Origin of the sequence: Treponema pedis (genome assembly GCF_017161325.1) — a bacterium.
GTDB classification, from domain to species: domain Bacteria; phylum Spirochaetota; class Spirochaetia; order Treponematales; family Treponemataceae; genus Treponema_B; species Treponema_B pedis.
In genome coordinates, this window is the sequence record NZ_CP045670.1 from 1,499,458 (window position 1) to 1,614,800 (window position 115,343).

Annotated in this window: 107 protein-coding genes, 6 tRNA genes and 6 pseudogenes (2 of these 119 only partly in view); 57 read left to right on the forward strand and 62 right to left on the reverse strand. The window is 37.6% G+C overall.

The genetic code is table 11. The features are described 5' to 3' along the window. From DYQ05_RS06735 to DYQ05_RS06765, 6 genes and pseudogenes are all read right to left on the reverse strand, one after another. Positions 1-380: pseudogene (locus DYQ05_RS06735) on the reverse strand (RHS repeat-associated core domain-containing protein); its annotated part reaches 118 nt to the left of the window's first position; the annotation flags it as partial. A 206-nt stretch (positions 381-586) separates the two neighbouring features. Continuing rightward, the gene (locus DYQ05_RS06745) at positions 587-1,060 is read right to left on the reverse strand and encodes an SMI1/KNR4 family protein (RefSeq protein WP_206183137.1); all 474 of its coding nucleotides are present in this window, start codon (positions 1,058-1,060) and stop codon (positions 587-589) included. A gap of 9 nt (positions 1,061-1,069) precedes the next feature. Beyond that, positions 1,070-2,053, reverse strand: a complete 984-nt coding sequence (locus DYQ05_RS14335) for an RHS repeat domain-containing protein (RefSeq protein ID WP_206184113.1) — start codon at positions 2,051-2,053, stop codon at positions 1,070-1,072. 52 nt (positions 2,054-2,105) lie between these two features. Then, positions 2,106-2,552 carry a hypothetical protein gene (locus DYQ05_RS06755; protein WP_024465563.1) on the reverse strand — a complete coding sequence of 149 codons (447 nt, stop codon included), beginning with the start codon at positions 2,550-2,552 and terminating at the stop codon, positions 2,106-2,108. Positions 2,553-2,560: 8 nt separating this feature from the next. Beyond that, positions 2,561-4,207 carry an RHS repeat-associated core domain-containing protein gene (locus DYQ05_RS06760; protein ID WP_206183138.1) on the reverse strand — a complete coding sequence of 549 codons (1,647 nt, stop codon included), beginning with the start codon at positions 4,205-4,207 and terminating at the stop codon, positions 2,561-2,563. Positions 4,208-4,445: 238 nt separating this feature from the next. Then, complete coding sequence (locus DYQ05_RS06765) at positions 4,446-5,750, reverse strand: NCS2 family permease (RefSeq protein WP_206183139.1); 1,305 nt, start codon at positions 5,748-5,750, stop codon at positions 4,446-4,448. 218 nt (positions 5,751-5,968) lie between these two features. On the opposite strand from DYQ05_RS06765, the gene DYQ05_RS06770 reads away from it, so the two are divergent. The 5 genes from DYQ05_RS06770 (at position 5,969) to pflA (ending at position 11,611) form a co-directional block, all read left to right on the forward strand. Beyond that, the gene (locus tag DYQ05_RS06770; protein ID WP_252723264.1) at positions 5,969-6,232 is read left to right on the forward strand and encodes a hypothetical protein; all 264 of its coding nucleotides are present in this window, start codon (positions 5,969-5,971) and stop codon (positions 6,230-6,232) included. Positions 6,233-6,319: 87 nt separating this feature from the next. Then, positions 6,320-7,342, forward strand: a complete 1,023-nt coding sequence (locus tag DYQ05_RS06775; RefSeq protein ID WP_206183140.1) for an SPOR domain-containing protein — start codon at positions 6,320-6,322, stop codon at positions 7,340-7,342. 3 nt (positions 7,343-7,345) lie between these two features. Then, the gene (gene cbiD / locus DYQ05_RS06780) at positions 7,346-8,509 is read left to right on the forward strand and encodes a cobalt-precorrin-5B (C(1))-methyltransferase CbiD (protein ID WP_206183141.1); all 1,164 of its coding nucleotides are present in this window, start codon (positions 7,346-7,348) and stop codon (positions 8,507-8,509) included. A gap of 138 nt (positions 8,510-8,647) precedes the next feature. Then, the gene (gene pflB / locus DYQ05_RS06785) at positions 8,648-10,888 is read left to right on the forward strand and encodes a formate C-acetyltransferase (protein WP_206183142.1); all 2,241 of its coding nucleotides are present in this window, start codon (positions 8,648-8,650) and stop codon (positions 10,886-10,888) included. Further along, complete coding sequence (pflA, locus tag DYQ05_RS06790; RefSeq protein WP_024465559.1) at positions 10,889-11,611, forward strand: pyruvate formate-lyase-activating protein; 723 nt, start codon at positions 10,889-10,891, stop codon at positions 11,609-11,611. It begins immediately after the preceding gene. 44 nt (positions 11,612-11,655) lie between these two features. Here pflA and DYQ05_RS06795 read toward each other — a convergent pair whose 3' ends face one another. Further along, on the reverse strand, positions 11,656-12,108 hold the full coding sequence (locus DYQ05_RS06795) for an Hsp20/alpha crystallin family protein (protein WP_020965254.1): 453 nt from the start codon (positions 12,106-12,108) through the stop codon (positions 11,656-11,658). Positions 12,109-12,619: 511 nt separating this feature from the next. On the opposite strand from DYQ05_RS06795, the gene DYQ05_RS06800 reads away from it, so the two are divergent. Together DYQ05_RS06800 and DYQ05_RS06805 are read left to right on the forward strand one after the other, a co-directional pair. Next, positions 12,620-14,797: a DUF4954 family protein gene (locus DYQ05_RS06800; RefSeq protein WP_206183143.1), complete on the forward strand. Its 2,178-nt coding sequence runs from the start codon at positions 12,620-12,622 to the stop codon at positions 14,795-14,797. A 132-nt stretch (positions 14,798-14,929) separates the two neighbouring features. Beyond that, positions 14,930-15,610, forward strand: a complete 681-nt coding sequence (locus tag DYQ05_RS06805; protein WP_194077331.1) for a YkgJ family cysteine cluster protein — start codon at positions 14,930-14,932, stop codon at positions 15,608-15,610. A 10-nt stretch (positions 15,611-15,620) separates the two neighbouring features. Here DYQ05_RS06805 and DYQ05_RS06810 read toward each other — a convergent pair whose 3' ends face one another. Together DYQ05_RS06810 and DYQ05_RS06815 are read right to left on the reverse strand one after the other, a co-directional pair. Then, positions 15,621-16,655 carry a PTS sugar transporter subunit IIC gene (locus DYQ05_RS06810; RefSeq protein WP_024467491.1) on the reverse strand — a complete coding sequence of 345 codons (1,035 nt, stop codon included), beginning with the start codon at positions 16,653-16,655 and terminating at the stop codon, positions 15,621-15,623. 136 nt (positions 16,656-16,791) lie between these two features. Continuing rightward, a tRNA-Ala gene (locus tag DYQ05_RS06815) sits at positions 16,792-16,864 on the reverse strand. Between the two features lie 86 nt (positions 16,865-16,950). On the opposite strand from DYQ05_RS06815, the gene DYQ05_RS06820 reads away from it, so the two are divergent. Continuing rightward, positions 16,951-17,466 carry a hypothetical protein gene (locus DYQ05_RS06820; RefSeq protein WP_206183144.1) on the forward strand — a complete coding sequence of 172 codons (516 nt, stop codon included), beginning with the start codon at positions 16,951-16,953 and terminating at the stop codon, positions 17,464-17,466. A 140-nt stretch (positions 17,467-17,606) separates the two neighbouring features. Here the strand turns inward: DYQ05_RS06820 and DYQ05_RS06825 are convergent, their stop codons facing one another. The 8 genes from DYQ05_RS06825 to DYQ05_RS06860 form a co-directional block, all read right to left on the reverse strand. Continuing rightward, a complete protein-coding gene (locus DYQ05_RS06825) occupies positions 17,607-19,337 on the reverse strand; it encodes an ABC transporter ATP-binding protein (protein WP_206183145.1) in 1,731 nt (576 codons plus the stop codon). Beyond that, positions 19,324-21,045 carry an ABC transporter ATP-binding protein gene (locus tag DYQ05_RS06830; protein WP_206183146.1) on the reverse strand — a complete coding sequence of 574 codons (1,722 nt, stop codon included), beginning with the start codon at positions 21,043-21,045 and terminating at the stop codon, positions 19,324-19,326. Before DYQ05_RS06830 ends, DYQ05_RS06825 begins: the two co-directional genes overlap by 14 nt. A gap of 14 nt (positions 21,046-21,059) precedes the next feature. Continuing rightward, positions 21,060-21,827: an ABC transporter ATP-binding protein gene (locus DYQ05_RS06835; protein WP_038099334.1), complete on the reverse strand. Its 768-nt coding sequence runs from the start codon at positions 21,825-21,827 to the stop codon at positions 21,060-21,062. Position 21,828: 1 nt separating this feature from the next. Next, positions 21,829-22,869: a FecCD family ABC transporter permease gene (locus DYQ05_RS06840; protein ID WP_020965262.1), complete on the reverse strand. Its 1,041-nt coding sequence runs from the start codon at positions 22,867-22,869 to the stop codon at positions 21,829-21,831. Beyond that, a complete protein-coding gene (locus DYQ05_RS06845; RefSeq protein WP_020965263.1) occupies positions 22,856-23,869 on the reverse strand; it encodes an ABC transporter substrate-binding protein in 1,014 nt (337 codons plus the stop codon). The genes DYQ05_RS06840 and DYQ05_RS06845 overlap by 14 nt, the downstream gene beginning before the upstream one ends. 286 nt (positions 23,870-24,155) lie before the next feature. Further along, on the reverse strand, positions 24,156-26,021 hold the full coding sequence (locus tag DYQ05_RS06850; protein ID WP_206183147.1) for a methyl-accepting chemotaxis protein: 1,866 nt from the start codon (positions 26,019-26,021) through the stop codon (positions 24,156-24,158). Positions 26,022-26,313: 292 nt separating this feature from the next. Continuing rightward, complete coding sequence (locus DYQ05_RS06855; protein WP_024470248.1) at positions 26,314-27,456, reverse strand: protein-glutamate methylesterase/protein-glutamine glutaminase; 1,143 nt, start codon at positions 27,454-27,456, stop codon at positions 26,314-26,316. Positions 27,457-27,482: 26 nt separating this feature from the next. Beyond that, positions 27,483-28,298 carry a CheR family methyltransferase gene (locus tag DYQ05_RS06860; RefSeq protein ID WP_024470249.1) on the reverse strand — a complete coding sequence of 272 codons (816 nt, stop codon included), beginning with the start codon at positions 28,296-28,298 and terminating at the stop codon, positions 27,483-27,485. Between the two features lie 95 nt (positions 28,299-28,393). Between DYQ05_RS06860 and DYQ05_RS06865 the strand changes: the two genes are divergently transcribed. From DYQ05_RS06865 to DYQ05_RS06880, 4 genes are all read left to right on the forward strand, one after another. Next, the gene (locus DYQ05_RS06865) at positions 28,394-29,026 is read left to right on the forward strand and encodes a hypothetical protein (RefSeq protein WP_029410118.1); all 633 of its coding nucleotides are present in this window, start codon (positions 28,394-28,396) and stop codon (positions 29,024-29,026) included. Next, positions 29,007-29,765: an LptA/OstA family protein gene (locus DYQ05_RS06870; protein WP_252723265.1), complete on the forward strand. Its 759-nt coding sequence runs from the start codon at positions 29,007-29,009 to the stop codon at positions 29,763-29,765. Before DYQ05_RS06865 ends, DYQ05_RS06870 begins: the two co-directional genes overlap by 20 nt. 27 nt (positions 29,766-29,792) lie before the next feature. Continuing rightward, positions 29,793-30,530, forward strand: coding sequence for an LPS export ABC transporter ATP-binding protein (gene lptB, locus DYQ05_RS06875; RefSeq protein ID WP_206183149.1), 738 nt, complete (start codon positions 29,793-29,795; stop codon positions 30,528-30,530). A gap of 68 nt (positions 30,531-30,598) precedes the next feature. Next, a complete protein-coding gene (locus tag DYQ05_RS06880; RefSeq protein WP_024467981.1) occupies positions 30,599-30,937 on the forward strand; it encodes an FMN-binding protein in 339 nt (112 codons plus the stop codon). Positions 30,938-30,945: 8 nt separating this feature from the next. Here the strand turns inward: DYQ05_RS06880 and DYQ05_RS06885 are convergent, their stop codons facing one another. The 3 genes from DYQ05_RS06885 to DYQ05_RS06895 form a co-directional block, all read right to left on the reverse strand. Next, positions 30,946-31,611, reverse strand: a complete 666-nt coding sequence (locus DYQ05_RS06885) for an HD domain-containing protein (RefSeq protein WP_252723266.1) — start codon at positions 31,609-31,611, stop codon at positions 30,946-30,948. A 45-nt stretch (positions 31,612-31,656) separates the two neighbouring features. Continuing rightward, positions 31,657-32,097: a hypothetical protein gene (locus tag DYQ05_RS06890; RefSeq protein WP_024469963.1), complete on the reverse strand. Its 441-nt coding sequence runs from the start codon at positions 32,095-32,097 to the stop codon at positions 31,657-31,659. Positions 32,098-32,192: 95 nt separating this feature from the next. Further along, entirely contained in the window at positions 32,193-33,638 is a 1,446-nt protein-coding gene (locus DYQ05_RS06895; RefSeq protein ID WP_206183150.1) for an aminoacyl-histidine dipeptidase, read from the reverse strand. A 118-nt stretch (positions 33,639-33,756) separates the two neighbouring features. On the opposite strand from DYQ05_RS06895, the gene hisS reads away from it, so the two are divergent. Then, positions 33,757-35,091 (forward strand): histidine--tRNA ligase, encoded by a 1,335-nt coding sequence (hisS, locus tag DYQ05_RS06900; RefSeq protein ID WP_020965276.1) that lies wholly within the window; start codon positions 33,757-33,759, stop codon positions 35,089-35,091. An 81-nt stretch (positions 35,092-35,172) separates the two neighbouring features. On the opposite strand, the gene DYQ05_RS06905 is transcribed toward hisS, so the two are convergent. From DYQ05_RS06905 to DYQ05_RS14600, 4 genes and pseudogenes are all read right to left on the reverse strand, one after another. After that, positions 35,173-35,739 carry a histidine phosphatase family protein gene (locus DYQ05_RS06905; protein ID WP_020965277.1) on the reverse strand — a complete coding sequence of 189 codons (567 nt, stop codon included), beginning with the start codon at positions 35,737-35,739 and terminating at the stop codon, positions 35,173-35,175. 12 nt (positions 35,740-35,751) lie between these two features. Next, positions 35,752-36,756, reverse strand: a complete 1,005-nt coding sequence (gene cobS, locus DYQ05_RS06910; RefSeq protein WP_353934594.1) for an adenosylcobinamide-GDP ribazoletransferase — start codon at positions 36,754-36,756, stop codon at positions 35,752-35,754. Then, positions 36,708-37,091 (reverse strand): bifunctional adenosylcobinamide kinase/adenosylcobinamide-phosphate guanylyltransferase, encoded by a 384-nt coding sequence (locus tag DYQ05_RS06915; protein ID WP_252723268.1) that lies wholly within the window; start codon positions 37,089-37,091, stop codon positions 36,708-36,710. The genes cobS and DYQ05_RS06915 overlap by 49 nt, the downstream gene beginning before the upstream one ends. Before the next feature lie 3 nt (positions 37,092-37,094). Further along, positions 37,095-39,558: pseudogene (locus DYQ05_RS14600) on the reverse strand (endonuclease MutS2). 312 nt (positions 39,559-39,870) lie between these two features. Here DYQ05_RS14600 and DYQ05_RS06925 point away from each other — a divergent pair. Genes DYQ05_RS06925 through DYQ05_RS06935 form a run of 3 tightly spaced genes read left to right on the forward strand, consistent with a single transcriptional unit; the run spans position 39,871 to position 42,324 of the window. Next, complete coding sequence (locus tag DYQ05_RS06925; protein WP_425304538.1) at positions 39,871-40,773, forward strand: hypothetical protein; 903 nt, start codon at positions 39,871-39,873, stop codon at positions 40,771-40,773. A gap of 9 nt (positions 40,774-40,782) precedes the next feature. Continuing rightward, the gene (locus tag DYQ05_RS06930) at positions 40,783-41,478 is read left to right on the forward strand and encodes a hypothetical protein (protein ID WP_206183153.1); all 696 of its coding nucleotides are present in this window, start codon (positions 40,783-40,785) and stop codon (positions 41,476-41,478) included. Positions 41,479-41,511: 33 nt separating this feature from the next. After that, positions 41,512-42,324: an SPL family radical SAM protein gene (locus DYQ05_RS06935; protein ID WP_206183154.1), complete on the forward strand. Its 813-nt coding sequence runs from the start codon at positions 41,512-41,514 to the stop codon at positions 42,322-42,324. Between the two features lie 129 nt (positions 42,325-42,453). On the opposite strand, the gene DYQ05_RS13770 is transcribed toward DYQ05_RS06935, so the two are convergent. From DYQ05_RS13770 to DYQ05_RS06945, 3 genes are read right to left on the reverse strand one after another with little or no spacing between them, the layout of a single operon-like run. Further along, positions 42,454-42,870, reverse strand: coding sequence for a tetratricopeptide repeat protein (locus tag DYQ05_RS13770; RefSeq protein WP_252723271.1), 417 nt, complete (start codon positions 42,868-42,870; stop codon positions 42,454-42,456). A 59-nt stretch (positions 42,871-42,929) separates the two neighbouring features. After that, positions 42,930-44,621 carry a tetratricopeptide repeat protein gene (locus tag DYQ05_RS06940; RefSeq protein ID WP_252723272.1) on the reverse strand — a complete coding sequence of 564 codons (1,692 nt, stop codon included), beginning with the start codon at positions 44,619-44,621 and terminating at the stop codon, positions 42,930-42,932. Continuing rightward, on the reverse strand, positions 44,614-45,297 hold the full coding sequence (locus DYQ05_RS06945; RefSeq protein ID WP_252723273.1) for a tetratricopeptide repeat protein: 684 nt from the start codon (positions 45,295-45,297) through the stop codon (positions 44,614-44,616). Before DYQ05_RS06945 ends, DYQ05_RS06940 begins: the two co-directional genes overlap by 8 nt. A 92-nt stretch (positions 45,298-45,389) precedes the next feature. On the opposite strand from DYQ05_RS06945, the gene DYQ05_RS06950 reads away from it, so the two are divergent. The 5 genes from DYQ05_RS06950 to DYQ05_RS06970 all read left to right on the forward strand — a co-directional run bounded on the left by DYQ05_RS06950 (position 45,390) and on the right by DYQ05_RS06970 (position 50,102). After that, positions 45,390-46,760: a tetratricopeptide repeat protein gene (locus DYQ05_RS06950; RefSeq protein WP_206183155.1), complete on the forward strand. Its 1,371-nt coding sequence runs from the start codon at positions 45,390-45,392 to the stop codon at positions 46,758-46,760. A 21-nt stretch (positions 46,761-46,781) separates the two neighbouring features. Then, entirely contained in the window at positions 46,782-47,435 is a 654-nt protein-coding gene (locus DYQ05_RS06955) for a metallophosphoesterase family protein (RefSeq protein ID WP_206183156.1), read from the forward strand. 86 nt (positions 47,436-47,521) lie between these two features. After that, positions 47,522-49,189 (forward strand): GAF domain-containing SpoIIE family protein phosphatase, encoded by a 1,668-nt coding sequence (locus tag DYQ05_RS06960; protein WP_206183157.1) that lies wholly within the window; start codon positions 47,522-47,524, stop codon positions 49,187-49,189. A gap of 22 nt (positions 49,190-49,211) precedes the next feature. Further along, complete coding sequence (locus DYQ05_RS06965) at positions 49,212-49,550, forward strand: STAS domain-containing protein (protein ID WP_020965289.1); 339 nt, start codon at positions 49,212-49,214, stop codon at positions 49,548-49,550. 9 nt (positions 49,551-49,559) lie between these two features. Further along, complete coding sequence (locus tag DYQ05_RS06970; RefSeq protein WP_020965290.1) at positions 49,560-50,102, forward strand: ATP-binding protein; 543 nt, start codon at positions 49,560-49,562, stop codon at positions 50,100-50,102. A 3-nt stretch (positions 50,103-50,105) separates the two neighbouring features. Here the strand turns inward: DYQ05_RS06970 and DYQ05_RS06975 are convergent, their stop codons facing one another. The 4 genes from DYQ05_RS06975 to DYQ05_RS06990 are packed head-to-tail and all read right to left on the reverse strand — an operon-like array spanning position 50,106 to position 51,553. Next, positions 50,106-50,303 (reverse strand): hypothetical protein, encoded by a 198-nt coding sequence (locus tag DYQ05_RS06975; protein ID WP_206183158.1) that lies wholly within the window; start codon positions 50,301-50,303, stop codon positions 50,106-50,108. Continuing rightward, positions 50,273-50,944 carry a hypothetical protein gene (locus DYQ05_RS06980; protein WP_206183159.1) on the reverse strand — a complete coding sequence of 224 codons (672 nt, stop codon included), beginning with the start codon at positions 50,942-50,944 and terminating at the stop codon, positions 50,273-50,275. Before DYQ05_RS06980 ends, DYQ05_RS06975 begins: the two co-directional genes overlap by 31 nt. Further along, a complete protein-coding gene (locus tag DYQ05_RS06985) occupies positions 50,925-51,149 on the reverse strand; it encodes a hypothetical protein (protein WP_206183160.1) in 225 nt (74 codons plus the stop codon). Before DYQ05_RS06985 ends, DYQ05_RS06980 begins: the two co-directional genes overlap by 20 nt. Before the next feature lie 23 nt (positions 51,150-51,172). Continuing rightward, complete coding sequence (locus DYQ05_RS06990; protein ID WP_206183161.1) at positions 51,173-51,553, reverse strand: hypothetical protein; 381 nt, start codon at positions 51,551-51,553, stop codon at positions 51,173-51,175. A 226-nt stretch (positions 51,554-51,779) separates the two neighbouring features. On the opposite strand from DYQ05_RS06990, the gene DYQ05_RS06995 reads away from it, so the two are divergent. From DYQ05_RS06995 to DYQ05_RS07025, 7 genes are all read left to right on the forward strand, one after another. After that, positions 51,780-53,159: a tyrosine phenol-lyase gene (locus DYQ05_RS06995; protein WP_206183162.1), complete on the forward strand. Its 1,380-nt coding sequence runs from the start codon at positions 51,780-51,782 to the stop codon at positions 53,157-53,159. Between the two features lie 208 nt (positions 53,160-53,367). Further along, a complete protein-coding gene (gene phnC / locus DYQ05_RS07000) occupies positions 53,368-54,144 on the forward strand; it encodes a phosphonate ABC transporter ATP-binding protein (protein WP_206183163.1) in 777 nt (258 codons plus the stop codon). A 3-nt stretch (positions 54,145-54,147) separates the two neighbouring features. Then, positions 54,148-55,020 (forward strand): ABC transporter permease subunit, encoded by an 873-nt coding sequence (locus tag DYQ05_RS07005; RefSeq protein ID WP_206183164.1) that lies wholly within the window; start codon positions 54,148-54,150, stop codon positions 55,018-55,020. A 1-nt stretch (position 55,021) separates the two neighbouring features. Further along, complete coding sequence (locus DYQ05_RS07010) at positions 55,022-55,828, forward strand: PhnE/PtxC family ABC transporter permease (RefSeq protein ID WP_206183165.1); 807 nt, start codon at positions 55,022-55,024, stop codon at positions 55,826-55,828. Between the two features lie 139 nt (positions 55,829-55,967). Then, positions 55,968-56,585: a V-type ATP synthase subunit E gene (locus DYQ05_RS07015; protein WP_206183166.1), complete on the forward strand. Its 618-nt coding sequence runs from the start codon at positions 55,968-55,970 to the stop codon at positions 56,583-56,585. 3 nt (positions 56,586-56,588) lie between these two features. Beyond that, complete coding sequence (locus DYQ05_RS07020) at positions 56,589-57,143, forward strand: DUF2764 family protein (protein ID WP_020965298.1); 555 nt, start codon at positions 56,589-56,591, stop codon at positions 57,141-57,143. Between the two features lie 58 nt (positions 57,144-57,201). Further along, positions 57,202-57,840 carry a YoaK family protein gene (locus DYQ05_RS07025; protein WP_225969093.1) on the forward strand — a complete coding sequence of 213 codons (639 nt, stop codon included), beginning with the start codon at positions 57,202-57,204 and terminating at the stop codon, positions 57,838-57,840. A 79-nt stretch (positions 57,841-57,919) separates the two neighbouring features. Here the strand turns inward: DYQ05_RS07025 and DYQ05_RS07030 are convergent, their stop codons facing one another. Together DYQ05_RS07030 and DYQ05_RS07035 are read right to left on the reverse strand one after the other, a co-directional pair. Beyond that, positions 57,920-58,066: a hypothetical protein gene (locus DYQ05_RS07030; RefSeq protein WP_020965300.1), complete on the reverse strand. Its 147-nt coding sequence runs from the start codon at positions 58,064-58,066 to the stop codon at positions 57,920-57,922. 9 nt (positions 58,067-58,075) lie between these two features. Further along, entirely contained in the window at positions 58,076-58,561 is a 486-nt protein-coding gene (locus DYQ05_RS07035) for a hypothetical protein (protein WP_206183167.1), read from the reverse strand. Positions 58,562-58,881: 320 nt separating this feature from the next. On the opposite strand from DYQ05_RS07035, the gene DYQ05_RS07040 reads away from it, so the two are divergent. After that, the gene (locus DYQ05_RS07040) at positions 58,882-60,051 is read left to right on the forward strand and encodes a type III PLP-dependent enzyme (RefSeq protein WP_206183168.1); all 1,170 of its coding nucleotides are present in this window, start codon (positions 58,882-58,884) and stop codon (positions 60,049-60,051) included. A gap of 18 nt (positions 60,052-60,069) precedes the next feature. Here the strand turns inward: DYQ05_RS07040 and DYQ05_RS07045 are convergent. Continuing rightward, positions 60,070-61,678: pseudogene (locus tag DYQ05_RS07045) on the reverse strand (helicase HerA-like domain-containing protein). A gap of 137 nt (positions 61,679-61,815) precedes the next feature. Between DYQ05_RS07045 and DYQ05_RS07050 the strand changes: the two are divergent. After that, positions 61,816-63,195: a tryptophanase gene (locus tag DYQ05_RS07050; RefSeq protein WP_029409987.1), complete on the forward strand. Its 1,380-nt coding sequence runs from the start codon at positions 61,816-61,818 to the stop codon at positions 63,193-63,195. 119 nt (positions 63,196-63,314) lie between these two features. Here the strand turns inward: DYQ05_RS07050 and DYQ05_RS07055 are convergent. The 6 genes and pseudogenes from DYQ05_RS07055 to DYQ05_RS07080 form a co-directional block, all read right to left on the reverse strand. Further along, positions 63,315-64,266, reverse strand: a pseudogene (locus DYQ05_RS07055) (ABC transporter ATP-binding protein). Further along, positions 64,263-65,237 carry an ABC transporter ATP-binding protein gene (locus DYQ05_RS07060; protein WP_020965306.1) on the reverse strand — a complete coding sequence of 325 codons (975 nt, stop codon included), beginning with the start codon at positions 65,235-65,237 and terminating at the stop codon, positions 64,263-64,265. Before DYQ05_RS07060 ends, DYQ05_RS07055 begins: the two are co-directional and overlap by 4 nt. A gap of 17 nt (positions 65,238-65,254) precedes the next feature. Beyond that, entirely contained in the window at positions 65,255-66,121 is an 867-nt protein-coding gene (locus DYQ05_RS07065; RefSeq protein WP_024469072.1) for an ABC transporter permease, read from the reverse strand. Between the two features lie 11 nt (positions 66,122-66,132). Next, on the reverse strand, positions 66,133-67,062 hold the full coding sequence (locus tag DYQ05_RS07070) for an ABC transporter permease (RefSeq protein WP_020965308.1): 930 nt from the start codon (positions 67,060-67,062) through the stop codon (positions 66,133-66,135). Between the two features lie 96 nt (positions 67,063-67,158). After that, positions 67,159-68,688 (reverse strand): ABC transporter substrate-binding protein, encoded by a 1,530-nt coding sequence (locus DYQ05_RS07075; protein WP_020965309.1) that lies wholly within the window; start codon positions 68,686-68,688, stop codon positions 67,159-67,161. Between the two features lie 237 nt (positions 68,689-68,925). Further along, on the reverse strand, positions 68,926-71,076 hold the full coding sequence (locus DYQ05_RS07080; RefSeq protein ID WP_252723275.1) for a methyl-accepting chemotaxis protein: 2,151 nt from the start codon (positions 71,074-71,076) through the stop codon (positions 68,926-68,928). 172 nt (positions 71,077-71,248) lie between these two features. Between DYQ05_RS07080 and DYQ05_RS14340 the strand changes: the two genes are divergently transcribed. The 4 genes from DYQ05_RS14340 (at position 71,249) to DYQ05_RS07095 (ending at position 74,228) form a co-directional block, all read left to right on the forward strand. Beyond that, the gene (locus DYQ05_RS14340) at positions 71,249-71,377 is read left to right on the forward strand and encodes a hypothetical protein (RefSeq protein ID WP_290121739.1); all 129 of its coding nucleotides are present in this window, start codon (positions 71,249-71,251) and stop codon (positions 71,375-71,377) included. A 521-nt stretch (positions 71,378-71,898) separates the two neighbouring features. Next, positions 71,899-72,537: a hypothetical protein gene (locus tag DYQ05_RS07085; protein ID WP_206183169.1), complete on the forward strand. Its 639-nt coding sequence runs from the start codon at positions 71,899-71,901 to the stop codon at positions 72,535-72,537. 124 nt (positions 72,538-72,661) lie between these two features. Then, positions 72,662-73,435: a hypothetical protein gene (locus tag DYQ05_RS07090; protein WP_206183170.1), complete on the forward strand. Its 774-nt coding sequence runs from the start codon at positions 72,662-72,664 to the stop codon at positions 73,433-73,435. Between the two features lie 4 nt (positions 73,436-73,439). Beyond that, positions 73,440-74,228, forward strand: coding sequence for a putative periplasmic lipoprotein (locus tag DYQ05_RS07095; RefSeq protein WP_206183171.1), 789 nt, complete (start codon positions 73,440-73,442; stop codon positions 74,226-74,228). Between the two features lie 321 nt (positions 74,229-74,549). Here DYQ05_RS07095 and DYQ05_RS07100 read toward each other — a convergent pair whose 3' ends face one another. From DYQ05_RS07100 to DYQ05_RS07130, 7 genes are all read right to left on the reverse strand, one after another. Continuing rightward, on the reverse strand, positions 74,550-75,284 hold the full coding sequence (locus tag DYQ05_RS07100; RefSeq protein WP_206183172.1) for a methyltransferase: 735 nt from the start codon (positions 75,282-75,284) through the stop codon (positions 74,550-74,552). Between the two features lie 65 nt (positions 75,285-75,349). After that, on the reverse strand, positions 75,350-77,326 hold the full coding sequence (locus tag DYQ05_RS07105) for a V-type ATP synthase subunit I (protein ID WP_206183173.1): 1,977 nt from the start codon (positions 77,324-77,326) through the stop codon (positions 75,350-75,352). A 4-nt stretch (positions 77,327-77,330) separates the two neighbouring features. Continuing rightward, on the reverse strand, positions 77,331-78,344 hold the full coding sequence (locus DYQ05_RS07110; protein ID WP_206183174.1) for a V0D/AC39 family V-type ATPase subunit: 1,014 nt from the start codon (positions 78,342-78,344) through the stop codon (positions 77,331-77,333). Between the two features lie 3 nt (positions 78,345-78,347). Then, a complete protein-coding gene (locus DYQ05_RS07115) occupies positions 78,348-78,650 on the reverse strand; it encodes a hypothetical protein (protein ID WP_024467048.1) in 303 nt (100 codons plus the stop codon). A gap of 9 nt (positions 78,651-78,659) precedes the next feature. Further along, positions 78,660-79,133 (reverse strand): PTS sugar transporter subunit IIA, encoded by a 474-nt coding sequence (locus DYQ05_RS07120; protein WP_020965320.1) that lies wholly within the window; start codon positions 79,131-79,133, stop codon positions 78,660-78,662. Between the two features lie 14 nt (positions 79,134-79,147). Then, entirely contained in the window at positions 79,148-79,540 is a 393-nt protein-coding gene (gene secG, locus DYQ05_RS07125) for a preprotein translocase subunit SecG (RefSeq protein WP_020965321.1), read from the reverse strand. Positions 79,541-79,646: 106 nt separating this feature from the next. Next, positions 79,647-80,003, reverse strand: coding sequence for a hypothetical protein (locus DYQ05_RS07130; RefSeq protein ID WP_020965322.1), 357 nt, complete (start codon positions 80,001-80,003; stop codon positions 79,647-79,649). A gap of 190 nt (positions 80,004-80,193) precedes the next feature. Here DYQ05_RS07130 and prfA point away from each other — a divergent pair, with 190 nt between their 5' ends. After that, entirely contained in the window at positions 80,194-81,282 is a 1,089-nt protein-coding gene (gene prfA, locus DYQ05_RS07135) for a peptide chain release factor 1 (RefSeq protein WP_024465285.1), read from the forward strand. Beyond that, complete coding sequence (prmC, locus tag DYQ05_RS07140; RefSeq protein ID WP_206183175.1) at positions 81,282-82,265, forward strand: peptide chain release factor N(5)-glutamine methyltransferase; 984 nt, start codon at positions 81,282-81,284, stop codon at positions 82,263-82,265. The genes prfA and prmC overlap by 1 nt, the downstream gene beginning before the upstream one ends. 6 nt (positions 82,266-82,271) lie before the next feature. Here prmC and DYQ05_RS07145 read toward each other — a convergent pair. Together DYQ05_RS07145 and DYQ05_RS07150 are read right to left on the reverse strand one after the other, a co-directional pair. Further along, positions 82,272-82,360: transfer RNA gene (locus DYQ05_RS07145), tRNA-Sec, on the reverse strand. An 81-nt stretch (positions 82,361-82,441) separates the two neighbouring features. After that, positions 82,442-83,482 carry an omptin family outer membrane protease gene (locus DYQ05_RS07150; protein ID WP_206183176.1) on the reverse strand — a complete coding sequence of 347 codons (1,041 nt, stop codon included), beginning with the start codon at positions 83,480-83,482 and terminating at the stop codon, positions 82,442-82,444. 141 nt (positions 83,483-83,623) lie between these two features. Here DYQ05_RS07150 and DYQ05_RS13780 point away from each other — a divergent pair, with 141 nt between their 5' ends. The 8 genes from DYQ05_RS13780 to DYQ05_RS13795 all read left to right on the forward strand — a co-directional run bounded on the left by DYQ05_RS13780 (position 83,624) and on the right by DYQ05_RS13795 (position 88,802). Continuing rightward, complete coding sequence (locus DYQ05_RS13780; protein ID WP_252723276.1) at positions 83,624-84,112, forward strand: 4-(cytidine 5'-diphospho)-2-C-methyl-D-erythritol kinase; 489 nt, start codon at positions 83,624-83,626, stop codon at positions 84,110-84,112. A 138-nt stretch (positions 84,113-84,250) separates the two neighbouring features. Then, positions 84,251-84,475, forward strand: a complete 225-nt coding sequence (locus DYQ05_RS13785) for a hypothetical protein (protein WP_252723277.1) — start codon at positions 84,251-84,253, stop codon at positions 84,473-84,475. A 69-nt stretch (positions 84,476-84,544) separates the two neighbouring features. Continuing rightward, positions 84,545-84,799, forward strand: a complete 255-nt coding sequence (spoVG, locus tag DYQ05_RS07160) for a septation regulator SpoVG (protein ID WP_020965327.1) — start codon at positions 84,545-84,547, stop codon at positions 84,797-84,799. A gap of 92 nt (positions 84,800-84,891) precedes the next feature. Next, positions 84,892-84,964 (forward strand) — tRNA-Gln (locus tag DYQ05_RS07165). Between the two features lie 71 nt (positions 84,965-85,035). Beyond that, entirely contained in the window at positions 85,036-85,644 is a 609-nt protein-coding gene (locus tag DYQ05_RS07170) for a 50S ribosomal protein L25 (protein WP_024465287.1), read from the forward strand. Between the two features lie 377 nt (positions 85,645-86,021). Beyond that, complete coding sequence (gene fusA, locus DYQ05_RS07175; protein ID WP_020965330.1) at positions 86,022-88,109, forward strand: elongation factor G; 2,088 nt, start codon at positions 86,022-86,024, stop codon at positions 88,107-88,109. A gap of 10 nt (positions 88,110-88,119) precedes the next feature. Beyond that, positions 88,120-88,395, forward strand: coding sequence for a P-loop NTPase family protein (locus DYQ05_RS13790; RefSeq protein ID WP_252723278.1), 276 nt, complete (start codon positions 88,120-88,122; stop codon positions 88,393-88,395). A gap of 26 nt (positions 88,396-88,421) precedes the next feature. Beyond that, positions 88,422-88,802 (forward strand): hypothetical protein, encoded by a 381-nt coding sequence (locus DYQ05_RS13795; protein WP_252723279.1) that lies wholly within the window; start codon positions 88,422-88,424, stop codon positions 88,800-88,802. Between the two features lie 90 nt (positions 88,803-88,892). On the opposite strand, the gene rbr is transcribed toward DYQ05_RS13795, so the two are convergent. Next, a complete protein-coding gene (gene rbr / locus DYQ05_RS07185) occupies positions 88,893-89,468 on the reverse strand; it encodes a rubrerythrin (protein WP_020965332.1) in 576 nt (191 codons plus the stop codon). A 145-nt stretch (positions 89,469-89,613) separates the two neighbouring features. On the opposite strand from rbr, the gene DYQ05_RS07190 reads away from it, so the two are divergent. Then, a complete protein-coding gene (locus tag DYQ05_RS07190; protein WP_024465288.1) occupies positions 89,614-91,275 on the forward strand; it encodes a Na/Pi cotransporter family protein in 1,662 nt (553 codons plus the stop codon). A gap of 2 nt (positions 91,276-91,277) precedes the next feature. Continuing rightward, positions 91,278-91,679 (forward strand): VanZ family protein, encoded by a 402-nt coding sequence (locus DYQ05_RS07195; RefSeq protein WP_020965334.1) that lies wholly within the window; start codon positions 91,278-91,280, stop codon positions 91,677-91,679. 137 nt (positions 91,680-91,816) lie between these two features. Here DYQ05_RS07195 and DYQ05_RS07200 read toward each other — a convergent pair. The 3 genes from DYQ05_RS07200 to DYQ05_RS07210 form a co-directional block, all read right to left on the reverse strand. After that, positions 91,817-91,889 (reverse strand) — tRNA-Lys (locus DYQ05_RS07200). Between the two features lie 375 nt (positions 91,890-92,264). After that, entirely contained in the window at positions 92,265-93,539 is a 1,275-nt protein-coding gene (locus tag DYQ05_RS07205; protein WP_206183177.1) for an APC family permease, read from the reverse strand. A 48-nt stretch (positions 93,540-93,587) separates the two neighbouring features. Next, complete coding sequence (locus DYQ05_RS07210; protein WP_206183178.1) at positions 93,588-94,337, reverse strand: gamma-glutamyl-gamma-aminobutyrate hydrolase family protein; 750 nt, start codon at positions 94,335-94,337, stop codon at positions 93,588-93,590. Positions 94,338-94,998: 661 nt separating this feature from the next. Here DYQ05_RS07210 and rho point away from each other — a divergent pair. Further along, a pseudogene (gene rho, locus DYQ05_RS07215) lies at positions 94,999-96,264 on the forward strand (transcription termination factor Rho); the annotation flags it as partial. A 42-nt stretch (positions 96,265-96,306) separates the two neighbouring features. Here the strand turns inward: rho and mltG are convergent. From mltG to DYQ05_RS07245, 7 genes are all read right to left on the reverse strand, one after another. Then, positions 96,307-97,008 (reverse strand): endolytic transglycosylase MltG, encoded by a 702-nt coding sequence (mltG, locus tag DYQ05_RS07220; RefSeq protein WP_252723552.1) that lies wholly within the window; start codon positions 97,006-97,008, stop codon positions 96,307-96,309. Next, on the reverse strand, positions 96,995-97,336 hold the full coding sequence (locus DYQ05_RS13800; protein ID WP_252723280.1) for an endolytic transglycosylase MltG: 342 nt from the start codon (positions 97,334-97,336) through the stop codon (positions 96,995-96,997). The genes mltG and DYQ05_RS13800 overlap by 14 nt, the downstream gene beginning before the upstream one ends. Positions 97,337-97,411: 75 nt before the next feature. Further along, entirely contained in the window at positions 97,412-97,597 is a 186-nt protein-coding gene (locus DYQ05_RS07225) for a hypothetical protein (RefSeq protein WP_020965340.1), read from the reverse strand. Then, on the reverse strand, positions 97,594-98,568 hold the full coding sequence (locus DYQ05_RS07230) for an MBL fold metallo-hydrolase (protein WP_020965341.1): 975 nt from the start codon (positions 98,566-98,568) through the stop codon (positions 97,594-97,596). The genes DYQ05_RS07225 and DYQ05_RS07230 overlap by 4 nt, the downstream gene beginning before the upstream one ends. Positions 98,569-98,585: 17 nt before the next feature. Further along, complete coding sequence (locus tag DYQ05_RS07235; protein WP_194077383.1) at positions 98,586-99,038, reverse strand: YkgJ family cysteine cluster protein; 453 nt, start codon at positions 99,036-99,038, stop codon at positions 98,586-98,588. 73 nt (positions 99,039-99,111) lie between these two features. After that, positions 99,112-99,193: transfer RNA gene (locus DYQ05_RS07240), tRNA-Tyr, on the reverse strand. Between the two features lie 6 nt (positions 99,194-99,199). Beyond that, a tRNA-Thr gene (locus DYQ05_RS07245) sits at positions 99,200-99,274 on the reverse strand. A 226-nt stretch (positions 99,275-99,500) separates the two neighbouring features. Here DYQ05_RS07245 and DYQ05_RS07250 point away from each other — a divergent pair. From DYQ05_RS07250 to sufD, 7 genes are all read left to right on the forward strand, one after another. Then, positions 99,501-100,433, forward strand: coding sequence for a hypothetical protein (locus tag DYQ05_RS07250; protein ID WP_206183180.1), 933 nt, complete (start codon positions 99,501-99,503; stop codon positions 100,431-100,433). 112 nt (positions 100,434-100,545) lie between these two features. Next, positions 100,546-101,166, forward strand: a complete 621-nt coding sequence (locus DYQ05_RS07255; RefSeq protein ID WP_206183181.1) for a TP0733 family outer membrane beta-barrel protein — start codon at positions 100,546-100,548, stop codon at positions 101,164-101,166. Between the two features lie 15 nt (positions 101,167-101,181). Beyond that, positions 101,182-102,198 (forward strand): hypothetical protein, encoded by a 1,017-nt coding sequence (locus tag DYQ05_RS07260; RefSeq protein ID WP_206183182.1) that lies wholly within the window; start codon positions 101,182-101,184, stop codon positions 102,196-102,198. Continuing rightward, positions 102,191-103,525 carry an AAA family ATPase gene (locus tag DYQ05_RS07265; RefSeq protein ID WP_252723281.1) on the forward strand — a complete coding sequence of 445 codons (1,335 nt, stop codon included), beginning with the start codon at positions 102,191-102,193 and terminating at the stop codon, positions 103,523-103,525. Before DYQ05_RS07260 ends, DYQ05_RS07265 begins: the two co-directional genes overlap by 8 nt. A 124-nt stretch (positions 103,526-103,649) precedes the next feature. Beyond that, on the forward strand, positions 103,650-104,390 hold the full coding sequence (gene sufC, locus DYQ05_RS07270; RefSeq protein WP_020965347.1) for a Fe-S cluster assembly ATPase SufC: 741 nt from the start codon (positions 103,650-103,652) through the stop codon (positions 104,388-104,390). Next, the gene (gene sufB, locus DYQ05_RS07275) at positions 104,390-105,871 is read left to right on the forward strand and encodes a Fe-S cluster assembly protein SufB (protein WP_206184116.1); all 1,482 of its coding nucleotides are present in this window, start codon (positions 104,390-104,392) and stop codon (positions 105,869-105,871) included. Before sufC ends, sufB begins: the two co-directional genes overlap by 1 nt. A gap of 9 nt (positions 105,872-105,880) precedes the next feature. Next, positions 105,881-106,993, forward strand: a complete 1,113-nt coding sequence (gene sufD / locus DYQ05_RS07280) for a Fe-S cluster assembly protein SufD (protein ID WP_020965349.1) — start codon at positions 105,881-105,883, stop codon at positions 106,991-106,993. Between the two features lie 105 nt (positions 106,994-107,098). Here the strand turns inward: sufD and DYQ05_RS07285 are convergent, their stop codons facing one another. Continuing rightward, positions 107,099-107,986: a selenium metabolism-associated LysR family transcriptional regulator gene (locus DYQ05_RS07285; RefSeq protein ID WP_024467613.1), complete on the reverse strand. Its 888-nt coding sequence runs from the start codon at positions 107,984-107,986 to the stop codon at positions 107,099-107,101. Between the two features lie 142 nt (positions 107,987-108,128). On the opposite strand from DYQ05_RS07285, the gene DYQ05_RS07290 reads away from it, so the two are divergent. Further along, on the forward strand, positions 108,129-108,908 hold the full coding sequence (locus tag DYQ05_RS07290; protein WP_020965351.1) for an ABC transporter ATP-binding protein: 780 nt from the start codon (positions 108,129-108,131) through the stop codon (positions 108,906-108,908). A gap of 9 nt (positions 108,909-108,917) precedes the next feature. Beyond that, entirely contained in the window at positions 108,918-110,618 is a 1,701-nt protein-coding gene (locus DYQ05_RS07295) for a hypothetical protein (protein WP_206183183.1), read from the forward strand. A 583-nt stretch (positions 110,619-111,201) separates the two neighbouring features. Here the strand turns inward: DYQ05_RS07295 and leuS are convergent. Then, on the reverse strand, positions 111,202-113,784 hold the full coding sequence (leuS, locus tag DYQ05_RS07300) for a leucine--tRNA ligase (RefSeq protein WP_029410600.1): 2,583 nt from the start codon (positions 113,782-113,784) through the stop codon (positions 111,202-111,204). Positions 113,785-113,994: 210 nt separating this feature from the next. On the opposite strand from leuS, the pseudogene DYQ05_RS07305 reads away from it, so the two are divergent. Next, a pseudogene (locus tag DYQ05_RS07305) lies at positions 113,995-115,343 on the forward strand (methyl-accepting chemotaxis protein) (it continues 777 nt past the right edge of the window).

The following is a 115,343-nucleotide window of genomic DNA, read 5'->3' on the forward strand; positions in this document are numbered from 1 at the left end:
GTTTTGTCTGCTGTTTTACTTGTTACTTCAAACGATTTTATAGCATTACCGTTATCATCTAACACAATAAAATCAACACGTCTTCCTTTTCCTTTATGTGTTACCTTGTTACCATTAGCATCTACCAAAGTCCTTTCAGTTAAAACTCTATCTTTACCATAAATATCTTCCAAAATTCTTCTTAGCGTATCTTCTCTACGTAAACCTTCTCGTTTGTTTTCAAAACAATCCAACCCGAATGGGTCTATTTCTATATTACTATCAAACACATACCCATAAATAGTAGGATTACCACCCGCCAATCCTATCGGGTCTTGTGATATATAAGCTCCTGTTTCCTGACTGTAATAACGCTTATAATTATATACTAATTCGGTTTCAGTATCAAGATATTACCCTTGATAAAGCATATTGCAGAAGCCTTTTTCTCCTTCTTCTTTACGGACTCTTCCGTAAATATCTAACGTCCGCTCCCAAACTTTATTGCCTTGCTCGTCGGCAGCTAAAATCGGTGTACCTAAGTGGTCGCTAATTATGTTAAAATGTTACGAACAATTATTATGTTATTATCATATTAATGTGTATATTATTTAAGTGTCCAATTTTCTAATGAAGAACAAAAATCATCAAAATTAGGAGCTACTGTTATCAATCCTTCTTCAATTGAATACTCATGATAAAAAACTTTAATTACTCCTGTTGATATTTCTATCCAAATATCATTACCGAATCCATCATCAGCAAAAGGAATATGAGTTTGGGTAAAATAATCTAACCCGGTATTATTTTCTATTTGGAGCTTTCTCGTCTTAATTATATCATCAAATTTTAAGAAAAAACCTATTTCTATTTTATCCCAATCTCCTTTTGTGATAGTATAAAACGTATGTCTAAACATCATTGCTTGCTTAGGAAAAAAAATGCCATCATATATTAGGTATAATTGAATAAAACTATCAATTTTATCACAATTAATTCCTAATAATTGTCTTATTTCTTCTTCGGAAAGTTGAGATTCTCTACCTTCATAGAGTAATTTTCTGTCTTTAAATAAATTCATTTTTTATCTTTATTGTTTACATCCATTTTTATTTCTTCGTTTTGTAGCTTCATCTATTGCTTCTTGTGTATTATACTTAAAACCTGTATCATCTTTAAAGTCTTTTGCTCCTCCTGTATGCCCTATTTTATGATAATCTTTTTTTACAATTTGCATTGTCATTTCATTTGTTTTAGGGTCATACGAAACATGATGAACCCTATAATCATCAGACCATACATCTTTATTTTTAGTTTTCTCATACACTGCAACTTTATCTCCTGCATGACTGCCCGTTGCTTGTATTTTAATTAGTCCACCCGGATTGTCGGATGTAATAGTTGCAGGATGCAAGGCTTCTCCAATAAAAGAAAGGTGTCCCGTTAACCCCAATGGGTCTATCCAACTATTGGAATTGTGAACATAGCTGTATAAGTTCAACCCACCTGCAATAGAAATCGGGTCTTGGCTGATGTAACAACCTGTCTCCGAATTATACCACCTGTACCGGTTATAGTAAAGTCCTTCTAATTCAGCGTCTTCTATTTGTCCGACTTGCCTGAACGGTATAAAAGTTCGCTCTCCTTTTAGCTTTTTCAGTCTGCCGTATATGTCGTAATCGCAACTCCATACAAGTTCGCCGTTATCGTCTATCGCCTGTATCGGTCTGCCTATATGGTCGGTTATAATACTGTACGATTTACCGTTTACAAGCTTTGCCGTCGGGGTAAAGCCCTCGAACACCCACGTTGTTATTTCATCTTTCTGTTTGCCCTCCTTTTTTATCTCATGCAAAAGTACATTTTTATCCCAAATGTACAAAAATTCGCGGTTGCCGTAGCTTTTGCTTATTCGCCTGCCGAAAGCATCGTACTTGAAGAATATCTTTTTACCTGTCGATGGGGTGGTTACGCTTTTCAGACTGCCGTTGGCGTTCCATTCGTAACTGTAACAGCATATTCCCCAAGAAGTATCGGGCTTTTTGCCTTGCCTATGAAATGGGCTTTTAAGTATTTTTCAAAAATGATTTTTTAGTAATAAATTTGGAAAATTGTCCATTACCACATTACTTATTATTCTCTCCATAGAATACCCAACCCTTTAATTTTTTCCTTTTAAACTCTTTTGTAAACCCCTCACTTACCCAAATGCCTTTATCAAAAAATATAGTGTCTCTTTTGGAATGGTTCATAATATGCAATAGCTTGTGATTGGTATCTATTAAATTATTATCTGAATATATGTTAGCTTTTATCCATTCAAACTCCCCTTTATAATGTTCTTCAAGAAGAGACATCGCCTTTGAGTTTAACAAATAGATATGAACTTTGTTTATAGGGATGCAGTCCCATTTCTCTGCAATAACTTCAAAATTATTAAAATCCAAACGAATAGTTAAATCAATAGGTTCTATGTCCCTAAATAAAAGATAATCAAGCTCATCCTTTTGGCAAGAAAACTTTCCATACTCTCCATTAGGAAAATTACTGTTAGTACTTATCAAATATTTCATAATTTAATTTATATTGAAAATTTACAAGAAGAGTTTTTTCTTCTATTTTTGTTTAATGCTATCTCTCCTTTATTTAATTTATCTCTAACTTTATTTGTTATATCATCCAATGCTTGTTTGTATTGGTCTTGTGTCCAATTTTCTTTTTTACCTAATAAAACTTTCTCATCCATAGCATCTGCTATCAACTCTGAATAAATGTTATAATGTTTTCCTGAATGTATTGAACTAACATTATCCTCTGTATTATATTTTGTAGGTAAATCAATCTTATTGGTTGAAGATTGCAAAAAATCATTAGGGTCTTTATATCCAGCTAAACTAATCAAAGCATGATTTTTAGTTAAATTATTTTTATCACTAATAATATGATGAGATTGAGTAGTATTATTAAGACCAAATACATCAATCCAACTGTTCGGGTCTTTCACATACCCATAAATTGTAGGATTTCCGCCCGCCAACCCTATCGGGTCTTGGCTAATATAAGTACCTGTGTCAGGCGAATAATACCTATACCTATTATAACATAAATCTGTCTCACTGTCAAAGTATTGACCTTGATACAAAAAACAACAGAACCCCTTTTCGCCTTTTTCTTTGCGTATTCTGCCGTAAATATCAAGTTCTCGCTCCCAAACTTTATTGCCTTGTGTATCTATGGCTTGTAAAGGTGTGCCTAAATGGTCTGATATTATGCTGTAAGATTTATCGCCCTGTATCTTAGCGACAGGTGTAAATCCTTGAAATACCCACGTCGTTATTTCGTCTTCCTGTTTGCCCTCCTTTTTTATCTCATGCAAAAGTACATTTTTATCCCAAATGTACAAAAATTCGCGGTTGCCGTAGCTTTTGCTTATTCGCCTGCCGAAAGCATCGTACTTGAAGAATATCTTTTTACCTGTCGATGGGGTGGTTACGCTTTTCAGACTGCCGTTGGCGTTCCATTCGTAACTGTAACAGCATATTCCCCAAGAAGTATCGGGCTTTTTGCCTTGCCTATGAAATGGGCTTTTAAGTATCAGATTGCCTTCGCAGTCGTAGTAATAATACCAACTCCGTTTACTGTCGTGTTCAAGGCGGCTGTTGTAATATATACGGTCGGTGAAGTCGGGGCTTTCGTACAGGTTGCCGAGCTTGTCGGCTGTACGCCATACCTCTTCTTTGCCGCCATAGACCGCCCGCGTCAAAAAGCCTCTATCGTTGTACTCGAAGGCGGTTGTTTCGTTCGTTTTAAGGTCTATTATCTTCGCAAGGCGGTCGTCTGTGCCCCATCGGTATTCGCGGTCAAGGTGTGTGTGTCCGTTCGATACCGCATTCTGATAGCGGACACGTCCCAGTTTGTCGCGGCGGGTGCGGGAGGTCAGTCCGCCCGAGAGGGTTCGCTGTATCTCTAAGCCCTGACGGTCGTAGTCTATCGTTGCCTGCCACCCTTGAGCCTCTATACCCGTTATGTTGCCGAGGCTGTCGAGCTCCGTTGCTATGTCGGCTCCCGAACTGCTCGCCGTATGCGTGCGTCTGCCGAGTATGTCGTATCGGCTTGTGATTTCGTGTCCGTTGCACGTTTCACGGGTGATGTTGCCCATTGCATCGCGGTCGAACTCAACTATCGAATCGGCATTGCGGGCTGCTTTCAGTAAGCCTTTTTCGTACAAAAATCTCTCTTCGCTGCCGTCGTGATAGCTTACCCGCGTAATGTGTCCTGCGGGGTCGTATTCGTACTGCGTATGGCGTTTGCGTATCGCTCGTGCGAAAAAAATAACCCGTCCGCGATTGGGGACGGGCAGGTGATTTATTCTATCGGTTTAATTTGATTGTTATCGTATCTTCGCATAATCGTTAGACTGCAAAATCTTAACCGTTTTGAACTTATTGTAAATTAGGTTATAATGCTTAAAATTTAATTATAAATTTTCCTGCAAAAATAATAAACAATATCCAAGTTACTATCGGTATATCTTTAAATTTCCCTTTGATGCATTTTAAGATTACATAAGAGAGAATACCGAAGACAATTCCGTCGGCAATGCTGTAGCAAAACGGCATCATAATCATAGTAATAAATGCGGGGATTCCTTCCGAAGGGTCTTTATAGTTAATTTCTCCCGCCTGACTCATCATTAAAAATCCTACAATAATTAAAGCAGGTGCAGTTGCAGCCGAAGGTATAAGAAGGAAGAGGGGAGAAAATAATAGAGCCGCTATAAACATTGCCGCCGTAGTTAACGAGGTAAGTCCCGTTTTTCCGCCTGCGGCGACACCCGCCGTGCTTTCAACATAACTTGTAACGGTAGAGGTTCCGAGGCATGCCCCTACTATTGTTCCTATTGCGTCCGCTAAAAGTGCTTGTTTTACTTTGGGAACGTTTCCGTCTTTATCGGTAAGATTTGCCTGTGCCGATACTCCCACTAAGGTTCCTACCGTATCGAAAATATCTACAAAAAGAAAAGAGATAAATACGACAAAGAATTTAAACGACAATACATTTGAAAAGTCGAAATTAAAGACGGCGGGAGAAGCGGGCAGGCTTACCGGTGTCCACCCTTCCCAGCCGTCCGCAGGTTTTGTTATTCCCATAGGAATCCCTATGGCTGTAGTAATCAATATTCCTATTAAAATCGCTCCCGGTACTTTTAAGATAAATAAGGCGCAAGTAATAATTAAGCCTATAATTGCAAGCAGGGCGGGGGAGCCGTAAGAAAAGGTGCCTAAGCCTACAAGTGTTGCAGGATTATCCGTAATAATTCCTGAATTTTGAAGGGCTATAAACGTAATAAAAATACCTATACCTGCTGCAACGGCTTTTTTAAGGTTTGCGGGGATTGACTTTATGATTGCTTCTCTAACATTAACCGCCGAAAGAAGAACGAATAAAACGCCTTCCAAAAAAACCGCCGTTAAGGCTGCCGCAGGCGAATAGCCTAAGCCCATAACTACGCTGTAAGTAAAAAAAGCGTTTAACCCCATTCCCGAAGCAAGGGCTACGGGCAGATTTGCCAAAAATGCCATTGCAGCCGTTGCAACGGCTGCGGATAAGGCTGTAGCGGTAAAAACCGCTCCGCTGTCCAACCCCGTTTGACTTAAAATCCCCGGATTAACCGCCAGGATATAAGCCATTGCCAAAAAGGTTGTAATACCTGCAAGAATTTCAGTGCGCACACAGGTGTTGTGCTCTTTAAGTTTGAAAAGCTTTTCCATAAGAATGAACTCCTTGCGGTAATATAGCATATTATTTTTTTTCTAACAATAGATGATATAAACTCTGTCTTTGCTATCTTGTTTTTTTTTATTTTTTCTAATATAGTTAAAGCTGCGCGGTTAAATACAGGATTTTAATTTACCGTGTTTTTGCAACGGGCGCTTTTAAAAGAAGTTCCCGGCAGGAAGCGTAAAAATTTTATCTTAAGGAGCTTACTATGCCTTGGAAGGTAATTTATTTTTTGTTTATTATTTTAGCCTTCGCTTTGTTTGCAGGTTTTAATATGAACAACACTTGCGATGTTTCTTTGGTTTTTTATACATTAAAAACCGTTCCCGTGTATGTAATCAATTTATTTTCTTTTTTGATTGGAATTGTACTTACCGTTCCTTTTTTTTGGGGAAATAAAAACGGAATGCCAAAGCTCCGAAACATCAAGGGTTTTCTTCCGCCGCTACCGATAACGAGGTTTCGGGAATAAAGAATGTCGATTTAAAACCGCAAAAAAGAACTTGGTTTTGGAATAAGAAAAAAGTTTCAGGCGGTGAAAGTGCGGGTTTTTCTTCCGATGCCTGATAAAAAATGCGGAATGACGCATCTTAATTTAAAAGCGGCTCTTATAATTTTACTTTCTTTTTTTATTCCTCAAGTTCTGTTTTGCGGAAATGAAATATCTTCCAATGTGCAAAAGCTGATTGAAAAGGCTTTTATAAAAAAAACGCCTGAAGCGGTTATCGCTTTTATAAGTGCGGAAGCTGAAAAGTCGGTTCGACCTGCCGAAAAACGGCAAATCCTTATTATTCTTGCCGATTACGAAGAACGCTTTGATTTTTTTAAGGAAGCCGTAAACCATTATTTAATTGCCGCGGAAAATGCACCACTTGCCGAAAAAAAAACTCTTTTATTAAAGGCTGCCGGAGCCGCCGTTTTGGCCGACGATATGAATAAGGCCTCCGAGCTTTGCAATGATTTGCTCTTACTTGTACAAACTCCTATGTCGGAAGAAGACGCGAAAATAATTCTTTATTCAGAGTGGCTTAAACTTAAATTCTACGAAGAAGGCTCTAAGGAATTTTCTTCCGCGATTTTATCTATGAAAAAGCACGTTACCGATTCCGCTTTTAAAGAATTTCATCCGGCTCTGCTTTTAACCTTATGGTGGATTGAAAACGATAAAAGGGCTGAAAATACTCTTTTAAAAAAATTCCCTAACAGTATTGAAGCGGGTATCGTGCGCGGCGAAGCCGTACTCTCTCCCAAAACTTTTTGGTATTTAATGCCCCGCTCCTTTGCATTTACCGAAACGGAGGAAGAATCGGAGCCTTTAATAGGCAGTATCGAATTACAATCTGCAGGAAGTACTCAGCTTAATCCGCAATCTGCGGCTTTTCAAGTAGGTTTTTTTAAAACGGAAGATTACGCAAGGGCCCTTTTGGCGGAATTATTAAAAAAAGGTTTTAAAGCTTCAATTAAAGAAGATAGGAGGGTATCCGGGCTTTTTTATTCCGTTTTTGTTTTTGCGGACGGAAACGGCGATGTGCTTTTAAGATTAAAACAGGCGGGTTACGAGCCCGTTCCCGTATTCCGGTAGTTTATGAAACTTGATTTATACATCGACAAAGACGGACAAAAACTTAGGTGCGGCTACACTACGGGAAGCTGCGCGGCTGCTGCGGCAAAGGCTGCCGCAATTATTTTAAAAGAAGGCTCTTTTAATTCTTTAAAAAAAGAAACAAAAGAAGGTATAATTTATTCGGTAAAAATAGATACTCCGGCAGGCTATGTTTTAGACCTGCCGGTAGAAAAATTACAGCTTTCAACTTTATCCGAAAATTCCGCCGCTGCGGAAAAATTTCAATTCACATTATCCTGTAAGGAACCTTTTGCAATTGCGGCTGTTCAAAAAGATGCGGGAGACGACCCTGACAGTACGGACGGAATTTTTATCTATGCTATGGTTTCCGCAAGAAATGACGGTATTGTAAACATAGCGGGCGGCGAGGGGATAGGAATAATTACTAAAAAAGGTCTTTTCGGCGAAGTGGGAGAAGCCGCCATAAATCCGGTTCCGCGTAAGATGATTAAAGACGAAGTTTTAAAGGTTTTAAAAACGGGCTGCGATGTACTTATTTTTTCTCCTGAAGGAAAAGAAATAGCAAAAAAAACTTTTAATAAAAACATAGGAGTTGAAGGCGGAATTTCAATAATAGGCACAAAGGGAATTGTTTACCCTATGAGCGAAGAAGCGATTAAAAAAACAATTTACATGGAAATAAACGGCATTGCGGAAAACCGGGGTACTTCCGATATTTTACTTGTTCCGGGAAATTACGGAGAAAAACTTGCGGAAGAATTAAACTTAAAAATTCCGGTCGTAAAAATTTCAAATTATGCGGGAGACGGTTTAACTTACGCTTACTCAAAGGGTTTTAAAAATATAACCCTTTTGGGGCATATAGGTAAATTTGCAAAACTCGCAATAGGTATTTTTAACACGCATAACCGCACCGCCGATACACGTATGGAAGCCTTTGTTTATTATCTTGCTTTAAGAGGCGTTCCTCTTGAAGTCCTGAAAACCGTCAATTCTTTTTTAACGGCGGAAGAGTGTTTTAATTATCTTGTAGAACAAAATCTTCAATCGGTTATAACCGAAATGGAGCGCGGCGCTGAAGAAAGAATAAAAAAGTATTTAAAAGATGAAGAAGTAAAAATAAAGGTTATGATTTATTCTATGAAGCACAGTGTATGCAGCTGACGGATTTATTCATTAAGGAGAAACTTGTTTATTTCTATATTTTTTTATTTTTATGTATTGACATAAATTAAAAAATATGTTAGTAAGTAGGTATCTTTTTTTTGTTTGTTAAGGCAAACAAAAAATCAAGGAGTTTCTATGTTAAAAGAACCTGATTATTTTAATTCTTTTAAAGGTGAAACGTGGAGAAGCGAAGTTGATGTCCGCGATTTCATTCAAAATAATTATACGCCTTATTCAGGCGATGACGGATTTTTACAAGGTCCTACGGAGCGTACTTCCAGGATTTGGAATAAATTAACCGAAATGTTTAAGGAGGAAACAAAGCGCGGGGTTTACGATGCCGAATCGAAAAAACCTCAGGCAATTGACGCTTACGGCCCAGGCTATATTTCCAAAGAAGATGAGGTTATAGTAGGTTTACAAACCGATGCCCCCCTTAAACGCGGTATTTATCCGAAAGGCGGGTGGAGAATGGTCGAAAAAGCCTTGGAGGCTTACGGCTTTACCCTTGATTCCGTTACAAAAGAAATTTTTACAAAATACCGCAAAACTCACAATGACGGAGTATTTTCGGTTTATACCGATGAAATGCGCGCCGTAAGAAAATCCGGTATTATCACGGGACTTCCCGACGCATACGGACGGGGAAGAATTATAGGAGATTACCGCCGCGTTCCTCTTTACGGTGCGGATTTTTTAATTGAAGAGCGTAAAAAAGCTTTAACTCAATTGGACGTTGCGGAGCTTACCGAATCCGATGTACGTTATCGTGAAGAAATAAGCGAGCAGATAAGCGCCCTTGAAGCCTTTGTAAGAATGTGCTCGGCATACGGTTTTGATGTCCGCCGCCCTGCGGAAAATGCTCGGGAAGCGGTTCAATGGCTTTATTTTGCCTTCCTTGCCGCAACGAAGGACCAGGACGGAGCTGCCATGTCTTTAGGAAGAACTTCCACTTTCTTGGATATTTTTATCGAAAAAGATATTGCGGAAGGAACTTTGACCGAAAGCGAAGCTCAGGAACTGATTGACCAATTTATTATAAAATTAAGAATTATCCGTTTTTTGCGCACCCCGGAATATAACGAGCTTTTTTCAGGCGACCCCACGTGGGTTACCGAATCTATAGGAGGAATGGGCGTTGACGGAAGAACCCTTGTAACAAAAACCTCTTTTAGATATTTGCACACTTTGTATAATTTAGGGCCTGCCCCCGAACCTAATATGACCGTTCTTTGGTCGAATCATGCTCCCGAATCTTGGAATAAATTTTGCGCAAAAGTTTCGATTCAAACATCTTCAATTCAATACGAAAACGATGATTTAATGCGCCCCGAATTCGGAGACGATTACGGAATTGCCTGCTGTGTTTCTCCTATGAAAATAGGAAAGCAAATGCAGCTTTTCGGAGCAAGAGCCAACTTGCCCAAATGTCTTTTGTATGCCATTAACGGCGGCCGGGACGAAAAATCCGGGGCTCAGGTAGCACCCGCCTTTAAGCCGATTACTTCGGAATATCTTGATTATAATGAAGTTATGGAGCGCTTTGACCAAATGATGAAGTGGCTGGCGGGCGTTTATATGAATACCTTAAAAATCATTCACTATATGCACGATAAATACTCTTACGAAGCCTTTGAACTAGCCCTTCACGATGCGGATGTGGAACGTATTCAGGCTACAGGTATTGCAGGCTTGGCCATTGTAGCGGACTCTCTTGCGGCGATACGCGATACAAGGGTTCAAGTTATACGGAATGAAGAAGGGCTTGCAATAGATTTTAAACACGAAGGAGAATACGTTCCCTTCGGAAACGATAACGATAAAACCGACCGGCTTGCGGTTATGGTAGCCCGTATGTTTATGAATCATTTACGAAAACACGAAACGTACAGACATGCAAAGGCGACTCAGTCGATTTTAACCATTACTTCAAATGTCGTATACGGAAAAAAGACCGGGGCAACTCCGTGCGGCCGCTGCGCTTGCGAACCTTTTTCTCCGGGGGCAAACCCTATGAACGGACGCGATACGAACGGGGCTATTGCGGCACTTTCTTCCGTAGCCAAATTACCGTTTGAAGATATAGGAGACGGTATTTCATACACCTTTGCCATTGCACCTAATGCACTTGGAAAACACACGGATATACGCATAAATAATCTTACAACTCTTTTAAAAGGATATTTTGAACCGGACGGAGGCCAGCATTTAAATGTAAACGTTTTCGACAGAGCCTTACTTGAAGATGCTATGGAAAATCCTGAAAAGTATCCGCAACTTACGATAAGGGTTTCAGGATATGCGGTAAATTTTGTAAAACTTACACGGGAGCAGCAGCTTGACGTACTTTCGCGGACTATAAACCAATCGATGTAAATGGCATACATTCATTCTTATGAAAGTTTCGGCACGGTGGACGGCCCCGGCTTGCGCTATGTAGTGTTTTTGCAGGGCTGCCCGCTCCGCTGTAAATATTGCCATAATTGCGATACGTGGAATCGGGAAGACGCTCACATAATAGAAACGGCGGAACAAACTTTTCAAAGAATCAGGCGGTATAAACATTATTATATTTTTGCAGGCGGTGTAACCGTTACGGGCGGAGAGCCGCTTGCCCAGCCTGAATATGTAAAAGAGCTCTTTCAAATGTGTAAAAGGGATTGTCTTCACACAGCTGCCGATACATCGGGATTTTACCTTAACGATAAGGTTAAAGAAGCGTTGGAATATACCGATTTGGTTTTACTGGATATAAAATCGATAGATGAAAAACAGCATAAAGATTTAACCGGAGTCCCGTTAGACCCCGTTTTGCATTTTTTGGATTATACTTCATCAATAAACAAACCTCTTTGGATAAGACACGTGGTTGTTCCGGGTATTACGTATAACGAAAAACTTTTAACCGAACTTGCAGGCTTTATAAAAACCGTTCCTAATGTGGAAAAAATCGATTTATTGGCTTATCATACCCTGGGTGTTTTTAAATGGAAAGAAAGCGGAAAAATTTATCCTCTGGAAGGAGTGCCTGCCTTATCAAATGAAGAATTTAAAACGGCGAAAAAGATTTTTACGGATATGGGATTAACTTTAACATAAAGAGCCTAAAGGGGCTTTTAAAAGCCCCTTAAGACTTGCGTAAGTTATTTACGCTTGATTTCGATTTGGCGCGGTTGTGTGTCCGGTTTTTTGGGGATATTTACGGTTAAAACTCCGTTTTCAAAATGAGCCGAAACCTCATCCTGGTTAATATCCTCAGGCAGACTGAACCGGCGTGTAAACTGTCTTGAACTGCGTTCTCGTAGGATATAGTCTACACCGTCTTCTTTTTTCGATTCGTTTGTTTCTTCTTTGTGAGAAGACGAAACCGTCATAACTCTGTCTTTAAGACTGATTTCGACATCTTTTTCGGTATAACCGGGGAGATCCGCCTCCATAATGTAAGCCGTATCCGTTTCGCGGATATCTACGCTCGGTATTCCGCAAGAAGTGTGCTTAATAGGTGCAAAGACTCCGAGGTTTCCCCCGAAATTTTTATCCAGCACATCAATAACGCTGTCCGCAAAGGACGGACTAAAAAGACTTAAACTATTCATATTGTACCTCCGGTTTAAGTTGTAGGTTTTTCAACCTCACTTATATACAAGCAAATTTTATGCTAACTATATTTTTTTTATCCGAGCAGGTTAAAAATTTGATAAGTGTATATCGGATATGGATTTATTTAATTTTTTACTTTTACCGTGTAAATATAAAATTAAAGCCGGTCAATTTTATAAGTAAAAACGGCATAGTGTGCCAAAAAAGCAGTTATAAGTGTGTCATTTTAACACAGTTTATAAAAATAAAATGTCAATACCGGTTTTCTCATAAAAATACAAAAATAAGGAGGAGTAAGAATTTTTATTTTCGGCGGTTTTTATATATCGATAACTTATAAAAAATATTACAGATTGAATTTTAAAAAAAATCTTTAAAAATTTTCGGTTTAGAGTTCACATTTTGTAACTTTATTACCTTAATATGGGTTTTATTCTTTAAATTATCGGCTTGACATAAGATTATTATTTTTGGTATAAAGTTCTCGTGTTTAAGGCGGCATAACTTATGGCAAAAATACAAACTGTAAAATCTTCGGATTTCGGATACAAATTTATAGACGGCAAGTACTTGCCCGAAGGGAAAGATGAGTATTACCTCAGGTTTTCCCAAACTTCTCATATCTCTCATACTTTTAGAAATTTACTTTCGGAAGAAATCGAGCGGCTTGTTAAAAACGGAAATACTTGCAATAACTGGACCGATGTTTTAGTAGAAGACCCCTTTAACATTGATTTAATAAAAAATAATTTATTTGCAGGACTTGTCCGTATAGCCTCAATGGAAGAGTGCTATTTAAAATATCATGATTTTATTGTTCCGGTAGGAATAAGCAACAGCAGAATTATTTCATGCGATATAGGCTCAAATTGTGCAATTCATTATTGTTCTTATCTTTCTCATTATATAATCGGAAGGCGTTCAATTTTAAACAGAATAGATGAGATGAGTACGACAAACCATTCGAAGTTCGGAGAAGGGCTTGTAAAAGACGGTGAAGAAGAATCCGTACGTGTAACAATCGCTCCCATAAATGAAGCCGGCGGACGCGAGATTTTTCCGTTTTATGATATGATTACTGCCGATGCCTTTCTTTGGGCAAGATTCAGGGGAGACCCGGCACTTATAGAAAAATTAAAAACCATTACACAAAATTCAAAAGATTCAAAACGCGGATATTACGGTATGGTAGGTATGGAATCCGTTATTAAAAGCTGTAGGATAATAAAAGACGTCAATTTCGGAGAATGCGTTTACATAAAGGGTGCGAATAAGCTTAAAAACCTTACCGTAAAATCGAGTTCTGAAGAGCCTAGCCAGATAGGGGAGGGGGTGGAACTTATAAACGGAATTATAGGTTTCGGTTCGCGTGTTTTTTACGGAACAAAGGCCGTAAGGTTTTTAATGGGAAACAATTGCGAGCTTAAATACGGTGCCCGTCTTATCCATTCGGTACTCGGGGATAACTCTACAATTTCATGTTGCGAAGTTTTAAATTCCCTTATTTTCCCATATCATGAACAACATCATAATAACTCTTTTTTAATCGCTTCTCTTGTGCAGGGGCAGTCGAATATGGCTGCCGGAGCTACCGTAGGTTCAAACCATAATACACGCGGAAATGACGGAGAAATTATGGCCGGGAGGGGGTTTTGGACGGGCCTTTCAAGTACTTTAAAACATAATTGCCGTTTTGCTTCATTCGTACTTTTATCAAAAGGAAATTATATGTCGGAATTGGATATACCTTTTCCTTTCAGTTTGGTAATGGATAACGCTCATGACGACAGGCTTGAAATAATGCCCGCTTATTATTGGATGTACAATATGTATGCCTTGCAGCGCAATAATAAAAAATTTGTCCGCCGGGATAAGCGCAAAACAAAAATGCAGCATATTGAAACGAATTTTCTTGCTCCCGATACGGCTTTTGAAATTCTTTCCGCATGTTCTATTTTGGAAAAAAGACTGGAAGCCGCTTGGCTTGAAGAAAAAAAAGAAAAATTAAGTTTTAAGAAAATTTTTGAAGAGCATTATGAAGAGGCTAAAAGGCTTTTTGTTACGGCGGAAAATATTGAACGTTCAAAACGTACGGTAAAAATAATTAAGGCTGCGGAAGCATATGCCGCATATACTCAAATGCTTATTTGGTACGGCGTTACGGTCTTAACCGAATATTTTGATAAAACGAACTCTTCGTTTTCCGATTTTGAACCGGCACGAAATACTATTGATATCGATAATTTCGATTTTGCTTGGATAAATATGGGCGGACAGTTAATTCTTGAAAAAAAACTTGATGTTATCCAGGAAAAAATTAAAAAAGATATTTTAAAAAACTGGCGTGAAATTCATACGGAATATGATGCCGTTCAGTCGGAATATGAAAAAGACCGCTCGGAAAATGCTTACGCCGTTTTATGCAAGGTTACGGGAGTGAATAAAATAGATTGCGATAGATGGAATATACTTTTAAATAAGGCCTTGGAAATTTCGGATTATATAGAAAATCAAATTTTTTATACTAAAAACAAGGATTATAATAATTATTTTAGAGGTATTACCTATGCTTCGGAAGCGGAGCGTGCGGCGGTTTTGGGCAAGGTTGAAGAAAATCCCTTAATTGAAGAATCCAAAACGGACAGTTTAGCTTATAAGAACTTGTTTAAAAAATTTATTGTTTAAACCCGATTAAAGATATAAATGAAAAACCGTAATTATTTACAATACCTTACCGTTTTTTCGAGAGATGAAAACACTGTAAAAATCGTTTTCGAAAAATATCTTAGGTAAAATAAAAAACTTTAAGGAAAAATTATGATAAAAGAAGTTCATTCTTTTAAAGATACAAAAACCGCTTCGATGATTTTGCTTCTCGACCAAGTGTATAAAGAAATTGAAGAAGCGGAAGCCGAATGGCAAAAAGCCTGTCCCGTACGCTGTATTGACGGCTGCGGAATGTGCTGCGTTCATTTTGAGCCTGAAATCTATGAAGTTGAAGCTCTTTATTTGGCGGCATGGCTTTTGTATCACCAGAGAGAAAGAGCCTTACAAATTCTTGAAGGAAATTTCAAAGAAAATGTTTTGGATAAGGAAAAGGGCTGTCTTCTTTTCGATATCGATAATCCTCATCATTGTACAGTGTACGGAGGCAGGGCTTTGATTTGCCGCTTATTCGGATATTCAGGCGATAGGGGAAAGGATTTTACGGTACGCTGGCGTCCATGTAAATACTTGGTTTCGCTTGATAAAGAAGGTTCAAATTTAAAACAATATTCACAAAGCGATTTACTTGAGACTTTCGGTATGTTGCCTCCGGTAATGAGCGATTTTACTTCACGTATTTTGTGTTTTATGACGGAAGGTTCTTCGGAAGCCAGACCTATCAGGGACGCTCTTAGAGCGGCGATTGCGAAAATTCTTATGCTTGAAAGATATGCAACGAACTCCGATTTTGAACCGGATACTGACCCTGAAACGCCTCCTTTGGCCTCATAAAAAGGCGGTTTTATAAGTTTAATTTTAAATCGCCGTCTTTAATCCAATTCAATTTGCGTAAAATTGCGGTAAAAATTGCGGTTAAAACGGCGGGGGCTATAAAATGCAAAAGTAAAATCGAAAGATAAATTGTAAACCCCGTTTTTCCTTTATCCGCCATTGCGGTAATAGTTCCTATTTGTCCTACGAATCCGCAAGTTCCCATACCCGAACCCAACGGAATATTTTCGAGTTTAAAAAGCATTGTCGCGGCGGGGCCTAAGACTGCGGCGGTCAGCGTCGGAGGAATCCAAATTCGCGGGTTTTTTATAATATTAGGCATTTGGAGCATACTTGTTCCTATTCCTATTGCAAAAGAGCCTCCTATCCCGTTATCGCGGAGACTCATTACGGCAAAACCTATCATTTGGGAGGCGCAGCCCGCCGTTGCAGCTCCGCCTGCAATCCCGGAAAGAGATAACATCATACAGATTGCCGCGCTGCTTATAGGAAGCGTTAAAATAATTCCGACTAAAACCGAAACCGAAATCCCCATAAAAAAGGGCTGTAATTCCGTTGCATTTACAATTAAGATTCCTATCCGGTTCATAAATGCCGACACTCCGGGGCCTGCAAGTACCGAAACGGCAACTCCGGAAAGAATTGTAATTGCGGGAGTTACTATTAAATCTATTTTCGTTTCGCGGGATACGGCCTTTCCCAATTCCGTGCTTATAATTACTGCAAGGAAGGCTCCCACGGGACCGCCGAATTTGTTTCCGGCGAAGCCCACAATTGAGGCGGAAAAAAGAACAAAGGTATGAGCCTTTAAAGCATGGGCTATCGCAATACCTATTGCAGCTCCCGTCATATCTCTGCAAACAGGCCATACCGTTTCGGTTAAAAATTTAATATTAAAGTATAAACCTATACTGTTTAAAATTGTTCCGACAAGGAGCGAAGAAAAGAGGCCCATAGCCATAGCACCCATAGCATCTATAAAATAGATACGTGCGGAAATATCTATATTTTTTTTTGATAAAAAGGCTTGAAGTTTTCGATTCATTTTGTAAATTTTTACCGCTTGTTATTCCGGATTTTTTAAAAACGTGATAATCCCCTATATAAACTCTTTACGTGACTTTTTAAAATCAGGTAAAAGACTGAAATTCGATAAGTCTATATAGCCAAGGATTTTTTAATGGAGAATAGGGGAATCGAACCCCTGACCTATTGATTGCGAACCAATCGCTCTACCATCTGAGCTAATTCCCCGCTCGACTTGCGAATGTTACAATAAAATTAAAAAAAAATCAAGCGGTATCTTGAAATTTTCTCGGTTTTGCCATAAACTTATTGTTATGAAAAGATATTATGTCTTATTTTTTGCAGGACTTTCATTTTTTTTGTTCAGCTCGTGTAAAAGCTTACCTGAAGCCGCTTCTTATAAACCGGTTAAATCAAAGGCGGATAACGGCATAAAACCTTTGCCCGACTCTGCCGCTAAAGAGCATTTAACGGAAAGGATTTGGATTCTTGCAGGTTTAAAAATGGAAGATAATTTTTTCGGGCTTGATGCGAATATGCGCACGGCAAAAATTAACTTTTTACCTAACGGAGAATTTGAAGCTACGAGCGGAATCAGCGCTTATTACGGGATATGGAAAAAAAGAGGAAAAACGGAAGGTAACAAGTATAATTTTACGATAGAAATAAATTCCGTTAAGACTATAGATACTTTAAATACTATAGGAAAACCTTTTGATGAGGCTTTTCGAAAAAATTTAAAAGACATTGTTTTAATGGAAATCGATGAAGCTTCGATTAAATTATACTCAAAAGAAGGTTCTCTTCTTTTACATTTTGTAAAGATTTAATTTATGCGTCAAAACAAGGGTTTTGACCCGAAAATCCCGAAAAAGTAAAAAAACGGCTGACCCCGACAAATAAAATACCGGAGTGTAGCCGTTTTATTTTTTGATTTTTCTCAAAAACTTACCCTTGCGTTAAGGCCCTTTTATTTCTTTCCTCCAAGAACTTTTTCTCGGAAAAGTGAATTATTCTTTTTCAATTCATCAAAAGTATCGAAAGAAATTACTTTTCCGTCATCTATGAACAGAACTCGGTCGGAGGAACGGACGGATGATACTCTATGCGCTATAAAAAGTAACAATTTATTATGAAAGGAATTTTTAATTGCCAAGTTCAGCTTTTCTTCATTTTCGGAGTCCAATGCGGACTGTGCTTCGTCAAAAATAATAAAAGAAGCTCCTTTTAAAATGGCTCTTGCAATGGAAATTCGCTGCTTTTGACCGCCTGAAAGTTTTAATGCTCTCTCTCCGACCTCAGAATCATATCCGCTCGGCATTTCCATAATAAAATCATGTGCTTGGGCTATTTTAGCCGCGGAAATAACTTCCCCCATAGTCGCCTCCGGGTTACCCATACGAATATTTTCAGCAACAGTCCCTTTAAACAGATAGGTTTCCTGTGTTACAACGGCAACGGCGCTTCTCCATGAATCCAAAGTAAACTCCCGAATGTCTCTTCCGTTCACCAAAATTCTTCCTTCAATAGGGTCCGCATATCGCTGAAGCAAATGAACTATAGTCGATTTTCCGGCTCCGGATTCTCCCGATAAAGCTATTTTTTTATTTTTCTCCAAAGTAAAATTCATCTTTTTAATTTGATTGTCGGAAGAGCCGGGATAAGAGTACACAACATTTTCAAATTGAACGGTTTCAATTTTTCCGTCAAATTTTTCTTTGCCGCAGTCTTCGACTTGAATAGGTAAATTTAACAGATGAAAAACTCTACTTGCGGCGGCAAATACACTCGAAAACTGAGTTGACATGGAAATAAATTTGGAAAAAACAACAAAAAGACTTCCCGACATCGCCAATATCACGGGAATCCATTTAACATCTAAAGATTCACTGCGGTAAAGTTTATTTGCAATCAGTAACATGGTGATATTCATCAATGCCATAATCGACATTACATAAACCCATTCATGAGACCTTCTTTGAGCATCTTTCCGTTTTGTTTCATCATAGGTACGAACGGTTCGGAAAAGATTTGTTTTGTACTGTTTTAATAAATTAAAGCTCATAATTTCCCGCAGTCCCTGTATTCCGTCAATTACCGCATTGGACAACTTACCGTAAGATTCACGAATATTTTTTCCGTCTTCCTGTGATTTTCGGTTAAATAAAAACGGACAGAGTAAATACAAAACAATCCATAAGAATGAATTGACGGCAATCCAATAATGAATATAAAAAAAGAATATTTCCAATGAAAGAAACATAAGAATACACGCCACATAAATATTGACGGTATGGGCATAAAACCATTCTATCAAATTCATATCATTTGAAGCGATACTTGTGATTTCCGAGCTCATCATCGGGTTGGAAAACGACGGAAGCGCTTTTTCCAAACGGCAATACATTTCATACCTCATTTCGTAAAGCAGGCGATAAGCAATATCATGTTCCGTCCACATATTCAAATATCCGAAAATACTGTGCAGCACCGTAAAAAAAATCAGCAGCATAAATATCAAAGGATAATTCGTTTCCGCTCCGCGAAAAATATTTCCGACAACAAAAGAAACCAAAAAAACGTTGATAATAGGCAAAACTTCATAAATGCAGCATATCACACAATTTAGGACCATATATTTTCGAATTCTTTTAAGATATCTTATCAGATTTAAAAATGTGTGCAATCTATTTTGTTTCATAAAGTCCTCCTTGCTGACTCTCCGCCATATTTTTAAACTCAGGACATGAGTTGAGCAATTCCTCATACGTTCCCTCGGCGATAATCTCTCCGTTTTTTAATATATGACAACAATCCGCATTTTTTATTGTACTTAATCTGTGGGCAATAATAAGTGTCGTCTTCCCTCGAACCAAGCGTTCCATGCTTTCCTGAATTGCTTGCTGATTTTTTTCATCTAAGTTGGAAGTGGCTTCATCTAAAATCAACAACTCCGCATTTTTTAAAAAACAGCGGGCAATTGCAACGCGCTGTTTCTCTCCGCCGGAAAGTACATTTCCATTCTCGCCTAAAGAACTGTCCAATCCTTGTGGGAGCTTGGCAACAACTTCCGAAAGATTGGATAATTGAACGGCTTCCATTAAATCCCGTTCCGTCGCATCGGCTTTTGCGAACAATAAATTTTCTCGAAGAGTTCCGTGAAAAATATACGGATGTTGCCAAACGGCACCGATTTTATCACGCCACATATCCACTGTGCTTTCGGACAAACCTACACCTAAAAATTCGACACTCCCTTCCGTGTAAGGATACAATCCTGCAATGACGGAGGCGAGCGTGGATTTTCCGTCTCCTGATTTTCCTATTAAGGCATGAATTTTTCCTGCTTCCACTTCCAATTCAATATTTTTCAATATCGATTGTCCTTCATAATATGAAAAGGACAGATTTTTAACCTTTAAACATTCTTTTTGATGAGCCGTAAAAGCGGTTCTCCAATGTGATTTTTTTTCTTCAAAAAAAGATTGAAGAGCCGCTGAAGCGGTTAAACCGTGATATCCCAAGTGCCATGCATTCATCAAAGCGTAAACGGGAGAAAAACAGCTGCGAATTAAAAATAAAATAACGACAACATCCTGTATGTTTAAAACGCCTTTTAATGATAAGTAAGCGGAGTATGCAATGGAAATGATGGAACCCAAATTTGCCGACATTTCAAACAAAAAATTTTCAACGGTGGTAATTTTCATGTTATTCATTGTTTTTTTATGAATTTTTTTTGAAATATCTTTCATGCGTTGTTTTCTGATTTCACAAGCTTTTAAGTTTTTTAAAGTTTCCATTCCTTGAATATTATCCAAAAACTCGGCGCTGAATTGTTCATATTCTTTCCATACATCTACACCCGTACTCCATAAGTATTTATATGTAAGTGAGGGGACGAAAAGTACTCCCAAAATTCCCAACAGAGCAATTACGGCAACCGAAAAATTAAAATAGGCGATGTAAACCGTACAGCCTATCGAAACAAAAAATACATTAAGTAAATTCGGAATATAAATGGAATAATAATAAGCTAAAGCCTCGATGCGGTCCAAAAAAATCAAATTTAATTTCCCGGTTCTTTCTTCATTCAAATGTTGTAAACCCAAAGAATACAAATGGTCATAGGCGCGGCCTCTTAAATTTTCTTTAATATTCGATTCCGTTTTGACCGTAAAATAATTAATGGAATACTTTAATAAAATTTGCGAAACAAGGGTAAAGAAAAAAAATACGGCATAATACCGAACATCCGTTGTTTTTAAAATAATACCGTTAATCATTTTTGAAATCATAAATGCCTGACAAATAGAAGCTATTCCGAATAAAAAAGTCAAAATCGACAAAAGAAACATTTCTTTTTTTATCCGCCAAACCAGCCGCAACAAAATTATGTTAATTAACATTCTTTTCTCCTAATTTAAATGGAGCCGTGAATCAGCACCCGATACTTTCCGTTATTTGTTTTTATAATGTCTCCGTCAACATGAAAAATTTCGTGTAAGAGCTCGGAATCCATTACCTGATTAAAAAAGCCTTTTTTCACCACCTGTCCTTCATTTAAAACATAAAGATAGTCGCAGTATTCCAAAGCAATGCTCAAGTCATGAAAAACAGCCAAAACCGTCTTTCCAAGGTTTTTAATCAACTTCATCAAATGCCATTGATAATATACATCTAAATGATTGGTAGGTTCGTCCAAAATAAAGACTTCCGTATCCTGAACCAGCGACCTTGCCATCAAAATCCTCTGCTTTTCCCCGCCTGAGAGTGTCGAAAACAATCGATTTTTCACCTTCTCCATTCCGACATATTTTAATGCGTCAACCGCCAAATCCATATCCTCTCGGTTATTTCCTTCATATATTTTCTTATGCGGAGCTCGTCCCATCAGCACCATTTCCAAATTGGTGTAATCAAATGCCAATTCATTTTCCTGTTTCATGACAGTCATAAATCGCGCAGTTTCTTGAATGCTCATTCTGTTAATATCTTTTCCGTTAATGAAAACGGTCTTATTTACTACAGGCAGTACTCGATATATATGCTTTAACAAAGAAGTTTTTCCGCTCCCGTTAGGTCCTATGATACCTACAAACTGTCCCTCGGATATGCTTATATTGACGGAATTTAAAATCCGGCGATTGTTCAATTCATAATTCAAATTTGAGACGCGTATTCTCTCCATATCAAATACTCCCGGTTCTTTTTTTTCTAATAATCAAGTAAATAAAGAACGGCCCTCCAAAAAATGCCGAAAAAATACCGACTGCAATTTCTTTCGGAGCAAGTAATGTTCGGGATAAAATATCCATACATGCTAAAAAAATACCGCCTACAATAAAAGACATAATAAACAAGCGTCGATTGTTCGAGCCGAATATCATTCTCGTTGTATGCGGAATAATAAAACCGATAAAACCGATTAAACCGCTGGCGGAAATAATCGTTCCTATCAATATGGATATAAAAACAATAATGATTTTCTTTAACCGATTGGTGTCTATTCCAAGCGTTACGGCAGTTTCTTCACCCAAGGAAAATAAATCGAACTGACCGCCTGCAATGCTGAACACAATCATACTCAAAAAAGAAACAATGACCGGAAGCAGGATATTATGCCACCTCGCTGCGGATAAGGTTCCCCACATCCACATGGCCGCACTTTCCATAATAAATGCGTTCGGAAGCATGGTAATAATCAAATGGCTCATAGCATTTAAAACAACAGATACCGCCATGCCTGTCAACACTAAGTTATTTGTTGAAACTTTTTTTCCTCTCATACCGATAATATACACAATAACCATTGCCAACAAAGCACCGAAAAAAGCAAAGAGCGGTGCAATATAGGAAAGAGCTGCTTTTCCGCCGAATAACAGAAAAGCCGTACTGACCATTACTGAAGCACCGCTGGATACGCCGAGTATATAGGGGTCAGCTAAAATATTTTGAGTCAGCGCCTGCATTGCACAGCCTCCAATCGCCAATCCCCCGCCTACCGCCAATGCCAATATCATACGGGGCAACCGCATATTCCAAAGAATTGTTATTTTGCTTTGCTTAAATTGACTTAAATCCCAGGAAAAAAGTTTACCGAAAATAATTTGTACCGAATCTTTAACGGCAATGTTTTCAGAGCCGAAACTGACCCCTGAAATAATAACCGCAAATCCTATCAATAAAGTGAAAAGGACTGCCGGAATAAACCGCTTTTTATTTAAACACATCAGGATGAATCACTTCTGCAATCTTTCTAATTCCGTCGGCATTATGCAAACTCGGGAAATATTCAATTCCAGTTAAAGAAATATAATTTTTATTTTTTACGGCTTTTACATCCGCCAACTCCGGCAAACTTTCCAAATAAGCGATTTTTTCTTCCGTTTCATTTTTGTCCCAGTACTCAATCAATATAATATACTCAGGGTCTCTTGTAATGATTTGCTCTATCGTAGCTACATCAAAGTCGGAATCAAAATCGGAAAAGACATTATCGGCTCCGGCAAGTTTTAAAAGGTTATTTTGAAATCCTTTACCTCCCGGTGTCATAATCCCGGTTCTATCTTGATAGTCAAATACAAAAACATTCACAGGCTTTGAATTCTTTATTTTATCCGTTACCTCGGAGATTTTACCTTTGTATTCCAGAATCAATTCATTCGCTTTTTCTTCAACATGAAATATTTTGCCTATGTTTTGAATGTCTTCATACACCGCTTCCATAGTCAAATACTCTCCGTAAGTACCTTTCGAAGCATAGTATTTTATTTGATTTTTCTCAAAATCATCCATCGGTGCTACAAAATCCGGAGTAAAATGATAAGACATACAATATATCATGTCCGCTTCATTCGTCAACACCGATTCAAAAGAAGGAACTCCTTTAGCTTTACCGTCCGGCAAAACGGAAATCCCTTCCAATTTTTTACCCAAATCAGGATAACAATGGTCTGAGCGATACATGCACCCTGTCAATCCCGCAATCCGATTTTCCAATCCCAATGCCGCCATCACTTCCGCATTATCATAACCTACAACAACGACCTTTTCAGGAGCTTTATCAAACTTAACTTCTTTATCCATAACTTGAATGGAAACTGCCGACTTCTCTTTGGAAGTATCCCGTATCGACTCTTCGGCAACGTTATCCGCCTCTTTTTGACACCCTGTCATTATCAACAATACAACCGATATCATTGCCATCAATACATAATTTTTTTTATTCATAAAAAGACCTCCTCATATTTTATAAATAATATGAATATTTTTATATATTTACTTAACTAACCTCATTAAGTATATCTTATATTTTTATTATAAGCTAAGGCTAACTTTTTGTCAAGCAAAAAACGAAGATTCCGGCAAATAAAGGGGCTTTGCACAAAAAGTCGCCGAAAAAAAGCGGTGCTTTAAAACGAATGTGTAATTTATAGGGTTTATTTTGCACGGGAGAGAAAAAAAATTAATTATTTTTCCTAAACGGTTTGAAAATAAGAATCTTTTTAACGCGTTTTTAAACTTTAAATTTATTTACTTCCTGCGTTAAAATATCTATACTTTCTTTGTTTTTTCGGCTCATTTCATTTACTTCCTGAACGGCATTATTGATTTGTACCGCACCCGATGCCATTTCATTCATACTGTCTGTAATAGTGCGGGCTAAATCGTCCAATTTCCGCATTTCCGATGCAACGCCTTCTCCGCCTTTAAGCATTTCCGAAGAGCCGTTTTTTACTTCTTCCGTTACGGTGTTTATATTTTTAATAGCTTTTAAAATTTCTCTGTTTGCATTTTCCTGTTCACGCATTGAAGACAAAATAAGAGCTTCCTGTTCGGTAAGAGTGTTTACAAGCTCATATACCTTATCGAATGTTTTTTCGGCTCCGGTTCCCGCAATTGTTATTTTTTCAATGATTTGAAGGGATTCTTTTATTACTTCTCCTATTTGTTTACCCTGTACATTGGATTCTTCGGCAAGTTTGCGTATTTCATCTGCAACGACGGCAAATCCTTTTCCCGCTTCTCCGGCATGTGCGGCTTCTATTGCCGCGTTCATTGCCAGTAAATTCGTTTGACTTGCAATATTTTGTATAATTTGGCTTGCTTCAAGAAGAGAGCTGGATTTTTCCGCAATTTGTGCGACTATTTCATTTGCCGTATGAGCACCGTTTTTTCCGTTTATGGTTTGAGCATAAGCATTTTCCATTACTTTTCCGTTTTTTTCGAGCATATTTGTAACGGAACTTATGTTCGACGTCATTTGCTCTATAGATGAAGAAGATTGAGTTACGCTTGCAGCCTGTGCTTCGATACTGTTATTAAGTTGTTTGATGGTTCGTATTATTTCTTCCACGGTTGCGGCAGTTTCCGTAATGCTTGCGGCTTGCGAAATAACTTGTTGTTTTACACTGTCTATATTCGCATTTATCTGATTAACGGAGCTTGCCGTTTCCGTCATATTTGAAGTTAATTCCATACCTAAGTTTTGCAAAGAATTATTTTCTTTCATAATTGAAAGAATTATATACCTGATTTTTTGCATAGTTTTATTAAATGCGGAGGAAAGTTGCGCAACTTCATCTCTTCCTTTTACTGGAAGTTTTGATGTTAAATTTCCGTCTCCTTCGGAAATATTTACAAGCATCTTTGAGGTAAGAATAATCGGGCTTATAAAAAGTTTTACTATTATAAAATAAAAGACTGCGATTGTAATTGTCAATGTGATAAGGCCCGTTATAATGTTTTTTACCGTAGTTTCTATTAGAGATGCATATAGCTGTTCCTGTATTGCGCTTATTTCTTTTTCAATATCGTCAAGATAATTTCCGGTTCCTATAATCCAATCATATCCGGGATAATGTATTGTATAGCTGCGTTTATGAACCGCCTTTGTTTGCCCTGCTCTCGGAAAATAATAATTTACAAATTCGTCACCTTTTCCGGTTGCGGCATTTATAAATTCTTTTACTATATAGGTATTGTTTGTGTCTTTTAAATCAAGCCGTGATTTACCTTCCATATCGGGTTCGACCGGAAGTAAAACGCTTATACCGTCGGGCGTGTCTATCCAAAAGTAACCGTCTTTTTCGTAACGCATATTTCTTATTATTTCTTTAATACGGTTTTTTCTTTCATTAAGCGGCATATTTTCTTTTTCGTAAATTGCATTATAAGAATCAATAAGCGAGACGATATTTTCGACTTGAAGTTTGATTTTTTTGTCGTATGATTCGTATAATAAATCGGACAGTCTTTTTAAGGTATCTTTATTTCGTTTTACCGTGTTTATTTGTCCTGCACTGAGGAAAATAATAAAAACAAAAGTTAAAATTATTACCGAAAAAATAAATGTTTTTAGTTTTAAACTGAATCTTTTCATAATGTTTCCTTTCTTGTGCGATTGTATGGGGGGGGGGGGGGGTGGGGGGGGTATCATATTCATTTTTTCCATTTTTGTCAAGCTCCTTTATGTTTAAAGTGTTTTTATATTAATTGCGGATTTATTTGTATAAATATTATAACATATTGATTAAGTTTGTCTAGTGTATTAAAAAAGTTTTTAATACTTTTAAATATTATCGATAGACGAAATCGCCTATTTTTTTAGGTCATTGCGCCTTGCCCGACAATATGGATATTGTTCAAAAACAAGGCGTTTAACCGGAAAGTTTTTATGCGTATTCTTTACCGTAGTTGTTAATTACGGAAGCCATATTGCTAAGACTTATTTGCTCCATTACACCGCCCATTTCCCAAGCTACACGGGGCATTCCGTATACTACGGAAGATGCTTCATCCTGTCCCAAGGTACGGGAGCCTTCGGTATAAAGTTTTGTTATATTTTGCGCTCCGTCTTTTCCCATGCCCGTCATAATAATACCTAAAGCATGATTTTGATATTCTTTTGCAACCGATTCAAAAAGAACATCGGCACTGGGACGGTGTCCGCTTTGAGGAGGAGTATCGGTAATCCTTGCAATGGCGGCAAGGGAGCGTTTTTCGACGGTTAAGTGTCTTCCTCCGGGAGCAATTAAAATACGTCCCTGTTTTATTACATCTCCGTCGGCGGCTTCTTTTACTTCCAGCGGGCAAATTTTATTTAAGCTGTTTGCAAATTCTTCCGTAAATCCCGGCGGCATATGTTGTACTACTACAATAGGCTGCGGTAAATCGGGTGCCAAATCCGCAAATACCTGTCTTAATGCATTCGGCCCTCCTGTGGAAATTCCTATTGCTATTATTTGAATGTTTCCGGGACTTCGTACGGGAGAAGGTTTTTCTGCCGGTTTATTTAATTGCATATTAAAAATTGGCGAAGAGCCGCCTGCCGTTTCCGACGGGGCGGAGCGGTACTGCTCGGCAAGTCCTTTAGGGATTTCTCCCGATGAGTTTTTAGACCTTTCAAGTATGTACCTTCTTCCGTATGCCAAAAGCATTTTGGAAAGGGTATCCGAAACCGTATGCAGATTCGCCGATTCGGAGCCGGACGGTTTTGTAATAAAGTCTACCGCTCCGAGTTCCAAACATTCTATAGTAATTTTTGCCCCTTCTTTTGCAATACTTGATAAAATTACCACAGGGATTTTTATATTTAGTTTTTTTAATTCCCGTAAAAATTCAACGCCGTTCATTTCAGGCATTTCCAAATCCAATACGATAATGTCGGGCTGCGCTCTTTCAAGTTTTTGAAGAGCAAATTTACCGTTCATTGCCTTATCCGCAATTTTTAAACCGGGCGTTGCTTCTACAATCTTTCCGATTAAATTTCTCATTAATGCGGAATCGTCTACAATTAAAACTCTTATATCTTCCATAAACAAAATACCTCTTTTTTTATAGTTTAGACATCTTTTTTATAAAAACATGCCCAGTCGGTTTTTAAAAATTCGAATTTCGTATTCATTCCGAAAAGAGATTCGGAATGACCTATAAACAAAAATGATTTTGGCGACATCGCTTTCCAAAATTTATCGATAACGTCCTTTTGTGCGGGTTCATCGAAATAAATTAAAACGTTTCTGCAAAATACTATATCGAAGTCATTTTGCTTTGATTCATGTTTTAAATTGTGATAGTCGAAACTTATCATTTTCATAATTTCAGGTTTAATTTGATACCCGTCATTTAATTTATCGAAATAAGTGTGAAGATAATCATCCGGAACTCCCGCAATGCGGGCTTCCTGATAAAAACCCGTCTTTCCTACCAAAAGGCATTTTAAAGATAGGTCGGACGCTATTATTTCCGCCGTAAAACCCGCAGGAAGATATTTTTTCATCATCATTGCAATAGTATACGGTTCTTCCCCTGTCGAACAGCCTGCACTCCATATTTTTATTTTACTTTTTCCTGCCGCACGTTTTATTTTTACGAGTTCGGGAATTACGTAATTTTGTAAGGCATCAAAATGCGGTTGATTTCTGAAAAAACGTGTTAAATTTGTCGTTACCGAATCCAATAAATTTTTTTGTTCTTCGGAATCTTTTAAAATGAGATTATAATAATCCGAAACTTTTTCCAGCTGTTTTGCCCTTAATTTTTCCTTTAAGCGGCTTTCCAGGATTGCACGGTTACTCGCCGAAAAAGTAATACCGCTGGCATTATAAATTAAATCGCTGAACATACGAAATTCATCATCAGTTAAAAAATCGGGCATACGAAATTCTCCTAAACTTATAATATATAAATTTACCTAATTATTCAATACCTTAAGGTTTTGACTAAGATTGAAAAAGATAGTATAATCAGGTAATGGATATACGAAAAATTATAAAAATCTTTATAATCTCTTTTATCGGTATTATATCATTTTCTTGTACTTTAAACTATAGTAAAGAGGCCGAATTTTTTGAAAAAAAGCCTAATTTTGTGTTTAAAAATTCGAATTTGGATAGATATGAAGAAAATTCTTTAAATTTAAAAATTAATTTCGATAAGCTTGAGATATATGATACGGATAAAATTTGGGCGGGGGAAAAAATAACCTTTGTTAAAATAAATTCAAAAACCGATGAAGAAAATAAATCGGACGGAAAACGCGAAAAACTTTCCGGGTATAAGGGTTCTGCAGGTATTATAAAAATCGATGAAAAAAACGAAAAATATTTTTTAGGCGGCAAGGTTTTTTTTGAGGACATAAAAGAAGGGGTGGCTATTTCGGGAGAGGCTTTTTTTTGGGATAAAACTTCAGGTGTTTTGTACGGAAGTAAAGAAGGGCGGGTTAGTGTAAAAAAGGGCGAAGAACTTGATATAACCGGAGAGGGGTTTATTGCGAATACCGTCTCACGTGAATTTGAGTTTTCTTCCGTAGTTTCGGGAAATATACTTACGGCTTCGGAAAAAACGGAAGATAAGGAGAATGCCGATGAAACGATTTTTAAATAAATTTTTACCGTTTTTTCTTTTTACACTTTCCTTTTGCCGTTTAAATTCCGAAAATTCCAAAATAAATTTTTCGGCCGACAGCGTAAAGGCTTCCGTTTCCGAAAATAAAAAAACTACAAATCTTATAGGAAATGCCGTTGTAGCTGTAGATAACTTAAAAATAACTGCGGACAGCATAGAGATTTTCGGTACCGATTATCGTTATGTAAACGCCACAGGTACGGTTTCGGGTGAAGATTCAAAAAACGGGTATTCATTTAAGGCAGATTTTATCAAATTCGACAGAAAGACCGATATTGTTTTAATGTTCGGAAAGATAGAACTTAACGATACCAAAAATGATGTTACAATTTCCGCCGAAAATGTTGAATATAAGAAAAAAAATGAAATAATGATTATGCGGTTTAACATAAAAATTTTGCGTAAAGATATAGAATGTAATTCTATGTTTGCATTATATAACAGAACCGAATCCAAGTTGGAGCTGACCGGAAGGCCTGCCGTAAAAAAAGGCGGCGATGAGTTTAAGGCGGCAAAAATTTCCGTTAATTTGGAAACTGAAGATATTTCGCTTGACGGAAGAGTGAGCGGTTCGGTTGAAGAAAAAACCGGGGAAAAAAAAGATGATGCGGGCGGCGGAGAAGCCGCTTCTTCGGAAACTTCCGAAGTTCGGACAGACGGTGCGGAATCCGGCAAAGAAGAAAAAGAAGACCCGGTAAAAGACGGACAGGAAAAATAAGCCGTACCGATTTTTGCGGAGAAACAAATGATTGAAAATAAGAGTATACTGAAAGTTGAGGGCTTAAATAAATTTTTTAGAAAAAAGCACGCCGTACACGATGTAAGTTTTTCTATGGAACAGGGGGAAATAGTAGGGCTTTTGGGGCCTAACGGAGCCGGTAAAACGACCTCGTTTTATATGATTGTCGGCTTTTATAAACCCAATTCAGGAGATATTTATTTAAACGGAAAAAAGATAACCGATTTACCCATGTATAAAAGGGCCAGAGAAGGTATTTCGTATTTACCTCAAGAGGCTTCGGTTTTCCGTAAGCTGACTGTAGAACAAAATATTTATGCCATTTTGGAAACTCGTAAAGATTTGGATAAGGTTCAAAAAAAAGAAAGACTTGAATTTCTTTTAAATGAATTCGGAATAACGGCAAACAGAAAACAACAGGCATATACGCTTTCGGGAGGCGAAAGACGCAGAACGGAGATTGCCCGGGCTCTTGCAATTGAACCTAAATTTTTACTTCTTGATGAGCCTTTTGCGGGGATTGACCCGATTGCGGTTCACGATATAAAAACTATTATACGTCTTTTGGCAAAGCAGGGTATAGGTATTTTAATAACCGACCATAATGTCCGCGATACTTTGGAGATAACTGACAGAGCTTATATAATAGGTAAAGGCGAAATTGTCGAGCAAGGTTCCAGGGACGATATTCTGAATTCCGAAATTGCACGTCAAATTTATTTGGGCGAAGAATTTAAAATGTAGTTGTATTATCCGCTTTACAATTTATTTATATTTTAATAAAATATGTTTCGCGTATAGGTAATGCTGTTATGAAAAAATTATTTTTTTTATTTATTGCAATGTTTTTTGTTTCGTGTTTAGGTAAAAACGGTGAAGCCTCGGTTTCCGGTATTTTTGAAGGAATCGGAAAAGGCTTGTTAGGCGATATTCGCGTAAGAGTTGAAATCGAAAATAATAAAATTAAAACTATAGACGTAGTTGAGTATTCCGATACGCCAGGTTACAGCGATACCGTTTTTGATTATTTACCGGATAAGATTATCGATGCAGGTTCCGTTGATGTGGATATAATAAGCGGGGCTACTATTACGAGCCGGGCTTTTTTAGAAGCTGTAAAAGACGCTTTAAAAAAGGCGGGCTTGCCTTGAATTAATTTTTAATATCTTCCATATTCCATTCGGTTAAAAATTCGGAAATAAAATTTTTCATATATTTTTCTCTTTGCAGTGCAATATGTTTTGCCGTATCGGTATTCATCTATATCTTTAAGATAAAATAATTTTTCGTAAAAATGATTGACGGTAGTGGATATATGATGTTGATATTCGTTTTTGCCCATATTCATACGAGGTTTTATTTCCGGGTTGTAGATTTGTCTGTTACGGCTTCCTCCGTATGCAAAGGCTCTTGCTATTCCGATTGCCCCCAAAGCGTCAAGCCTGTCAGCATCTTGTACACATTTTCCTTCGATAGTGTCCGGAATTACCGAATCTTTTCCCGTATATGAAACTTGACCGATAATCGATAAAACGGATTTACATACTTTTACGCTTACCTTATTGGATTGCATAAACAAAAGAGCTCTGTTTTTATCGGCGTGCGTATCGGGCGAAAGTTTTATATCATCGACATCGTGCAATAAGGCTGCCAACTTTACAATATAAATATCGGCGTTTTCTCTTTTTGCAATGTAAGCCGCCGTTCTGTATACCCGCATTGTGTGAAAAAAATCGTGTCCGCTGTAATCGTCCTGAAATATTTTTTTTATATACAGTTTTGCATTTTCAATTATTTCAGGTTTTAATTTTTCATCGTTATTCATAAGCCGTTATTATCTTATTTTCCGTTCGGACGGTTTAAATAATTTTTAAAAAATATCTAAAATTAAAATAGTTTTTGCACCTGCAAACGGTGAAAAGTTAAGTTCAAATTCCTGTAGTTTTGAATTAAGTTTTGTTTTTACTTTTTTTGCAAGTTTAAAATCTTCCTTTGCCAAAAGTTTTCCTCCGGTTCTTTTATAGCCTGTAAAATCGTATACTATTTTAACGATTATTAAATCGGAGTTTGCTTTTACGGTTATTTTTCCTTCATCATCCGTTTTATATTCGCGGATTGTTCCGTCCGAAAAGGTTACCGTACAGGATAAGCCCCTGTATGACATTTGCGATTTATCCGTAACTTGAATAAATGCGGTTTCTTCTATGACGGGGATATTTTTAGGAGGCAGCTGTTTTGTTTTGCATGAAACAAAACACAAAATACTTAAGCCCGTAAGCAATATAAAAGCCTTAATTTTTTTGTTTTTCATATAATGTCCTAAAATAAATATTTAAAGTAAATAAAGCGTAGGTATAAAACCGGTAATCTGAAACTGAATTACCGGCTTTAATTTTTATCGACGGCTTATTGTTTTAATTCTTCTAAATAAGCTAACAGGAATTTCCAAGTGCGTTCTACAGAGGGAATATCCATGTGTTCGTTCGGCGTGTGAACATCGTAAAGGTTAGGCCCGAAACTGATTGCGTCAACGCCTTTAATTGCCTTACCCAAAAGCCCGCATTCCAATCCTGCGTGAATGGCGTTTATTTTAGGTTCGCTTCCGGTAATTTTTTTATAAGCTGCAATTGCCTTATCCCGTATGGGAGAATCGGGATTGTATTCCCATGCGGGATATTCCGAAACCTTTTCGAATTCGGCATTTGTACGCTCGGCTTGAATACGGATAATTTCGCAAGTTTCATCAAGCGCGCTTTTTACGCTGCTTCTTACCGAAACGGTAAATTCGAGTTTGCCGTTTTTTTCTTTTAAAATACCGTTATTTAAACTTGTTTGAACCAAGCCTGGAATATCCAAACTTCTGTAGCGCACTCCGTCAGGAACTATCATCATAAAATCGATAAGGTTATCGGAAAGTTGTTTTGTAAACATAACGTTTTTTTCGGTTTGAGTTTTACAAGCTGTAACCGTTAAAAGTTTATCGGCTGTCCTGTATTCCGCTTTTAAGTCTGCGGTAACGGTTTCTATTATTTTTAAAACGCTTTCCGCATTTTCCGAGGCAACTACCGCATAAGATTCTTTTGCAATTGCATTATGTTTGGAGCCGCCTTCAATTTCGATTATATTTATTTTTTCCGTTTTTTTAATTTGAGATAAAATTCTTCCCAAAATTTTTATTGCATTGGCGCGCTGATTTTTAATTTCTATACCTGAGTGTCCGCCCAATAAATTCGTAACGGAAATTTTAACGGCGGTTCCTTTTACTTTTTCGGTTTCAATTTTAAAGGAAATATGAAGATTTGCTCCTCCGGCGCAGCTTACCAAAAAAACACCTTCTTCTTCGGAATCTATATTTAAAAGTCTTTTTGCCGAGAAGTGCTCGCCCGTTACGGCCATAGCCCCTCCCATTCCCGTTTCTTCTTCCGTTGTAATTAAAACCTCCAAAGGCGGGTGAGGAATATCTTTTGAGTCGAGAATTGCAAGCGCATAAGCTACGGCAATTCCGTCATCGCCGCCTAATGTGGTTTTGTCCGCATAAAGCATATCGCCTTTAATGACGAATTTAATAGGGTCTTTTAAAAAATCGTGATTTGAACTTGTTTCTTTTTCGCAAACCATATCCATGTGGCCTTGAAGGATTACGGCCGGCGAATTTTCAAAGCCCTTTGTTCCGTTTTTTTTAATAATTACATTCATAGCGGTATCTTGATAAACTTCAAGATTTCTTTCTTTTGCAAATTTTACAAGAAAATCGCTTATCGCTTTTTCGTTGCCCGAGCCCCTCGGAATTTGCGAAATTTCATAAAACCAATTAAAAACGTTTTTAGGTTCTGTGTTTTGTAACGGATTCATTTATCCCTCCTGTAATTCAAATGTAAGTATAGTATAAAAAGATAAAATCGGCAATAGCATAAGTTTCCAATAATTTTACTCTCTTGTCTAAGGCTTATAAATATAGTAAACTTAAGCTATGAGTAATTTGATACAGCCTAAAATTTTAAAAGGATTCCGCGATTTTCTTCCCGATGCCGAAATACGGAGGGCCTTGCTTTCGGAAAAACTTGTAAGAGCTTTCCGCAGTTCGGGCTTTGTTCCCATTGATACCCCCGCTTTGGAGTACTCCGAAATTCTGTTACGGAAAAGCGGAGGCGAAACGGAAAAGCAGGTTTTCCGTTTTAACGATAACGGGGGACGAGATGTTTCAATGCGGTTTGATTTAACGGTTCCTCTTGCAAGGTTTATTGCTGAACACCGTTCGGAAATTTATTTTCCTTTTAAGCGCTACCACATAGGAAAGGTTTGGCGCGGGGAAAAGCCTCAAGCCGGACGCTATCGGGAATTTATGCAATGTGATTTCGATGTCATAGGCTCGGATACCGCCGCTTCCGATTTTGAAATTATACATTTAATAAAAAAGGCATTAAATGAACTTAACGTATCGGATTTTAAAATTCACGTTTCTCACCGCGGTATTTTTAATCGTTTTTTAAAAGCTCTTAATGTTCAAGATAGAAGCGAAGAAATTTTACGCATTGTAGATAAACTTGCAAAAATCGGAAAAGATGAAGTGCTTAAACTTTTAACCGAATTAACTTCAGCAGAAAATGCGGAAAAAATATTTGATTACGTTTCAGGCGGAACAACCGATATAAAAACGGCCGATTTTAAAACCGTGCTTTCTCATGTAGAAACTCTTGCCGGCGGAAAGGCGGAAGATTCCGAGAGAATGAGAGATATATATTCTTTTATTTGTGCCGTAGGTATTCAGGATTATGTCGTTTTCGACCCCTCAATTACGCGCGGTCTTGATTATTATACGGGCGTGGTTTACGAAACTTTTTTAACGAAGTTGCCTTCGATAGGGTCCGTTTGTTCGGGAGGGCGATACGATAATTTAACCGGGCTTTATATGAAAGAATCCGTAAGCGGTGCCGGAGCTTCTATAGGTTTGGACAGGCTTATAGCCGCTCTTGAACAGCTGGGAGAAAATAACTTTCGAGGAAGTTTTACGGATGTGCTGATATTTTCCGATACTGGAACCGACTTTGCTTTAAGCTATAAAACGGCAGCTTTTTTTGAAGCTTGCGGAATAAATGCGGAAGTATATCCCGAGCCGAAAAAAATAAACCATCAATACACTTATGCGGAAAAAAAAGATATTAAGTGGGGTATATTTATTCCGGAGGGGCTTACATTGCCCGTAAATCTTGATGAAGATTCTTTTAAAATAAGATTGAAAAACCTGGCGGAAAGAAAAGAAGAAGAGTTGACTCTTAAAGAAGCCGTTAAAAGGGTAAGAGGCTAGGGGAGTCTTTTAAGAGATTGCGTTTATTTTAATTGGAACACCTTATACAAGACCCGCTTTTAAAAAATTTAAAGGCGGGTTTTATTCATTAAAAGCCTCTACAGTTTTATTTCCCGCTTTAATTTGTAAAACCGTAAGCGAGGAATTTTTAGGAGCGAATTTATTTCTAAGCCGGAAATTATCCAAAGCCCATGCCAAGGCCATAGTAATTGTACCGTAATGAGTTACCGCTATGCAGTCTTCATCTTTTGCGGCCGCTTCTTCCAAAAAACTGGAAACACGGGTAAAGTGTTCAAGCGAAGTTTCTCCTTGAGGAGGAGGAAATTCGTCGTTGTGTTCTATCCAGTTTTTTACTTCGGAAGGATATTTTTTTTCGGCTTCCGCAAAGGTTAAGCCCTTAAAAATACCGAAGTTATATTCTTGAAGTCTTTTATCGGTTCGGATATTTTTTAAGCCTAAATACTCAGCCGTTTGCAAGGCTCTTTTAAACGGGCTTGAATAAACTTTTTTAAATTCGTAATAAGCCAATTTACTTTTTAAAACGTCAAGGGCGGGGTAGGCCTCTTCCGCCAACGGAGAATCGTCTAAACTGTAAACTTTAGTCTTGTTTGTAATTGTTATTCCGTGTCTTATTAAAATTATTTTCAAAGTTTAAAGTCCTTAATTTACTGGTTGAATAAAAATTATCGAGAATAAAATTGCAAGTTCCGTTAATTCAACTGCGCAGCCGTTTACATCTCCCGTAGTGCCGTCTATTTTTTTATATGCAATTTTTGCAATGATAAAGGTAAGAAAAAATGCAATTAGCGGAAAAAGTAAATATTTCATTCTGTATGAAAATTCCGCAAGCGTAAAATTAAGGTATTTTAATGAAAACGAAGAAATTTCAGGAGTAAATAAACAGAGAATACAGACGGCAATAAGCCAAAAGAAAAAACTTATTTTTGAAGCCGATTTATGAAATAAGATGCCTAAGCCGGTTTCTTTTGCAGGTTTTACAAAAACCGCCATACCCACTCCCGCAAGCCTCGAAATAATTCCCGCTAAAATTAAAATACCTCCATGAGGCATAACACCTGCATAAGCAATATAGCGAGATAAAACGGCAAAGGAAATTCCGGTTGTACCGAAACTTCCTATTCTAGGGTCGCTCATAATTTCTAAAATTTTTTCTTTTCGTTTGTGTGCTGAAAGAAAGCCGTCCAAGGTGTCGGCTAAACCGTCAATATGTAAGCCTCCCGTTAAAAATAAATACAGGATAAGCGAAAGTCCTGCCGCCTCTTCAAGATATGTATTCGATATAAAATAAATCGGAATCAAAGCGACCGCCTCGATAACTGCTCCTATAAGGGGTAAAAAGAAAAAAGCTTTTTTTAAATTGCTTTCGGTAAATTCGATATTTACCGGAATCGGAATCCGGGTAAAAAATTGTAAAGCTAAAATAAAACCTTTCATTTTGTTTCTCCTTTTATTTGTACTGGAATTCCGCATACCGTCAAAAAAAACCTTATCGGCAATTTCCGCAAGGGCCGCATTTACCGTTCCTTGAGCATCGGAAAAGCTTCTTGAAAGAGGATTCATAGGTACAAGGCTTGAGCCTACTTCATTCGTTACGATTATGAGAGTTCCGTTATTTTTTTTATTGCTTCGATAAGCGAATTTAATTCATTTAAAGATGTATCTATTGTATTTTGCGTATCGCTTGCGGTAATTTTCTCTTTTCCGTTTGTGCCGTCGAAAAGAATCCGCGAGATTAAATTCGTAACACAATCCAAAAGATAGAATTTTTCATTGCCTATTGCATTTTGTAAATTACGGTAATCCTCGTAAGTGCGCCACTTACAATTTCTGCGAAGACGGTGCTTTTGTATTCGCTCTTTCATTTCTTCATCGGTAATTGAAGCCGTTGCAATGTAAACCGCATTGTTTTCATTTTTTAAAAGTTTTTCGGCATAAGTGGATTTACCGCTTCGCGAGCCGCCGGTAATTAAAATAACCATTTATTACTCCAAATTTACAATCGTTTTTCCGCTTCCGCCTTCTTCAGGTTTTGCAAAACGGAAATTTTTTACATAATTATTGCTTTTTAAAAAATTGTGCGTTATGTGCTGTAAGATGCCGTCTCCTTTTCCGTGTATAATTGCAAATTCCGTAACTCCGTGTACCAGGGCCGTATCCATTTGCAGTTGCAAGGCTTTTTGCGCTTCTTCTCCGCGCATTCCCAAAAGGCGCAGTTCAAGAGAGGGCATAGTCGGTTTACTATCCGAGTCGGAAATAAGGGTTATAACGGGTTTTGAAAGTTTTAAGTCCGTCTGTTTTTCCGATATTTCGATATCGTTTTCAGGAACGGTAATTTTTAAGTTATCCATTGCAACAAGCCATTTACCTTTTTTTTCTTCACGGATAATTTCGCCTGAGCGTTTATAACTTTTTATATAAACCTTTATTCCACGTTGCAATTGCAAAGATTGACTTTGATTGTTTTTATTTTCCTGTTTTTCGGCGGAGGAAAAACGGCTCTCTTCCTCTATTTTTTCCTGTTCCGTTTTTATAGCTTCGTGTTCGCTTTGAAGACTTTCTTTAAAATCTTCTATCCAATTTTTTACGTTTAAAGTTTTTTCCCGTGTAAGTTCACCTTCCCGTATTTCGCGTACCAAGTTTTCCAACGCCTTCCGCTTTTCTTCAAAAAAAATGTCCAGTTTTTTTATTCCGTCTTTTCTAAGTTCAAGTTCTTTTTGCTTTAACCGTAATTCTTTTAAATCGGATTTTCTTCTGTCTTCGCGCAAACGGCGCTCTTCTTCTTTTTTTTGAGTTTCGAACTCGTTTAAATCTTCGTGTTTTCTTATAAGTCCCTTAATTAAATCGGAAACATCGGCACGGTTATTTCCCAAATAAAAGCGGGCTTTTTCGACTATTGTTTCCGGCAATCCGTTCCGTTTTGCAATATCGACCGCATGGCTTTCCCCCGGAACCCCCATCAATATTTTATACGTCGGACTTAGGGTTTTTTCGTTAAATTCCACCGAGGCGTTTACGCAGGAGGGGTTTGAATAACCGTAATTTTTTAATGCGCCGTGATGAGTGGTTACGAACACAAAGGATTTTTTTTTCGATTAAGGCGTCAAGCACGGCCATGGCTATTGCGCAGCCCTCTTGAGGGTCGGTACCGCTTCCGAGTTCATCTAAAACGACTAAACTTTTTTCCGATGCCCTTTGTATAATTTCCGCTACGTTTTTCATATGTGCCGAAAACGTGGAAAGGGATTGGTCAAGGGATTGTTCATCGCCTATATCGCAGGCAATAAAATCAAAGTAAGGAAGTCTTGTTTGCGGCCCTGCCGGGACAGGCCAGCCGGTTTGATTGATTAAAGCAAACAGGGCGGCTGTTTTTAAACTGACGGTTTTACCGCCCGTATTGGGGCCCGTTATAATAAGCACCTTATCTTCTTTTAAAAGTTTTAAATCGATGGGTACCGCATTTTTTCCCAAAAGCGGGTGCCTTGCCTGATGTAAATAAAAAGAAGGAGTCCCGTGATTATTTAAATTATACATTGAACTTCCGCATAAAAGTTCGGCCGGAGGTAATGCAAAAACGCAGGATTGAGAGCGTGCCCATCTTGCAGCTGCGGAAAAACAATCAAGTTCGATAATAGCTTCGCAGCTTTTTTTTATTATTTTAAGATGATTTGCAATTTTTGCAGTAAGCTCAGTTAAAAGCCGTAAAAGCTCGCGCTCGTATTCGGCATGGGCTGCAAGTAAATTATTATTTTTTAAAACCACCGTTTCAGGTTCAAGATAAAAAGTTTGTCCCGATTGGGAATACTCGTGAATTATACCCGGTATTCTTCCCTTAAAATTGGAGCGCACCGCTATAACCTGTCTTCCGTCTTTTACGGTAGGTAAGTTTGATTGAAGCATTGAACGTGTATATTCATCGGTAAAAAAATTCCGCATTGTTTTTTCAATATCGGTTTCTATTGAAGCGATTTTATTTTTAATTGAGCGCAGGGAAGGTAAATCCTGTATTTCTCCGTTTTCATCTATAAACGCAAAAATCAGGTTTTTTAATTCAAACATTTTAGGTATAGCCTTTATAAAACTTACAATCGAGTTTAAAGCATATTCTTCATTTTGCAAAAAAGGATTAAGCCATTCGTGAAGTTCGCAAACGGCCTTTGCTAAAAGTCCTACCGAGTAAACTCCTTCAATATCGAGAGCCGCTCCTTCAACTTCAATTCCGTTTAAAAACGGAAGAACGGGCGGACGGTATTTTACGGGAGGAGCATTATAAGAATTAAGGAGAGCAAGAAAATCGTTTCCGTATTTTTTTTCTTTTTCAATTTGCTTAATATCCGTGTACGGTTTTTTATTTAAACATGTGTTTTTTCCTTCATCGGTTACGCAATAAGAGGCAATTATACCGCATATACGCGAAAACTGTAAAACTTCAAGAGTATGTTCGGTCATTTCTTTTTCTCCGATAGGTATTTTAAACAATTATTGTAAACAGAATATAATTAAATCTTTTTCTTGTCAAGAAGAAACGAAAAGAGGTGCTGAAATTTTTACTTCCTTTACACTGACAGGTCTCTTTGGCCGTAAAAATATTGGAAGAAAACAATGAAATTTTTATACATAGTTTAAGATTTTTCCAGTTATGCCGATAATGGAAATGTAGGCTTTTTTCTACGGAGGTAATTTAAAGTGAAAAAAATTATTACGGCACTTTTTTTTATTACGCAAGCACTGATTATTTTTGCGCAAACGGAATTGCCGGCAATGCAATCGAGAACGGAGGTTTCAATACGCTTTTATGATAGAAGAGTTTATTATCCCGGTGAAAATGCCGCAGAACCGATTTTTCTTCAAGTTTCCATTACAAATAACAATGCAGAGACTTTTCGCTTTAAACTTGCAGACGACAGATCCTTTAGTATGGATTTTTCCGTAACGAATACTAAAAACCGCCAATTAAAACATACAGAAACTTGGCTTAAAAAAAGAAACACAAACCGCCAAATATATTTTAGAGAAATAAGTATAGAACCGGGAGAAACTTATTCGTTTATTGAAAACTTAAAAGATTACATCGAAATTACCGAACCCGGGATTTTTCTTTTAAGCGGAAGTTTTTTTCCGGAACTAAAACGTTATTCGGATAATTCCGAGGAACATATCAATTCAAACAGGCTCAGCTTGGAAATAAAACCCGCTCCCTCTGCGGCAGCTTTAGGAAGCCTCCCCGTATCGCAGACAACGGGAGATATTCTTCAAGCAAAACAAATTCCGCCCGATCAGGTTGTAACTTATATTTTAACTGCCCGGCAAAAATCCCTTTGGGAACAATTTTTTCTTTACCTCGATTTGGAAAAAATGATAACGCGAGATCCTTCAAGAAATAAACGATTTAAAATGGAATCGGAATCGGGAAGAATGAATATGATTGAAATATATAAACGGGAGCTTAGCCAAGAAAGAGTGGATAAAGAAATTGCCGTTATCCCTGTAGATTTTAAAATAGAACATACGGGCTATACGGAAACCTTGGCGGAAGTTAAGGTTATAGAATGGTTTGAATATCGCAACTTTAAAGAAAAAAAACGCTTTACCTACTTTTTAGCTTCGCGTGACGGTGTTTGGACGGTTTACGATTATGTAGTGGAAAATTTAGGAACCGAATAAGGATACAAAATGAAAGCAATGTTAGTTTCCGAAGCTGTCGATTTAGGCGAAAAGCTGAAGCCTATTTTTAGAAAAAACAGTTTTGAGTTAATCCATTACCGTTCTCCGGTAAAAGCTCTCGATAACATGGAAGAAATTTTACCAGATGCCGTAATTATAAACGCCATTGATTTTCCGCGTCACTGGAAGGTAATTACTCAATATATCCGGTGGGATACCGCTAAAGAAAAAATAATAATAATTCTTTTAACGAGTAACAACTTTGTAGAATCCGATGCAGATAAGGCTATAAAAATAGGCGTTCAGGGAATTATCGAAATACGGGACGGTAATTTTTCGTGTATATTTACGGAATTAAAAAAGATTTTTGCACGTTACGGCTATGCCTCAAAAAGCGGCACGGATAATGACGGCCTTGCGGAACAAGTACAATTCTTATTTACTAATCCCGTGACCGAAGTGATTATAACTGGGACCGTAAAAAACCTTACAAAAACGGGACTCTCCTTTTTACCCGATATGCCTGCAAATACCGCAGAATTAAAAGAAGGGGAAATTTTAAATCAGTGTTCTTTAAAAATAGAAAATAACGTTATTGTCCCTTCATGCAAGGTTAAATCCAATAATCAGCTTATTGAACTGAGCTTTACCGATTTAAGATTGCACGACCAAAATATCATAACATACTTTTTAAATGCACAATAAAGTTTATAAATTAATCTTATCGGAAAAAACGGAATGAATATATTCCGCGGCTGTACGCACGGCTGTATTTATTGCGATTCGCGCAGCCTATGTTACAACATGAGGCACGATTTTGAAGATATTGAAATAAAAGTAAATGCAACGGAACTGTTAAAAGAAGCCATTAAAAAAAAGAAAAAAAGCTGTATGATAGGCACGGGAAGTATGAGCGACCCGTACCTTAACTCGGAAAAAGATTTAAATATTATGCGCTCGTGTTTACAGCTGATTTACGATTACGGTTTCGGTATTTCCGTTTTAACGAAATCCGACTTAATCTTAAGGGACTTGGACCTTTTAAAAAAAATAAATAAAAAAACAAAATGTGTAGTACAAATGACCCTTACAACCTATGACGAAGCTTTGTGTAAAATAATTGAACCTAATGTATGCACTACAAAACGCAGATTTGAAGTGCTTAATATTTTAAAAGAAGAGGGGATTCCTACGGTTGTTTGGTTTACACCGATTTTACCCTTTATAAACGACACGGAAGAAAATATTACGGGTATATTGGATTATTGTATCAAAGCCGGAGTCTTCGGAATTATTTTTTTCGGTATAGGGCTTACATTAAGGGAAGGAAACCGTGAATACTTTTATAAAAATCTTGATAAGAGTTTTCCCGGCATAAAAGAAAAATATATAAAACTTTACGGCTCCTCTTATATAGTAAACTCTCCCGACAATACAAGACTTTCCAATCTGTTTTTTAAAATTTGCAGCCGAAACGGTATCGTTTGCAATAACGATGAAATTTTTAAATTTATCAATACATTTGAAGAAAAAGAAGGTTGTTTATTTTAAGCGGCTCGAGCAGTCTTATTCGAGCGGCTCGAGCAGTCTCAATGAAGTTTTTACCTGCCTGAATCCCGTTACGGGGTGCCCGTTTTTTAATAATTCAGGCATTTTATGTAATCTTATGAGTATTTAGGTTTATAGAGAGGAAAGAATTCCTTGTATCTCTTCGGCTTTTTTATAGTTGGGATTTTTGGTTAAAAGGGTTTCCAGTATTAATTTTGCGTCCGCTTTTTTATCAAGACTTACATACAGTTTACCCAATTCGTAGTAGCTGTCCCAATTTGCCGAGTCTATTTTTATAATTTGTGTGTATACGTCCGCGGCGTTTTCTTTTAAGTTTGCGGAAATATAGGCTGCCGCCAAGTTTTGTTTTGCCGTGATATTTCTGGGCTGGGCTTTTACAGCTTCTGAATAGTGCGTTATCGATTTATTAAAATCGTTTTTAAGTCCGTACAGTTTTCCCAAGTTGGTGTTTACTTCAAAGTTGCGCGGTTCCAGTTTATAGGCTTCGGCAAGATACGGTTCGGCTTCGCTTAAGTTATCACCGTCCAAATACATTCTGCCTAAGTTGATATAGGGTTTTGCATAGGCTTTGTTCGCTTCAACGGCGTTTAGGTATGATTGTTTCGCTTCTTCTTTTTTCCGTTTTTTTCAAGGGCAAGGCCGTATGTGTATAAAATGCGTGCGTCCCGACTTTTCATATTATAAGCTTTTTCCGCATTAGCAAGGGCATCCGTATTTTTTCCCAATTCTACCTGTACTGTGGCAAGGTTGTAGTAGGTTATAGCTTCGTTTTCTCCAAGGGTTAGAGCTTCTTTAAAGTGTCTTTCGGCGTTTTGGTACTGTCCGAGTTCCGCATATACTTGAGCCATTTCTCGTAAGGCTGAAAGGTTTGCAGGCTCGTAAGAAACGGTTTTTTTATAGTATTCCACAGCTTGTGAGAATTTTCTTTGCTGTTTGCTTATACGGGCAAGTTCTATAAGGGCCTTTACGTGGTCTTCTTTTAGTTTTACGGTTGCGGAAAATGCGGAATAAGCTTCGTTTTCGCTTCCGAGTTTTTTGCATGTAAGGCCGAGGTTGTAAAAGGCGGATTCAAAGTTCGGATTTGATTTTGTACTTTGTAAAAATGCGTTTTTCGCTTTTTGGTATTGTCCGCGCGCATAGTATTTTTTACCCAGTTCGTAGTTGTATAAATAGTTGTTCGGGTCCAGCGCTTGGGCTTTTTCCAGTTCCACAAGGGCGGCTTGTTCCTGTTTTTGAGTGTCTGCAATTTGGGAGTATTTGTAATGGCTTTTTGCAATTTGCCCGTCTTCGTTTACCGATTTTTTTATGTAGGAGTCGGCTTCCTGCAAGGCTGAGGCTGAATTTGCGGGTTCCGGCTCGTAGGTTGCATATTCATGCATCGCTTCGGCCATTTGGTAGTATCCGTTTGCTGCAAATTTGGAATCGTCTTTAGGCATTTGGGCGTCCGCTTGGGAAAAGGCTGTTTTCGCACCATTAAGGTCTTTGTTTTTAAGGGCGTTTTTTCCTACTTCAACTAAACGGGAAATTTCCTGTAATGAGGCTTTTTTTCGAGCGGTTTGTTCCGCAGCATCTTTTTGTTTTTGTTCTTCAAGCCGTTTTTTATCCGCCTCTTCTCTAGCCTTTGCTATGGCTGCCTCTTCTTTTCTTTTAGCTTCGGCAAGAGCTGCTTCCTCTTTGCGTTTTTTTTCGGCGTTTTCACGCTCTTTTTTTTCTTTGGCTAAACGCTCTTCTTCCGTTTTTTTGCGTTCTTTTTCTTCGGCATCGCGTTTTGCTTTTTCTTCAGCTTCTTTTTGCCGTTTTGTAATGTCGGCCTTTTTCTTTGATTCGGCTTCCGCAAGAGCTTTTTGTTCTTGTATAAGAGCCTCGTGTTTTTTACGCGCTTCTTCCGTCCGTTTTAATGCTTCTTCGACCTTTCTCTTTTTTTCGGCAGCGGCTTCTTCTTCTTTTTCTTTGGCTGAAATATTGCCTTTCCCCGCGTCCAAGCTTTTATTTACTTCTTCGGCTTGTTTTAAGCGTTCGGCTTCCAAAAGGGCTAATTCGCTTTCTCTTTCTTTTTTTGCCGCTTCCAGTTCCGCATCTATTTTCGCTCTTTTTTCTTCAAGGCGGGCAAGTTCTTCTTTTTCGGCTTCAATTTTTGCTTTGGTTTCGGAATCGAGTTCATAAGCGTAGTTTGCATTGTTTTGTTTTTTTGAACTGAATAAAAAAATTCCACCTATTATAAGCAGGGCCAGTAACACACCGCTCAAAATTCCTATTAAAAATTTCTGAAAATCAGTCAAGTTCGTTTTCCTCCGAATAATTTATAGTGTTTTCCGCTCCTGCGGAAACCGCATTTGCATCGTCTACCGATGAAAGGTTTGAATTTACTTCATTCATCAATTGTCTGTACCGTTCTTCAGCAGCACGGCGTTCCGCCTCTTCCGCAGCTTTTTTAGCTTCGGCAAGGGCTTGGGCTTTTAAAGCTTCTTCTTTTGCACTTTCCAAAAGTGCTATCATTTTTTGAATTGACGGACGCTGAACGGTATTGTGTTCCAAGTTTAAATAAATTTTATAATCTTGTAAAGCACCCTCGTGTTTATCCAGTTTGATTCTTGCGTTTGCCCTGTTTAAAAAGGAGGGGGAGTAAATACCGTTTGCCGCAATGGAATCGTTATAAGCCTGTTCCGCAGCATCGTAGCGGCTTTGCAGGAAATAAATATTTCCTATATTGTATGAGTAAAGATAGGAGTTTACCGAATCGCTTTTTCTCCCCATAGAAAGGTATGAAAGAGCTTCCGTGTATTTTCCGCAACGGAAATAGGCAACTCCCAGATATAGATAAACTGAAGGCGGAGTTCCCGGTTCTTTGCTGGCAGCAAAGAGGGCGGCAGCCGCCTGTTCGGGCTTATCGTCCGCTAATAATTTTTTACCTTCCGTAAAGTAATCAATACAGTAAACGAACGAAAAAAAGCACAAAAAAACGAAAAAACGCCGTTTTTTTCATATTTAAGCAATAAAAATGAGCTTTCATATTTGACATTCCCTCCTAAAAATTATACCATATAGATATGTCAACAGTAATTATACTTACAATTATTCTCGGCAGTATAGTGTTTTTTCTTATGCTGTTTGTTTTAAAATCTATTTTGTCTCCGAAAAAGATTTTCAAAATTCAAAAGGATCTTAAAAGCGGAAAATATTCATCTGCAATAAAAGGAGCTAAGTCTATTATCGCAAAGAACCCCAGAGATTCGGAAGCCCGCTATCTTTTGGGAAAGGCGTATCTTGCAGATAAAAAGCCTGAACTTGCTTTTATGGAATTCAAAACACTTAATAAAACGGCCGTGTTTAATAATCCCGCTACCGAAATTGAATTCAGGGACAGTATAGCAGATTTATATTTAAAATTCCAGCAGCCTGATGAGGCTTTAAATGAGTATATTCTGTTAAATAAAAAAGACCCTAAAAACCCCAAGTATTATTTTAAAGCGGGGCAGCTTTATGAAAATAAAAATATGTCGGATCAGGCCCTTATGTATTTTCAAAAAACGATAGAAATAGATTCCCGTTTTGCAGAAGCCTATGCTTCAATGGGGCTTTTGCTTTTTAAAGCAAAACAATTTCCCGAAGCGGAAAAGGCTATTGCCACAGCACTTAAGCTAGATCCTGAAAACAGCGACACTCTTTATTATCAGGGAAAGATTTTACGCGGGAAAAAGGATTATGCTCACGCTTTGGCGGCTTTTGAAAAAGCTGCCCGCAAGCAGGAAATAAGGACAAAGTGCTTTTTGGAGCGGGGGTGCTGCTATATGGAAACGGCCAGTACGGAAAAGGCCATTTTTGAATTTACCCGGGCTATAAAATCTTCAAAACAGACCTCTTCTCCCGAGGTTTTGTACTCGCGCTATCTTTTAGCCGAGTGTTATGAAAAACAGCGTGATTTCGATAAGGCGATAGAAGAATGGGAAGCCATTTCGGCCGTAAAACCGAAATTTAAAGATGTGGCTCAAAAGCTGACGGAATATTCGGACTTACGTACGAACGACAGAATGAAAGAATATTTAACTTTGGTAAAAGATGAATTTTTTCAAATGTGCCGATGTATAACCGAGCAATATTTCGATTATCCCGTACAGGCGGTAAAAGAAATTAAAATAGGTTGCAGTATTTTAGCTGTGGAAAAAGGCTCGGAACAATGGCTTAATACGCGGAAAAAACCGCAGCTTATGATTTTTTCGCGGGAAAGCGAAACCATAACGGAGCAGTTTTTGCGTTCGGTACATGAGGAAATGAAAAAGCAGGGCGTGGTAACTGCGCATATTATAACTTCTTCAGGGTTTTCGCGCGATGCGATGGCTTTCGCCGAAAACAGACCCTTCGATTTGATAGACAGACAAAAACTTGAAAAAATTGTTGAAAAAGTTAAATTTAACTTTTAAAAATATTTTAGGATAATAATGATGAAAAAGATTCTTTGCGTTGCGGATCAAATCGACCCTGTTATATACAGTAAAAATATAAAAGATAAATACGGCGATATGGATTTTATCATTGCGGCAGGAGACTTGCCTATGGAATACTTGGATTTTATTCAAGCATCTTTAGGCAAACCTCTTCTTTTTGTTTTGGGAGGGCATTATTTAAAATCTCTTACCCATTATCACCCCGAAATGGCGGAAAAAACAAAAAACGGTGAAATTAACAAGTTTAAAAAAAACAACCTTTTTAAAAGCGAAAACGGGACTTATATAGGCTTTAAAACTTTTAAACAGGATAATCTTTTAATTGCAGGGATTTCGGGAGCAAAAAAAGAAAATGACGGTAAAAATCAGTTTACTGAACGGCAAATGCGGCGGAAAATTATTGCTATGATACCACACTTACTGGTTAATAAAATAAAGTATGGGCGTTATGCGGATATTATTGTAAGTCATGCTCCTATAGCTTCGGCAAACGGATTTAAATGTTTTGAAAAATTCATTAAATTATTTAAACCTAAATATTGGCTGCACGGTAATGTCCATATTCATAATTCCAAAACACCCAGAAGTACAAATATAGAAAAAACGGAGGTTATTAACGTATATAGCAGGCATGTTTTGGAAATTTCTTAAACAAAATCGAAAAACTCAAAATTTATTATCATAATTTCAAAAACAATCTTGACCATATCGGCTATAGATGATAAAATCAAACAAAGATGAAGACTATCGATTCATTAAATAATTACACATTTATTGCCGTCTTATGTTTTGCAGCCTTTATTGTTATATGGCTTATTATTACAGCTAAAAAAAATAAAACGGCTTCTTATATGGCCTTTATAAGAGCGGCTCTTTTTCCGTTGCTTTTTATTGTTTTATTCAGGCTGCTGTCGGCAATTTTAAAAATCTCTTTAGTTTCGGATTTGGGGTTTTTGCTTGCAGGTATAAGTTTTATACTCTATTTCCGCTATGCCTGTAAATTGTATTTTAAGGAACAGGCTGAAGTCTATGAAAAAGAAAGGCAAAATGAGGCTTATATAACTAAATTAAAAAACAGCCCTGTAGAAGAATCGAAACAGGCTGAAAAACTTTTGCATACAAGCAGGATTTTGTTAAACCGTACTTCAGGAATGATTACCGGGAAAAAAGATATTTCTTCCGAAATGTATGAAAACATAGTAAAAGTTTTTTTAGAACAGTTGGGTGCCGACGGAGCGGTTATTTTAATTGCGGACAGCCTGGAACAAACCCTTGCAGTTAAAGCTATAAAGGGAAAGTTCCCGCCGCCTTATAAACTGCCTGGAGATGTGGTTCATAAAGAGGACCATGTTGTTACGAATTTTAAATATGCCCAATTTAAACTTGATGAATCCGTTTTCGGCGAAGTCCTTATGCAGGGCAATATGAGGCTTATAAAAACCGGCGAAGGAAAAAACATTTTGCCCGATAACGGCGAAGAGCCGTTTCTGCAATACGGAAGTTTAATGTTTTTTCCGCTTATAGCAAACAACAGGGCTGTAGGAGTTGTTGCAGTATCGCGTTCGCCGGGAAGTCAGTCTTTTGAAGAGTCGGATTCAAAAATCGGTGAAAACCTTGCCGCTTATACCGCCGAAATCGTTAATTTGACGATTACGCTTAATGAAGCGAACGAATCGGCCGAAATTGAAAATATAACCGAAACGGCGGCGGAAATTCAGTCAATACTTTTGCCTAAGAATTTAAGAAAGATACAGCAGCTGGATATCGGAGAGCATTTTGTACAGGTTAAGGGTATTTGCAGCGACTATTACGATGTAATAACGAAGGGTAATAAAACATTTATTATTACTGCTGATGTTGCGGGAAAAAGCGTACATTCGGCGATTATTATGGTTATGCTCAGGTCTATTTTATATCTTGTTACAAGTGCGAAAAATTCTACGGAATTTATTTTGGATACTCTTAATAAGGGTATTACCGGTAAAATTGAAATAGACCATTTTGCAAGCGTATCCATTTTGTGCTATGAAGAAGGTAACGATACTCTTGAGTTTATAGGTGCGGGAAATCAAGCTTTAATGTTGTGGAAAAATCAGGCAAATAAAATAGAGCTGTTTAAGCAGAATACCGACCCTATAGGTGTAGATATGAATTCGAGCTACAAAAGCAAAACTATTTCTTTTGAACGAGGCGATATCGCGGCTCTGTATACAGACGGAATGGTTGAAACGGTTAATTCTTTGGGCGAACAATACGGAATACGCAGGTTGGCGTCCGTTATTGCGGCAAATACATCGGAAAAGTCCAAAGATATTGCCGCAAATGTAAAAAAAGATATGGAATCGTTTATGGGAAAAACAAAAGCTCATGATGACCAAACCTTGTTGATTATTAAGACTAGATAATGATGCTATTAAGGAGACTGATATGGAGTTAAAAATCCGAAAAAACAAAGAAGTTTACATTGTTGACGTAAGCGGTGAGATGGATTTATACAATTCGTATAGGCTAAAAGAACTCGTCATGAAAATGATAGAGCGTCAAATTAAATGTATGGTAATTAACCTTGAAGAAGTGGATTATATCGATTCTTCGGGAATAGGAGCGTTGATTTACATCTGTTCAACGGTAAAAAAGATGAATCTAAAACTTTATATTACCAATATTCACGGTTCGGTAAAAAAAGTTATAGAACTTACAAAACTTATGGGCTATTTTCCTATTACCAACAGTTTGGAAGAAGCCTTACAAAAACTTGAAGACTAGGAGGCAGGTATGGATTTAATAAAAGAACTTAAAGTTGATGAGGCTAGTCCCTTATTCGATAAAACGGGGATGCTTTATAAAGAATTTCCATCGGATTTTAGACAAATCAGATATTTTACCCTTTTAATAGTGCAGTCCGCCCCCCTGGAAATTAAAGGTATAAACCTTTTGGAGCAGCAAATAAGCGAAGTTATTAAAAATGCCGTAAAACACGGTAATAAATGTAACCTTGCGAAAAAAGTTAAAGTGTGGTACGATTTCAGCTCCACGCATGCTCATCTAATTGTTGAAGATGAAGGAGCCGGTTTTAAAGAAATAGATAAATGGAACGAGTTTAACAGAAAGCGCTTGGAATGTCTTCATAAACAGGATTTTACCAATTTAGCTGATTATGTATCATTTAGAACAAAAAATAGCGATGAACATGACGGCGGAAACGCTCTTTTTGCCGCTTTAGAATATTGGGACGGCGGCTTTGTCTTTAATAATAAAAAAAATGCCGTTGCAATGCTTAAAAAATATCCGCAAAAAAAACACGGTATCTTGGTATAAATTCTATTTTCCGTATTTGGAAAAATATGTATTTTCGTATAAAAACCGTTTATCTTCTTCTTGGATACCGTCTATTGCAAGACAGGTTATGGAGTATTCCTTTTTATAAAAAATACCTTTTAAAGGGTATTCAAATAAAAAATAAGACAGGAATTTTATTTGTCTTCTGCCTAAGCGGATTTCAGTACGTGCCGACTGCATAGAAGAAATCCTCTTGGTGTTTTGTGTCGTACTAAAAATAAGCATGTAGCTGCCGTCCGAAAAACAAGGGAGGGTTCGTGTTTAGGCCGCTTTCCCTTTTTGTCTATTTCATATACTCTTTCCGTTAAAGCGGGGGGAAGGTCGTCCTTAGGTAATTCCGCAGCTGAAAAAAAACTCTCCGTAAAAAGTAAAAAATCTTCATATTCTTCTTTACGGGATAAATCGTTTTTTAAAGAATCGGATAAATTTTCAGCGTTCAATTTTAAAGGAAAATCAGGTGAAATATCGGCACTGAATTTTCCGCCCCCTGAATTGGTAAGTGTAATAACTCCGGTTTCGTTTTTTTCGATAAAGTCATATTTGTATAATACGGAAGAAAATTTAAAAAAAGAAAATTCTTTTTGTATATTTATTTTACCCGTAAAATAAAGAGGCCGTTTTTTATGAGTAAAAAGAACTTTTACTTCTCCTGCGGCTTCTCCTGTTTTATTTACAAAAAAAATACAGGAGTTTTTTATTTTATATTGCATCTTATTTAACCGCAAAAGTCCGTTTGAGTGTAAAATTGTAATAACGGGTTTTTCTTCTAAAAAAGATTTAAAAATATATTCGCTTTCAATTCTATTCAATTGAGCCGGCATCAGTATCTCCGATAATATCGAACGAATCAAGCTGCCATTTTTCGTTTAAAAAAACGGCTCCTATTTCCAACATAGTGTAAAACTTTTTTTCACCTTTTATATTACATCTGAATTTTGCAATCATTATTCCTTCATCATTATATTCAGGACGTGAGTAAAAAATTGAAGAAATCTCTTTTAATAATTTTAACTTATAATTTATCATAAACGGTAAAAAAACTTTTCCTTTTACGCAAATGTCTTCTTTAATTTGTTTTTCTTAATTTGAATCGTAAGCGAATTGAAAAAAGAAATAAGGGAAGGATCAATTCCTGAATAATCGAGAACTCCTAACCCTTCAAGAGAAGGAAAGATGCTTTCAGTTAAGTCCGTATCGCCGTATTTGTAAAGGGTATCGGTTTTTAAGTCTTTTACTTGAAAAGGCTCCGGTAAAGGCTCCTTTAAAATAGTTTCGGATTCCGTCCAGCTGAGCGCGGAAAAATATTGTTCGGACCTTTTTAAAACGGTTTCACCTCCGTTTCCTTTTCCGGAAATTGCAGGTTTACATGAAAAAAATAAAAAAAGAGAAAGGAGAAAAATCGATATTGAAAAATGAAATTTTACTTTCATAATAAGAATTATAACATATATTCCGTAAGTAAGACAAGGGATTGTTTTTAGTAGGTGCGATTTTTTCAGGTTTAAATTTGCCGTTCTTCGGCTTTGTTTGTAAGACTTGCCGAAAAATCGTCAATCGGGTGTTGATTTTGCAGTTCTAGACAAACCCTCGTATTTTGTGTTATAGTATCTTACAATGTAGAACTTTCCTGTGATTACACAGATTAGGAGGAATTTTATGGATATTAAAAATTATCCTGCGGAACCTTTTAGAATTAAGGTTGTAGAAACAGTTAACATGATTGACCGCTCTCAGCGCGAAAAAGTCGCTAAGGAAGCCGGTTATAACACCTTTCTTATTAACTCGGAAGATGTGTATATCGACCTTCTTACCGATTCAGGTACGAATGCCATGAGCGACAAGCAGTGGGCGGGCATTATGATAGGTGATGAAGCCTATGCCGGAAGCCGAAATTTTCATCATCTTGAACAAACCGTCAGAGAAATTTTCGGTTTTAAACATCTTGTTCCGACTCATCAGGGGCGAGGAGCGGAAAACCTTCTTTCAAGGATTGCAATAAAACCGGGCCAATATGTTCCTGGCAATATGTACTTTACCACAACACGTTATCACCAGGAAGCAAACGGCGGTATCTTCGTAGATATTATTAAAGATGTTGCCCACGATGCGGGAAAAAACGTTCCTTTTAAAGGTGATATAGATCTTGAAAAACTTGAAAAACTTATCAATGAAAAAGGTGCTGAAAATATAGCTTATGTATGTTTGGCGGTTACCGTAAACCTTGCAGGCGGACAGCCCGTTTCTATGAAAAATATGAGGGAAGTAAGAGAACTCACTGAAAAACACGGCATTAAGGTTTTCTTCGACGCAACCCGCTGCGTTGAAAACGCTTATTTTATTAAAGAGCAAGAAGCAGGCTATGCCGACAAAACCATAAAAGAAATCGTCCGTGAAATGTTCAGCTATGCCGACGGTTGTACTATGAGCGGAAAAAAAGACTGTATAGTAAACATCGGAGGTTTTCTCTGTATGAATGACGATGAGCTTTTTCAGGCAGCAAAGGAATTGGTTGTAGTTTTTGAAGGTATGCCATCATACGGCGGTATGGCGGGCCGTGATATGGAAGCTATGGCTATAGGTTTAAAAGAATCTTTACAGTTGGAATACATAGAGCACCGTGTTAAGCAGGTGCGCTATTTAGGTGAAAAACTTTTGGAAGCAGGTGTTCCTATTATTGAACCGGTGGGAGGACATGCCGTATTCCTTGATGCGCGTCGCTTTTGCCCGCATTTGGACCAAATGCAGTTTCCCGCCCAAGCCTTGGCAGCGGAACTTTACATTGAATCGGGAGTGCGTAGTATGGAACGCGGTATAGTTTCAGCGGGGCGCGACCCGAAAACACGGGAAAACCATATTCCGAAACTTGAAACCGTCCGCTTAACTATTCCGCGCCGTGTTTATACGTATAAACATATGGATATTGTAGCCGATTCGGTTATCAAATTGTTTAAACATAAAGAAGATATAAAAGGCTTAAAGTTCATTTACGAACCCAGGCAGTTACGTTTTTTTACCGCAAGATTTGAACATATTTAGCGGAAAATTGAATATGCCGTAAAAAGCCTTTTAAGAGAATTCTTAAAAGGCTTTTTAAATTTTTAAAATTCGGTAATTGTTTATTTATGCTGATGGTTTAATCCGTTCCGGGCTGAAAACGATACACCGACTCTCTTAGGGCGAGGTTATTGATTAAAATAAGCGATTTTTATAAATTTTTAATATCGATTTTCATGGAGGCTTTTTTTTGATTTTAGAGTTTAAAAATGTTTGCAAAACATACCGTTCAGGTTCCGAAGCATTAAAAAATATTTCTTTTACCGTAAATGAGGGTGAAACCCTTGCGGTAATAGGAGCGTCCGGAGCGGGAAAATCAACTATGCTCAGGTGTATTAACCGTTTAATCGATTTTGAGCAGGGGAAAATTATATTCGACGGTAAAAGCGTAAAAGAGGCTTCAAAAAAAAACTTAAAACAAATAAGAGCAAATATAGGAATGATTTTTCAAAATTATAATTTAGTGGAGCGTCTTAATGCGATAGAAAATGTTTTGCACGGCTGTTTGGGTTCAATTCCTTCATACCGAGGAGCATTAGGGTTTTACAGCGAAAAAGAAAAAGAAAAAGCTTTTTCGCTTTTAGAGGCCGTCGGTATGGAAGAGTATGCTTATCAACGGTGCAGCGAATTATCTGGCGGTCAAAAACAACGTATAGGAATTGCAAGGGCCTTAATGCAGGAACCTAAACTCCTTCTTTGCGATGAACCTATAGCATCTCTTGACCCTCAATCTTCGGAAATTGTTTTGGATTATATAAAAAATTTTTCGGTAAATAAAAATCTTGCATGTATTATAAATTTACATCAAATTGATTTTGCAAAAAAGTATGCAGACAGAGTTATTGCCATGCGCAGTGGAAAAATTATTTTTAACGATAAACCTGAAAAACTTACGGGAGAAATATTGCATGAAGAAATTTTTAACCGTTTAAACGGCAACGGTACAAATAAAAACGGGAAAAAATAATTTATGAAATTCGATTTAAAAGCAAACAAAGAACATAAAAAAATTTCTTTTTATAATAATAAAATAGATTTAAACTCTTCATCGATTTTAAAAAAACGGAATTTCTTTTTAATAAAAAAAATAAAAGCCGGCTTAATTATAATTTTGTTTTTTTTAATTTATAATGCGGCTTCTTATATTACGGGCTTTAAAAACATCTCGATAATTTTCAAATTGCCGTTAGGCTTTATATGGCTTTTAAAAAATTTTATTCCCGATCCCGCCTGTTTAAAATACCTTCCTGCAATTTTAAAAAGTTTCGGCGAAACTTGTGCAATTGCAGTTGCAGCAAGTACGACAGCAGGTTTTTTAGCCTTCGGTTTAGCTGTGTTGGGCTGCGAAACTACAGGCATAAATAAATTTTTTAAACTCGGTTTAACCTTATCGGCTTCATTTTTTAGAAATATTCCATTGGTAGCTTGGGCTATGCTTCTTTTGTTTTCGTTTAAACAAAACAATTTTACCGGATTTGCCGCTCTTTTAATCGTTACCTTCGGGCATTTACTGCGAGCTTTTAAAGAAATGATAGACGAAACTTCCTCGGAATCTTTTGAAGCCCTGCGTGCCGTAGGCTCTTCATATATTTCCGCAGTATTTCAAGGGGTTTTACCTAATGCCGCACCGGCTCTTGTTTCGTGGCTTTTATATACAATCGAAAATAACGTTCGAGATTCCGCCCTAATAGGAATATTGACGGGAACGGGAATAGGTTTTTTATTTAATTTTTATTTTAAAAGTTTTAGGTATAACAGTGCGGGTTTAATAATTCTTGTGCTGGTAATTGCAGTCTTACTTATCGATATCGTTTCAAACAGGATACGGAAAGGACTTTTGTAGAATGAAAGGAAGAACAGTTTTAAGGAAATTTTCAAAAGAAAGATTTTTAGTAAAAACCGTTTTATGTTTACTTACGGTTATAACAGTAATAACGTTAATAAAAATAGAAATACCAGCGGACGGAATAAAAAAATCTTTTGAATATTTTTTTAATTATGCGGGAAAAATGTTTTTTCATGCGGGACTTTCAAACTCTTATTCCGTAAGTGAATTATTTTCTTCGCTCTTTGTAAGTGTGGCTCTTGCACTTCTTACAACCTTAATAGGAGTTATATTTGCCTTTATTCTTGGCATCGCTTCTTCCGAAAACCTTTCTCATAAAGCGGTTGTAAAATGTATACGCAGTTTAATGTCCTTTGTGCGTGCCGTTCCGACTATAATTTGGGTTTTGGTTTTTTCCGTAGTTGCAGGACTTGGGGCTGAAGCTGCAATTTTGGGAATGAGTTTTCACAGCACTGCCTACTTGGTTAAAGGCTTTTCCGAAAGTTTTGAACAAATAGATAAAAAGACAGTTGAAGCCTTAAAGGCTTGTGGAGCGGGGTACATAGAAATAATTACACAAGCCGTATTGCCTTCTTCAGTAACAAGTTTAATTTCGTGGAGCTTTTTCCGTTTTGAAATTAACTTCGGAAATGCCGTCGCAGTTGGAGCGGCTGCCGGAGCGGGGGGAATAGGTTATGAATTATTTATGGCAGGCAGTTTAAAATTCAATTTAGGCGAAGTAGGTTTTATTTCGTATATGATTTTTGTTACCGCAATTATTTTAGAGTTATGCTCTATGTATATTAAAAAAAAGTTAAAACAATAATAAACATTAAACTCCTTATATTTTTAGAGATTTTCAATAAAATCGTAAAATACAGAAAAAATTGCTGATTTAAATCTTGATAAGAATTTATTTTTCTGCTATAATAACGGTAGTAATATTTTTTAAGGAGAACTAATCTATGGAAGTTCAATTGCAAGAGCTTATCGCTAAAATAAAAAAAGACGGCATTTCCGCCGCTGAAGAACAGGCGGCCGCTGTTATACAGGCTGCTGAAGAAAAGGCAAAGTCTATTATTGCAGATGCAGAAAATGAGGCTCAAACTGCCGTAAAAAAGGCAGAAGCCGAAGCGGAGCGGTTCCGAAAAGCTGCGGAATCTTCCATTGAACAGGCAGGAAGAAATACCCTTATTTCTTTCAGACAGGGAGTTTTGCGCGAGCTTGAAGCAATAATCGGCTCCGAAACGGCCAAGTCTTATAATGCGGAAGTCTTAAAAACCTTAATTCCGGAAACAGTAAAACTTTGGGTAAAAAACAACAATACGGAAGACTTATCGGTTATTTTATCACCTCAGGATTTAAAAAACCTCGAAAATTCATTACATTTCGCACTGAAAGATGTTATTTCAAAGGGTGTGGAAATAAAAGCGGATGGTAAAATGTCGGGAGGATTCAGAATAGGAACAAAGGACGGAGCCGCATACTATGATTTTTCGGCGGAAGCCGTGGCCGCACTCTTTGCCTCGTATTTAAGTCCGAAAACGTCCGAAATTTTAAAAAAAGCGGCAAAGGAGCTTTAAAAAGTGGCTTCTTATTATTATTTAACGGCACAGCTGCCTTCAATTCAAGCTTCTTCGCAGGCGCCTATGAGTTTTAAGGCTTTTAAAGAATTGGCTTTGCGTTTTTTAACCGAAAAAGATGCCGCAATATTAAATAAGCTGTCGTTGGAGCCTCCCCGTTCGGAAGAAAAAACGGGTTCCGCCTTTTTGGATAACTGGTACGGTTTTGAGCGTTCTTTAAGATTGGCCCTTGAACAGGCTCGAGCTTTAAAGTTAAAGTGGGAAAGCAGTATTTCTTATGAAGAGCGGCTTACTTTATCGGGAGCTTTTTCTCCTATGCAATCGGCCAGAGCCGCCGTTGCAATGCAAAATCCTTTGGAAGCGGAAAATTTTTTGGATAATGTAAGGTTTCAAGCCGCCGATACGGTAAGAGGTTCCGACGGTTTTTCTTCCGATGCCGTATTTTCCTATGCGATAAAACTTCTTTTGCGGGAGAGAGCTTCAAAATTCGATATGGAGCGGGGAAGGGAAGAGTATTCTCATCTTTATCATGAAATTCTCGGGGAAAAGAGAATTTAAAGAGATTAAAAACGGAATATTCGATTAAATTTTAAAAAAGCCCGTAATGGAAGTGCCCGTGCAGATAAGGTCTTTTGCTCTTAAAATATGGATTATCCTTTTAACCTTTATTGCAGGGTTTGTAAATGCTTCGGCGGTGCGCCTTTTTGCTTCTCCTATAAGTCATCATACGGGCAATGTTACGGGGATTGCGGTTTCCGTTACGGACGGGGCTTTCGGTTTTACCGTTAAAACGGCCGCTTCCGTTGCAGCCTTCTTTTTAGGAGCCTTTATTTCAGGCTTAATGTTTTATCAAAGAAAATTTACATTAAAAAAGCGCTACGGAATTTTTTTAATGTTTTTTTCGTCGGGGTTTTTTGCCGTTTCGGTTTTTACTTTTTCTAAAATTACTTCACTTTTTATTCTTGCCCTTATTCTCGGAATGCAAAACGGAATGTTTATTTTTTACGGCGATGTGCTTGTACGCACTACCCATATTACGGGCTATCTTACGGACGCGGCTTTTGCACTTGCAATGGCTTTAAGAGGCGATAAGTCCAAATTAAAACTTGCCGCTTTTTATCTTATCAATATTTTTTGTTTTTTATCTGGCGGAATTTTTTCAGGTGTTATAAAGGAGAGTTTTCTTTTGCAGATTTGCGGTATTATGTATTTATTTGCCGGAGTGTATTATTTTATTTTGCGTAAAAAAGGATAAACTTTATAAAACTGCTGTTTAATTTGACGGTTTATGCGAGGGTTATGGCGGAACTTTTACCTCGCATAAACCTGTTTTTTTATTTTCCTTTATTATTGGGATTTAACTGTTGACCGCGGTTTCCCTGATTTTTATCATATTGGATATTTGTACCGCTTGTCCCCTTATTGGGGTTTTGCATATTGGACGCATTATCCGAAGGTTTAACGGGTTTATTTTTACTCATATTGCTTCCCTAATTTGAAAACTCAATGGTAAAGTAGTTCTTTCCGGGTTCCTTTTTTATCTTAAAGGTGCCTCCCGTGTACTGGTCTTTTGAATCGCTGTAAAAGGTTTTATATCCGCTGGTACCGTTGCTATCGGTTACTGCTATTCTGAATACAGGGTAATAGTCCTTTGTTTTTTTTGATGTTTTCCCCGAGGTTACGACATCTTTAACCGTAATACTTTTTTCTCCTTTAGGTACTTCGGTTTTTAAAACCGTGGGAAAGTCAATCTCAGATTTAAATCCTTCTGTAATACTGGAGGATATTATTCCACCTTTGACGTCCTTAGATTCTCCCTTTATTTCTACATAGCAAGATTCACGGGTTTCGTTTTTAAATTTGAGAGTAATGTTTTCTTTTGTATATGTAGCCTCTTCATATTTATCGGGGCAGCCCGTAAACAAAACCGCACTTACCAAGACCAACACGCCTGCAATTAAAATTGTTTTTTTCATTTTATTCCTTCCTTATCTTGTGTTTTAAACGCAAGATTTTCAAGTTTTAAACGGTTTTTTACAAAATCAGGTTCCGCCTGTCAGCTTTTAAAAAAGCAAGACCTCAAAATATGTAAATTTCCGTTTATGGCTTTAACTTTTACCCCCCCCCCCCCCCCCCTATTTTTGTCAAGCCCCTTGACATAGAATTTTCATTTTTTTACTGAATTTTTATATTTTTTTAATCTAAAAAAAATTAAGTTTTTCCCTTAAAAAGTATTGACAGTTTCTTAAAATAGCTTTATAAAGGGAGTTATTATTATTTTTTTCGGAGGACGGCTATGGATAGACGGGATTATATCAGCGATTCTGAATGGAAGCATTTTATGAACTTTTCAAAGAATCTTGAAACTCCCTGCGTTGTTGTTAATCTAAAAACAATTAAAAAAAATTATTTAAAGCTGAAGGATAATTTTCCGTATGCTGATGTTTATTATGCAATTAAGGCAAATCCGCATGATAAGATTATTTCTATGCTTTATGGATTGGGTTCGAATTTCGATATAGCTTCGAGATACGAATTGGATAAAGTTTTGCGTTTAGGCGTAACCCCGGACAGGGTTAGCTATGGAAATACCATAAAAAAAGCTAAAGATATTGCGTACTTTTATGAAAAGGGCGTAAGAATGTTTGCTACGGACAGTAAAGACGATTTAAAAAATATAGCTCAGTATGCTCCCGGCTCAAGAGTTTATGTACGTATCTTGGTTGAAAACACAACAAGCGCCGATTGGCCTCTATCCAGAAAATTCGGCTGCCACCCCGATATGGCGTATGATTTGTGTATTCAGGCAAGGGATTCCGGGCTTATTCCTTACGGAATTTCTTTTCACGTGGGAAGCCAACAGCGCGATATCGGTCAATGGAATGATGCTCTTGCAAAAACAAAGTATCTTATTGCTTCTCTTGAAGAAGAGGAGGATATTAAACTTGAGATGATTAATATGGGAGGAGGGTTTCCCGCTTCTTATGTTACTCCCGCAAACGATTTGGGCGATTATGCTTCCGAAATTACGCGCTATTTAGAAGACGATTTCGGCGAAGACAGTCCTAGAATTATTTTGGAACCGGGGCGTTCTTTAGTAGGTGACAGCGGAATTCTTATTACCGAAGTTGTTATGATTTCAAGAAAAAACAATACCGCCTTATTCCGCTGGGTTTATTTAGATACGGGGCTTTTTAATGGACTTATTGAAACCTTAAATGAATCTTTAAAGTATCCTATAGTTACCGATAAAGATGAGGATTGTAAAAAACGCGGAGATGTTGTTCTTGCAGGTCCTACTTGCGACAGCATGGATATTATGTATGAAGATTATAAATACAGTCTGCCTACAACGTTAAAACCGGGTGACAGGGTTTACTTTTTAACTACAGGAGCTTATACTTCAAGTTATGCATCTGTAGAGTTTAACGGTTTTCCTCCTATTAAAACTTACATAATGGAATAAGTTTTATTTTTAGAAAAATTAAAAAATGGCGCCCTCAACTCTTAAGGATTTGAGGGTGAAAGTTTTGTTGTTATTTAAGCATTTTTTTAGCGATCCGAAAATACCGCGCGTAATTTCCCTTCCTACCGAGCGGGTCATACTGTCTATTAAGACTTTCCCCAAACGGTTCGCCGTGCTTTGATATTTACGTTTCGCGGCTTCTTCCGCTTTTTGTCTTGCGGTTTCGGCACGGAGTTTTGCCGTTTCGGCTTTAATCAAAGCGGTTTCTTCTTTTATTTTTGCGGCTTCATCTTTTTTAAGCTCTTTTAAGCGTATTTCTTCTTCCCGATTGCTTTCTTTATTTTCAGCTTTTTCCGTAAACTGTTGAGTTAAAATTTCGTATGCGGATTTTCTGTCTATGCTTTCTTTATATTTATAGAAAAAAAGGAGATTCTTCCACTATGATTTTTATTTTAGCTTCATCAACCGTTCCTATTTTACTGTGAGGCGGTGCAATAAGCACTCTTTGCGTTATTGAGGGGCTTCCGTCTTCCTGTAAGACCGAAACCAGGGCTTCTCCGGTTTTAAGCTGTGTAATAACTTCCGCCGTATTAAAGGACGGGTTTATGCGGAAGGTTTCGGCTGCAAGGCGTACGGCTTTTTGTTCCTTAGGTGTAAACGCCCTAAGTGCATGCTGAATTTTATTTCCGAGTTGTCCTAAGATATTTTCAGGGATATCATCGGGGCTTTGAGTTACAAAAAATACGGAAACTCCTTTGGACCGTATAAGTCTTATCATTTGTTCAATCTTTTGGGTTAATATTTTTGAGCCCTCGCTGAACAGTAAATGCGCTTCGTCAAAAAAGAAAACTATTTTCGGCTTTTCCGCATCTCCCGTTTCAGGCAGCATTTCATAAAGCTCCGATAAAAACCAAAGTAAAAATGCGGAATATAAATTAGGCTTTTGATAAAGCTTAACCGCATGAAGAATATTTATAAAACCGTTTCCTTCAATGTCGGTTTTAAAAAAATCATTTATGTCCAAAGCAGGTTCACCGAAAAAGTTTTCGGCTCCTTCATTTTCCAAAATCAAAAGAGCTCTTTGAATAGCTCCTATTGAAGTATCCGAAATATTACCGTAATTCAGTTTCAGTTCCCCTTTGTTTTCCCCGATATAATGAAGAACGGCTTTTAAATCTTTTAAGTCTAAAAGCAATAAACCTTCTTCATCTGCAACGCGGAAGGCTATGTTTAAGACGCCTTCCTGTATTTCGTTTAAGCCTAAAAGTCTTGAAAGAAGAAGCGGCCCCATTTCGGAAACTGTCGTACGTATTTGATGACCCGTTTCATTTAAGATACTCCATACTCTTATCGGGTAAGTTCGGAATTGAAAATTATTCAGTTTTAAAAGGCTGAGCCTTTCCTGTAATTTAACGCTTGACTCTCCTTTTTCCGCAAAACTTAAAAGGTCTCCTTTTATATCCGGTAAAAAAACGGGAATACCTAAACTGCTGAAGGCTTCGGCAATTACTTTTAATGTAACGGTTTTTCCCGTTCCCGTTGCACCGGCTATAAGAGCATGTCTGTTTGCTTTTGAAGGTAAAAGTTCTACGGCCGTTTCGCCGCGTCCAAGAAAAATATTCGGCATAAAAGCTCCTTTAATTGTTTATACCAATCGTATCATAATCGGTTAATACGTGCAAGCTCTTTTTTTTAAATATAGACTTTTATTTAATTTTCCTGTATTATACGTAAGTATTAAAAATTAACTCTTTGGAGGAATTTATGAGTAAGTATGTTGCGGAGCCTTTTCGGATTAAAATGGTTGAAACCATTAAGATGACAACCAGAAAACAGCGCGAAAAGCTGATAAAAGAAGCGCATTATAATGTGTTTAATTTAAAAGGAGAAGATGTTTATATCGACCTTTTAACCGATTCGGGTACAAATGCGATGAGCGATGAACAATGGGCGGGCGTAATGCGCGGCGATGAGGCTTATGCCGGAGCGGACAGCTATTTTAAGCTCTTAAAAGCCGGACAGGATATTTTCGGTTACGAATTTATTCAGCCCGTACATCAGGGGCGCGCCGCGGAAAAGGTAATGTTTCCGCTTCTTTTAGGAAAAGGAAAAGTTGCAATTTCCAATATGTTTTTCGATACTACAAGAGCCCATGTAGAAATTGCGGGGGCAAGAGCAATCGACTGCGTTGTAGAAGAAGCTAAAAATCCTTCGGTAAGAGCTCCGTTTAAGGGAAATATGGACGTAGCAAAGTTGGAAGAGCTTATTAAAAAATACGGTAAGGAAAAAGTCGGACTTATTGTTATGACCATTACAAACAACTCCGCAGGAGGACAGCCCGTTTCTATGGAAAATATGAAACGGGTTTCGGAAGTGGCAAAAAAATACGGTATACCTCTTAACATAGATGCAGCCCGCTTTGCCGAAAATGCATACTTTATAAAAATGCGTGAAGATAAATATAAAAAATCTTCCATTAAGTCGATTATAAAAGAAATGTTTTCCTATGCCGATTCCTTTACAATGAGTGCAAAAAAAGATGCTATAGTAAATATGGGCGGTTTAATCGGAATTAAAAAGGACGCTGAGCTTTATCAAAGAATAAAGGGTAATTGTATTTCTTTTGAAGGTTTTATTACTTACGGAGGGCTTTCCGGGCGCGACCTTGAAGCCTTGGCTATAGGTTTGTATGAAGGCTTGGACGAAGATTATCTTAAATACAGAAACGGGCAAATGGAGTATTTTGCAAGTCTTTTAGATGAATCTGAAATTGCATATCAAGCTCCGGTAGGCGGACACGGAGTTTTTGTAGATGCACAGGCAATGCTTCCGCATTTAAAATATACCGACTTTCCGGGTCAGGCCTTGGCAATAGAGTTATATCTTGAAGCTGGTATCAGAACTTGCGATATAGGTTCTTATATGCTTGGAAACAACCCCGATACGGGAAAACAGTTAAAAGCCGATTTTGAGTTTACGCGCTTTGCAATTCCGCGCCGCGTGTATACCCAATCGCATATCGATATTATGGCTGAAGCTCTGATAAATATTAAAAAGCATGCGGATAAAGTTCCCGGTTATAAAATAATTTGGGAGCCGCCGATTTTAAGGCACTTCCAAGCTCATTTGGAGCCTAAACAATAGTTTGGGCATTATAAGCTTATTTTAAGCGGCGGAAATATCGCCCGCTTAAAAGTGAAGGGAAATAAACGGGCGTACGGATTTTTAAATACCTGCGCCCGTTTATTTTTATATACGTTTTTTTATTTTAAATGGCAGGCTACAAAATGCCCCCGTTCCCGCTCTTCCAACTCCGGGCGTATTTCCGTACAGACAGGCATTTTGTGAGCGCATCTTCCGCAAAATACGCAAGCCTTAGGCGGATTTATCGGGCTGGGTACATCTCCCGGAAGAATAATTCTTTCGCGTTTTAAACCGTACTTAGGAATGGGAATTGCCGAAAGAAGAGCTCTTGTGTACGGATGAAGCGGGTTTGAAAAAATCGATTTATAATCGGTTATTTCTACTATGCGCCCCAAATACATAACCGCAATTCTGTCGCTTATGTGTTTTACTACGCTTAGGTTATGCGAAATAAAAAGATAAGTAAGCCCGAGCTTTTTTTTGAAGTTCGGCAAGCAAATTTAAAATTTGCGCTTGAATACTTACATCTAAAGCGGAAACAGGCTCGTCCATAACAATGAATTTGGGATTAAGAGAAAGGGCTCTCGCTATACCTATTCTTTGCCTGCGTCCTCCGTCAAGCTCATGCGGGTAAGAATCTTCAAGTCTTTCTTCCAAACCCACTATATTCATTACTTCTTTTACCCTATTTTTTACTTCTTCTTTTGTTTTATAAGCCTTGTTTACATAAAGATAGTCGGCTATAAGTTCAAAGGTATTTAAGCGCGGATTAAGTGAAGAATAAGGGTCTTGAAATACTATTTGCATTTCCTGTCTCATTTTTCTTTTGTCTTTTGAGCTTTTGTATTCAAGCGTATTTTTTTCTTCAAAAAGGATTTGCCCTGAAGTAGGTTCGTGCAGGCGTAAAATTGCCCTTCCGGCAGTGGATTTGCCGCAGCCCGATTCTCCTACGAGGCCTAAGGTTTCGCCCTTATTTATCGAAAAACTTATATCGTCCACCGCATGAAGTAAGCCTTTTTTTGTAGTAAAATATTTTTTTAAGTTTTTAACTTCCAAAATAGCAGAATTCATTTATTTTCCTCCTTGTCGAATAAAAAGCACGAAACACAGTGCTCTTCGTCCAAGTCAACCATTTTAGGAATTTCATTTTTACAGCGTTCGGTTGCAAATTCGCATCTTGGGTGAAACTTACAGCCGGAAGGCAAATTTACAGGATTGGGCGGCATTCCCTTAATTACGTTAAGAGACTCTTCGTCCGCATCGAGGGTCGGAATTGAAGCAAATAATCCCTTTGTATAAGGGTGCTTAGGGTCGGTATAAAGTTTTTCTACGGAACCGTATTCAATTACCGAGCCTGCATACATTATTGCAACATTATCGCAAATTTCCGCTACTATGCCCAAATCGTGAGTAATCATTATCATAGAAGTGTTATACTTCTTTTTTAATTCCGTCATCAATTCCAAAACTTGAGCTTGAATTGTAACATCGAGGGCTGTAGTCGGTTCGTCGGCTATGATAAGCATAGGATTACAGGCAAGGGCCATTGCAATTACTACACGCTGCTTCATTCCCCCTGAAAATTGATGAGGATAATCATTTACCCGCTCTCTTTTAATTCCGACGGTTTCAAGCATTTGACAGGTTTTTTCTTTCAGTTCGTCTTTTTTTAAGTTTTGGTGAAGGGATAAAACTTCGGCAATTTGTTCTCCTACCGTCATAACCGGATTCAGGGAAGTCATCGGGTCTTGAAAAATCATAGAAATTTTGTTTCCGCGTATTTCGTGCATTTCTTTTTCAGGCTTCGTTAAAAGGTTTTCTCCGTCAAAAAAGATTTTTCCGCTTATAATTTTTCCTGGAGGGTTAGGCACAAGACGCATAATACCTAAAGCCGAAGTTGTTTTACCCGAACCGGTTTCTCCTACAAAACCCAAGGTTTCACCCTTTGCAAGTTTTAAGTTTAAATTGTTAACCGCCCTGGTTTCTCCCGCTTCGGTTACATAGTAGATACTTAAGTCTTCTATATTTAATAATTCGTTCATATATAACGCTCCTTCCGTCAGCGCTTCAGTTTCGGGTCAAGGGCATCGCGCAAACCGTCTCCCAAGACGTTAAGGGCAAAAATAGTGATAACTATAGCCAAACCCGGGAATAATGTAAGATGTACATAGCTTCTTATATAAGCTCTTCCTCCCGAAAGCATTGCGCCCCATTCGGGTGTAGGCGGCTCAAGTCCCAAGCCGATAAAACTTAAACCTGCGGCATTTAAGATGGCGTATGCTACGCCTAGGGTAGCCTGTACTATGATGGGTGCCATACAATTGGGAATTATATGTTTAAAAATAATTCTAAAATCGGAAGAGCCTCCCGCTCTTGCGGCTTCCACGAATTCCATATCCACTATGGACATAACTGCGGAGCGGACAATTTTAGCGTATCCAGGTATTCCCGCAATACCTACGGCAATCATTAAATTGCCCAGACCTGGCCCGAGAGAGGCTACAATTGCAATTGCAAGAAGTATATCCGGAATTGCCTGTAAAATATCGATAAAGCGCATTAAAGCCGTATCCGCTTTGCCGCCGAAGTATCCTGCAACGGCTCCGATAAAGGAGCCTATTATAAGGGCTATGCCTACGGAGATAAATCCGACTTTAAGCGAAATTCTTGCACCGTATATAACACGGCTTAAAATGTCGCGTCCGAATTCGTCCTGTCCGAAGGGGTGGGAAAGGCGGGGAGGCGCAAATTGATTGTCAAGGTCCGTTCCGTCAAAGGAATACGGCGCTATAAAATCGGCAAATACCGCCATTAAAACGAGAATGATAATAATGGCTAAACCCAGCATAGCAAGTTTGTTTTTACTCATTCTATGAAAAACACCGCGGAATCCATGTATGTTTTTTTTGGTACTCTTATTCTTCATTTTATACCTCGTTATGTGTATTGAGTTTTTATTCTCGGGTCTACATAGGTATATAAAATATCTACGATTAAATTTACGATTGCGAAGGTTACGGCAACGAATAAAACGCAGCCTAAAACTACCGGAGCGTCCCTTAATTTAATCGAATCTATCATTAACCGTCCTATACCGGGAATGGAAAAAATAATTTCCGTCATAACGGCTCCTCCCATTAACTGCCCGAACTGAATACCTACAACGGTAATTACGGGTATAAGAGAATTTCCCAGAGCGTGTTTAAAAACCACTATTTTTTCCTTTTGTCCTTTTGCCCGTGCCGTTCTTATGTAGTCCTGTCTTATTGTTTCAAGCATACTTGAGCGGGTCATTCTGGTTAAAACCGCTACCGATTGGGCTCCTAAAGCCAATGCGGGTAAGATTATATGTTTAAAGCTTGAAAACCCGGACGACGGGAACATTCCCAATTTAACTGAAAAAAGTAAAATCATTAAAAGTCCCAGCCAAAAAACGGGCATTGAAAGGCCGATTAAGGCAAAAATCATCATTATGTGGTCAAAAGCCGAATATTGTTTAATTGCAGATATAATACCTAAAGGAATTCCCAAAAAAATCGCAACAATTGTCGAAGCTACAGCCAGTTTTATTGTAGCTCCTACTCTGGCGCCTATTTCCAAAACTACAGGTTGTTCCGTTATGTACGAATCTCCTAAACTTCCTCGGAAAACTATGTTTTTAAGATACCTCCCGAATTGGACTATAAACGGGTCGTTTAATCCCATTTTTTCTCTAAGTTTTATAACTTCTTCCGGTGAAGCGTTTGTTCCCAGTTTATTTCTTACAGGGTCACCGGGTGTAAAATATAAAAGCGAAAAAACTATTGTAGACACTCCAAGCATAACCGGAATCAATAATAATATCCGCCTTATTATATATTTAAGCATACTACCCCCATAAACCGATTTTAGGAAATAAGGCGGCAGGTATCGAAAAATGATTCTTGCCGCCTGTAATTAAAAGAACCGGTTTTTTAAGTTTATTTATTTAGCCGGTTTTATATTTCCCAAGAAATGGTGTCCTAAAGGAGAAAGGCTTAGGCCTGTGATATCGGCTCTTATACCCGCAGCTTGCTCTCCGTTATATTGGAAAACGGCGGGAGTTAAATCCATAATATACTCTTGAATTTCTTCGTAGATTTTTTGTCTGTCAGGACCGTCAAGAACTCTTCTTCCCTTGATAATAAGATTATCCAGTTTTTCATCATTTAAAAATACGTAATTTCCTCCGGGGCCCATAGAAATTGAATGGAAGCAGGGATAGACTACCATATCCGGGTCGGGAGTATCTGAAGACCAGCCTATCTCAAATAATTCCTGTTCTCCTTTTTCCAGCATTTCTATATATTTGCTCCACTCAAGTACGTTAATGGATAAATCAATTCCTACGTCTTTAAGCTGTTCTTTCATAATTACGGCCATATCTATACGCTCTTTTCTTTCATTGGTGGAAAGAGTTAATTTTAAACCTCCTTCGTATCCTGCTTCTTTTAAAAGAGCCTTGGCTTTTTCCACATCTCTGGGGATAGGTTTAAGTTTATTCGACATTGAATAGCGTATCTCCGAAGCATAAGGCGCTGTTGCGGTTTTACCCAATCCCTTCCATACAGCTTTTACGATTTGGTCCGTATCTATTGCACAAGCGACGGCCTTTCTTACTCTTACGTCGTTTAGAGGCGGCTTACTGCAATTCATACCCATATATTGGGTTAAGTAATCGTAGCTTCGTATAAGTTTTATTTCGCTGTTACTTTCAAAGCGGTCCAAATCGTTGGGCGAAACGTCGTATACAATATCGGCTCCGCCTGATTCAAGTTCTATTATTCTGTTTGTAGGTTCCGGTATAATCCTGAATTCCAAGTATTTGTAGTAAGGTTTATTTCCGTGGAATTCTTCATACCTTTCAAATTTTATTTTATCGGATTTTGTATGACTTATAAATTTATAAGGGCCGGTACCTATCGGACTTCTTGCATAAGAATCTCCCGCCGCTTCAACCGCTTTTTTGTTTACGATATATGCTGAAGAGTGACATAAAGCCGTTAAAATACCCGCATAGGGTTCTTTCATTTTAAATGTAACGGTATAGTCGTCCGGCGCTTGAATTGTAGCGGGGTCTATATCCGAAAAAATATGAGCCACTGCGGGGGATACGAAGGCTCTGGTATAACTGAATACTACATCTTCGGCTTTTAATTCTTCACCGTTATGAAATTTTACGCCTCTTTTTATATAAAATGTATACTCCATACCGTCGGGAGAAATATTCCACCTTTCCGCCAATGAGGGGACTACCTCTCCGCCGGGAGTAAGGTAAATCAAGCCTTCATACATTTGGAGCATAGCGTTTGCGGAATATGAATCGTTTTGAGCTGAAGGGTCCATAGTTATTGCATCGCTTGACATAGCTACAACCAGGGTTTGGGAACGTATATCTTCGGCTCCGCCGCCTCCGCAAGAAAAGCATAACGATATTATACATATCGTTAATATAAAAACACAGAGTTTTTTCATTGTACACCTCCTTAAGTGTGTATATAAATAATTGTACAGGCTAAATTTTCATTTGTCAAGTTTTTTAAAGAAAAAAATAAAAAAAATATTATATGTAATTTTTTTATTTAAATAGAGATTGTTTAATAATTTAAAAGATATGCAAGTACGAATGGGGGAGGGCGGTACCGATATTTAAACGGAATGCGTTTAACGCCTAAATAAATACTTAAATTTAGGCGTTAAATATTATACAAATTACACTTTAAATTTATTTACTTCTTCCGATAAGTTTTCTATAGCTTCTTTATTCTTTCTTGTAAGCCCGTTTACTTCCTGAACGGCTTTGTTTATTTGTATAGCTCCTGATGCCATTTCGTTCATGCTGTCGGTTATTATTCTGGTTAAACCGTCAAGTTTATGCATTTCTTCTGCAATCTGTCCTCCTCCCTTCAGCATTTCGGCGGAGCCGTCTTTTACTTCCGCAGTTACCGAATTGATATTTTTTATCGCATTAAGAACTTCCAAACTTACGTTTTCCTGTTCCCGCATAACTGCGGCAAGGCTTGTACTCATTTGTTGTACTTTTTCTGCAAGACTGAAAATGGCATTAAATTTTTCTTCTACCGTTTTTGACGATTTTGTTAAACTTTCAATTTCCGCTCCCAAGTTTTTAAGCGTTGCAGTTATTGCTCTTCCTTGAATACTCGATTCTTCGGCAAGTTTTCTTATTTCATCGGCGACGACTGCAAAACCTTTTCCGGTTTCTCCTGCATGAGCGGCTTCTATTGCGGCATTCATTGCAAGTAAATTTGTCTGACTTGCAATATTTTGAATGACGTTACTTGCTTCAATTAAACCTCCGGATTCTTCGGCTATTTTTTGTGTTATGTTGTTTGTTCCCGTCAGCGTTTGTTTTCCGTCTGCGGTTGCTCCGGTAAGCTCTTGTATCAATATTCCGCTTTTTCCCAACATTTGTGTTATGGAGCTTATGTTTGAAGTCATTTGTTCAATAGCGGAAGAAGATTGAACTACGCTTATCGATTGCCCTTCAATGCTGCTGTTAAGCTGTTTGATTGTGCGCATTATTTCTTCCATGGTTGCCGCCGTTTCGCTTACGCCTGCCGCCTGTGTAAGAGCCTGTTGCTTTACTCCGTCTATATTTGAACTTATTTGGTTAATGGCGCTTGCCGTTTCGGTCATATTGCTTGCAAGTTCGTTGCCTATTATTGTCATTGTATTACTGTTTTCCGAAACGGCTTTTATGGAGTTTCCTATTTTTTCTATTGTTTGGTTAAAGTATTGGGAAAGTTCGGTAATTTCGTCGTTACCCTTTACAAGTATGCGTCCTGTTAAATCTCCGTCTTGCTGTGATATTCTTTTTAATGCGGATACAACGGATAGAAGAGGTTTTATAAGTCTGTTAGTCCAAATATATACAGCGGGGATAAAAACGGACAGGATAATAATACAAGCCAGTATACTCAGTTTTCGCAATATATAATATTTTTCAAGGACTTCATCGTTACTGATAAATGCAATAAGTTTCCATTCGGGCATTGCCACCGTATGCAGTCTGCAAAACCATTTATCTCCGTTAATTGTTATTTCTTTATTTCCTTCGGTTAAAGAATTAAGCTCTTTAAAATCGGGAATACCCGTTTCCGTCATTTTCTTTGAAACAAAGTCCTTATTGTACGGGTCCGCCAGGATTGTTCCGTCTTTTTGAACTAATATAACATAACCGCTTTTACCTATTTTTAATTTTGAAAGCATTTCCACCAAATTATTCAGATACACGGCTATACCTACAACGCCTACAAGCTCTCCGCTGTCGTTATGTACGGTTTGTGCTACGGAAACTACTATCGTTCCTTCCGTTGATATATAAGCGGGAGATATAACGCTTTCTTTGGGTTTTTGAATTGCAGCCTGATACCATGCTCTTTTGCGCGGGTCAAAGCCTGCAGGAAGAGGTTTTCCGCTTGCCGTCGTATAGTTGCCGTTTACCGTACCGAAAAATATTTCTCCGTAATCTTTATTCGATTCAAAAACAGGTTTAATATATGAAATGATATTTTTTTCACTTTCGCTGACGGTAAAATCATTTATGCTTATTGAAGCGGTTTCATTGATATAGCTGTGTATGCTCTTATCGGCGGCGCGGATTGCAGGATATACGGTAAGCATTTTTAAATTGTTGGTTATACCGCTTATAAATGTTGTTATATTGTTTTCCACTAAAAACAATTCCTGCAAACTGGTATCATTAAAGTCTTGAATTTTATCTTTTCTTATAAAATACGCAGTATATGTTGTCATAGTTATAAGCAGGCTTATAATCGTTATTGAAAAAGCCGCTATTACTTTTTTATAAATGGAAATCCGTTTTTGTTTTTTAGTGTCCATTGTTTATCAACCTCGCTATTATGGGATATTTTTATACTTACGACAAAAAAATTATCGCTTGACAGGAATATAAAAGTTTATATTTATAGCCCTGCCTTTTTTCTTTGCCGTTATTAAAGTAAGATTACCGTCTTTTATATCTATAATTATATAGAATGTATATTTAAATATAATGATTTATTTTGCGGTAAAATCCGTAAAAACCGCCTTTAGAGATTCATCTATTGCTTGCATGTATGATTTCGGAACGGCAAGCCGTACAAATGACCGTAAATCCGATTCTTGCCGTTATTTTGAATAAATATATTGCAATATTGAAAAATGAAATTGTAATATATACTATTTTTACCTAAAATGTCAAGTGAATATCGGAAAATTTTTGTTTGTAAATCGGAGACGGAAAATGACAGTCTTGCGGAATTGGATTTTTATAGATACCTGTCGAGTTTTTCATAAGTTTTCATATATCAATGATTTATGAAAAATATCGCAAGTTAAATTTTATAATAATACTTCTCCAATCCCGAACCGATTATTTTTTTGCCGTTAAAATATTATAATATCCGTAGGATATCTTTAATTGAAATTACATCTATATCAGGTAGTATGCAGATTACCGAGAGGGAGAGCAAAAGACCGGCTACCTCAAGAGACGCAAGTCTATTTTTTAGCGATATAGTTGTAATAAAACTTATTCAAATTGTACTATTTTTGAAAAAACCTTAGATGTATTATGAAATATAGATAAGTTTTACAATAAAAATTTTAATGACTAAGTATACTGCTTGACAATTTTTTATTTTTATTCTATTGTTAGATACTTTGAGTGATGGATGGAACAAGCTTACGGACAATGTTGGTAAGGTAAGGGATAAAATACAAAGTGATTTAGATACATTGAAAAATAATATAGGTAATGCTTGGAATAATGCAACCGATACTATGAAAAATGGGTTAGGGCAATCGGCTGACAATGTCGGTAATGATTTAAATCAGGTAAAAAACAGTTGGAACAATCTATGGAACAAAGAAGAATATAAAAACAAATTAAATCAGGAGACATCTGTAAAACCAAAAGTAGAGCCGGCATATTTTAAACAAGGTCAATTTGACGATGTTATAGCAGACGGTAAACCGCTCTTTACAAAGGCTGCAATATTTACAAAAACGCTTGTTAGTAGTGGTACAAAAACCCCTATACAGTACTATGATGATGCTAATGACAACGGAAATGATAGATTTGCTTATGTAAACAACGGCGTAGGTTATCTTAACGCTTTAAGCGAGCACTTTAATATTGGTACTGAAGAAGGAAAGAAATGGTATCATGATTATAAGAAAGATAGACTTTCCGGATATCAACCAAATGCCGGTGAGCATTTAATATATCATAATGATTATCATTTTCTAACAATACTGATAGTGGGTCGCAAATATATGAAGTATGGAATGGGGAATTAATCAATTTTACAGAAAGCGACCAAAACTTTTTTTAATTGGTCGAAGTAAAGAAAAAACATCAAAAGTTTATCAAACTCGAGTATTTTTCTTTGGATAAATAATAAATTTGTACGTGGAGATTTTTATGAAAAAACTGGCTTTTATATTGGCATTGGCTGGAATGCTTGTTGGGTGCAGTAAAAACACTGAGGTAAGCACGAACGAAAGCATTACAAGGGAAACGGAAACTGCAACAGAAGTGCAAAACGAAACAAGCACTGTTGTACAAAATTCAACAGATGTTGAAACTAAAACGGAAGAGCCATGGCTCGCCCTTATTGAAAAAGAAATTACAGAGATTTCTTTTAAAAACGGGGAATATACGATAATTCCAACTGATAAGGAAGACTATTTTGAGATTTACACTGAGTTAGAAAATGGATTGAGGTTTTATGCAATACTTATGCAAAAAAACTTTGAAGATGATCCGAGGGCGCTTTCGGAACCGGAAAGGTTTCAAAAATATGCAAAAGTTGTTTTATCGGCTTCAACGCTGCCCCAGTATTTACAAAAGGAAAGGGGTATTTTTGAAACAAATGGTTATAAATTTAAACGAACCATTAAGGTTACCGAATTTGCTCGTGATATTGTTTTCTTTCGATTGAGTTATTATACGACAACACCCATGTATATGCTAAGGTGTACTTTTTCGAGAGACGCTGATGAATTCAAAGAAGAAGCACCACAGTACTTTGACGAAAATGGAGGGTGGAAACTGGAAATGCCATCAGGTGAAACCGGAGATAGTGAATTTGAACAAAAAATGGTTGACGGTACAATCGAAAGTAAAACTGCACGGGAGCTGTATAAAATAAGTGAAGACTTTATGAAAACTATTGAAATAAAAACAGTGGAGTAAATTTATGAAAAAACTGGCTTTTATATTGGCATTGGCGGGAATGCTTGTTGGGTGCAACAAAAACACTGAGGTAAGCACGAACGAAAGCATTACAAGGGAAGCAGAAACTGCAACTGAAGTGCAAAATGAATCAAGCACTATTTCACAGGATGTCTCGAATGTGGAAAGTGTTACTGAAACTAACACAGAAGAAGCATGGATTGCCCTTATTGAAAAAGAAGTTACAGAGATTTCTTTTAAAAACGGGGAATATACGATAATTCCAACTACCGGGAGAGATTTTTTCACTATTAATTTAGATTTAGGTAACGGATTGTATTTTTATGTAACGGTAAAATCAAAAAACTACACCGACTTAGATACTATGGATATAGGAACCCCAGAATTTTTTCAAGAATATGCAAAAGCTGTTTTGTCTGTTTCAACTTTACCGCAAGATTTGAGAACTGCTAGAGGGGCTGTTGAAGTGAATGGTCACAAATTTGCACGAAACATTCGGGTTTCGCAATTTGCACCTGATATTTCTATGTTTCAAATGAGCTATTATACAACAACACCAGGGTATACACTACAATGTACCTTTTCAAGGGGCGCTGATGAATTCAAACAAGAAGCCCCACAGTACTTTGAAGAAAATGGAGACTGGAAACAGAAAATGCCATCAGGTGAAACCGGAGATAGTGAATTTGCAAAAAAGATAGTTGACGGTACAATCGAAAGTAAAACTGCACGGGAATTGTATAAAATAAGCGAAGACTTTATGAAAACTATTAAAATAAAAACAGTGGAGTAATTATTAGTTTCTTTCAGAATAACTAACGTCTTCAATAGATTATCGGTGCCGGTTAGTAAAAAGCTCAATCAGATAAGAATATAAGGTACTTGATGAAAAAAGATAATAGCCTCAATGGTAAATTTTCAAAACGTTTTTCAATGCAACCGCTGTTACAAAAAGCAAGAATGGCCGCAGAACGACTTTCCGACATTTTTGAAGAGTAACCTGAAGTTGATGAGGAAGATGAGTCAGAAAAGATAGCCCCGGGTAAAATACGTTGTAATATATACTATTTTTACCTATATCAATGATTTATGAAAAATATCGCAAATTAAATTTTTATAATAATCCTTTTCCAATTCCAAACCGATTATTTTTTGCCGTTAAAATATTATAATATCCGTAGGATAAGCCGAAACGATTTATTTCCCGGTCCAAATCGGCTGCCTTTTGTAGATTCTTCGGCGTTCTTTTTATTTTGGCACTTTTACAAGGCTCTTTGGGGTAAATACATTTTTCGGTATCTTTAATTGAAATTACATCTACATCAATAATTCCCGATTCGGTCAATATTGTTTTTGTTAAGTCGATAATATCCGCATTTATAAACTCAGTTAAATTTGGAGGATATTCTTTTTCGGAAGCCTCTATTAACAAAAAATCTTGATATTCTTTAAACAGCATTTCGGATTTTTGAGTGCAATTTTTATAAGTCTTAACTATAAAAAACAAACTGCCTTTTTCTTCCAGTAAAGAAACTAACTTTTTTATAATTTTCGTATAAGATTCGATGGTATAACAATTATATATCCACCAAAACGGAACTCTGGGATTACCGAAAATAATCAAATCAAATTTATGTTTAACATTTAATGATAAAATATCTTCACAAAAATATTCATCAAACAGGGTTGTAATGTTATCTTTAATAAAATGCGGATTTTTATCGATTCCGGTAAAAAAAATATTCGGATACACTTGCCGGATAAGTTTACTTAAATATCCGCTGCCGAACCCGAATTCCAAAACCGACCGAGGAGAATATTTTTTTAAATTTTTTATAATTTCATTCATTAATATACGTATAAATATATCTTTTACAGTTACGGAAATTGAAGGGTTTATTGTAAAAGCCGAATTTAATCAAAGACAAATCTGAACGGAACGAATTCTCTTCCGGTTTCCGTAAAAAATTTTGAAAAAAATTCATAGTATTGAAGTCTTATAATTTGAATTGCAACGATTAAACCCTCAAGTAAAATAATAACAAAATTGCCGATAACCGCAGGGATTATTCCGTAAGAAAGATAGCCTCCGCAAAAACCCGCCATAGTAAAAACGATAAAACTCAACACCGCATGAGAGAGTGCAAAGGCTCCGACGCGTAAAAAACTTACCGAATTTGAAATATATGTAGAAAAAACTTCCAATATTTCCACCAAGCCTTCAATAAAAGCTGCAAAAAAACCGTTTTCAAAAACCGGCCGTTCTCTTAAAAAAAAGCGCTCAAGGGGTTCTGAAAAGAATATACACAAAAGAGGTGTAACAAGAAAAACGATATCGAACCACGCAAAGCCTATTTTTAAAAAGGCAATTCTAAGTCCCATAAAAACGGCATACCAAAAAAATAAAAGACCTGAAACTCCCGTTTTGGAAAAGACGGCTTTTGCGATTCTTTTCAGTCTGAAATTATTGATTATGTTTATAATAAGACCTGTGGAATTTATTATAAATCCTACTGAAAGGGTAAAGGCAAAAAACATAATCAGCTTTCCGATTGAACCGCCTTCCGGCATTAGATGCAGAATATGATTTCGGGGAGTTCCGAAAAGACCTGTAATAAATCTGCTTACGGGAACTAAAAGATGGCCGTTTGTAAAAACTTCTCCCGTTAAAAAACCCATAAACATACTTGCAATTCCTATTGCCATAAAAACGAAGGCAAATTTTGAAACCCGTTTTAAAATCTTAGGCTTTTCGAAATACATTAAGATGCCTAAAAGCAAAAATACAAAACCTTGCCCCAAATCGCCGAACATTATGCCGAATAAAAGAGTAAAAAACACTGCAACAATAGGTGTCGGGTCAAGGGTTCCGTAAAGCGGAGCTCCGTAACTGAAAATAATCCTTTCAAAACTGCTTACGAATTTATTGTGTTTATAAAAAACCGGAACTTTCTCTTTGCCGTTTTTTATCGACGGAATTTCTTGCGGAGCATAAAGCCTTATAGCGGTTCTGCCTTCAGTAAGGTTATCTATATCTTCCATAAGTTTTTTTTCATCGTTTGCGGAAATCCAGCCCATAATCCTAAAAACGGTTTGTGTAGATTCAAGCCCCTGCCGTATTTGTAAAATTTGTGAACCTAGAGAAAAATTATATAGAAGTTTTAAAATAAGCTCTTTGTTTTGCTCGGCATATTCACTCTTTTCTTTTTTTAAAATTTCCATTTCCTTTTTTATATCTTCCGTTTTTTGTTTTAATCCGTTTATAATGTCGTCCGGAATACCCTTAAAATCTTTAGGGATATCCAAAGGTAAAAATCCGAATTTTTTTAATTCCGAATCTAAGGCAAACCGGCCTTTTTTTGAAGAAGCGGCCAAAATACGTGTTTTATCTTCGCCTAAGGGAATAATTAAGGCTCTGTTGCCTATTGTAAATTGAAGTTCTTCTGCGGCCTTAGGGGCTATTTTTCCTATGCGCAAGGTCAAAAAGGTTAAATTATCTATTTCTTTATAAGGTACTTTTAAATTGGCAAAGGCCATAGCTTCACTTTGAGCTTCCGTAATCCGTTTTAAATTTTCGTGTAAATCGGCTTCTTTTTTTTGAAAAAAATCCGTATCGGAAAAAATTTTTTCCGCATCCGTTACGTCCCGCTCCGACGGAAACACAGCTTTTTCGGGAGCCGAAGCCGTCGCGGTTAAAGATAAAATTTGTAAACAGGTTTTAAGTCTTGCAAAAATTTCACCGAACCGGTTTGATGCGTTTTCTTCACCCTGATTTCCCGTTTCGGAATAAAACTGAAAATTTGCATTTTTACCCAAATATTCAATTACATTATTTACATCATTCACTAAAACCGCCAATTCCAACAGTTTCATTTTTTTAGTTTTAAACATAAAACTATCCCCAAATAAATTCGTTTTTAAATTCATCGTCGGCACCGACTCGCAATATTTCGGCGGCGGCTCGAATCATATATTCTTCCAAGCGTTTTATTTTAAAAAACGCAACGGCTGCCCCTGCGGTAAAAGCGCTTGAATGAAACTGTTTTACTGCAAGTTTATAGAGGTATTTATCGCATTCAAGCTGAACCCAGCGCGGGTCCAAAATCCAAGGGTGTCCTTCTTCATGCGGGTTTAAAAGCCGCGCATATTCCCAATCTTTCCATTCATTCCAATCGTCCAATGGACGTTCAAGAGCAAAATAAGCCGGTTTGCAAAAAATTTGTTCGGTTTCTTCGGTTTGAATTCCCGCAAGAAGGGGTAAGATTTTTTCTTTTTTATAGCCGTAATAAGAGCGTAAACGCAAAATCCAAACAATATTTTGCATAATAATTTCCGTAAGCACGAGATTTTTGCATGATTCCTTATCTTTTTTTGAAAGCGATTTAAAACCTGCCCATACGGAACGGTAATACATTCTGTCCAGCTCCGAATCCCAAAAAAGGATTTCCTCTATAGGAGCGTTATGCTCAGGCACCTTAATATGTTCCATACAGGTACCGCGTATGATTTCTCTTATATTGGGCCATTTTTCCCAATGAAAAACCGAATAAGGAGAAATATTTACAAGAAAGGAGGTGTCGTTTTGTTTTTTTTCTATTCCGTACCAAGCCGTTTTTAAATTGGAATAATCGTATTTTGAAATAAGAGCCGTAATAAGCCTGTCGGGTTTATCGTAAGCGGAAAGGAGTTTAAGCATATCCGCTACAAGTCTTTTTGAAAGTGTTTGCTCAATTAAATCGGCCAGTTGTCCTTCAGGTACAACAGGAACTTCTTCGGTAAAGATTAATGACCAAAGCTCTTTTACATTTTTTGCTTCAAATAATTTTTTAACTTTTTTGCCTACAAAGGCCTTGGAATACATACCGCAAGCCTTTGCATAAACATAAGCTGAGGCGGAAGATTTATCCATTTTCTATGCTCCGAAAAAGTAAGAATTAAGATAATCTTCAAACTTTTTATAATCTTTTTTCAGCGCAAAAAGATATTCCCCGAACTTTTCGTACTCGTTTTTTATACCGTCATCGACAGCCGTTTTTTCTTTTAAAAAGTTTTCTTCCAATTCCGCAATTAACGCTTCATATTCCGTTTTATACTCTTTTTCGGCGTCCGCTCCGGCTGCCGAAAGCCTTTTATCGGCTTCCACTTGAGCATCGAATACAAGAGTTGCTGCGGAATTTTCTATATCCAAAAGGTGTCCGAAAATATCTTTTTCCACTTTAATTCCTTAAAGACCTCCGATAAGCATATCTTCATACTTACAAATCATATTGTAAATGCCTTCACGCGAGGTTTCTCTAAACAATTCTTCCAAAAATTTGGGGTTTAAAAGCAAAATATTCAATCTGTTTAGTATTTTTAAATGAAGAGAATAATCTTCGACTGTAGAAAGAAGCATAAAAACTACGTAAACGGGGTTTCCGTCAAGAGAATCATATTCAATTCCTTTTTTTGAAACACCTATAATGCCTCTGGGCTCTTTTAAACCGGAAATCCTTGCATGGGGCAGGGCAATTCCTTTTTTGATTCCTGTGGAAAGCTTGGCTTCTCTTTCTCTTATTGCATCAATAATGGAGTCTCTCGATATTGAAGAATCGTTTGAAACATATAAATCCACAAGTTCTTCAAAAAGCTCGTCTTTTTCGGTGCTCTCAAGATTAAGTTTAATGTTTTTTGCGGAAAAGAGCTTTCCCAGAATCATTTAAATTATTCTCCTTATTCTCCGCTTTTTTCGGAAGAGTTTTCCGCTTTTGTTTCTGTATTTGCGGCATCTTCTTTTTTACCGTCTTCGGCGGAATTATCGGCTTTCTTCCACCATTCCGTAGAAGTTTCGGCCTGTTTTTGTTTTACTTCTTCGGATAAACCCTTATCCGTTGAGCTTTTATTAAGAAAGGCAAGCAGGAAGGTTGTTACGAAAAACAGCGTAACTACAATATATGTAGCCTTGGTTAAAACATTGCCTGATTTTGAACCGAAAGCCGAATTGCTTCCGCCTGCAAAAAGACCGCCCAAGCTGTCTCCTTCTTCGTTTTGCAGCAAAATAAGAAAAATAATTATTGCACAAATAATTACAAAAAGTACAAGTAAAGCGATACTTAAACCACCCATAAATTAACTCCAAAATTTAAAAATAATGTGTAATAAAATACACTAAACGGGAAAAAAATGCAAGAGGCTGTTTTAATACAAAACAGCCCTGTTAAAGATAAATTACTTACTTACGTATTTGTCTGAAAATCAGTCTTTTAAGAACGGTAGTCTTTTTTTCGCCTACCGCAGCGGCTTTTAAATCTTCAATTTCCACTGTAGAAAATTTATGTTCGACCTTGTATTTGGAAATAAATTCATAAATTTCTTTTTCGGTTTCCGCCTCGTCATATTTGTCGTTATCTTCTTCATAAGTTAAATACACTTCGGTCCAATACTCCGAGGAGTAAATTTCGGTCATATAAATGGCAGCCGAAGACCTTCTTTCAACCGTATATTTTGTTGTTTTAGGCTGGATAACATTAGAAGCAAATACCGCTAAAGCCGATAAAACCGTAATGGAAATAATTATTTTCTTTTTCATATCAATAACCCTCCTGAATAAGTTATTTTGCAATCTATATATTAACACCTTTATTCCTTTTTTGCAATAGGGGCATTCCGTTTGTCGATAAAAACGGGGGAGTTCCGTATTGCGGAAGCGGACAGGCGAACCCCGTTGCAAAAAAATATGGAAAGTGTTAAACTCCTTTTTTAAATTACAAGGAAATTTTATGAAAGAACGCTTAGATAATTTACGTAAAAAGTTAAAAGAAATAGAAAAAGAAATTGAAGACCCTTCCCTTATTAAGAATGCTTCAAAATATAAAGAAACAATGAGGGAACATTCATATCTTTCAAAACTGATGGAAGAATACGACAACTATCTTTTTATAGAAAAACAAATAGCCGATTCCAAAATTCTCATTCAGGAAGAAAGCGATGCGGAATTAAAGGAAATGGCACGCGAAGAGCTTCATTCGCTTGAGCTTTCCCTTGAAAAAAGCGAGGCGGATTTAAAAATGCTTTTAATTCCGCCTGACCCCTTGGAAGAAAAAAACATTATTATGGAAATACGCGGGGGAACAGGCGGTGAAGAAGCGGCCTTGTTTGCAGCCGATCTTTTTAGAATGTATACTCATTATGCAGAAGTAAAAAATTGGAAATATGAAATTATTTCTTTAAACGAAACTGAGCTTGGGGGGTATAAAGAAATAACCTTTTCGGTTTCCGGAAAATACGTATACGGAAGTTTGCGCTATGAATCAGGTGTTCACAGGGTGCAAAGGGTTCCCGAAACGGAAGGGTCGGGGCGTATTCATACAAGTGCGGTAACCGTAGCGGTTTTACCTGAAGCGGAAGAAACCGAAATCGAAATTAAACAGGAAGATTTACGCATAGATGTTATGCGGGCGGGAGGCCCCGGAGGTCAATGCGTAAATACAACGGATTCCGCCGTGCGCATTACCCACTTGCCTACGGGATTGGTAGTAATTTGTCAGGATGAAAAAAGTCAGATAAAAAACAAGGCAAAGGCCATGCGGGTTTTGCGAAGCCGCCTTTATGATATGGAAGAAAGTAAAAAACAGGCGGAGCGTGCTCAAAACAGAAAAAATCAGGTAGGGACGGGAGACAGGTCGGAGCGTATACGTACTTATAATTTTCCGCAAAACCGAGTAACCGACCACCGAATAAACTTAACCCTGTATAAACTTGACGCCGTAATGCAAGGCTCGCTTGATGAACTTATCGAAGCCCTCTGTATTGCGGCGCGCGAAGAAATGATGAAAGCGGGCGATTATAATTTAGATTACGGCAAATAATGTTCACTATACGGGAAGCCAGAATTTTTTCCTGCGGAGAGTTTTTACGTTCTTCCAATTTAAGAAAAAACGAATATGATAAAAATTCGGCAATGCTTGATACGGATATTTTAATTTCTTTTCTTTTAAAAAAAGAGCGTTCGTGGATTTTATTGCATAGCGATTTTGATTTTGAAGAATTTAAAAGCGAATTCTTTAGGCTTGTGCAAAAAAGATGTTCGGGGTTACCCGTTGCCTACATAACGGAAGAAAAAGAATTTTACGGAAGGAAATTTTATGTAAATCCTTCCGTTCTTATACCTAAGCCGGATACCGAAACCCTTGTAGAGCGTTTATGCAAATTTTTGGAATTCGAACTTGATAATTTTGAACATGATAAATATAAAAACGGTTTTTTTATTTTGGATATGTGTACGGGTTCGGGCTGCATAGGTATTTCGGCAGCTTGTGAATTTTATTCAATGTTAAATAAAAAATTTAAAAATGATACGGAAAAAACGGATAAATTTATAAAAACGCATTTTTCTCTTACTCTTGCGGATATTTCGGAGGACGCTTTAAAGGTTTGTAAAAAAAATGTGCAAGACCTTTTGCCCGAAAAATTAAAACCTGAAACGAAAATTATTAAAGCGGATTTACGGGAAAAATTTCCCTTATGCCGAAATACAAAATACCGAATTATAACGACAAATCCGCCTTATGTTCCTTCCGAAGTTACCGATACGCTTTTATCTGACGGAAGGTGTGAGCCCGGACTTGCTTTAGACGGAGGGGAGGGGGGAATCGATTTAATTGAACCTCTTGCAAAAAATGCTTTTTCTTCACTAACTTCTTGCGGAAAAATTTTTACGGAAATAGGTGAATACAATGCAATAGCCGCCTTAAATATTTTTAAAAATGCGGGTTTTTCAAAGGTTTCGGTGTTTAAAGATTTATCCGGCAGGGACAGGGTTATAGAAGCGGTAAAAAAACGGGATTTTTAAAATAGGCGGAAGAGGCAGGAATCGAACCTGCCATTGCAAATTACGCAACCTACGGTTTTGAAGACCGCGGGAGCCACCAGACCCCATCTGCTTCCGGAATTTGATTGGCAAGTGTAGCCGAATTTTTTTTTTTTGTCAAGCGAATATTTAAACTTAGGCGGTAATTTCCTTCCGTCTTACTCTCCTAAACGTATCATCATTCCTACGGAAAAAACCGCAGTATAAAAAGCCGTTCCCGATGAGCCTTCTTGAGATGCCGACAATATGTTTTTATTTGAGCTTTTCCGTGCAATGGAAATTCCGTTATATGACGTAATTGCACTGCAATCGGTAGAAAAGAAAACTCCTAAAACATTATTAAGTTTTTTTTCGGCAAAAAAGTTTATATGCAGAGAAAAACCTTTTTTGTGGAAAATATCGTAAAAAACAATATCTCTTCCGAAGTGATTATCTTCGCATAAACCCAATACTTGCGGGCATACTTGTACTGCGGTTTTTATCTGCCATTTTTTAGGTAAATCGAATTTAAACAATATTCCGATATTGGGTAAAACCAAGTCCTGACGATACTGAGCTGCATTTCCCTTCCATAAAACTTTGGGTGTCTCCGGTGTTAGCTCGGAATTTGCGTTTGAATATTGAAGATAGCCGTCGAAGGCAAGCCAAGTATGTGAATAATACCTCAGTCCTATACACGGTTCCGCATAAATTTTTATTTTATTTCCGTTTTGAAAATATTCCGCCAGAGGCATAATCCAGCCTACGGTAAACCCGAGTTCCTTTCCCTGTTCCAGTATACATTTGTGCATGGAAAAATGCGTTAAGACGTCTTTTTTCGTATGATTTAAAAAATCGTAATCCCGCATTTTACCCGTAGAATGAGGTATGGAAAATACGGCATTAAAAACCGTATGAAAACCGTTTCCGATGTAAATTTCCGTCGTCGCCTGAAATCCAGAGGCCGGCAACAGAGGCCATATAAGTTTACTTAAAACCTCATTGTAGTTTTTAAATACATATTCAAATCCCGAGCCTATTTCCAATTTGGGAGCAATTCCTATTGCAAACGATATCGGGCTTTTTTTTAAAATTTCGGGGTTGGCTTGTATATCTTCGGTATAAATTCCGTTTATAACGCTTTGAGAAAAAATATTAAGCTGCGGTATCAATGTAAAGATAATAAATAACCGCCTTATTTTTTTTAAAACCGTATTCATTTCGGAAACAGTTTATTTTTTATTTTGCAGCTTGTCAAGTGTTGAGAAAAATAAGCGGTTTTAAGAAGACCTTTAAGTATATTTTAATTTTTCCGTTTTTTCTATTGACAAAACTTGTAAATTAGGTATAATACATCGGACATGGTCAAAAGTGCAATCAGTCTTTCGGCTCATGCCAAAATTAATCTGCATTTGGAAGTTCTTGGGAAAAGAAGCGACGGTTTTCACGATATAGTAAGCGTGTTTCATTCCATTTCGCTTTCCGATGAGATTTTAATTGAAAGAACGGCTGAAAAAGATACTTGCAAGGTGCTGTCGCCTTTGCTGGCATTACCTGAAACAAATACGGTTATAAGTGCTTATAAAAAGTTTTCCGCAGCTTGCGGTATTAGAGACGGCATTATTGTAAAGATACTTAAAAACATTCCTTGCGGAGCGGGATTGGGCGGAGGTTCGTCCGACGCTGCCGCCGTTTTACACGGGCTAAACATTATGTTTAATGCCGGTTTAACCGAGGAAAGTTTGCGTAAGATTGCATTGGAGATAGGAAGCGATGTACCGTTTTTTTTTAAAAGGCGGAGCTGCCGTTGTAGGCGGGCGCGGAGAGCTTTTAAAACCCGTTTCCGTTAAATGCGGTTATTTCGGTGTCTTAGTTTATCCGGGAATAACGAGCGGAACTGCCGCCGCTTACAAACTTTTAAACCGCAGTGAAAATGCGGTGCTTCCGGCTTTTGACCCGGAACCTTTTTGCGGTGAGGATTGCCGCAAATGGCCTTTTTTAACAGTTTTGAGGAAGAAATTTTTAAAGTATTCCCGGTCGTAAAAAAGGTTAAAGATTATTTGCTTTCAGGCGGAGCCGATTTTGCTCTTATGAGCGGGTCCGGTTCTTCCGTTTTCGGTCTTTTTGAAGATGAAAAAAAGGCTGAAATTGCTTATTTTGAGCTTTTAAAGCAATATAAGCAATGTTTTTTGTTTTTTTTACTTGCGTTATAGCAAAAACCGTAGTAGAATGTTTACAGGAAATTACATATTTCAGTAGACTTTTTACTAAGGAGAAACAAAATGGAAATTACGGAAGTTCGCGTTCAAAAAATCGATTCGGGCAACAGCCTGAAGGCTTATGCAAGCGTTACATTTGATAATTGCTTTGTTGTGCACAATATAAGAATTATTGAAGGTAAAAGCGGTTTATATGTAGGTATGCCGAGTAAAAAATTAACGAGCGGAGAGTTTAAAAATATAGCTCATCCTATTTCTTCGGAATTTAGGGATATACTTACAAAAGCTATTTTTGATGCCTATAACAAAGGTTCTTGATAAACGAAGTTGTAGTTACATAAAAAGCTTTTTATTACCGTATTAATTGACTCATTTCGGGTTACAGTTGCATTTTTGCAGTTTGTATATATTGGGACGTCGGCAAGTGGTAAGCCAACGGTTTTTGGTACCGTCATTCCGTAGGTTCGAATCCTACCGTCCCAGTTTTTAGCCGGTTTTCTTTTTTGAGGCGGCTTTTTTGTAAACTAACGTTAGTGATAGGGGAGTTCTGATTTATGGACCAGAGAATGTTAAATGCAAATGAAAGAACGGCATTCGGAAAGACAGCTGCCGCAAAAATAAGAAAGGCGGGCAGGATTCCTGCCGTTATGTATGATGGACATGGAAAAGCCGTTTCTCTTGATGTTGATGAAAGAGAATTTATGAAGCTTTTTAAAGTTGTTACTGAAAGCACAATTGTAAAAATTCAGCTCGGTGATAAAGATTATGAAGTTTTTATTAAAGAATTTCAACATAATATAGTTACCGATAAAATTGAGCATGTGGATTTTTACGAAGTCGAACGCGGTAAGTTATTGCGTACAAAGGTTAAGATTAGACTCCAGGGTGCTCCTGAAGGAGTGCGGCACGGCGGTGTTCTTGAAGCGGGAATTTCCGAAATTGAAGTTGAGTGTTTGCCTAGAAATTTACCTCCAAGAATTGTTGTTGATGTTTCCGCTTTGGACGTAAATCATTCTTTGCATGTACGGGACATCACGTTACCTTCTGATGTTACCGTTCTTACTTCTCCGGATATGACGGTTGCGGCTATTAAATTCGCATCGAATGATACTCCCGCAGCGGCATCGACTGAAGAAGGCGAAGGCGAGGCTAAAGCCGAATAACAGGCTTCCCTTGAGTACTGATAAACCGCATCGTGCTTTTATAAGTACGGGGCGGTTTTATTTTTGCTTCGGGACTTTCGGTTTTGCAGTTTGAAAAGAAAACGGTTCCCGTAACTCCCGCCACCTTTGCCTACACAAATTTATTCGGAAGAGGAACAAAGCCTGTTTGATACGGTATATTTAAAAGTTTATTACGGTTTGTACACGAAAAACCGCAAGTCCTACTTGAAAATTGTTTTAGTTTTTAATATAATTACCTGTTCTTAGAAGTTTATTGCTTTTAAGAGCATTTTTACAATTTTGATAACATTTCTTCACATTTATATGAAATGTTGAATATTAAAACATAAAAATTTTATAAAAATGAGGTATTTATTATGAGCAGTGATATTTCCAAAATGAGAAATATCGGAATTAGTGCGCACATTGACTCAGGAAAAACAACTCTTTCCGAACGAATTCTTTTTTATTGTGACAGAATTCATGCGCTGCACGAAGTTCGAGGTAAAGACGGTGTCGGTGCAACAATGGACAATATGGAACTTGAACGCGAACGCGGTATTACAATTCAGTCCGCATCAACTCAAGTTAAATGGAAGGATTATACGGTAAACGTAATCGACACTCCCGGACACGTAGACTTTACTATTGAAGTTGAACGTTCTCTCCGCGTTTTGGACGGAGCTATTTTGGTTTTGTGTTCCGTAGGCGGCGTTCAATCTCAATCCATTACCGTTGACAGACAGTTAAAACGCTATCATGTTCCCCGAATAGCCTTCGTAAATAAATGCGACAGAACGGGGGCAAATCCCTTAAAGGTTAGAATGCAGCTTAGAGAAAAATTGGGTCTTAACGCATATATGATGCAGCTTCCAATAGGTTTGGAAGATAAACTTGAAGGCGTTATAGACCTCGTTACAATGAAAGCCATATATTTTGAGGGTGAAAACGGTACTCAAATCAGATTGGCCGAAATTCCCCAACATCTTGTAGCCGAAGCACAAAAATACCGTGAAGAAATGGTGGACGCCGCTACGATGTTCTCCGATGAATTGGCGGAAGCCTTTTTGGAAGGAGCGGAAACCGAAGAAATGATTAGGGCGGCCGTCAGAAAGGGCACTCTTGCCGAGCAATTTGTTCCGGTCTTCCTCGGTTCGGCATATAAAAACAAGGGTATTCAGCCCTTATTGGACGCAGTAGGCTATTATCTTCCCGACCCTACGGAAATTAAAAATACGGCCTTAAATCTTGACGATAATGAAAAACCCGTTGTTTTGGGTTCAAAAGAAGACGACCCCGTAGTTGCTCTCGGGTTTAAACTTGAAGACGGAAAATACGGACAGCTTACTTATGTACGTGTTTATCAGGGAACTTTGAAAAAAGGTGAAGAATTGTACAATACACGCGCCCGTAAAAAGTTTAAGGTAGGGCGTTTGGTACGAATGAATTCGGCGGCAATGGAAGATATTAACGAGGGCGGCCCCGGCGACATTGTAGCTCTTTTCGGTGTGGACTGCGCTTCGGGAGATACCTTTTGCAGCGGCGGGCTTAACTATGCAATGAGCTCCATGTTTGTTCCCGAACCGGTTATTTCTCTTTCACTTACTCCGAAAGATAAGCAGGCTGCCGACCAAATGTCTAAAGCTCTTAACCGATTTACAAAAGAAGACCCGACTTTCCGAAGCTATGTGGATAAGGAATCGAATCAAACTATTATTCAGGGAATGGGAGAGCTTCATCTTGAAGTTTATATTGAGCGTATGCGCCGTGAATATAAGTGCGAGGTTGAAACGGGTATGCCGCAAGTAGCTTACCGCGAAGCCATCACGCAGAGAGCCGATTTTAACTACACACATAAAAAGCAAACCGGAGGTGCAGGTCAGTTCGGACGTGTTGCCGGCTTTATCGAACCCATTACGGAACAGGATTATGAATTCGATAATCAAATAAAAGGCGGTGCAATCCCTACGGAATTTATTCCTTCCTGCGATAAGGGCTTTAAAGAAGCCGTAAAGAAGGGCACTCTTATAGGTTTCCCGATTGTAGGAACACGCATTACCATAAATGACGGACAGTCGCACCCGGTAGACTCTTCGGATATGGCATTCCAAGCTGCCGCTATAGGAGCCTTCAGAGAGGCTTATAAAGCCGCAAAACCCGCAATTCTTGAACCCATTATGAAAGTTTCAATAGAAGGGCCGCAGGAATTCCAGGGAAATATTTTCGGTCTTATCAACCAAAGACGGGGTGTTATAATTTCTTCTACGGAAGATGACAGCTTTACACGTGTTGATGCCGAAGTTCCGTTAAGCGAAATGTTCGGATTTTCCACTATTTTGCGTTCTTCTACACAGGGTAAGGCGGAATATTCTATGGAATTTGCCAAATACGGAAAAGCTCCTGCAAGTATTTCGGAAGTTTTAATTAAAGAATACGAAGCCAAACGTTTGGCGGAAAAGAAATAGGGAGGCGTAAATGATTAAAAAAGATTTAATCGAAAAAAGCCCGATGAGGAAACTCGAAAAGGCTTTAAACGGCGGACTTACTGTAGGCGAAGTAGGTGTGGTTACTTCTAAAAAAGGAGTCGGAAAAACTTCTATTTTAGTGCAATTCGGGCTTGATAAGCTGTTACAGGATTTGCCTGTAGTGCATATCTCTTTCAGTCAGCATGTCGATTATGCAATTACCTGGTATAACGATATGTTTGACGAGCTTGCAAAAAAGAAAGCCTTGAAAATGCGCAGGAAGTAAAATCGCAGATTATTGCAAAGCGTATTGTGCTTAACTTTAATCAGGATACGGTACGTACTTCACAAATTATTAAAACAATCCGTGCCTTATCCGAAGGCGGTTCAAAGCCGAGCGTAATTATGATTGACGATTTTAATTTCGCAAAAGCTCTTCCCGAAGCCGTAAAAGAGATGAAGGCCTTTGCAAAAGAGATGGGTGTTGCAGTATGGTATACCGCCGCTGCCGATGTTCAAACTTGCGAAATAGATGAAAGTTTAAAACGCTATGAAGAAGATTTGGATATTATGCTTCATCTTGAGCATGTAGGCGACTATGTTAAAATTAAAGCCTTAAAAGAGCATGGGAATAAAAACGTTGAAACCGATTCGAAGTTTGACGCAAAGACCATGCTTTTAAGCGAAAAATAAGATTATAAAAAACCGTTATTCCGAAGCGATATCGGAGTAACGGTTTTTTTTCTAAGTTTTATACGGGCAGGCAGTTAAAAAGCCGCCGATTTACCAATTTTCACCCAGTCTTTCAAAATAAGCTTTAGGATGTTCGCAGGCAGGGCATTTTTCGGGAGCCGCTTTTCCTACGTAGATAAATCCGCAGTTTATACATCTCCATGTTGTGGGAGTTTCTTGAACCCACATACTGTTTTCTTCAAGCCTCTTTATAAAAGCTTCATACCGCTTTGCATGCTGCTTTTCCGCAATCGCTATGTTTTCCATAACGGCAGCAATCAACGGAAAGCCTTCTTCACGGGCTGTTTTTGCAAATTCGGGATACATGTGCATCCATTCGTGGTTTTCTCCTTCGGCAGCTTGTTTTAAATTTTCAAGCGTTGTTCCGATTACCCCTGCGGGAGCCGTTGCGGAAACGGTAACTTCTCCGCCTTCCAAAAATTTAAAAAGTCGTTTTGCATGCTCTTTTTCCTGCTCTGCAGTTTCAATGAATATTTGTGAAATTTGCACAAAGCCTTCATTTTTTGCAGTACTTGCCCAATAAGTATACTTATTGCGGGCTTGCGATTCCCCGATAAAAGCCGACAAAATGTTTTGTTCGGTTTTTGTGCCTTTAAGTGATTTCATACTCTATCTCCTAAAAATATTCCGTAAAATCTTGCTCATTTTGCGGAACTTGGTATAAATACAATATACTATACTTTTAAAAATAATAAAAGTACCGTGCCTTTCACTTATTGCAAAAATATTCGGTATTTGATATAGTAAAAAAATGGCAGTGGTCAGTCTTTTGTTCCGGATGCTTGGAAGTCTGGGGTTAATCTTATATGGAATGAAAATGATGAGCGACGGTATTCAAAAAAGTGCAGGCGAAAGTCTTCACCGTACGCTCAATTTTATGACGGGAAACCGTTTTTTTGCCGTTTTAACGGGGATTATCGTTACCGGGATTGTTCAATCTTCAGGAGCGACTACGGTTATGACGGTATCCTTTGTTAATGCCGGAATGCTTAGCTTACAGCAGGCTATAGGCGTTATTTTCGGAGCAAATATAGGGACTACGGTTACGGCATGGATTGTTTCTCTGATAGGATTTAAATTTTCCATTGCAAGTATTTCAATCCCGGCTTTCGGTATAGGATATTTTTTAACGTTTTTTAAAAAACTTAAAAAAGACAGTTTGGGCGAGGCCGTTATGGGTTTCAGCTTGCTGTTTTCGGGATTGGACTTTTTAGCTTCCGCAGTGCCGCAAATATCCGGGGCGGAGCTTGCTTTTTTAGCGGTTTTTAAGCAATCGGGAATTTTAAGCATTATCGTCGGTATTTTGGTGGGGCTTTTACTTACAATGCTTCTTCATTCTTCAAGTGCCACTACGGCGGTACTTTTAACAATGGCTCACGGCGGAGTTGTAGGCTGGGAATTTTCCGCTGCGGTGGTATTGGGAAGCAATGTAGGTTCTACAATAGATGCCGTACTTGCAGCTATAGGAACAAAACTTAATGCAAGACGGGCCGCAACGGTTCACGTTTTATTTAATGTTGCGGGAAGTATTTTAGTTTTAATATTTTTCAGACCCTTTTTGGCTTTAGTGGATATAATGTTCGGAAGCGGTCCTTCCGTTTCAAACATTACTACCCGTATAGCAGTTTTTCATACAATGTTTAACGTGGTAAATACGATAATTGCCTTACCGTTTGTAAACCAAATTGCAGCCTTTGTATGTTTATTGATTAAACCGAAAGAAAATGAAGAACCGGCGAAATATGTTTTGCAGTTTCAGGCACCGAGCATAAAAGAAAGCGCTGAGGCATATATTTTAAGCGCCGAAGCCGAAATCGTTAAAATGTCGAGTATAGTCCGGGAAATGTTTACACTGCTCCGCTCTCTTCTTTTAAAAGAATCAAATCTGTCGCGGGAAAGTGTTGTAAAACTTCTTACCGAAAAAGAGGATTATACCGACCAAATGCAGGAAGAGCTTTCGGCTTATTTAATTAAAACTTCCCGCTTATCCCTTTCGGACAGACAGGAAAAAAATGTAAGGCTTATGCTGGGTATTGTAGACGATATAGAAAATATAACCGACCAAATTTATGAGCTGGGTCTTTTTATAAATAAGAGTATTCAGCTTAAAATGCCTATCAGTCAGGAAGATATGAATAAACTTTTACCGTACATGGGTATGGTAAATCAGTTTATTCATTTTGTTCATGACCATTTAAATAAACCTCTTGCCGCCGAGCAGCTTGCAATTGCGGAAGAAATGGAAGATTCTATAGATTCTATGAGACAGCAGTTAAAGCGGCTTGCCCGCTCAAGGCTTGAAAAAGGCGCAAACGTTAAGGCGGAGCTTTTGTATATAGATATGGTGCGCAATTTGGAAAAAATAGGCGATTATGCTTTTAGTATTTCCAGGGCTTTAGCCGAAACGGAGTAAAAATGAATTTAAGTTTTTTAAAAAATAAAAGTAAATCTGAAATTTTTATGTGCTGTTGTTCGCTTATTTGTTTTTTCTTAATTTTCTTTTTATCGTCGCAATCCTCATTGCCTAAACCGGTTAAAACATTTTCGGGTTCGGATAAAATAGTTCATGCCTTTGCTTTCGGTTCCTTAGCCTTTACCTTTTCATATTGGTTTACACAAGATGCTTGGGAAGAACACTCTTTAAAATGTATTCTTATAGTTTTTGCCGTTACCGCCTGCTTCGGTATTTCGGATGAGATTCATCAGCATTTTGTAAAGGGAAGAGATTCTTCCGTTTATGATTGGTTTGCAGATTGCACCGGGGCTGTATTGGCATGCGCCTTACGCTATTCAATTGTCAAGTTAAGACACCGCTGAAAAAAAGACCTGCCCGTTTTTTATAAATTAAATTCGTTTTTTATCTTTTAGTCTAAAATAATTAAGGCGTATTTATAATGCCCTTATGGCTTTATAGATACGCCTTTTATACGAAGATTATATAAACGATTTACTTTTGAGCCATGCAGGCTTCGAACCTGCGACCCACAGATTAAGAGTCTGTTGCTCTACCAGCTGAGCTAATGGCCCTCCGAACAAGAGCCTAGACTATACATGAATTTTAAAAAAAAGTCAACCGGTATTTTATAAAAACTCACGTCTTATACATAATTTTTTATATTAAAGGGAAGGATAAAAATCATTTGAAACGGAGGCAATAAGAGCGGGAATGAAGGGGTTACGGGAAGGTAAGTATAAGGGCGGAAAGCGAAAGGTCTCAAGACTTTTTTGATTGGAGTTACGGGATTATGCTTTAAAAATAAGACCTTCAAGTTTTCGGCAAAAAACTTGAAGCACGGGAAGGAGCGAGCCGCACCTTCCCGTACGAGGTTCTAATGGTGATTACGAACCGGTTCGGGCAATCCGATTTGTACGTAAACCCCTTGTATAAAAGCCGTTTTAGCCTTATTTTTTTTGAGTATATTTCATTATAAAATAAAATACGGCTCCTACAACCAATCCGCCTAAACCGAAAATAATTTTTTCAATATTTGAATTATATAAAAGCCACGCGCTTGTTCCCACAGCAAGAATTACTACCGGATATACAAAAGGAATTCTAAAAGAGCCTTTCATTCCGCGTTTTCTAAAAACCAAAATTGCAAGACAGGTGGGAATATATTGTGCAAACCGCGAAACTACCGAAATTGCGGCAAGTTTTTCAAATGTTCCGGTTAAACAAACTAAGGCGGTAAGACCGGTAGTTAAAACAACTGAAATATACGGAACGTCTTTTTTATTCCGTTTTGTAACGAATTTCGGTAAAAAGCCGTCATCAGCCAAGGCTACCGCACTGCGTGGTGCAAGGAAAGAAGAAGCTATATTTATTCCGCCTATGGATACGAGGGTTCCGGTTGTAACAAGAGCCTTGGCAACAGGCCCTAAAAACTTTGCCGTAGCATCGGCTACCGGGGCTTCACTTGCTGTTAAGCCGTTACCCAAAATACCTATTGCAACCGCTTGAATTAAAATATAAAAAACGGATACTCCCGTAATTACTAAGATAATTGCAAGCGGAATATTTTTTTCGGGGTTATCCATATCTTCCGCCGCTACGGCAATCGATTCAAAGCCGGTAAAAGCATAAAAAATTAAAAGAGCTGCAGAGCCGAAAGAAGTGAAACTTACCGCTTCTACCGATTGCATAGGCTGAAAATTATCGCCTTGAATAAAGAAAACGCCTACAAGAATAAAAAAGATAAGCGGAACGAGCTTTCCCAAAGTAACGATATTATTTACAATTTTTGAAATCCTTACACCGGTAATGTTCATAATTGCCAATATACATAAAATTGAAATTGCAATTATATTCCGCATAAGCGTGCTTGCCGCAGCCGGTAATATACTTTTTAACGCCGTAGGAAAACCTACCGCCATTGCAGCCCAAGCTATAATCATAATTGCCCATTTCATAAAGCCTACTTCAAAACCTACAAATTCGCCGAAGGCTTCCCTTGCATAGACGTACGGGCCTCCGTTCTTTTTAAAAAGGCCTCCCGCTTCCGCGAAGCAAAGAGCAAGTAAGATAACCAATAAGGCATCAAATACTATTACTCCTATACTTGATACTCCTACAAGTTTTGCCGCTTTTCCCGGAAGTAAAAAAATTCCGGTACCTACGATTGCATTGACTCCTAAAAGACAAATGCTTAAAAGACCGAGTTTGTTTTTATCGGACATTTGTTTCTCCTCTAATTGTAAAAAATTTTTATATGTAAGGCTATAAGTTTACCTAGCCTCCTTAAATTTTATCCGCATTTTTTTTATAAATTCTTTAAATAAATCAAGCGAGGGTTTATGGGTACGGGCAAGCATTTCAGGGTGAAACTGTACACCGATTATATAGCCGTTCCCCGAATATTCCATAGCTTCGATAATTCCGTCCGGAGCCCATGCGGTTGCGGTAAAATCTTTTGCGACATCTTTTATTGCCATGTGGTGATAAGAATTTACCGTATCGGTTTTTCCGAACAGTTTACGCATTAAGGATTTTTCTTTTGTTTGTATGGAATGGGTGCGTATATCAGGTCTTGCTTTTTGATTGTGCTGAATTTGAATTTCGCGTTTTACCGAAGAAATATCCTGATAAAGAGAGCCTCCGAAGGCGACGTTTAAAATTTGAAGTCCGCGGCAAATTCCGAAAATAGGCTTTTGTATTTCTTTTACAGTTTTAATCAATTCAATTTCGTAAATATCTCTTTTAGGTAAAACCTCTCCAAGACAGGATAAGGGTTCTTCATTAAAAAACACGGGCGAAACATCATATCCTCCCATTATAATAATGCCGTCCATATTTTCCGCCTGAATTTTAATGTCCTCTTTATTTCCAATAATAGGCAAAATTACCGGAACTCCGCCTGCCGCAATGACTGCATTTACATAATCCGTATTAGTGTACATACGTTCGTATCCGATAAATAAATCCTGTGTTTTTTCATACAGGCAGCTGCCTGTAATTCCTATAAACGGTTTTTTCATACTACCTCCGGACCGGTTTTATATTGTTTTTAAACCGGTAATCTTCGGAATAATAAACATTATTGAGATTTTTGTCAACTTAAAATATAATAATTATATCTTACGATTGCATTTTTATTTGCTGTATAAAAACTTACGGTTGTAAGCTGCTTGACAAAAATTAAGATTTGATATACTATAGTTCTATTCAAACTAAAGGACAATCATTTTATTTTAAATATTTATTTAAGGCTCTCTTGCCCGCAATTATAGTGATGTTTTACTTAGGATGATATAAATTTAAAAAATACTTGTGCAAATTAGCATTATAAATTAGTACTTATTAGGAGAAAATCTAATGACAATCAGAAAAAAGAAAACTTTACCTGATGTTTCCGGAGAAGGTCTTTTCGATTCGACCGGAATGCAGGAAGAAAACGGTAATTCTGAGGAGCGGATTACGGTAACGACGGAAGATAAACTTGAAACCTCGGGTGAAAAAAAAGTTGTTGTCCGTCCGCGAGGAAGACGTAAACAGGAAGAACCTTCCTCCGAAAATACAGTAAAACCCGTAAGACGAACACCGGTACAAATCAAAAAACGCCAGCCGAAAGAACCTGATGAAATTCAACCCGAACAAATCGAACAAACAGTAAATACTGAAGACTTGCCTAAAATAATAATTAACGATTTAACGAAAATGCGTATGCATGATTTACGCGATATGGCAATAAAATACGGAGTTCCCGAAGAAGAAATTTCCTTGATGAAAAAACAGGAAATTATCTTTCATATTCTTAAAAATCATACAAACAGGGGCGGAACTATTTTTGCGTCCGGGTCTTTGGAAACCTTGCCTGACGGTTACGGATTTTTACGCTCCCCGCAAAACAGTTATTTATCCGGAAGCGATGACGTTTATGTTTCTCCGAGTCAAATACGCTTATTCAGTTTAAAAACGGGAGATACGGTTTACGGTCAAATCCGCTCTCCTAAAGAAGGAGAACGCTATTTTGCACTTTTGCGCGTTGAAAGCGTAAATTTCGATGAGCCTTCAAAATCGCAAAGGAGAATACATTTCGATAACTTAACGCCCCTTTATCCGAAAGAAAAACTTAATCTTGAAACTACTACGCAGGAAATATCTACGCGTATTATGAATTTATTTTGTCCTATAGGAAAGGGTCAGAGGAGCTTGATTGTAGCCCCTCCGCGTACCGGTAAGACTATTATGCTTCAAAAAATAGCAAACGCAATAACTGCGAATCACCCTGAAGTTTATTTAATAGTACTTCTTATAGATGAGCGGCCTGAAGAAGTTACCGATATGGAGCGTACGGTAAATGCCGAGGTTATTTCTTCCACTTTTGACGAGCAGGCTACCCGCCACGTTCAAGTTGCCGAAATGGTTTTGGAAAAAGCAAAACGGCTTGTTGAACATAAACGCGATGTAGTTATTCTTTTAGATTCCATTACCCGCTTGGCACGCGCTTATAACCAAACAATGCCTACCTCCGGTAAGGTTCTTTCTGGAGGTGTAGACTCAAATTCACTTCATAAACCGAAACGCTTTTTCGGTGCTGCCCGAAACATTGAAGAAGGCGGAAGTTTAACCATAATTGCAACGGCCCTTATTGAAACGGGAAGCAAAATGGACGAAGTTATTTTTGAAGAATTTAAGGGAACGGGCAATATGGAAGTGGATTTGGATAGAAAACTTTCCGATAGAAGACTTTTCCCTGCAATTAATATTAAACGGTCGGGAACAAGAAAAGAAGAGCTTCTTTTAACGGAAGAGGAAATGCAGCTTATGTGGATATTGCGTAAATTTATCAATCCTATGGAAGATACGGATATTATCGAATTCCTGATAGACAGAATGAATAAAACGAAAAATAACGAAGCCTTTTTAAAATCTATGAATGCAGGTCTTGCACAAAAAGAATAAAAAAAACGCCTTGCTTTTTATGCAAGGCGGAAATTATAAATTTTAATTATTGTTCCCGGGAGAACCTTTTAAATAAAGAGAGGCGTCCGCCTTATTATGCTCGTTTATAGTACGTGAAAAGGCATGTTTACCGGTAGAGGGGTCTATAAGTCTGAAATAAAAGTATTCGGTTTTTGCAGGATTACAGGCCGCCTCCAAAGCGGTGTATCCGGGGTTTGCAATAGGGGAGGGCGGAAGACCTGCATAAAGGTATGTATTGTACGGGCTTTCTATTTCCAAATCTTCGTAAAAAAGCCGTTTCGGGTGCTTTTTGTTTTGAATTTCCGTGATGATGTATTCAACTGTTGCGCATGATTGAAGGCCCATATTTATTTTTAAGCGGTTTACAAAAACGCCCGCAATTACGGGAGCTTCTTCTTTAATTTGATATTCGCGCTCCACAATACTTGCTAAAATAATTTTTTTGTACAATTCGTCAAAGTCTTTAGGAAAGTTGGGGATTGCAGATGTTTTTTCGAAAAAAGTTTTAAAAATAAGATTAAACATCATTTCAGGCGTATCTTCTTCTCCGAAAAAATAAGTATCTGGGAATAAAAAGCCTTCCGCACTTTCGGCCTTTATTCCGTTCGCTTTTAAAAAAGCGGAATCGGTTGCCAGTTTAATAAATTTTTCGGCGGTCATAAAGCCTTCTTTTTCAAAAAGACGGGCTGTTTTTTTAAGCGTTAAACCTTCAGGTACGGTTATTTTTTTTTATGGCCTGAGTTCCCTCGGTAAGTTTTTGTAAAATTTCTTGAGCCGTCATTTCGGGAGTAATGGTATAATAACCCGCTTTTAGATTCAGTTTTTTTAAACGTAAAAAGATATAAGCATAATATTCCGATTGTATAAGACCTTCGTCTTTCAGATTTCGAATAACGGTTTTTGCGGCGGCTCCGCGGTTTACCTTAAAGGTTTTTGTTCCTTCTTTAAGGTTTTTAGGCGGAGCATTTAAGCTTAAAAAATAAAACAAAGCGCCTGAAAGGCATAAAACAAGGGCAGATAAAATAATACCGATTTTTAAACTTTTCTTCATAAAAACAAACCTCAAGATAAAAAATAAAGAATAAAAAATTAAGTTACACTTATTGAGCTTGCGAAAAAAAGAGGTTTAGTTCGCACTTTCAAAAAAGGCTTCCGCTTCTGCAATTGTAGTTTTTCCATAGACATAGTTTTCCGCAAATTCCGCAAGGGCTTCAAGAGACTTCGGAATGACATAATTATTTTTTCGAAAAAACAATGCAAGCTGTTTTAATTCGTTATCCGAAAAGGTATATTGTATACCGTTTATACTCATAGTAAAAAAGACCTGCCTTCTTGGGCTATAAAAATTTCTATATTTTTGTCTATTAAATGCCCCTTTGAATAATCATGATACCAATCGGCGCTTTGTTTTAAAGAAAATACTTTTTTGTCGTTATATGTGGGTTCATGATGAAAGAGAATAAGACGCTTTATATTCCAGCCGGAAGCAAAATCTATTGCAACCGAAAAGGTGGAATGTCCCCAGCCTTCTTTTTGAATTGAATCCGTAAGAGTATACTGAGCGTCGATAATAAGCATTTCAGCGTCCGTGTAAAATTCGGTATTTTGTTCGTTTTTTTCGAAATCACGCGGACGCAATTCCGTATCCGTAGAGTAAATTATTTTTTTTCCGTTTTCAATTACGGAATAGGCGGTACAGCCTCCCGGATGGCGGACTCTGTGCCAGCCCACCTTTGCATCTCCTATTTCAACATATTTTTGATTCGGTTCAATATAACGGAATTCAAAGTTTGCAGCAAAGCCGTCTTCTCCGAGCATAGAAATAGGAAAGTAAGGGTATTTCATTTGTTCTTCCAGGAATTTTTTACAGTCTTTACGTGTGCTGTGCACAATAATAGTGCTTCTCGGATCGTAAGCCGGATTAAAAAAAGGAAGTCCTTGTATATGGTCCCAATGGAAATGAGAAATAAAAAGATGATAAATATTATTTTTTCCGTAATCTGGACGTTTTGTAAGGTCTATGCCGAGTTCACGTATACCGGTACCCGCATCAAAAATTATATGGTGCCCTTTTGCGGTTTCAACTTCAACGCATGATGTATTAGCCCCTATGGTTCCGAAAAGCCATTTAGGTAAAGACGCTAAAAATTTTTCCCGCGAATCTTGGTTTTTTATATCTTTTGCCTGTATTCTTTGAACAACGGCTGCAATTTTGCTTTCTATTTGTGAAGGTGTAAGCGGCGACGGTATTGACCCTCTTACTCCCCAGAATTTTACACGCATAATTACCTCAAAAACATTTAAGTTGAACCGATCTTGCGCCTGATTGCAGGCTCCTGTTCTTGTTTATCCAAAATTCTTTGAATTTCTTCCGATGAATGAAGTTTGCCTTTGCCCATTCCCGGGCAATCGTTGCAGCCTTCATTCCACGTATTTTTATCGTTTACAAGAGAATGCCAAAAAGGAAAAGCCGAACATTGTAAGGGTCTAAATTCATAAGCCGTACAACCGTTTTTCCATAAAATGCAGTCATAATTGGACTTTTCTCTCAAACTTAAGTATTCAAAACCGTCGGAGTGGCAAACCCAGCGGCAGTATACCGTTATAAAATTCTCCCGCGTCATTGAAGACCAATTCAGCAAAAGGGCAAGATCTTTTTCGGATAAAAATACAAAACCGGGTGCCAAGCGGCAGCAGGCGGAGCATTGAGTACAGGAAAATTTTAAGCCGTTTTTCCGGAAAGTATTATCCATAAGATACAGTATAAAACAAAAAAGGGATTGTTTCAAGGTCTTTCGTTAAAAAAGAACCGAAACAATCCCTAAATGGGGAGTCAAGGATTCGAACCTTGGAAGGCGTAGCCAACAGATTTACAGTCTGCCCCCTTTGACCGCTCGGGAAACTCCCCATAAAAAGCCAACTTAGGGATTCGAACCCTAGACCCCGAGATTACAAATCACGTGCTCTGGACCAGCTGAGCTAAGTTGGCGAATGAACAACGGAAAGTACTTTACTATATATCTTCGGTTTTGTCAATAGGTTTTTAGCGAAAATTTGGAGAAATCCGTAATTTAAAGTAAAGGTGCGGTATTGTCGGAAGGTAAAATAAATGCTCATATAGGTTTTCAATTTTTCTTTTTTTTGCTATACTTCAGTCCTTATTTACGGTTTTAAGGTTAATAAAAGTTTTAAGATTGATAAAACAGGAAAGGTTTATGTTTAAAGGTTATAAGAAAGCGGTTTGTTTAATTTTTTTATTTTTAGTATGTGCCGCAATTTTTTGTGAAGAAGAAAAAAAATCCGAAAAGACTTTTCCCGATGCGGAATTTAATACGGAAATTTCTTTGGAAATAGATTACCCGTGGAATGTATTTTTGTCCGCTTCCGAATATATAAAATTAAATTCCCGAATAAGCGATAAAAAATATACCGAGCTCAGCATAAAAGGAATTTTAGCTCTTACTTCGCTGGAAGCAAGTTTCGGAATGAAATTTGTATATTTAAATTTTGCCGATTTTTTTACGGAATTTTCGGCGGGTTCCGGCTGGTGTTTTGAAAAAGCCTTTCTTTACGGGCTTGCGGGCAGCGGTAATTTACGCGGCAGAAAAAAAATAGTTCCTTATAATTTTTCAAAAGCCGTATTTTCGCTTAACAGCGGTTTTGATTTTCATTTTAATTTAGCGGAAGTTTTAACCGGGGATTGGTTCAATTTGGTTTTTAGAACCGTTCAGGGGATAAAATACAGAGCTCTTATACCTGCGGAAGAAACGGATTTTTGGTTTTGGCAAAACGGTTTTACCGAAAGCCGGAACGGAGCCTTATATTCGGCTTCATACTCCGTTGAATATTCTATGCCTCTTTATATAAATAAACTTGCACTTAAACTTATTACCGAAAAAAAACTTTATGCTCCGATAAGCGGTACGGTAAACGAGGCTGAAAAACTGTGGGATTTTGAACTGTCTTTTTCTCTCTTTTTTAAGCCGGCGGACTTTGTTACGATTAAACTTGAACCTTCATGGGCATCTACGGTATTATACGAATCCGATTCGGAAAAAGTTTATTTTATTTATAAAAGACTTAATAAGAATAAAATGCAGGCTCTAAATTTTAAGAATATATCGGCGGCCGTGTCGTTTAGTTTTTAGCCTAAGTAACTATCTTAGGGTTAGGTTTGTTCTAACATCATAATCGTTTTCCATAACATTAATTTACCGAAACCGATAGACAATTTAATAAAAAATGAGGTATATTATTAAAATGAAAAAAATTATTTTGTTCTTTTGTCTAATTACCGCTTTTTCGTTTTCCTGTTTTGCCGAAGAAGGAGGGAAGGAAGAAGGCGGCCGCAAGGGAATTGACGGAACAGCCGTTTTTCAGCCCGTACGTAAAGGCGATAAATTTATGAAAATAGGGCTTTCACTGGGAATTCCTCTATTTAATACTTCAATTAAAAAATTTGCGCATAAAACCAATATTTATCCGGGCGGTGCCATTAATGCAGGTTTCGGCTATTATGTGCTGGACGGTTTTTCATTGGGCGGAAATTTGAGCTTTCAATTTTATCCGACGCTTGCAAAAAATCTTTATTTTTGTGTACCCATTACATTTGATATGGCATATACCTTTGCTTCGGGTAAGTGGCGTTTTCCTATAGGCGGCGGAATAGGCGGGGTTTTTCAGTCTTACAGCGGCAACAGTGCAAAGTATTTCGGTATGATTTTTAAAGCGGAAACCGGGGTTTATTATCAGTATTTTCCCGAATGGTCTTTCGGAGGCAGTCTTTCTTGGAATGTATTACCGCAGTGGTATAGCGTAAAAGAATATAACCGCACCGGAAATATTTTTATGATAAATTTTGCCGCAAGGTATCATTTTTAAAGAGGAGGGAATTAAATGAAGATAAAAGAATCGGTAAAGGCTTTTGTTTTATTTTCCGCAGTATTTATGCTTTTTTCGGCATGTAAAAATCAACCCATTTTTTATACGATTGAACAGGAAGTAAAATTAAAGGATTTTTCAGTAAAAGGCATAATAGTCGGTTTTGCGGAAAAAAACGGTAATATTTATACGGCTAACGGAGAAGCCGTTTTTTATAAAGATAAAAATTCTACAGGAACGTGGACATCTATAGGCTCCCCGGGGTCTCCTATTTTAACCGTTGCGGCAAACGGCAGCGGTTTGTTTGCAACCGGAGTTGATTCGGGTGTAAAATACTATAACGGCGGTTCGTGGACTGCCGTAGCGGGCGGAGAAAAAATTACGGCCGTATTCGGAGATTCTACCGTATTCGGTACGGATTATACGGGTTCTAACGATTCTCCCGCAATATATGAAGTGAATATAAGCGGAGTTTCAAATATAGCTTCCGGAAAACTCATGGGTGCTTCGGGAGATTATTTTGCCACCGATAAGGGTTTGTTTAAAAAAAACGGAACATCTTCACCTGTAAGTAATTCTCCTTCAAATATAACTGCCGTAGCTAAGGGGCCTGGCAACTCGGTTTTTGTATTGGCAGGTTCAACACTTCACCATTATAGTAACGGAGGCAGCGGTTCGTGGACTTCAAAAGAAATATCGGCGGCAGGGCCTTCGTGTATTTTTTACTTTGAACCCGGAAATACCGTTTTAATAGGCTGTAAAAAAGGCTATACCGAAATAAAATTAAACGGTACTAGTAATCTTAGCGGTGCGGTTGAAATAAAACCCGGCGAAGAAGGCTCAACTACACCTAAAACTTCTTTAAGCCAATACGAATCCGTTACCGGTTCTTATTCTCTTAATCCTATTTTTGTAACAGGCACTAAAGATAATTACTCGGTATTTGCAGGAGCTGCAGCGGGCTCTCTTGTAAGAAACACAGGTTTATGGGCTTTTTACAGTTTTTATAAAAAAGAATGGAACCGTGAATAATTCGGATTTATTTGAATTAAGTTCTTTAAACGGTAACAATCGGGAACCCCTTGCTTCCCGTATGCGCCCTGTAAGTCTTGACGAATTTATAGGGCAGGAGCATATTGTAGGCGAGGGAAAACTTTTAAGACGGGCCATACAGGCCGATAGACTTTCTTCTATAATTTTATTCGGCCCTCCGGGTACCGGGAAAACCACACTTGCCCGCATTATAGCCAACACAACAAAAAGCAATTTTTTAAGTTTAAATGCGGTTCTCGCAGGCGTTCAACAAATACGAGATGCCGTTTTAAATGCCGAAAATCATAAAAAGCTGTACGATAAGCGTACTATCCTGTTTGTAGATGAGGTACACCGCTGGAACCGCTCGCAGCAGGACGCCCTCTTGCCTTGGGTAGAAAACGGTACAATTATTTTAATAGGCGCTACTACCGAAAACCCTTTTTTTGAAGTAAATAAGGCTCTGGTAAGCAGAAGCCGCGTTTTTCAGCTTAACGCTTTAACCGAAGAAGATTTAAAAAAAACGGCTTTAGCCGCCGTTACAAATAAAGAGCGCGGCTACGGTAAATGGAAAATAGAATTTGAACAAAATGCTTTGGAGCACTTAGTTTCTACGGCGGCGGGAGATGCAAGAAGTTTATTAAACGCTTTGGAACTTGCAGTTGAAACCACCCTTGAGGATTGGCCTCCTCCTGAAGGAGAAACCGTAAAAATTTCCTTACAAGCTGCCGAAGAAAGCATACAAAAGCGCGTTGTTTTATACGACAGGGACGGGGACTATCATTACGATATAATAAGCGCCTTTATAAAATCCATACGCGGAAGCGACCCCGATGCCGCCGTTTATTGGCTTGCAAGAATGATTGCCGCAGGCGAAGACCCGCACTTTATTTTTAGAAGAATGCTTATTTCGGCCTGTGAAGATATAGGCCTTGCTTCTCCCGGAGCGGTCAGCGTAGTTGCGGGGGCTGCGGACGCCTTTGACAGGGTAGGAATGCCTGAAGGCAGGTATCACTTAGCTCATGCCGCTCTTTATTTGGCAACTTGCCCCAAGTCGAACAGTGCCGAAGCCTTTTTTAAAGCTCTTTCTTTTGTGGAAAAAGAAGATGCGGAAGTTCCGGAGCATTTAAAAGATGCAAGCCGCGACGGTAAGGCCTTAGGCCACGGTGAAGGCTATTTATATCCCCATAATTATAGCGGACATTGGGTTCCGCAACAATATCTTCCCGATAATCTTGACGGAACCGTTTTCTATGAGCCGAGTGACCAGGGTTATGAAGGAAAGATAAAAGACGAAATTTTGCGAAAAAGGAACAGGCGTAAATAAAACTAAACCGAAATTCTCTTTTAATTAAAAAAATACAATACTATTTAAAACTTCTTGAATATATTTTTTAAAATGATTATATTAATAAGGTACTGTGCTTTTACGTACATTTTAAGGAGTTTTAATGAAATTATTAGATATACAAAACCTTCAAATGTCGGTCGGAGAAAAAACCATTCTTAAAGACCTCAATTTGAGTATAAACAAGGGTGAGGTTCATGTCGTTATGGGCCCGAACGGTGCCGGTAAGTCAACTTTAGCCGCTGCGATTGTCGGAAATCCCAAATTTAATATAGATTGCGGGAATATTTTTTTTGAAAATGAAAATATAAATGAAGTTCCCGTTTTTGAGAGAGCAAGAAAGGGGATTTTTCTTTCATTTCAAATACCCGAAGAGGTTCCGGGTTTAAAAATTGAAGAATTTTTACGTGCTTCAAAGGAGGCCGTTACCGGTGAAAAAATTCCTATGCTTAAATTTCATAAAGAGCTTACTGAAAAAATGAAAGAGCTTAAGATAAATTCTTCTTATGCAAACCGAAGTTTAAATGTAGGTTTTTCAGGCGGCGAAAAAAAGAAAAATGAAATTCTTCAGCTTGCAATTTTAAATCCGAAGTTGGCAATTCTTGATGAAACGGATTCGGGCCTTGATATTGACGCTACAAAGGTAGTATTTGAAGGAGTTTCAAAATTCCGAACACCCGATATGGGCATTTTAATTATTACTCACCATAATAAAGTTTTGGAATATATAAAACCGGATTTTGTTCATGTACTTGTAGACGGAACAATTGTCAAAACAGGCGGATTTGAGCTTGTCGAGTATATCGAAAAGCACGGCTACGAAAATATAAAAGAGAATTTATGATGCAAACTTTAAATGAAAAAAAACAAACGGCCGAAGCAAAGAACGGAAACGGAGAAGCGTCGAGTCTTTTTCAAAATAGAAAAAGAACCTTTGTTTCCGATATTGAGCGCGGCGTTTATGACATAAAAGATGATATACGGTATAATTATTCTACCGGGTTGGGTTTAAACGAAGAAGTCGTAAAAAAAATTTCCGAGCGTAAAAAAGAGCCGGATTGGATGCTTGATTTACGATTAAAATCTCTTAAACATTTTAAGGAACGGCCTATGCCCGGTTGGGGAGCGGATATTTCCGATTTGGATATTCAGGAAATTATTCACTACATAGTTTCCGATGAAAAACCTCTTGCCGAAAGTTGGGACGACGTTCCTGAAGAAATAAGAAAAACCTTCGACAGACTGGGGATTCCTGAAGCGGAGCGTACCTCGCTTGCGGGAGTCGGAGCTCAATACGATTCGGAAGTTGTATATCACAGCTTAAAAGCGGAGCTTGAAAAACAGGGCGTAGTTTACCTTGATATGGAAACCGCCGTACATAAATATGAAGATATTGTAAAAAAACATTTTATGCAGCTTATAAAACCTAACGACCATAAATTTGCGGCTTTGCACGGAGCGGTTTGGTCAGGCGGTTCCTTTGTGTATGTACCGAAGGGAGTTAGGGTAGAGCTTCCGCTTCAATCTTATTTCAGATTAAATGCACAGCAGTCCGGGCAGTTTGAACATACTCTTATTATAGTGGAAGAAGGAGCATATCTTCATTTTATCGAAGGCTGCAGCGCTCCGAAATATTATAAAAATGCCCTTCATGCTGGAGCTGTTGAGCTGTATGTAGGTAAAAAGGCGACGCTCAGGTATTCTACAATCGAAAACTGGTCGCGCAATTTATATAATTTAAATACAAAACGGGCGATAGTTGAAGAAGACGGCGCAATAGAATGGGTTTCAGGTTCCTTCGGTTCCCGAGTTACAATGCTTTATCCTATGAGTATTTTAAAAGGAGACCGTTCGCGCTCCGAATTTACAGGGGTAACCTTTGCTTCGGAAGGGCAGTGTCTCGATACGGGAACGAAAACGGTTCACATAGGGAAAAACACGGTTTCGGAAATGCGGTCCCGCTCCATAGCAAAAAACGGGGGGGAAGCAAATTATCGAGGCCTTTTAAAAATTAACGCTTCCGCCTCAGGCTCAAAGGCCGTTGCGGAGTGTGAATCCCTAATGCTTGATGACATGTCGCGCTCCGATACAATCCCGATTATCGAATCGCATACCGATGATGTCGATATAGGCCATGAGGCTAAAATCGGGCGGATAAGCGAAAGTATGGTTTTTTATTTAATGCAGCGCGGGCTTGATGAAGCGGCCGCAAAGTCGCTTATTATAAAGGGCTTTGTAGAACCTATTTCAAAAGAACTTCCGCTGGAATATGCGGTGGAGTTAAACAATTTGATTACAATCGAATTGGAAGGAACTATAGGGTAGGGCTATAATATGAACAAAACTTATTTTAAAAGATTGGATTATACAAAAGAGGATATTCCAGCTAAAGAGTTTACAAATCTTGTGTTTAGCGGAAAAGGAAATAATATAGAGTATATGCCGATAGAGAATTTTTTGGCTTCCGCAAGTCCCGATGAGGTAAAAAAGATTTTTGATTTTACAAAATCGGTGCGGGAAAAAAATTGCGGCTTGGGTGAGATTTATATTCAGGAAGTAAAAGATAAACGGAATTCCGGTGTTTATATAAAAGTAAAAAAAGCAAAAACGGAAGAGGAAACCGCCAATTTATTTGTAAATTTTAATATGGATGAAAAAAATAATGTTTTATACGACCAAAGTTTTATTCATATTGAGGAAGGCTCCAAGGCAAAAATTTTTTTGTATTATGATGTTGCGGGATACGATTGCAGCAGGGCGGAACTTTTTAGAAACGGACTTTTAAGTATTATTGCGGAAAAAGATTCCGTTGTTGAATTGATAAAGGTTCAAAATCTTTCGCATTGCGGAATTAACTTTGAAACCGTAAAGCTCTATGCTCTTGAACATGCCGAAGTGCGCTTTTATGATATTCAGCTTGGAGGCAAAATAAACGGTTCTTCAACTTCAACTTATATGCCTGAGCAATGGGCGGACGTTCAAATTTTTCCTCTTTATTTTGCCGATAAAAACCGTAAAATCGACCTTGAACAAAACTTTATAATTAACGGAAAAAATTCTTCCGGAAGTATTTCCGCCCGCGGCGCCTTAAAAAACACCGCACATAAGATGTTTCGCGGAAATATTTTTTTAAATAAGGGTTGCAGCCATTCTTCCGCAAAATTTTCCGATAATACTATTATGCTGGATAAGACGACGGTAGGAGCCACTATTCCAACTATTTTTTGCGATGAAGATGACGTTATAGGGGAGCATGCTGCAAGTTTTGAAGCGGTAAACCGTGATAAATTATACTATTTGATGACACGCGGTTTTGACGAATTAAGCGCTAAAAAACTGATTATAGAAGCTGCTTTTAAACCGGTATTCGGTATGATAGACGATGAAGAAATTAAAGAAAGACTTTTAAACGAGTTCAGAGTTAATTTGGACGAAATTACCGAGTAGACGGTTTTTTAATATTTAACTTTATGTAAAGGTAAAAATGCGGTAAACTGAGGCTTATAAGTTTGTTAACTGAGCCTCAGTTTTATCGTATTTTAACGGTTGTTTTTAATCCTTTAAAACGCAGTCTAAAAAATCCTGCAAATAACTTGAACGTGTAATTTTTTTGTTCCATACCAAATAAATATTTCGGTATTTATGCGGAATATTTTCCAGCTCAAATGCCAAAAGTTTTTTATTTTTTACCATATCTTCAACGGCAATTTTTGAAATAAACGAGGTGCCGAGCCCTTGAGCGGCTAATTGTTTTATTACTTCCGTATCGTTGATTGAAGCCGTTATATTTAAAGACTCAATGTCTATATTTTCGTTTTTTAAAATCAATTCCATATTTTGTTTTACGGCTGAGCCGCATTCCCGTATAATAAACGGTTCTTCCGCAAGTCGCTTAAGTGAAGGTTTGGTCTTTTGCAGTTTTTGATAATAAGGAGTATTTGCGGTTATAAATACAAATTCATCTTTATATATCGGTTTAAACTCGCAATTTTCATCGCCCGTTTTCATTCCGACAATTCCCACATCGACTAAGTTGGAAGAAACTTTTTTAATCGTTTCCAAGCTGTTTTTTTCTTCAATGCGTACAAGAATGTCGGGATTTTTTTCTTTGAATTTTTTAACCGTGGACGGGATTATATAACCTGCAGGGATTGTCGAAGCGCCTATAGTTATTATTTTTTTCGGCGGATAAATAAACTGATCGACAACCTTTTTTCTTTGCGCCAACAGCTCTTTTGCCTGACTGTAAAGATTCGTTCCGGCCTCGGTAATTTTAAGTTCTCTTGTAGTACGTATAAACAAGGGGGTATTTAATTCTTTTTCCAAATTGCGTATAACTAAACTTACCGTAGGCTGCGATATATTTAAATTTGCCGCCGTGGTGGAAAAACTGAGATTTTCTACAAGTTCCGTGAAAATTTCCAAATGCTTAAATTCCATAAATCCTCCGAAATTATTTTACAAGAATATCTGTAATTTAATAAAAAGTCAATAAGTATTATTAAACGGCAAACGGGTCGTATTTATAAGCGGTCTTTACCATTCCGAAAAAAAATGCTAATATATCTTTATTGGAGTAATTATGCTGGAAATAAGGAATGTTTCAAAATCTTACGGGAATTCTAAAACCAAGGCGGTTGATAATATTTCCGTAACCGCTAAGGCGGGAGAAATCTTCGGCTTTTTGGGGCCTAACGGAGCAGGTAAAACTACCACAATTAAAATGATTACCGGTGTTTTAAATGCCAATGCGGGTTCCATTATCGTAGACGGAATAAATATTGCAGAGAATTCTATTGAAGCAAAGAAAAGAATAGGCTATGTAACTGATAATCCGGAGCTGTTTTCTCAATTAAAAGCGGCGGAGTTTTTGAATTTTATAGGGGACGTTTACGGCGTTTCTTCAGAAATAAGACGTGAAAGAGTAGAAAGATATACGGAGCTTTTCGGCATTAAAAATGTTTTAAACGGAAGTATAGGAAGTTTTTCTCACGGAATGAAGCAAAAACTTTTAGTTACCGCAAGCCTTATTCCGGACCCTGCCGTATGGGTTTTAGACGAGCCTATGGTAGGTCTGGACCCCAAGTCCGCATTTCAATTGAAGGAAATTATGCGTGAGCGGGCAAATAGCGGTAAGGTTGTTTTCTTTTCAACGCATGTTATGGAAGTGGCGGAAAAACTTTGCGATAGGCTTGCAATTATAAATGCAGGTAAAATTGTGTTTGAAGGCTCTCTTAACGAGCTGCGTGAAAAACGCGGCGAAAACGGTTCTTTAGAGAAATTGTTTTTGGAGCTTGTCGATACGGAATCGGATGTTTTTAAAACGGAAGGTTCTCAAGCCGCGGATTTAAAAACCGAATAGGAAAAAATTATGAAAGTTTTTGTTAAACTTATTAAAATCTATTTAGCTTCAGTTTTTAATTTTAAAAATTTAAAAGCGCAAATTCAAAAACGAAAACGGAAAAACGGTGAAACCGTAGTAAAAAATTCCGCTGCAAAAATAGTAGGTATAGCAGTTCTTTTTATTTTTGTATTTATGGAATTTTTGTTTATATTCGGTTTATATACTTACGGTCTTTACAGCGCCGCAAAAGATATGAACAATATTAAATTTTTATTTGAGGTTTCGGTATTTATAATTTCGCTTTTAAGTTTTATATTCGGATTTATACTTACGGCTTCAACTTATTATATAGGTGAAATAGAAGAGCAGTTTTTGTCTATGCCGATAAAACCTAAAGTACTTTTCGGTGCGAAATTCGCTGCAAATTGTGTAAACAGCCTTATAACTTCAGTGTCTTTTTTTGCAGTACTTATGTTTGTATACGGAATAAACGAAAAGCCTTATTTTTTATTTTATATTTGGGGGTTTATTTGCTCTTTGGTAATTCCTCTTCCGATGATCGCAGTGTGCTATTTTTTTAATATTTTTTTAATGCGCTTTACGCGGGTTTTTAAAAATAAAAATGTCATTATGATTATAAGCTCCGTAATAGGAATTTTAATTTCGCTTTGGTTTCAATATATATTTCAGTCAAGTACAAAAGGCGGTCTTGAAGATATTGCAGCAAAACTCAGCGGCGGTTCGGTTGTTTTTGAGCATTACGGATATTTTTATCCTCCGGTAAAATTGGTGGGAAAGATTTTAACCTCCTCCGAATCCTTAAGTGCGCTCTTATATCTTGTATTATTGATTGCTTTATGTGCGGCCTTTCCCGCCTTAGTTATCTTTTTTATGTCGAAAATGTATACTGAAAGTCTAATCGGTTTCGGGGAAAAGAAAGTAAAAAAGCTTGAAGCAAATGAGATTTCAAATTTTATACGAAAAAAAATAAAATCTATGCCGCCTTTAGCTGCATATACAAAAAGAGAATTCGATATGATGAATAGAACCCCTATTTATTTTTTAAACGGCCCCTTCATTATTATTTTTATGCCGGTCTTATTGGCAGTAATTTTCTTTGCAAAAGGAATAAACCTAAATTCGATTCCTTCTTCGTTATTTTCTTTTATGCATGAAAGTACCGGTTTTGTAGTTGCAGGGCTTGCCGCCGGTTTTTTGGGTTCAATGAGCAATATTGCAGATACGGCTCTTTCGCGAGATGCAAAATTTCTTCCGTTTATAAAAAGTCTTCCTGTGAATATTTCGGAGTACATGTATGCAAAGTTGATACATTCTATGATTTTTGCAGTGTTTGCGGTACTAATAGGAGTGGGAATCCCTGCTTTTATTTTTAAGTTCGATATACTGAATATAGTTTTAGCTTCGCTTACGGCTCTTTCATTTTCAGGTTTAACGAATTTAATCAGTTTATTTTTGGATACGGCACATCCCAAACTGCATTGGGACAACCCCGTTTCGGCAATGAAGCAAAATATAAATGTTTTATTTATGACGCTGTTTAATTTTATAATGACTGCTGTTTCAGTTACGGTTTTAATTTTTGCACGTAATGCTTATACGTGGGTATTGGTTGTATACTTTATCGCTATCCCTTTTGGAATTTTTGCCGTGTTAATAAAACCTTACGGTATATATGCCGAAAAGAAGATAGCAAAACTTGAACTATAAGTTTAATTCCTAAAACGGTTTAAAATAACCGTCTTTAGGAATTATTTTATATAAAATATTTTATCTGCAATCTTGTCGTAATTATTTTTATGAGTTATCATTAAAATAAGTTTATCCGTTTTTAATTCCGATAAGATTTCGGTTAAAGCTATACTTGTTTCAGTATCAAGAGCGTTTTCAATTTCATCAAATAAGATGAGTTTTTATTTTAAAACCGACTTATTAATTAAATTTATCGTTTTTCTCTTAGGGTTTAAGTGCGGATAAAAATTTTAATCTAAAGGTTTTACAATAATATACTGACGGAATAATCGTTAAAAAAATCTATATAAATGAATTCATAGTATAAAAATAAAGTCCGTAAGTTTTATATTCCTTTGTGTTTTCCGCTTAAAGTTTTTTTGTTGTAAGCCGATATATAAGTATCGGCAAGTCGGTTCCCCTCCCACCCGCCGGCTTGCCGAGAGCCTTGGTTGGCGGCCGGTTTTTTAAACCGGCTCTTTTTTTTTATTCGCACGGAGGGTTTAATCCGCTTATAACCGCTTATGGTTTGTGAACGGTACCTTACGTAAGTTTTATACTTTTATATGACAATATTTACAAGTTTATCGGGAACAACGATAACCTTTCTTACAGGCTTATCTGCAATATGCCTTACGGCACCTTCATTTAAAAGAGCGGTTTTTTCAAGTTCTTCTTTAGAAGTGCCTTTTTCGGCTTCGAATTTACCGCGAACCTTTCCGTTTACTTGAACTACAACCGTACAGGTTTGGTCAATACAAAATTTTTCAACATACATAGGCCAATGAGAATAGGCAATAGATTCTTTGTTATCCAGTTTTTGCCACAGCTCTTCACCTAAATGAGGTGCATAGGGGCTTAAAAGTTTTACAAAATTATACCATACGTAGCGCGGAATTTTTTTATATTTTGAAACTTCGTTTACAAAAATCATCATTTGGCTTATTGCCGTATTAAAATTTAAACTTGCCGTATCTTCCGTTACCTTTTTAATTGTTTTATTTAAAAGAATCGTAAGAGCCTTAGTTTCTTCCGTGGAAGTGTCGTTTACGGGGGTATCATAAATTTCCCTTTCGGATAAATTCCATACCCTTTCTAAAAATCTGAATACTCCGATTATTCCGTTTGTATTCCACGGTTTTGAAACTTCCAATGGGCCTAAAAACATTTCATAAAGACGGCAGGAATCGGCTCCGTATTCTTTTATTATTTCATCGGGGGTAATAACGTTTTTTAAACTCTTTGACATCTTGGCTATAACTTGTTCAAGTTTTTCCCCTGTGGCAATTTCTTCAAATTCGGTTTCGGAAATTTTTTTTACCCGGTCTACAGGAACAAGGGTTTTATTTTTTCGCATATAAGCGGACGCTGTTATAAGCCCTTGGTTAACGAGTTTTTTAAAAGGCTCTTCCGTAGAAACAAGCCCTAAATCGTATAAAACCTTATGCCAAAAGCGGGCATACAATAAATGCAAAACGGCATGTTCGGCCCCTCCTATATAAAGATTAACCGGCATCCAATAATCGCATTTTTCTTTATTTGCAAATTCTTTTTCGTTATCGGGGTCGATGTAGCGTAAATAATACCAGCAAGAGCCTGCCCATTGAGGCATTGTATTTGTTTCACGCTTTGCAGCGGCTCCGCATTTGGGGCATTTTGTATTTACCCACGAGTCTATAGCCGCTAAGGGGCTTTCTCCGGTGCCGGCAGGCGTATAGCTTTTAACTTCCGGCAGAGTAACGGGTAAATCTTTTTCATTTACAGGTACGACACCGCAATGAGGACAATGTACCAGAGGAATGGGTTCTCCCCAATACCTTTGGCGGCTGAAAATCCAATCCCGCAGTTTATAATTAACCGCTTTTTTCCCGATTCCCTTTTTTTCAAGAAGTTCGGTAATTTTAGATTTCGCTTCTTCCGTCGTTAATCCTGTAAATTCTCCCGAGTTAACCGAATACCCGTCTCCGCTTGTGCAGTTTTCGGGTATTGAAGAATAGTCACCTTCTTTTCCCTTGTTTTTCCATTCTTCTTCGGAAGCTACGACTTGAATTTTTTCCAAACCGAATTTTGAAGCAAATTCGAAGTCGCGTTCATCGTGAGCGGGTACTGCCATAATAGCCCCGGTTCCGTATGAAATTAAGATATAATCCGAAATCCAAATAGGAATGTTTTTACCTGTAAGAGGATTTATTGCATAAGCTCCGGTAAAAACACCCGTTTTGGTTTTTGCCAAATCCGTACGTTCAAGGTCGCTTTTTTTTGCGGATTGACTTATGTATTGTTCAACGGCGGCTTTGTGCTCCGTGTCCGTAATTTCGCTTACAAGCTGATGTTCCGGAGCAAGAACCATATAGGTCGCACCGAAAAGGGTATCGGGGCGGGTAGTGTATACTTTTATTTTTTTTCCGCCGTTTCCGCCTGAAGAGGCTGCAAGTTCAAAATCTATTTCGGCTCCGTAACTTTTACCTATCCAATTCCGCTGCATTTGCTTAATCGAATCGGGCCAATCCAAATTTTCTAAGCCTTCCAGGAGTTTATCCGCATATTCCGTAATTTTTAAAATCCATTGGCGTAAATTTTTGCGTTCAACTTGAGAGCCGCATCTGTCGCAATGACCTTCTTTTACTTCTTCATTTGCAAGACCGGTTAAACAGGAAGGGCACCAGTTAATGGGAGCCTCTTTTTCGTAAGCAAGCCCTTTTTTATAAAGCTGTAAAAAAATCCATTGAGTCCATTTATAGTAATCTTCTTCGCTTGTAGAAAGCTCCCTTTCCCAATCGTAAGAAAGCCCGAGCGATTTTATCTGTCTTTTAAAATTTTCGATATTTTTATCGGTTGTAAGACGGGGATGAGTACCTGTTTTAATTGCATAATTTTCGGCAGGAAGTCCGAAGGAATCAAAGCCCATTGGGTGTAAAACATTGTATCCGTTCATGCGTAAAAAACGGCTGTAAATATCCGTAGCCGAATATCCTTCGGGGTGTCCTACATGAAGACCTTCGCCTGAAGGGTAGGGGAACATATCCAAAATATAAGCCCTTCTTTCTTTCGGAAAATTCTTATCTTCCGTTGTCTTAAATGTTTTATTTTCTTCCCAATATTTTTGCCATTTCGGTTCTATTGTGCTGAATGGATATGACGACATAATTTTCTCCCGTTCATTAAGCTAATTATAAATTGCCGAAAGATAATATACTAAAATAAAAAAAAAAGCAATAAGCGTATATTTTAAGTATCGGTTATAAAGGCATTACGTAAAAAAGTTGCGGGTGGAGCTTATAGAGAAAATAGAATTTATTGACAAGACTTTTCTTTTTTGTTAAGATTAATCATTAGATAAAAAAGGAGTTAAAATATGTTGTATCAAAAAATGTTATCTGTGGAAAAGAAAAACCGTTTCCATTCTCTGGGTATTAAACTTTTGTTTTTTACATTCGTTTTATTTTTAATTCAGTATGCAATTATCGCATATAAGGATTGGAGAAGTCTTGAAAATTTTTCCGAAAACCAAATAAAGATGATGGCGGATTTAAAGCACTCGGCTTTTACCAATGAATTAAATAAGTATGAGTTAATGGGAACAATATTATTGGATTCGGTTTCAGGCGATGATGAAATTATCGAAGCTTTTTCGGAGCGGAATCGTAAGGCTCTTGCGGACATGACGGTGCCTTTTTTTGAAGAGATGAAAAAAAAGTACGGTGCCAAGCAATTCCACTTTCATACGGCGCCTGCTTATTCGTTTTTAAGAGTTCAAAATCCGAACAAATTCGGCGATGATCTTTCCGGTTTCAGACAGACCGTTTTAAAAGCGAATTCGGAAAAAATAGAAGTGCACGGGCTTGAGGTAGGTGTAAGCGATTTAGGGTTTAGAGTTGTAAAACCTCTTTTTGATTCTTCCGGAAAGCATATAGGTTCCGTAGAATACGGCGGAGCGGTAGACAGTGAATTTATAGAAAATTTTACAGGAAACTGTACTTCCGAAGTATTGGAAGGAGGTTTACAGGTAAGTGTATGCGCCCGTACCTTGGAAAATACTTATAAAATAATGGGCTCCAATTTTGAAAAAGATATTACGGAAGACAGTATCAATATAATAGAAGAATTTAATCATAAGAACTTTATTGTACGTATTGACGGAAATAAGGCTGCCGCTTATTATCCCTTATATGATTTTTCCGGTATGAAAATAGGCTACTCCAAATTTTTATATTCAATAGAACAAATTCAAAAAAGCAGAAATAATTTTTTTTTAAAGACAACCGTTATTTTATTTTTTATATTGCTTTTGTTTATGATAACTATTATAATTTTTACAAGGGTTTTTATTATCCGTCCCGTAAACAAGGTTATCGCTTTTCTTAAAAACATATCCGAAGGAGATTTAAGCGTTAAACTTCCCGTAATAAATAATGATGAAATAGGAAGATTAACGGGGTATTTTTCGCAAACAATCGAAAAAATAAGTAATATGATAAAATCGGTAACATCTCATTCTAACGAGATGAAAGAGGTGGGAGAGGTGCTTGCAAGTAATATGAGGGAAACGGCAAGCGCAATTCATCAAATAAGCGAAAACATAGAATCGGTAAAAATGCAGGCGCTGAATCAAAGCGAAAGCGTAATTGAAACTTCCGCAGCCATTGAACAGGTAATTAGCAAACTCGGAGAGTTGGACAACGATATCGAGATTCAAGCTTTAAG

Excerpts from the sequence above, each read along its gene's own strand:
- DYQ05_RS06745 (WP_206183137.1), bottom strand. The coding sequence starts at position 1,060 with ATGAATTTATTTAAAGACAGAAAATTACTCTATGAAGGTAGAGAATCT.
- DYQ05_RS06755 (WP_024465563.1), bottom strand. The coding sequence starts at position 2,552 with ATGAAATATTTGATAAGTACTAACAGTAATTTTCCTAATGGAGAGTAT.
- DYQ05_RS06765 (WP_206183139.1), bottom strand. The coding sequence starts at position 5,750 with ATGGAAAAGCTTTTCAAACTTAAAGAGCACAACACCTGTGTGCGCACT.
- DYQ05_RS06770 (WP_252723264.1), top strand. The coding sequence starts at position 5,969 with ATGCCTTGGAAGGTAATTTATTTTTTGTTTATTATTTTAGCCTTCGCT.
- DYQ05_RS06775 (WP_206183140.1), top strand. The coding sequence starts at position 6,320 with ATGCCTGATAAAAAATGCGGAATGACGCATCTTAATTTAAAAGCGGCT.
- cbiD (WP_206183141.1), top strand. The coding sequence starts at position 7,346 with ATGAAACTTGATTTATACATCGACAAAGACGGACAAAAACTTAGGTGC.
- pflB (WP_206183142.1), top strand. The coding sequence starts at position 8,648 with ATGTTAAAAGAACCTGATTATTTTAATTCTTTTAAAGGTGAAACGTGG.
- pflA (WP_024465559.1), top strand. The coding sequence starts at position 10,889 with ATGGCATACATTCATTCTTATGAAAGTTTCGGCACGGTGGACGGCCCC.
- DYQ05_RS06795 (WP_020965254.1), bottom strand. The coding sequence starts at position 12,108 with ATGAATAGTTTAAGTCTTTTTAGTCCGTCCTTTGCGGACAGCGTTATT.
- DYQ05_RS06800 (WP_206183143.1), top strand. The coding sequence starts at position 12,620 with ATGGCAAAAATACAAACTGTAAAATCTTCGGATTTCGGATACAAATTT.
- DYQ05_RS06805 (WP_194077331.1), top strand. The coding sequence starts at position 14,930 with ATGATAAAAGAAGTTCATTCTTTTAAAGATACAAAAACCGCTTCGATG.
- DYQ05_RS06810 (WP_024467491.1), bottom strand. The coding sequence starts at position 16,655 with ATGAATCGAAAACTTCAAGCCTTTTTATCAAAAAAAAATATAGATATT.
- DYQ05_RS06820 (WP_206183144.1), top strand. The coding sequence starts at position 16,951 with ATGAAAAGATATTATGTCTTATTTTTTGCAGGACTTTCATTTTTTTTG.
- DYQ05_RS06825 (WP_206183145.1), bottom strand. The coding sequence starts at position 19,337 with ATGAAACAAAATAGATTGCACACATTTTTAAATCTGATAAGATATCTT.
- DYQ05_RS06830 (WP_206183146.1), bottom strand. The coding sequence starts at position 21,045 with ATGTTAATTAACATAATTTTGTTGCGGCTGGTTTGGCGGATAAAAAAA.
- DYQ05_RS06835 (WP_038099334.1), bottom strand. The coding sequence starts at position 21,827 with ATGGAGAGAATACGCGTCTCAAATTTGAATTATGAATTGAACAATCGC.
- DYQ05_RS06840 (WP_020965262.1), bottom strand. The coding sequence starts at position 22,869 with ATGTGTTTAAATAAAAAGCGGTTTATTCCGGCAGTCCTTTTCACTTTA.
- DYQ05_RS06845 (WP_020965263.1), bottom strand. The coding sequence starts at position 23,869 with ATGAATAAAAAAAATTATGTATTGATGGCAATGATATCGGTTGTATTG.
- DYQ05_RS06850 (WP_206183147.1), bottom strand. The coding sequence starts at position 26,021 with ATGAAAAGATTCAGTTTAAAACTAAAAACATTTATTTTTTCGGTAATA.
- DYQ05_RS06855 (WP_024470248.1), bottom strand. The coding sequence starts at position 27,456 with ATGGAAGATATAAGAGTTTTAATTGTAGACGATTCCGCATTAATGAGA.
- DYQ05_RS06860 (WP_024470249.1), bottom strand. The coding sequence starts at position 28,298 with ATGCCCGATTTTTTAACTGATGATGAATTTCGTATGTTCAGCGATTTA.
- DYQ05_RS06865 (WP_029410118.1), top strand. The coding sequence starts at position 28,394 with ATGGATATACGAAAAATTATAAAAATCTTTATAATCTCTTTTATCGGT.
- DYQ05_RS06870 (WP_252723265.1), top strand. The coding sequence starts at position 29,007 with ATGAAACGATTTTTAAATAAATTTTTACCGTTTTTTCTTTTTACACTT.
- lptB (WP_206183149.1), top strand. The coding sequence starts at position 29,793 with ATGATTGAAAATAAGAGTATACTGAAAGTTGAGGGCTTAAATAAATTT.
- DYQ05_RS06880 (WP_024467981.1), top strand. The coding sequence starts at position 30,599 with ATGAAAAAATTATTTTTTTTATTTATTGCAATGTTTTTTGTTTCGTGT.
- DYQ05_RS06885 (WP_252723266.1), bottom strand. The coding sequence starts at position 31,611 with ATGAATAACGATGAAAAATTAAAACCTGAAATAATTGAAAATGCAAAA.
- DYQ05_RS06890 (WP_024469963.1), bottom strand. The coding sequence starts at position 32,097 with ATGAAAAACAAAAAAATTAAGGCTTTTATATTGCTTACGGGCTTAAGT.
- DYQ05_RS06895 (WP_206183150.1), bottom strand. The coding sequence starts at position 33,638 with ATGAATCCGTTACAAAACACAGAACCTAAAAACGTTTTTAATTGGTTT.
- hisS (WP_020965276.1), top strand. The coding sequence starts at position 33,757 with ATGAGTAATTTGATACAGCCTAAAATTTTAAAAGGATTCCGCGATTTT.
- DYQ05_RS06915 (WP_252723268.1), bottom strand. The coding sequence starts at position 37,091 with ATGGTTATTTTAATTACCGGCGGCTCGCGAAGCGGTAAATCCACTTAT.
- DYQ05_RS06925 (WP_425304538.1), top strand. The coding sequence starts at position 39,871 with ATGCAATCGAGAACGGAGGTTTCAATACGCTTTTATGATAGAAGAGTT.
- DYQ05_RS06930 (WP_206183153.1), top strand. The coding sequence starts at position 40,783 with ATGAAAGCAATGTTAGTTTCCGAAGCTGTCGATTTAGGCGAAAAGCTG.
- DYQ05_RS06935 (WP_206183154.1), top strand. The coding sequence starts at position 41,512 with ATGAATATATTCCGCGGCTGTACGCACGGCTGTATTTATTGCGATTCG.
- DYQ05_RS06950 (WP_206183155.1), top strand. The coding sequence starts at position 45,390 with ATGTCAACAGTAATTATACTTACAATTATTCTCGGCAGTATAGTGTTT.
- DYQ05_RS06955 (WP_206183156.1), top strand. The coding sequence starts at position 46,782 with ATGAAAAAGATTCTTTGCGTTGCGGATCAAATCGACCCTGTTATATAC.
- DYQ05_RS06960 (WP_206183157.1), top strand. The coding sequence starts at position 47,522 with ATGAAGACTATCGATTCATTAAATAATTACACATTTATTGCCGTCTTA.
- DYQ05_RS06965 (WP_020965289.1), top strand. The coding sequence starts at position 49,212 with ATGGAGTTAAAAATCCGAAAAAACAAAGAAGTTTACATTGTTGACGTA.
- DYQ05_RS06970 (WP_020965290.1), top strand. The coding sequence starts at position 49,560 with ATGGATTTAATAAAAGAACTTAAAGTTGATGAGGCTAGTCCCTTATTC.
- DYQ05_RS06975 (WP_206183158.1), bottom strand. The coding sequence starts at position 50,303 with ATGCAGTCGGCACGTACTGAAATCCGCTTAGGCAGAAGACAAATAAAA.
- DYQ05_RS06980 (WP_206183159.1), bottom strand. The coding sequence starts at position 50,944 with ATGCCGGCTCAATTGAATAGAATTGAAAGCGAATATATTTTTAAATCT.
- DYQ05_RS06985 (WP_206183160.1), bottom strand. The coding sequence starts at position 51,149 with ATGATAAATTATAAGTTAAAATTATTAAAAGAGATTTCTTCAATTTTT.
- DYQ05_RS06990 (WP_206183161.1), bottom strand. The coding sequence starts at position 51,553 with ATGAAAGTAAAATTTCATTTTTCAATATCGATTTTTCTCCTTTCTCTT.
- DYQ05_RS06995 (WP_206183162.1), top strand. The coding sequence starts at position 51,780 with ATGGATATTAAAAATTATCCTGCGGAACCTTTTAGAATTAAGGTTGTA.
- DYQ05_RS07005 (WP_206183164.1), top strand. The coding sequence starts at position 54,148 with ATGAAATTCGATTTAAAAGCAAACAAAGAACATAAAAAAATTTCTTTT.
- DYQ05_RS07010 (WP_206183165.1), top strand. The coding sequence starts at position 55,022 with ATGAAAGGAAGAACAGTTTTAAGGAAATTTTCAAAAGAAAGATTTTTA.
- DYQ05_RS07015 (WP_206183166.1), top strand. The coding sequence starts at position 55,968 with ATGGAAGTTCAATTGCAAGAGCTTATCGCTAAAATAAAAAAAGACGGC.
- DYQ05_RS07030 (WP_020965300.1), bottom strand. The coding sequence starts at position 58,066 with ATGAGTAAAAATAAACCCGTTAAACCTTCGGATAATGCGTCCAATATG.
- DYQ05_RS07035 (WP_206183167.1), bottom strand. The coding sequence starts at position 58,561 with ATGAAAAAAACAATTTTAATTGCAGGCGTGTTGGTCTTGGTAAGTGCG.
- DYQ05_RS07040 (WP_206183168.1), top strand. The coding sequence starts at position 58,882 with ATGGATAGACGGGATTATATCAGCGATTCTGAATGGAAGCATTTTATG.
- DYQ05_RS07050 (WP_029409987.1), top strand. The coding sequence starts at position 61,816 with ATGAGTAAGTATGTTGCGGAGCCTTTTCGGATTAAAATGGTTGAAACC.
- DYQ05_RS07060 (WP_020965306.1), bottom strand. The coding sequence starts at position 65,237 with ATGAACGAATTATTAAATATAGAAGACTTAAGTATCTACTATGTAACC.
- DYQ05_RS07065 (WP_024469072.1), bottom strand. The coding sequence starts at position 66,121 with ATGAAGAATAAGAGTACCAAAAAAAACATACATGGATTCCGCGGTGTT.
- DYQ05_RS07070 (WP_020965308.1), bottom strand. The coding sequence starts at position 67,062 with ATGCTTAAATATATAATAAGGCGGATATTATTATTGATTCCGGTTATG.
- DYQ05_RS07075 (WP_020965309.1), bottom strand. The coding sequence starts at position 68,688 with ATGAAAAAACTCTGTGTTTTTATATTAACGATATGTATAATATCGTTA.
- DYQ05_RS07080 (WP_252723275.1), bottom strand. The coding sequence starts at position 71,076 with ATGGACACTAAAAAACAAAAACGGATTTCCATTTATAAAAAAGTAATA.
- DYQ05_RS14340 (WP_290121739.1), top strand. The coding sequence starts at position 71,249 with ATGATTTATTTTGCGGTAAAATCCGTAAAAACCGCCTTTAGAGATTCA.
- DYQ05_RS07090 (WP_206183170.1), top strand. The coding sequence starts at position 72,662 with ATGAAAAAACTGGCTTTTATATTGGCATTGGCTGGAATGCTTGTTGGG.
- DYQ05_RS07095 (WP_206183171.1), top strand. The coding sequence starts at position 73,440 with ATGAAAAAACTGGCTTTTATATTGGCATTGGCGGGAATGCTTGTTGGG.
- DYQ05_RS07100 (WP_206183172.1), bottom strand. The coding sequence starts at position 75,284 with ATGAATGAAATTATAAAAAATTTAAAAAAATATTCTCCTCGGTCGGTT.
- DYQ05_RS07105 (WP_206183173.1), bottom strand. The coding sequence starts at position 77,326 with ATGTTTAAAACTAAAAAAATGAAACTGTTGGAATTGGCGGTTTTAGTG.
- DYQ05_RS07110 (WP_206183174.1), bottom strand. The coding sequence starts at position 78,344 with ATGGATAAATCTTCCGCCTCAGCTTATGTTTATGCAAAGGCTTGCGGT.
- DYQ05_RS07120 (WP_020965320.1), bottom strand. The coding sequence starts at position 79,133 with ATGATTCTGGGAAAGCTCTTTTCCGCAAAAAACATTAAACTTAATCTT.
- secG (WP_020965321.1), bottom strand. The coding sequence starts at position 79,540 with ATGGGTGGTTTAAGTATCGCTTTACTTGTACTTTTTGTAATTATTTGT.
- DYQ05_RS07130 (WP_020965322.1), bottom strand. The coding sequence starts at position 80,003 with ATGAAAAAGAAAATAATTATTTCCATTACGGTTTTATCGGCTTTAGCG.
- prfA (WP_024465285.1), top strand. The coding sequence starts at position 80,194 with ATGAAAGAACGCTTAGATAATTTACGTAAAAAGTTAAAAGAAATAGAA.
- prmC (WP_206183175.1), top strand. The coding sequence starts at position 81,282 with ATGTTCACTATACGGGAAGCCAGAATTTTTTCCTGCGGAGAGTTTTTA.
- DYQ05_RS07150 (WP_206183176.1), bottom strand. The coding sequence starts at position 83,482 with ATGAATACGGTTTTAAAAAAAATAAGGCGGTTATTTATTATCTTTACA.
- DYQ05_RS13780 (WP_252723276.1), top strand. The coding sequence starts at position 83,624 with ATGGTCAAAAGTGCAATCAGTCTTTCGGCTCATGCCAAAATTAATCTG.
- DYQ05_RS13785 (WP_252723277.1), top strand. The coding sequence starts at position 84,251 with ATGGCCTTTTTTAACAGTTTTGAGGAAGAAATTTTTAAAGTATTCCCG.
- spoVG (WP_020965327.1), top strand. The coding sequence starts at position 84,545 with ATGGAAATTACGGAAGTTCGCGTTCAAAAAATCGATTCGGGCAACAGC.
- DYQ05_RS07170 (WP_024465287.1), top strand. The coding sequence starts at position 85,036 with ATGGACCAGAGAATGTTAAATGCAAATGAAAGAACGGCATTCGGAAAG.
- fusA (WP_020965330.1), top strand. The coding sequence starts at position 86,022 with ATGAGCAGTGATATTTCCAAAATGAGAAATATCGGAATTAGTGCGCAC.
- DYQ05_RS13790 (WP_252723278.1), top strand. The coding sequence starts at position 88,120 with ATGATTAAAAAAGATTTAATCGAAAAAAGCCCGATGAGGAAACTCGAA.
- rbr (WP_020965332.1), bottom strand. The coding sequence starts at position 89,468 with ATGAAATCACTTAAAGGCACAAAAACCGAACAAAACATTTTGTCGGCT.
- DYQ05_RS07190 (WP_024465288.1), top strand. The coding sequence starts at position 89,614 with ATGGCAGTGGTCAGTCTTTTGTTCCGGATGCTTGGAAGTCTGGGGTTA.
- DYQ05_RS07195 (WP_020965334.1), top strand. The coding sequence starts at position 91,278 with ATGAATTTAAGTTTTTTAAAAAATAAAAGTAAATCTGAAATTTTTATG.
- DYQ05_RS07205 (WP_206183177.1), bottom strand. The coding sequence starts at position 93,539 with ATGTCCGATAAAAACAAACTCGGTCTTTTAAGCATTTGTCTTTTAGGA.
- DYQ05_RS07210 (WP_206183178.1), bottom strand. The coding sequence starts at position 94,337 with ATGAAAAAACCGTTTATAGGAATTACAGGCAGCTGCCTGTATGAAAAA.
- DYQ05_RS13800 (WP_252723280.1), bottom strand. The coding sequence starts at position 97,336 with ATGAAGAAAAGTTTAAAAATCGGTATTATTTTATCTGCCCTTGTTTTA.
- DYQ05_RS07225 (WP_020965340.1), bottom strand. The coding sequence starts at position 97,597 with ATGAGTATAAACGGTATACAATATACCTTTTCGGATAACGAATTAAAA.
- DYQ05_RS07230 (WP_020965341.1), bottom strand. The coding sequence starts at position 98,568 with ATGCGTGTAAAATTCTGGGGAGTAAGAGGGTCAATACCGTCGCCGCTT.
- DYQ05_RS07235 (WP_194077383.1), bottom strand. The coding sequence starts at position 99,038 with ATGGATAATACTTTCCGGAAAAACGGCTTAAAATTTTCCTGTACTCAA.
- DYQ05_RS07250 (WP_206183180.1), top strand. The coding sequence starts at position 99,501 with ATGTTTAAAGGTTATAAGAAAGCGGTTTGTTTAATTTTTTTATTTTTA.
- DYQ05_RS07255 (WP_206183181.1), top strand. The coding sequence starts at position 100,546 with ATGAAAAAAATTATTTTGTTCTTTTGTCTAATTACCGCTTTTTCGTTT.
- DYQ05_RS07260 (WP_206183182.1), top strand. The coding sequence starts at position 101,182 with ATGAAGATAAAAGAATCGGTAAAGGCTTTTGTTTTATTTTCCGCAGTA.
- sufC (WP_020965347.1), top strand. The coding sequence starts at position 103,650 with ATGAAATTATTAGATATACAAAACCTTCAAATGTCGGTCGGAGAAAAA.
- sufB (WP_206184116.1), top strand. The coding sequence starts at position 104,390 with ATGCAAACTTTAAATGAAAAAAAACAAACGGCCGAAGCAAAGAACGGA.
- sufD (WP_020965349.1), top strand. The coding sequence starts at position 105,881 with ATGAACAAAACTTATTTTAAAAGATTGGATTATACAAAAGAGGATATT.
- DYQ05_RS07285 (WP_024467613.1), bottom strand. The coding sequence starts at position 107,986 with ATGGAATTTAAGCATTTGGAAATTTTCACGGAACTTGTAGAAAATCTC.
- DYQ05_RS07290 (WP_020965351.1), top strand. The coding sequence starts at position 108,129 with ATGCTGGAAATAAGGAATGTTTCAAAATCTTACGGGAATTCTAAAACC.
- DYQ05_RS07295 (WP_206183183.1), top strand. The coding sequence starts at position 108,918 with ATGAAAGTTTTTGTTAAACTTATTAAAATCTATTTAGCTTCAGTTTTT.
- leuS (WP_029410600.1), bottom strand. The coding sequence starts at position 113,784 with ATGTCGTCATATCCATTCAGCACAATAGAACCGAAATGGCAAAAATAT.